Source organism: Salipiger mangrovisoli (assembly GCF_015223355.1).
GTDB classification, from domain to species: Bacteria; Pseudomonadota; Alphaproteobacteria; order Rhodobacterales; family Rhodobacteraceae; genus Salipiger; species Salipiger mangrovisoli.
Window position 1 is genome coordinate 1 of the sequence record NZ_JADFFK010000025.1, and the last position, 81,823, is coordinate 81,823.

Below are 81,823 nucleotides of genomic sequence, written 5' to 3' on the forward strand. Positions count from 1 at the left end.
ACGCGCGCGCCTCGGCCGAGGTCGTGCTGATGGCAGAGGCGGTGATGGGCACAGCTTTCCAAGATATCCTTGGCCCGTCTCCGAACAGGTCGAAGAAAAGGGAGCCGGTCGCGCGCGCGGACTGAGCCGACGCGCCGCTGTCGGGCGGGCAAGGTCGCGGTATTCACCGGTGCGCTCGTCATGACGCGCGTCCAGGCTGTCGAGGCCGCGGCGCGCGTCGGCATCACCACGGCGCAGAGCGTATCGAAGAGTATCCATCCGCAGGTCGTTGGTGACCATGATCTCTCGGCGCTGGCGGCAGGGGAGAGCAAGAGCTCCAAGCACCTGAAGGCCGAGAAGCTCATTGCCGAGGGCCACGCCTTTGCAGATCATCGGTAAATCGGACTTCTTGGCGCTGATCGCCGCAAGCTGAAGCTATCCCCGAAACAGGTCTGCCTGCGCTACGTTTCGATTTGTCGGCAGCACAGGACGCGGCAGATGCGCCGCAGGTGTTGCCTGAGCCTTGTCGTCTGACGGCCAAGTGCAGATCGCCGACCCGCTGGTGGCCCCCCTCCATAGGGAGCCGATTGCCAGTCCCGGCCACGCAGGGACTGGCAGGGAGGGACAATTTGGCCAGCTTGCGAAGGTTCTGGGTGTTTATGGCGCAGCTAAGGTCGGCAGTTGATCGTGCCGCCGCGTGAAGGTCAGGGCCCTGATGGACCTCGATGGGTGTTCTGCCTCGAAGCGCCGGAGGCGGGCGCTCGATGTCCACCGTGTTCGAGAGCCGCCAGGACAGCATCCGGCGGGCCCGATCCATGATCGCCACGCGGCGGTGGAAGCTGCGCCGGATGGGAATGTACTGCCCGGCAGGGCATTGCGCTGCGATCCCCCGCGAGGCCGACGGCTGCCGTGGAACGGCGTCTCGAAGACCTACGCGTCCCCTCTCGGGACCATGCGTCGCATGACCCTGCCAGACCTTGGATCAGCTTGATCAGCGCGCCTTGCTGGGTGATCGACGGCACCCTGTGCGCTGGCGCGATCATCCCTCGCCTCCGGCACATGCTCACCGTCCGGGTGCCGGTGGGCTTGAACCGATGGCGCCTTCATTGGCGCGCCTTAGGTCAAAAAAACCGCCATGCCACCGGCCGATCCTGGCGCGCAGCGTCTCGATCTCGCCCTCCTTCCCGGCTGCCTGCGCCTCGACCCTGCCGGAGAAGAATCCGTTCATGCCATCGGGAGCCTGCTGCTTCCGGGGGTCGATCTGAGCCTGACGCACGCCGTGCTTTGTCACCCGCTCGGCGACCGTCTGCTCGCCAAAGATGGCCCCAAGCGTTGCCTTTGCCTTGAGCTCGGCGCTGGAATTCCTTCGTTTGCCGCCCATGCCGTTCTTCCGCGTCACCGTGGGCGGCAAGCTTGGCGGAGTGTTCGAATCTCGGGGAGCACTTCACGGCCCTATGGGGCTCGCGGAAGGGATGGATGGCACGGAGCCTGATCACGGCGGTGATTGGCAACAGCGACGCGTTGAGGTGATCGGGACTTCAGCTTTTCGGGCAATCCTCGACCACGGTGACGACCGCATCTTCATGAGCAACGCCGTTGGCCCATTCATAGAGCTCTGCGAGGATACCACGCAGGGCCTCTCCCCGCGCTGTCAGGCTGTAGGTGACTTCGCGCGGATAGGTATGCGTCTCCGTCCGCCGGACGAGATCGCGGCCTGTCATCCCGGTGATCCGTTCAGTCAGAACCTTGGGTGAGATCCGTGGCAGGCGAAGCTGAAGCTCCGAGAAACGTTTCGGCCCATCCGAGAGATGCCATATCAGCAGGGCGTTCCAGCGGTGACCCAGAAAGCCCAACCAGTCCTCCGCCACGCATTCGTCGGGGCGACAGGCGGTCGTCGGTGACGCTGTGGGTCGGGGCATCGTGCTTCCCATTTGGTTAGTCCAGAGTCGCTGTGTTCTAGGCGCTTGAGGATTCTCCAGAAGGTCCGACTGCGCAAGGAACATGACATGAAACGGATACTCATTGTTGGCGGCTATGGCCATGTGGGACAAAAGATCGCGCGCCGTCTCGTGGCGCTCGGCCAGACAGTGACACTCGCAGGGCGTGACGGTGCAAAGGCGGCGGCGGCTGCGGCACGGCTGGGCTGCGAGGGGGCGACGCTCGACCTCAATCGCCCCGAAAGCTGGTCAACGCCGCTCTCGGCAACCGAGGTGGTGATCTGCTGCATGGACACGCCGACGGCCGAGTTCGCGCGGGCCGTGTTGGCACGTGGTGCGCGCTATATCGACATTTCCGCGACCGACGCGGTGCTGCGTCGGATCGAAGCCCTGGATGGGCTGGCGCAGGAGAGGGACACGCTTGCGGTAGTGTCGGTCGGACTAGCGCCGGGTTTGAGCAATCTTCTGGTGCGGGAGGCGCGCGCACGGCATCCGGCGGCGACCCGGTTCCGCATCGGCGTTTTGCTGGGGCTGGGGGACAGCCATGGTCCGGCAGCCATTGACTGGACCCTGCGCAGTCTCGCTCCGCTTTCACGCACGGATTTCGAGCCGGTGAGGTTTGGTTCGGATCGCTGGGCCCTGCCGTCGATACCCTTCGACTTTGCCGATCAACACAGCTTGATACGCAGAGGCTACCCGAAGGTGGAGACCCGCCTGGCACTGGCGTCACCGTTGATCTTCCCGCGAAGCTTGCAGCTTCTGGCGTGGATGGCTGGCCGCTCGACCTGGCGTAAGGCACTGCAAAGAAGCATGCCTTTCCTGAGGCTCGGGAATGACCGGGCGGCATTGGTCGTAGAGGCCTACGAAGGGACCGGTGCGCGTCCCGCAATTCGCCTGTCAATAGAGGGCCGCAGGGAGGCGGAGATCACGGCGCAGGTCGCCGCGGAAGTCGCAATGCGGACAGCAGAAATGCCGGCGAAGGGCGTGAGGCATATCGATGAGCTGATGCGCCTGGCAGATATTCAAGACGCATTGTCCGCCCAAGGTATCGTATCCGATCCCTGAAGGGACAGGGGTATCACGATTCACGTTGATAACTTCGGCGCGCATCTGCCTAGGGTGGCGTCCCAAGGCGTGGTGTGGCTTTCGGTGGCCATCGGGTTTCTCGGTAGGATCGGGTTGCTGCGGCAACCTGAACCGAGGGATGCCCCCGATGCCCGAACCCATGATGGACCTGCGTGCGCCGGTGGAGAGTGCGGGGCAGGCGCGCCATCGGTCCGAACGCCGCCCCGAACGCCGGTGCCGACCTGCGTCGCGAGATGATCGGCTTTGCTGCCGAGCGGCTGATGGAGCTGGAGGTCGGCACCAAGACCGGTGCTGACTATGGCGCGAAGAGCAGCGAGCGCAATGCGCTCGCCCATGCCGGCAATCGCCGTCGCCGGGTGGTCTTGGCCTTCATCGCCGCGGCCTTCGCCCAGCCCGACCATGTGGCGGCGAAGGCCGTTGGCGTCTCGTGGCGGATCAGATGCGCGGCAAGCTCCCGAAGCTGGCCACGCTCACGGACACCGCAGAGAAGGACGTCCTGGCCTATATGACCTTCCTGGCCCGGCATCGCACCAAGCTGCACGGCACCAATCCGATCGCGCGGCCGAACGGCGAGATCAAGCGATGCGCGGACATCGTCGGCATCTTTCCGAACGAGGCATCGATCCAGCGCCGAGCGGACCTTGTGGATTTGCCGATATCGGTGTGCCGGGTCTATGCGCGCCCGGCACTGCTATTTCCGCAGGCGGCGCTTGCGGAAGCTCATGAGGGCCCGTCTTCCTCCCGCTCGCTTTCCGCATGTTCTACCGCCCAGGTCGTGGCCGCCTCGATGGCGACAAGGGATGTGGTGGGCAGCACGTTCAAGTAGCTGTCGGTGTCTTTCACCTGGATCGGTGGCCGCTGGGTCATCCGGTAGAGGGAGTAGAGGGCGATCCCAGCGAATGTCACCGCCAAGACGAGCCAGAAACCTTGCGGTCCGAGGAACTGCATTGCCCATCCGGCGAGCAGCGGCCCGGCGATCGCTCCGATACCGAAGACGAAGACGAGCGCCCCGGAGGCCGCGGGCATATCATCGGCCGACAGGTCGTCATTGGCATAGGCCAGGAACAGGGAATAGAGCGGTGTGGTCACCCCGCCCGCAAGGAAGGCCGCGATCAGCAAGAAATCCGAGCGCCCTTCCGTCACCAGGCCGAAGGCGCAGGCGGCTGCGCCCAGGGCGGCTGCGGCGAAGATCAACTTTCGCCGGTCCATGAAGTCGGACAGCCAACCGATCGGATATTGCAGGAACAGCGCCCCGGCAAAGAGCGTGGCGACGAAGAGCGCGACCTGCGATGTGGTGAGCCCGATCTGGGTTCCGAAGACCGCCCCCATGCCCGACTGGGTCGCGTAGATGCTGCCCAGCAGGAAGGTTCCGACGGTGCTTAGCGGCGCGTGCCCGAAAAGTTCCCTGAGAGACATGGCGCGCGTGACGTTGACCGGGGGAGTGGGCGACACCGAAAGCAGGATGGGACCGAAGGAGAGCGAGACCAGGATCGAGGCGACGATGAACAGCGACGAGGTGCCTGCATCGCCCAGGGTCAGAAGCCATTGCGCGCCGATCACGCCCAGAGTCTGGGCGATCATGTAGGCCGAGAGCACCTTGCCACGGGTGTCGTTGGTGGCGGCGTGATTCAGCCAGCTTTCTGCCGACACATAGACCCCGGACATGCAGAAGCCGATGATCAGGCGCAGCAGGGTCCAGGCCCAGGTCTCGGTCGCAAGCGGCAGAGCGATAAGGCCGGCCGACATGAAACTGCCCAATGCGGCGAAGACGCGTACGTGCCCGACGCGGCGGATCAGCACCGGGGTGACCCGGGCCCCGGAGAGAAAGCCGATGTAGTATCCCGAGGTGATCACCGCGAGCGCGCCTGTCGAAAAGCCTTCGAGATCACCACGCAGGCCGATCAGGGTGAACTGCATGCCGTTTCCGAGCATGATCAGCAGGGTGCCGAGAAGCAGCGCCCAGACGCTGCCGAGAACGGAAATCATGAAACGTCTCACTTGATGCGCGGTGGTTGCGTTCCGACCCTTGCACCAGAATGCGCTCTTGGGGAGGCGCTGACGCGTCATCGGTGGAACGCTTTGCGACATCCATGGAAATTGCCCACAATTTGCGTTTGCGTCGGACAAAGTTTCCGGGACGAGACCCCGCCGCTCCTGCATTGGTATTCGACCCGGACCCTGCTCCGGGGCAGGCCGCCGACGTGTGATCAGCGTGCCGCAAACGATGAACGATCGTCGAAACCCCGAGATGACGCTTAATTTTCGCTACCCTGAAAAATCTGGGCCAAGGCCCAATATTTCGATAGCGTCTCCTTCGCGGCCAAGGGGTTTCGGCCACATCATTCGACCCCGCCGACGGGAACTCTTGCTCGGTCGGTCCGACTGCCTTCGATCTTGGACTCAGTGCCCTCATGCATAATTGCGGCGCTAGCGCTGGCTGCCCGAAAAGCCACAAATCCGCGGACGGTCGATCCCAGCCAGGAACGGCTCGAAATGGCGGCTCTCTGCACGCAGATCGACTGCCGAGGGGCGATGAGGGGCTGGCTCAGCCGGGTGACGCCGATGGGGCGCGATCACATCTTCGGGGAAAAGAAGCTGCTGTAGTAGCAGTTCTTCTTTGCGAGGTCTGCGATGTGTTTGCGGAACTCCGAGGTTCGATCACTCTTGTAGAGGACAGAATATTTCACATGCGGAAGCCTGCCCTCGGTGGGAAGGCGCCTGAGGTGGCCAGCATCTATCAGCGGCTGTGTCACCGGAACCGGCAGATAGCTAATTCCGAGCCCTGACACGGTGAAGCCGATCTGCGCGACGAGGCTTTCGCATTGCATAGTTCTGTTTGAATGAAAATTTTGCTCTTCGAGCCAACGGTTGTAGATAATCCCGGTGCCGGACCGGTTCCCTTGAACGAGCAGGGTAAAATCCGCCATTTGCTCCTGCCTCAGAGGGATGTCCCCCGGATAGAGGCTGGGGGCAACCATCCAGGCATTCTCGACCGGGGCGATCGGCAAGCGTACGCAGCGACTGTCATCGAAGACGTCCGGCACGATGATCAGGTCGATGGAATCCTCGATCAACCGCTCGAACAGCGTGGCGCTCAGCTCGACCTCCGGCTCGATACTGACCCGCGGGAATTCCGAGCGGATGACACTGACCAGCTTGGGCAGCCAGGTCATCGCGGTGAGCTCGGTGACGCCAAGGCGAAGGCGTCGGAACATCACCTCGTTCGAACTGGCGCGTTCGATCATCTGGTCGCGATCACTCAGCAGCTTCTTGGCGAAGGAGAGGATCTCATTGCCCTTGTCGGTCAGGCGGGCAGTGCGCCTCGAGCGGTCGAAGATCTCGATCTGGAACTGGGCCTCCAGCTCCTGCACCCGTTTCGACACCGCCGACTGGGTGGTGCAGAGCTTGTCGGCGGCGGCGGCGAAGCTGCCGAGATTGGCGATCCAGTAGATGGCCTCGAGTTGCTTGAAGGTGATCATGCCGCGCCTCTCCGGGTGGGGCTGCCGAGGAATACATTCTCATAGCGCATGAGATACCGTATGCCCACATGAGTTTAAGAGACCAGTCGGAGAGGCGCGGCGCGCCTAGGCTGCGTAGGGGGCCATACCGCAGCCGCTGTCGGCAATGCCCGCGCGGATCGCATGGGCCAGATCCAGCGCGCGCGGCGTGTCGCTGTGCACGAGCACCGAGTCGACCTCCATGGGAACCGTTTTCCCGGTGGTGAGGCGCAGCTTGCCGGTCGCCAGTGTCTCGGCGACGCGTTCGCGGACCGCCTCGGGATCGTGGATCAACGCGCCGTCGATACCGCGCGGTGCCAGCCGGCCCGGCGCGCTGTAGCCCCGGTCCGCGAGGAAGGAGCGGACGACCGGCAGCCCGAGCGCCTCGGCGGCGCGGGTTGCCTCGGTGTCGGGCAGGCCGATGAAGGTCAGCGCCGGGTCCACGGCCTTGACCGCCCGCAGGAGGGTTTTCGCGACTTCCGCGTCGGCGAAGGAGAGGTTTCCCAGTGCGCCATGGAAGTTGAAGTGGGTCAGCGTCCTGCCGCGCAGGCGCGCCACGCCCTGCAGGGCACCGAGCTGTGTGACGGTCATCAGTTCGAGCTCGCGGTGCGTCATCGGCATCGGACGCCGCCCGAACCCCGCGCGGTCGGGGAACCCGATATGGGCGCCGATGCGCACGGAATTTTCCGCCGCGAGGTCGATGGTCTCGCACATGACCTCCGGGTCTCCGGCATGTCCGCCGCAGGCGATGTTTGCCGAGGTGATGAGGGGCATCAGCTCGGCGTCGGGGGCAATGCGGTAGGGGCCGAAACCTTCGCCAAGGTCCGAGTTCACGTCGATCTGTCGCATGTGTCTCAGGCTCCGGTCGTGATCTTGAACGCGGGGCTGCCCCACCCAAGGAGGCTGTCGGTCTCGGCAAGCTGCTCGGTGACCGTGCCGTCGCAGGGCGCGGTCAGGGTGTTGCGAACCGGGCCGGCGTTCAGGAAGGCAAGAATGTCGCCCTTGGACACAGGCTGCGGCAGCCCGGTGATCTGCGGCTGGAACAGCCCCGGCGTGTCCGCCGTGACGAAAACCGCCGCTTCGGCGGGGGGCTCTGCGGGCAGGGTCTCGGCAGTGGCGCAGGCAGCGTCGGCGAAGCGAAGCTCGATCCGGTCATCCGGCGGGCCGAAGGTCAGCGCGGTGACGCCGAAGCGCCGGGACACGGCCAGAATGTCCTCGAGGGTGCGGAGGTCGGATGTCATTTCCATGCGGCCTATCCCTTTCGTTGATGTGAGGTTGCGCGGCGGATTGCCGAGACGAGGTCATCTTCTCTACGGCGGGCGGCGCGTGCCTCCGCGGCGGAGATCTCGCGGAAGCGCAGCGTGCTGCCCAGCGTCGCCTGCGCCAGCAGCGGCAGGTCCGCGTCGATGACGACCCCCAGCTTCGGATAGCCCCCGACGGTGTTGGCGTCCAGCATCTGGATGACCGGCCGTCCCGAGGGCGGGAGCTGGATCGTTCCGGGCAGGATGCCGTGCGACAGCAGCTCGCGGCGGATCGTCGGCACCAGCTCCGGCCCGTCGAGGCGATAGCCGATCCGGTTGCTCGCCGGCTCGATCGTCCAGCCGGTCGCACAGAACAGGGCGCGGGCCTCTTCGTCGTAGTCGGCCCACTCCATGGCGGGCACGAAGCGGACCTCGGTCTCGCCCGAGCCGTCGGCCCAGAGATCGGGCCAGGCGCGGGGACTGAGCCCGTAGTCCAGCGCCCGCGTGCCCCTGGCCTCCGCCCCGGTGGTCAGGGTGTCCCCGGCCTTCAGCGCGCGGCCGTCGTGGCCGCCGAAACCGCCCTTGGCATCGGTGGCGCGCGACCCGAGTACCTCGGGCACGTCGAGGCCCCCCGAGACGGCGATGTAACCGCGCATTCCGGTGCGGCTGTGACCCATCCGCAGGACCTGTCCGGGCAAGAGGGTCCTCGCCCACCAGCGGGGCAGGGGGCGGCCGTCGAGCGTCGCACCGGTATCTGCCCCAGCAAGCGCGATGGTGACGGGCTCCAGCGTCTCGAAGGAGAAACCACCGAGCGTGATCTCGAGGCCGGCCGCTTCCTCGGCATTGCCGAGCAATGCGTTGGCCACCCTCAGGGCACGGCGATCCATGGCACCGGAGCGCCCGACACCGATGTTCGCAAGGCCGCTCCGCCCAAGGTCCTGAACCGTCGCTCCGAGGCCGGGAGTGAGAATGCGGATCATGCGGAGACCTCCTCGACGCTGAAACGCAACCGGTCGCCGGGCTGCAGCAGCGCGGGCTCGTCGCGGGCATGGTCGAAGAGGCTGACCCGCGTCGCGCCGATGATGTGCCAGCCCGAGGGCGAGGTGCGGGCGATCACGCCCGCCTGTTCACCGCCGATCACCACGCTGCCTTCCTCGACGCGTTGCCGCGGCGAGGATCTGCGCGGCGTCGCGAGCCGTGGGTCGAGCCCGCCCAGATAGGGAAATCCGGGCTGCGAGCCGAGGGCGAAGACGGTGTAGGTGGGGGCGCTGTGCAGGGCAACGACTTCGTCGATGCGAAGATCATGGGAGGCGGCGAGGTCCGCGAGGTCCTCGCCGCCGTAGTGCACGGGGATCTCGAGGAGCCGGCCCTGTCCCCCGGCGGGCCGCGTCTCGTTCCAGAGATCCTGAAGGCGCGCCGCGGTTTCCGCCACCTCGGCCTGCGGATCGAAACGCAGAAGCAGCGAATGCACGCCAAGCACGGTTTCGGCCACGCCGGGAAGATCGCGGCAGCTGCGGTCCAGCGCCCAGTACAGGCGCTGGACGTCGAGCGACATCGGCCCGGCGCTCTGGATCAGCAGGGCGCTCTCGCCCATCTCGGAGACATGCGCTGCGGGGGTCGTCATGTCAGGCATCCGGGGCATCGAGGTGTTCGATGAAGTGGATCGTCTGCGGGCCTTCCCGGAATGCGGGATGGCGCAACAGGCGGCGGTGCAGGGGCGCATTGCTCTGGATACCGTCGATGCGCAGCGCCGCGAGGGCATCCATCATCCGGTCGATCGCCTCTGTCCGGTCGCGGCCCGAGGTGACGAGCTTGGCCACCATGCCGTCGTAATAGGGCGGCACCTCGGCTCCGGGCTCGAGATGGGTTTCGACGCGGATGCCGTTTCCGGCCGGAGGAATGAAGTCGCGGACCCGGCCCGGCGTCGGTGCGAAGGTCTCGGGATCCTCGGCGTTGATCCGGCACTCCACGGCGTGCCCGTGCAAGGCGATGTCTTCCTGGCGGAGGGTCAGCGTTTCCCCCGCCGCGATGCGCAGCTGCCATTGCACGATGTCGATCCCGGTGATCGCCTCGGTCACGCAATGCTCGACCTGCAGGCGGGTGTTCATCTCGATGAAGAACATCTCGCCATCCTGGTAAAGGAATTCGAAAGTTCCGGCTCCGGCATAGCCGAGATCGCGGCAGGCGCGCAGGCAGGCTTCGGCGGTGGCGTCGATCAGGGCGCGGGAGACGCCCATGGCCGGAGCTTCCTCGATGACCTTCTGGTGGCGGCGCTGCATCGAGCAGTCGCGTTCCCCCAGGTGCACGGCGTTGCCATGGGTGTCCGCGAGGATCTGGATCTCGACGTGGCGCGGCCGGTCGAGGAAGCGCTCCATGAACAGCGTGCCGTCGCCGAAGGCGCTGCGGGCTTCGGCGCGCGTCGTCTTCAGCGCTGCCGCAAGATCGTCCGGCTGGCGCACCACGCGCATGCCGCGCCCACCGCCGCCGTGAGCGGCCTTGACCATGACCGGATAGCCGATCCCCGCCGCCACCCTGCGGCAGGCGTCGAGATCGTCCGGCAGCGGATCGTTGGTGCCGGGCACGCAGGGCACACCCGCCGCGGTCATCACGTTGCGGGCGGCGATCTTGTCGCCCATCTTCGCGATGCACTCCGCGTGCGGACCGACGAAGAGCAGCCCGGAATCCACGCTGAGCGCCGCGAACTCGGGGTTCTCCGACAGCAGGCCGTAGCCGGGATGGACCGCGTCGCAGTCGCTTGCCAGGGCGGCGGCGATGATCCGCGGCATGTTCAGGTAGCTGTCCGCGGTGGCGGCCGGACCGACGCAGACCGCGAGGTCGGCGGCGCGCACGAAGGAGGCCCCGGCATCGGCGGTGCTGTGGATCTGCACGGTCTCGATCCCGAGCGCGCGCGCGGCGCGCTGGATGCGCAGGGCGATCTCGCCACGGTTGGCGATGAGAAGGCGCTTGATCATGCTTCGGCCTCCCGGATCAGGAACAGCGGTTGCCCGGCGGCCACCATGTCTCCGGCGGCGACGAGCACCTCCGCGATCATGCCGCCGCGCTCGCTGTCAATGTTGGTCATCATCTTCATCGCCTCGATCACCGCGACCGTGGTCCCTGCGCTGATCTTTTCGCCGGCGGCGACGAGGGCGGGCTCGCCCGGCGCCGCGGTCAGATGCACGATCCCGGCCACCGGGGCGACGATGGCGTGGGTCGCGGTGTCTGGTGTCGCCTGCACGGCGGCGGGCGGCTCGGCATCTTCGGTCCGAAGAGGCGCGCCCGCCGGGGTCGAGACGACCGGACCCGGCGCGAAGCTTACGTCGAGGCTCCAGTCGCCGCGATGGATCCGGAGGGCATCGAGCCGGTAGGCCCTGCCGAGGCGAAGCAGGTCCTCGTATTCGGACAGGGTCAGGGGAACATTCCGGTACGCCATCTTACTTCGCGTAGGCTCCGGTATAGGTTCCCGCCTCGATCGAGGCGAGGATGTCGGCCTCCTTGCGGGCCTGGGCCTGCGTCGCGGCCAGTGTCGCGGGGGCTTCGTCGGGCCGGATCGCGACGATCCCGTCGGCGTCGCCGAGGACGATGTCGCCGGGGTGGACCAGCATCCCGCCGACCGTCACCGGCACGTTGATCGCGCCCGGCCCGTTCTTGTAGGGGCCGAGGTGAATGACGCTGCGCGCGAAGACCGGGAAGTCGCCGCCGGCGATCTCGTCGATGTCGCGGATCGCACCGTCGAGCACGAAACCGGCCGCACCGCGCTTGCGCGCGATGGCCACCATGATGCCGCCGATCAGCGCGCGATCCTCGTAGCCCGCACCGTCGACGACGATGACGTCACCCGGCTGCACCAGATCGAGGGCGCGGTGGATGTAGGCGTTGTCGCCCGGCGCTGTCTTGACCGTCAGCGCGCGGCCGACCATCGGCGCGGCCCCGTGGAACGGCCGCAGGCCGATCGCGCCGCGCAGGCGGTCAAGATTGTCGCTGACGTTGGCGACGGCGCATTTGCCGAATTCCGCGATCAGCTCTAGGTCGGCCGGCTCCGCGGCGGCGAAGGATGTCGGGGTCATGCCTGATCTGCCTTTTCGAGTGTCTGGGGCCCGGGTGTCAGCTGCGCCACCGCCGCGGCGATGGCCGCGACGCCAGCGCGGATGTTTTCGTTGGACGCGGCGAAGGACAGCCGCAGGAAGCCCGGCGTGCCGTAGGAGGTGCCGTCCATGACCGCGACCGAGGCCTCGTCGAGCAGGTAGTCGACGAGGTCGATGTCCGTGGCGATGCGGCGTCCGGCCGGGGTCACCGTGCCGAGCAGGGCGCGAACGTCGGGGAAGACGTAGAAGGCGGCATCAGGCAGCGCGCAGGTGATCCCCGGCGCGGCGTTCAGCCCGTCGACGATCAGCTTGCGCCGCTCGCTGTAGGCGGCCAGCATCTCGTCCACCGCGGGATGCTCGGTCTCCAGCGCGACGGTTGCCGCGGTCTGGGCAAAGGCGCAGGGGCAGCTGGTCGACTGGCTCAGCAGCTTCGTCACCGCCTTGATCACCTCGACCGGACCGGCGGCATAGCCGACGCGCCAGCCGGTCATGGCATAGGCCTTCGACATGCCGTTGACGACGACACAGCGGTCCTTCAGCGCGGGGGCGATGGAGGTCGGCGTGATGGTGCGGTTGCCCTCGTAGAAGATCTTCTCGTAGATCTCGTCGGTCAGCACGGCGACCTGCGGATGCCGCTCCAGCACTTCCGCCAGCGCCAGCCATTCGTCCTTCGTGTAGACGGCGCCGGTCGGGTTCGACGGCGAGTTGACGATCAGCCAGCGGGTGCGCACGGTGATCGCCGCTTCCAGGATCTCGGGGGTCAGCTTGAAGTTCACCTCCGGCCCGCAGGTGGCGATCACCGGCACGCCGCCGTTCAGCGAAACGATGTCCGGGTAGCTCACCCAGTAGGGCGTGGGAACGATCACCTCGTCACCCTCGGACAGGGTCGCGGCGAGCACCTCGAAGATGAGCTGCTTCGCACCGTTGCCGATCACGATCTCCGAAGGACTGTAGGTCACGCCGTTCTCGACCTCGAGCTTGCGCGACACGGCCTGGCGCAGCGCGAGCTTGCCCTGTGCCGCGGTGTAATGCGTATCACCGGAGCGCATCGCCTTTTCCGCCGCGGCGATGATGTGCTCGGGCGTGTCGAAATCGGGTTCTCCGAGGCAGAAGTCGAGAATGGTCCGCCCGGCCGCCTCGAGCTCAAGCACGCGCTGCTTGGCCGCCATGCTGGGCGAGGGGCGCAACTGCTGCACCTTGGCGGAAATGGGGATCGGCATTGAGGAACCTCTTTGGTTTCAGTCGGTCGGGGGCTCTCCGAGGCAGTCGGAGGAGCGACGTTCAGGGGTCGCCGGGTGCAAGGGTCCGGCGGGCTTCGACCCGTGCCTTGGGCAAGGCTGGCCACTCCCGTGCCCGAGGGCACGGGGGAGCCGGGACGGCGTGGAGGGTGGATCAGCCGCCGGTCACAAGATCGGGAACGACCGAGACGATGCCGGGGAAGATCGCGAGCACCAGCACGAAGACGAGCATGATGGTGAAGAAGGGCAGGGCGGCGCGGACGATCTCTCCGAGCGGCTTGCGGGTCAGCCCCTGCAGCACGAAGAGGTTCATTCCCACGGGCGGCGAGATCTGCGCGAGTTCCACCATCAGGATCAGGAAGATCCCGAACCACAGGCTGTCGTAGCCGGCGGCGGTGACCAGCGGCAGGACGATCGGGATGGTCATCACGATGATCGACATGCCCTCGAGGAAGCTGCCGAGGACGATGTAGATGACGATCAGCAGGACGATCAGCATCAGCGGCGACAGGTCGAGCCCGTTGACGAAGTCGGACACCGCGCGCGGCATGCCGAGGAAGCCCATGGCCATCGACAGGAAGGAGGCCGAGGCGATGATGAGACCGAGCATCGAGACGGTGCGGGAAGTGCCGATCGCCGCGTCGCGCAGTGCCCGCAGCGACAGCGATCCCTCGAAGGCCATGATCACGACGGTGGCGAAGACCGCGAAGGCGGCGGCTTCGGTCGGGCTTGCCAGACCGCCGTACATCGACCCCAGCACGGCGAGGATCAGCACGAGGAAAGGCAGGAGACGGGGCAGGCCGCCGAAGCGCTGCTTCCACAGCGCCTTGCGGTCGATACTGTCGGAGCAGCCGACGATACCGGGGGTCAGTTTCGCCCGCAGAATGACGTAGCCGACGAAGCTGAGCGCGAGCAGGAGGCCGGGCAGTATGCCCGCGGCAAAGAGCTTCAGCACAGAGGTCTGGGACAGCACGCCGTAGACGATCATGATGATCGACGGCGGGATCAGGAAGCCCAGCGTCCCGGCCCCGGCGAGCGTGCCGATGACGAGGCGCTCATCGTAGCCGCGCTTCTGCAGCTCGGGAATGGTGATGCGCCCGATGGAGGTGGTGGTCGCGGCAGAAGAGCCCGAGATCAGCGCGAAGAGGGCGCAGCCGAAGATATTGGTATGCAGCAGCCCTCCCGGCAGGTCACGCAGCCAGGGCTCCAGCGCGCTGAACACGCCGTTGATGAACTTCGTGCGGAACAGCAGCTCCGCCATCAGGATGAACAGCGGCAGGGCCAGCAGCTCGGGCGAGGAGAGGCCGTTCCACACGGATTGAGCCAGCAGCTTCTCGACCGGCATGTTGCGGAAGATTTCGAGGCTGAGGATGCCGATGCCGGACAGGCCCAGCCCGACCCAGACGCCCGAGCCCAGGACGGCGAGAAGAATGACGAAGGGGACAAGAACAGATGCGGTCATTTCGGGTCAATCCATGATCGGGGCGGGGTCGTCCTCGCCGGTCGTGTCGAGCTCGAGCTCCTTGCCGAGAAGCAGGGCGAGCAGCCGCAGCGCGATCTGCAGCGTCAGCACCCCGCAGCCGAAGACCACGAAGGCGGCCGGGATCATGAGCGGCGTGTCGGTGGTGGTGCCGGTGGTCCGGCCCGACCAGAGGTAGCCGAGCGCAAGCTGCGTCATGGCGCTGGTGAGGAAGAGGGCGATCGCGAGGCCGATGAGGCCGCTGATCCATTCGAAGGCCCGCGGGATGAAGCCGCGCAGCAGCGTCACCCGGATGTGGCCGCCGGTACGCAACGTCCACCCGGCGCCGAGAAAGACCGCCGAGATATGGATGAAGACGGAGTATTCCCACACGAAATGCAGGCTGATCCCGGCGAACTTGCGCAGGAAGATCTCTGCGACGATCAAGACGACGATGCAGCATATCGCCAGGCCCGACAGCAGTGAAAGAGCGTAGGACAGGCGGTCAACGGTCTTGATCATGATGGGTTTCTCTCGGTTGTCGGAACGTCGCGGGCCGGGATGGCCCGCGACAGGGTCGTCTCAGCAGGGGTCAGCGGGCCTTGAAGCCGTCGACGACGGCCGTGGCCTCGCCGCCCAGTTCCTCGAGCACCGCTGCGCGCAGCGGTGCTGCCAGGTCTGCCAGCTCGGCGCGCAGCTCGTCCGAGATCGGCGCGAGCGTCATGCCGTTCTCGGCAAGGACGTCCATGTTGCGGGCATCCTCGTCTTGGGCAGCCTGCCAGAATTCGGGCTGGAGCTTGTCGGCAATCTCGGTGATGGCGGTCTGGTCGGCTTCGTCCAGCGCGTTCCAGTTGTCGAGGTTGACCGTCACCGCGTTCAGGTTCCATGTCTGCCGGGTCGGGTAGCCGTACTCGAGGAATTCCCAGAACGAGCCGTCGACCGCGGAGGGCGAGGAGGTCGCAACCGAGTCGATGGCGCCCGCCGCCAGCGAGGGGATCACCTCGCCCCAGGGCAGCTGTACCGGGGTCATGCCGGCAGAGGCGAAGACGTCGGTCGAGGAGCGGTCATAGGAGCGGATCTTGATCCCCGCGAGCGAGGCCAGATCGGTGACCTCGGTCTTGGTCCAGATCTGCTGCTGCGGCCAAGGCATCGTGTAGAGCAATTTCTGGTTGTTGGCTTCCATGATCGCTTCGAGCTTTTCGCGGAAGAAGTCCTCGAATTCCGCGAGTTCCTCGAAGGAGGAGATGAAGTAGGGAAGCGAGGTCAGGCCAAGCAGCGGCTCGTCTCCGACCTGCTGGTTCAGCAGCATGTCACCGATCGGCACGAGACCGTCGCGGACCGCACCCAACATCTCCGGGCCCTTGAACCCCAGGGCACCGCCGGGATGCAATGTGATCTCGACCCGTCCCTCGGTCGCATCCTTCACGTCGCCGGCGAAGGTTCCGGCGGCCACCGAGATGTAGTTCTCGGCCGGCCATGCAAGCGGCAGATCCCAGTTTTCGGCTGCCGCGGGGCCGGCTGCCAGCGTCGCGAGCATGATAGTACGGTACAGCATGTTTTTTTCCCTGAAGTTTGTGTTTGTCTTTGCGATCGGGTGTGAAGGAAAAACTAAGGCGGGTCGTTCTTCAAAAAAAGAGAATATATTTTTCTTAACCACATTCCTAAAATCGATGTTTTGGCCGTTCGACGATCGCGACAGGCGCGCGGATCGACGAAGGAGTTCAGTGTTTGCCTGGGCTTGAACGACCACTCGCGTGTCTCTGAGCCGCCGCGCAGCCCTTCCACGTCCGGCTCCGCAACGAGGGGTGGTCCTGCTTTCGATGACAGCTTCTTGGGTTGTCCGTGATGGCTGAATATGTCGACGTGGATGGCCCTGAACCCGTCTTGGTACATCTTCTGCATCACAATTAGTCATTATTAGCCAGTATCTTAGAGACGGTTCTTCGCCAAATCCCGTTGCCTCCCGCCATCGCAGGACGGACTGGTTCGCATTCAATGCGATGCGGGTCCGTGGCTGGGCTCCGCGTGCTTGGGCCCCGAGGCGCCGTCGTCGTCGATTGAACCGACAATCGAAAAGTGACCTCGAACGTGCTGGGGCCGAACTCATGGGCGTCTCACGCTGAACAGTGGCTTTTGGTCTTCGCCATCGGCAGGCCGTTGCTTTGGCATCTTTGCCTCTGACGACGGCATCGAACTGACCAGCAACGCGATGTTCACCTTCGTTGCCACCCAGCGGATCGAGTGGCACCACATCGCGCCAGGCGAGTCGATGCAGGACGGCATCGTAGAAAGCTTCAACGGTCGGATGCGGGACGAGCGGCTCAACGGGACCATGTTCCGCAACCTGACAACGCGCGGACCCTGACCACCACAATCGCCCGCCCCGCTGCGCCAAATGAAGGCCCCGCACGTCGCGCGATCGCCCGCCCTGCGCCGATCTTCGCAAATGCAAACCGGGCTCTGGTCGCGGCCGGATCAAAGATCAGTGGCAGGTCAGCCTGTGCACGCGACAGACAGGCCCTGGCCATGCAGCACCTCGACCTGCCGAAGCTTGGTGACACCGTCTTCTGCATTCTGTCGCTTTCCGGCCAATCCGCAGCCCTCCTGTTCGCCGAGATCCGACCGGACTTGCGCATCATGGCTGGACCACCTCGAGGGCGCTGGCTCGCCAAGAGTGCTGCGCGTCGGTGGCTCAGCTCTCGGCGAGTTCCAGCGCGCAGCAGCGTTGGGCCGCCGCGCCAAGCGCTGCAAGCGCCTCTGCGTCCGAGCCCATCGACAGCGCCGTTTCGAGCTCCGCGACAAGGGCGCGCAGGGCATTTTCCGCGTTGGCGCCCTCGCTGTATGTCAACGGCATGCACTCAAAACACTCGACAAATGACTCGGCGCGACTTGCAATGAGATGCAGCGCAACCGCTCTTTTCGGTTGTTCGGCCGCCGCCCGGCGGGCGGCCTTGGCCAGCGCCGCATGCGCGTGGATGCTCTTGCCGTGGGCTTCGAACGTCCTGATCAGTTCATCGAACATGTTAGCCTCATTGTCTGAATTTGTGGTCATTGCGACCTGGGCGGGCCGCGCGAAGTGGGCTTTGAGAATATCTACACCGACCATCAGGTCCGCGATTGTCATCGCTTCGGCAGGGTTGTGGCTGCCATTGCGGTTGCGCACGAAGATCATTCCGGTCGGCACCCCGGCGGCGGCGAAGACCGCCGCATCGTGGCCAGCGCCCGAGGCGACGACGATGCTCTGGCCCACGACGTCGCCCATCGCCTGTTCGAGCCCGCAGACGACGCCGGGATCAAGCTCGGCGGGCTCGTTCCTGACCACCGAGCCGGTTTCGAACCGGACATCCCGCGCTTTGGATATCCGGTCCATGCGCGATGTCACCTCGGTCTGGAGCTCCGCGAGCAATGCGCGGGAGCCGGAGCGGATGTCGAGCGAGAACGAGACCCGCTCCGGGATACGCGCGATCGCATGCTGGTCCGGGTCGGTGCCCACCACGCCAGAGGTCATCACCAGGTCATCGCCGCGCGCGAGCCGCGCCAGACAGTAGCCCTCGAGTCCGCTGATGAACTCGGCGTAGGCGAGCACAGGATCATGCCGGTCCTTTTGCGGCACCGTACCGGAATGCCCGGCCTGGCCGATGCACTGCACCTGGCGGAACCGGAAATTGCCGCGGATGGCGGAAACCACGGCCGCGGGCAGATCGTTGTTCACCAGCTGCGGACCCTGTTCGATGTGCAACTCGACAAAGGAAAGCACCTTGGCCATGTCGCCAAGCGGTGTCCCGGCCGCAACAGCGGCGGCATCGACGTCCAGAGCGTCGAGATGGCTGCGCAGCGGGCGGCCGTCGCCTTTGTGCGGAGCGTCGAGGTCGGCATCGGTCAACTGCCCGGTGAGCATCTTGGAGCCGAGGTAGCAGGTGCCGAACCAGGCACTTTCCTCGGCCCGCAGGGCGATGCATTTGAGCGGGCGGTCGAGCGTGCTTTCGCCGCGCTGCGCTGAGAGCAGCACCAGAAGCCCGGCGATGACACCGGCCAGCCCGTCGTAGTTGCCCCCCCGCGGAACCGAGTCCACATGGCTGCCGGTCAGATCCCATGCCTCGGCGTCGGCATGTTCGGGCAGGCAAAACAGCAGGTTGCGCCCTGCATCTTCCTCGACGACCAGGCCCTGGGCACGCGCTTCCCGCGCGAGGTGATCCAGCACCTGGCTCTCGATCTCGGAAAACGCCGGGCGCGAGACGCCCGCACCATCGGGCGCAAGGGCACGGATCTCGTCGAAGAGGCGGGCGGCGAACATGCCGAGCGGTTCGGTGGTCGGAGCGACTGGACCGGTCATGGTGTACCTCGCAGGAAGCAAGCAAAGGGGTAGGGCGACCGGCCGCCGGGCCGGTTGCTGCGCGGTTTTCGAGCGCTTGGGATCAACCGTAGAGAAGATCCGGCAGCCAGGTCGCGAGGACCGGCGCGGCGATGAGCAGGCCGACGAGGGCGAGCATGCACAGCACGAAAGGCAGGGCGCCGAGCACCACGTCGCGCACGTCCGATCCGGGTCTGCGGATACCCTGCACGACAAAGAGGTTCATGCCGACCGGGGGTGTCACCAGCGAGAGCTCGCACATGATGACCACGAAGATCCCGAACCACACCGGATCGATGCCCTGCTGCAGCACGATCGGCGTCACGATCGGCAAGGTCGTGATAAGCATCGAGAGCGTCTCCATGAAGCAGCCCAGCACCAGATAGAGGCCGATGAGCAGAACCAAGGTCATCAGCGGGCCTGTGCTGACCGTGTCGACCCAGTGCGCGACCGCCTGCGGGATGCCGATGAGACCGAGCACGAAGTTCACGAAGAAGGCGGCTACGATGAGCAGGGTCACCATGCCGGTGACCTTGATCGTCGAGCGGAAGGCCTCGGCGAGCATTGCCGGGGTGAGGCGACCTCGCAGAGCCGCGAGCGCGGTGGCGGCGACCGTGCCGAGTGCGGCGGCCTCGGTGGCGGTGGCAAAACCCGAGTAGAGACTGCCCATGACGACCAGGAATATGAACAGGATCGGCAGGAGATCGACCAGCAGAGCGAGCCTTACGCGCATCGGGGCAGGCGCCAGCGGGCGACCGGCCGACCGGCGGTCAAAGCGGGTCCAGATCACGATGACGGTGGCGAAGAGCAGCGTCATCAGCACGCCGGGAATGATGCCCGCTGCGAACAGCCGTCCCACCGAGGTGCTGGTGACCGCACCGTAGATCATCAGGTTGATGCTGGGCGGGATCAGGATGCCGAGGGTACCGCCGGCGGCGATGGACCCGAGAGCGAGCCGCTCGTTGTAGCCACGTTCGATCATGTTCGGCATGGCGACGCTGCCGATGGTGGCGGCGGTCGCGACGCTCGAACCGGAGGTGGCGGCGAAGATTGCGCTGGCGAAGATGTTGCTGTGCAGCAGGCCGCCGGGAATGCCCTGGACCCAGGCCGAGAGCGCCGTATAGAGCCGGTCGGTGACGCCCGAGCGCAGCAGTAGCTCGCCCATCAGGACGAACATCGGCAAGGCGACGAGCAGGTAGTCGTTGGAGGTGGCCCAGGCAAGGCCGCCGATGTTCATCACCACGGCGGGACCGAAGGTCAGCAGCGCACCGGCCACGCCGATCATCGCCATCACCGCCGCGACGTGCAGGCCGAGCAATGAAAGGCCGACCAGCAGGGCGATGTAGAGTGCTGCGAGCGTCGTCGTGTCCATCATGTCAGTGTCCTTCCGGCGCCTGGCGCCGCTTGAGCGATGCGAGCTCGGCGTCGGTCTCGGCTGCTATGTCGTCGATGTCGAGGTCACGGGCGGCGGCTTCGACGCCGCCCTCTCCGAAGAGTTTCGCAAGCGCCCGGATCAGCGTGACCGCGATCACCAGCGTGAAGGTGGCCAATGCGATCAGCCAGATGCCCTGCGGGTAGATCAGCGGCGTGCCGAGCGGTGTCGGCGAGACCGCTCCAAGCTCGTAGGACCGCAGCCATTCCGCGCCGCCGCGCCAGGTCAGCAGTGCGGCGAAGGCGAGCAGCGTCAGGTGGGACGCGACGTTGAGCACCAGCCGCAGCCCGTGGGGGAAACGTGCGACGATCAGGTTGATCCGGATATGCGCGTTGGCCACATAGGCCGCGACAAAGCCGACGGCGCCGCCAATGGCGTAGACGTAGCCCCCGATTTCATCGACCCCGGCAAGCGAGTGATTGAAGAGCTTTCGGCTCAGAACCTCGTAGGCCGTGAGAAAGGCGAGGCCAAGAAAACCGGCCCCCGCAAGGATCGTCACGATATCCAAAACTTTGCGCATCTGCCGCTCCGTCGCGCCTTCGTTGATCTGCCGACCAGCGTGACGCCTCGGCGCAACCTGAATGTCGGTAGGAAAAGGAGCCACCGGGCCGAAAGGGAAAAGACCGGCGGCAGTGAAGGTCAGCCCTTGGTACAGGCTGACCCAAGGGAGGTCATTCGATCGTGTAGCCGGTCGCGGCACCGACGGTTTCGTTCCAAATCGATGTGCATTCGCCGAATGCGGCATCGCAATCCTCGGCCCAGCCCGGCAGAACCGCCGCGTTCACCGCTTCGTTCAGCTTTTCTTCGTCTTCCGGGCCGTATTCGACAAGTTTCATGTCCGCCGCCTCGCCGAAGGTGCATTCGCCCTCGCCAGTGTTGCAGGCGATCCCCTGAGCGGTGGCGTCCTCGGCAACCGACCACATCTTGTCTTCCATCTTGGCAAACTCGGCGGCAAGCGCTGCGCGATCATCCTCGGGCAGCTCGTCCCAGAAGTCGCCGTTCGCAACGTGAAGCTGGTTGGCCCAGGTCAGAGGAAGCGTGAAGAGCGTGTCGGTCACCTCGTGCCATTTCGCTTCGTAGCCCGACAGCGACGCGGCGATGGCACAATCGACGACGCCGCGCTGAAGGCTCGGGTAGACCTCCGAGAACGGCAGGGTGACACCGCTGGCACCGAAGTAGGTCACGAGGTCATTGAGCGCCGGCGAGAAGACCCGGACCTTCTTGCCTTCGAGGTCGGACAGGCTGTTCAGCTCTCCTCGGCAGAAGAGCATCGAGGCCGGATAGGGCCAGATGGTCAGCAGTTCACCGCCGAATTTCTCGCGCACCCGTTCTGCGAGCGGCGCGCGGTAGGCGTCGATCGCCGCGCGATTTGTGGCGAGCTCGGGCATGATGCCGGGCAGGTCGAGGCCCATCACGAAAGGATCGTCGCCCGAGACGTAACCCGGCGAGATTTCCATGATCTGGAAGACACCCGATTGCAGCTGGCGGAAGCCGTCGTACCCCTTGAGGCCGAGCTCGTCGATCGAGCGGAACCGCACCGAAACCGTGCCATCGGTCGCCTCTTCGAGCCCCTCGAAGAACGGCTTTTCGATTTCGGCGTTCTGGTACTGGTTGGAAAACCCGCCGAGCACGTTGGCGGTGGTCTGCGCCGAGGCGGCAGCCGGCACCAGCAGGGTGCTGAGAACGGTGGCGCCGAGCGCGAGCTTGAAACGCGAGAGCGTCATGGTGGTGATCCTTTCTGTTGGAGACCTTACTGGGCCGCTTTTGTTGTTCCGCCTCTCACATCGTCGAGGAACGCATGGAAGACGGTGTCGAACTCGAGTTTGGATTCGAGCATGGGGGAGTGGCCGCAGTCCTTGAAGACATGCAGCCGGGCGTCGGGAATACCGGCCATCAGAAGCTCGGCGTGTTCCATCGGGCGCCCAGAGTCCTCGGTCGGATGCAGCACCAGCGTCGGAGCCGCGACCTTCGGAAGATCGTCCACTAGATCGGTGTCGAGCAGGCTCGCCTGGATGTCGATCACTGCCTGCATGGGCGCCTGCATGGCACGCGACACATAGGCGTCGAAGAACCCCTCGGGCGGCTCCTTGTAGAACCATTTCGCGCTGATCTCGCGCATCAGCTCTTCGGTGATGCCGTTGGCCTTGCGCATGGTGGCAAGCAGGTCACGACCGGTGTTGTGATTCTTCATCGTCGGGCCGCTGCCGACCGTGACGAGACCACCGATCACCTCGGGGAAGTTGATCGCCGCCTGCTGACAGACGACGCCGCCCATGGAATGGCCGACGATGACCGGGCGCTCGAGCCCGAGGGCCTGGGCGAAATGTGCGACCCGTGCCGCAAGGCTTTCAATCGTGTAGCCATCCGGCGGCGCATCGGAGCGCAGGAAGTTATTGATCGCGTAACCGCAAAAGCCGTTCGGAAGGCTCTCCATTGTCAGGTGCCACAGCTCCGAGGAGCTGCCGAACCCGCCATGCACGAAGATGACCGGGTAGCCGTCCTGTTCGGTCCGATCGTAAACGACCTTGGCCCCGTCGACGGTGGTGGAAAGATGCGTCAGCATGGTTGTCCCTCATTTTCTTGCCACCATCGCCCAAGAAAGGGGTGTCAGAAAAGTTTCAAGATGTGATAAATATGAAAAATTAGGTTATGCATTCTCATGGGATGAGACAAATGGCGAAGACGGGACCAGCCTTCCCCGACATCGGCGACCGCCTGCGGACGTATCGCATCGCTTCCGGTCGCAGCGTGGACGATCTCGCCGCCCGTCTCGGGGTAAGCCGTGCGGCCGTCTATCGCTACGAGAAGGGCGATGTGGTCAAAATCGAGACGGTGCAGAAGCTCGCCAACCTGCTGCATGTGCCGATGACAGCGCTGCTGGGGATCGACATCGAATTCGTATCGGATGGAATCGTGTTCTTCGAGCGCGTCCGGCAGATCGAGGCCCGGGCGCTGTCTGCGGTGATCGTCTTCGGACCCATCGCCTATATGCTCACATCTGACGAGTACGATGTTGTCCTGCGAGAAGCGCTCTCCGAAACCTTTCCGGACATCTCGACGGGAGTTGAGTTGCGACTGGACCAGCTTCTCACCTCGTTGCGTGGTCGCAAGGAGACGTTTCGCGCGCGGCGCATGGGGCTCGTATCAATTTCCTCGGTGCCCGAGATCGAGCGGTTCCTTGCCACCGGCCTCGTCGCGCGGTCCAATGTTTCGGCGCACGTCACCAAGGCGCGCCGCGGCCATGCGGTGCGGGAAGTCAGGCATATCGCGCGGATGCTGCGCACTCCGGAGATGGGGGTGCAGATCGGCGTGCTGACCGAGGGCCTGCCGGTGTCCGGCTTTCAGATCATCCGCGAGATGGACCGCAGCCGCGTCGTCAACAGCCCGTTCCGTGTCGTCGACATTCCCAACGTCCGCTACGGTGTCGCGTCGATCATCGACATGGAACACGTTGTGCAAATGCATGAGGATATCGCGAACCGGCTCTGGACCTCGGCCCTCACCGGGGAACCGGCGGCGCGGCTGCTCGAAGATCTCGCCAACCGCGCCGAGGCCGAAATTGACTCCAGCTACGCCTCCGGTTGAGTGGGAAACCGCGCTGCGCGGTGCCATTTTCCCCATCCGTTGAGCAGTGGCTAAAGCAGTGCGCTGACCGTGACCTCGACGCGCGGGTGAACCAATAAATCGCTTCGCGTATAAACGGCAGAATTTCCGGCTGCCCATGAGCGGCATGTCAGGAAATGGGGGTTCTTCGTGGAGCAAGGGCCCCCAAACCACGGCACAGAGCTGTCGGCATCGGCGCAATGGCCAGCATATGCGGGTGCCGAAGATAAGATGCGCCGACGCGCAGACGACCTGCGCGCTCGGACAGGGGTAGATCGACAGTGCAACGGATATTCCAGAGAACATGGCCAAGGGTGACCGACCTGCGTGTCACCGTAGCGGACCTGGGCGACATTGCGGCGCTGAAGCAGCGGATGGAAATGCAGTACAGTCATAGGGTGGCCGACCATCGGTCTCACTCCTCGCACTGATCTGCCTCGGGAGACGGCTACGGGTCTGTTCGTCGCCTGCACCTTCGACCAGCAGAAACCGGTCTTCGGCTCCTTCTGGCTCCACAGTTTCCTCCCCGTCGGCCCCAGCCCATTCGGGCATGCATGGCGCGGGCTCCGGCCAAAGAGCGGTCGGGGCCCCGCGGGCCCCGACCAAGGTCTTTCATGGAGCCACCGGAAGGCTCAGTCCGGCAGGGTGAAGGCCATCAGGTAGTCGCCGGTCACCGGAGACTGCGCGGAGCCGCCGACCGACAGAAGGACGTACTCCTTGCCGTTCTCGGGCGAGACATAGACCATCGGCGTCGCGCTGGCGCCGACCGGCAAGGGCATCTTGAGCAGTTCCTCGCCCGTCGCCGCATCATAGGCCCGCAGGAAGTAATCCTGTGTCCCCGCGAAGAACACCAGGCCGCCGGCGGTCACGGTGGTGCCCGCGTAGCTGGGCATGCCCATGGTCATCGGCAGGCCGAGCTTCATGCCGAGAGGGCCAAGTTCGCTGGCGGTGCCCGACGCGACCTGCCAGGCAATCTCGCGCGTGTCCATGTCGATCGCGGTGACCGTGCCCAGCGGCGGCTGGGTGCAGGGTACACCAAGCGCCGAGGCCCACATGCGAAGCTCGTGACCGTAGGGCGTCCCCTGCATCGGGGCCAGGCTGTGGCCATCCGGGGTCGCGTCCCGTGTCTTGGTGATCTCGGTGTATTCCTCGCGCGGGATCAGGCGGTGGGCATAGACCATCTGCATGTCGTTGACGAAGAGCAGGCGATTGACCGGGTCATAAGACGCGCTGCCCCAGTTGAACCCGCCCGAGGGCGCCGGATACTCAAGAGCCCAGTCGGTGCCCGGAGGGGTGAACTCGCCATCCCAGCGCTGCTGGCGGAAGGCGATCCGGCAAGTCAGCTGGTCGAACATGGTCATGCCCCAGGACTTGGCCTCGGTCAGCTCGCCAATGCTGAAGTTCGGCATCCCGACTGAGTAGGGCTGGGTCGGGGCAGGGGTGATGTCCGGGGCGCCGCCGGTCGTCGCCACGGGGCGCTCCTCGATCTCGGTCAGCGTCGTGCCGTCGCGACGGTCGAAGGTGAAGATCTCGCCGCGCTTGGTCAGCAGCACGAGCGCCGGGACCATCTCGCCCGCGTCGTTCTTCATGTCGATCAGCGCGGGCTGCGAAGGCAAGTCGAGGTCCCACAGATCGTCATGAACCGTCTGGTAGTGCCAGACCGGACGCCCGGTTGCACCGTTCAGCGCGACGATGGCCGTGTTGTAGGGGCGCGATTGCTCCGGCCGGTCCGCCAGCCAGTAGTCGGTGCCCGCGCTGCCCATCGGGGCATAGATCATGTCGAGCTCGGGGTCGTATGCGGCATGGGTCCACATGTTGGGAGTACCGAGCGTGTAGGTCGTCTCGTCACCGGTCGGTTCGGCAGTGGTCTCCGGGGCGCCCGGATCCCAGGCCCAGAGCAGTGCGCCCGAGCGGACGTCGAAGGCCCGCACCGCGCCGGAAGGCTCGCCGATCGCCTGGTTGTCCGCGATCCAGCCGCCGACGATGATCTTGTCGTTCGCAACGAGCGGAGCGGAGGTCTGGAAGTAGTATTGCGGCCCCGTTTCGACCATGCGGTCCCGCAAGTCGACTTCGCCGTTGGTGCCGAAGTCCTCGCAGAGCGCGCCCGTCGCTGCATCCAGTTCGAACAGGCGGGCGTCGATCGTATTGCCGATGATCCGCTCGTGGCAGGGGGCATCCTCGGGCGTGTCGGCGTCGAGATGGTAGCCCAGGCCACGGCAGCGCAGGAACCCGACGGCGTCCGCCTTCGGATCATAGGTCCACTTGCCCTCGCCGGTCGTGGCATCGATCGCGTGGATGACGTTCTCGGGGGTGCAGGAGTACAGCGTATTGTCGATCTGCAGCGGTGTGTTCTGATCGACCTTCCAGGGGTTGGTCTCGTCTCGCCCCGTTTCGTAGGTCCAGGCGAGCTCGAGCGAGCCCACGTTCTCGCGGTTGATCTGGGTGAAGGGCGAATAGCGGGTGCCCATCGTGTCACGGCTGTAGGCCGTCCAGTTGAGCGGCGCGTTGTCAGACTCTGCGACGACGAACTCTCCAGGGTCGTTCGGGCTCACGTAGGGGACGTTGATGAAGCCCCTGGCCAGGAAGCCGCCGAAGGCAAGGATGCCGACAACGCCGGCGGCCAGCAGCCCCTTGCCGACCTTGTCAAACCGCGAGGAGAAAAGAAGCGCGGCGGCGATCGCGAAGCCGAGCGGAGCAAGAAGGCGCGGGAACCAGCCCCAGTAGTCCGTGCCGACTTCCCAGAAGGACCAGATCAGGGTGACGAGCAGAAGGGCCAGCACGACGCCGGCACCGCGACGGTCCTGTCGCGCGATCAGATAGGCCGCGACCAGGTATCCCAATCCGGTGAGCGCATAGTACCAGGACCCGCCGGCACCGGCCAGCTTTGCGCCCAGGACCACCAGGTAAAGCGCTGCAACAGCAAGAATTGCTGCGAAGCACCATCGTAAGAACTTCATTGGGTCGGCTACCTTTCCTGTACCAGGCAGATGACGCCGGACCTCCAAGCGGGCGCCGAATTTCGGGGGCTTGGAGCGCGGACCGTGGCCGGGACGGTCAATGCATGACACGGCGACCCGAAGGATCGGGGGCGCCCATCCGAGCCACTGGGCGGGCACGCCTGCGAAGGGGCGCCCGTTCGCGGAGCGACATCTGCGTTCGTTGTGTCGGCGAGGATGTGGCGCCGAGAAACCTGGTCGCCTGCCCGCCATTGATGTGATTTTATCGAACAGTGCGGAATGCAATCTAACACTGTTAGTCATGCGTTATATTGACGCTACCGCCGCGTCAAGGGCCACCAGCGAGGATTGAATGGACCGTGATACCGTAATCGAGCAAGGCTTGGCCCTGGCGCATGAGCAGGGCCTCGACGCGTTGAGCCTCAGGACCCTCGCGACCCGCCTTGGCGTAAAGGCCCCCTCTCTCTATTGGCATGTGGCGAACAAGGGCGATCTTCTGGCTGCCATGGGCGAACGGTTGCTCTGGGACTGCCTCGGTGAAATTCCGGAGGTCTCGACATGGCAGGATTGGTTGCGCGCATACGGGCGCCAACTCTGGCTGACCCAGTCGACCTTCAGGGATTCCGGCCAGCTGCTGATGGCTCTGCGCAGCAACGCTGTCGGGTGCGAGCGTGTGAACGCCGAGATCACCTCGCGTCTGGGGGCTTTTGGCGTGCCCCCTGACAACGCCAGGGTCATGCAATGGTCAGTACAGACACTGATGTGTGGCAGTCTCGCCATCGCGCAGGTGACCTACGCGTCTCCCGCTTCAGTCGAAGCCGCTTCGCTCGACAATCTGGAAGCGCTTGTCGCGGGCTGGTCGGCACGCTCGGCAGACGGCTTTCCAAGCACGGACTATCTTTCCGAGTGACGCCCTCAGGCTCCAGGCTCATTGATTTTCAGAGCCAGAAGATACCGGTAGCGGCGCGGGTCATGGCTGAGGAAGACCTTCGGGCATCGGCCCGAGCGGTTTGCGACGCGCCGCCAGTCCCTGAGCCTGCCAAGCATGATCTTGCTGCGGTTGCTTCGCTTGCAGCGGCGGCGAACATGTCGAGCCGTGCTCCTTCTACGCTTCCGGCCCGGAATGCAAATCCTAGAGCCCTTGTCTTTGAGGCCGTCTCTGAACCAGTCACCGCCTCGAGCAGCAGGTCGGCCAGCGTGTCGGCACCCAGCTCGAGGAGGTTCTTCTTGTTCAGAGCCTTGCCTGCCATCGGGGTCCTCCTCGTATGCACTAGTCTTGCGCCGGATCATGCGCGCCGCCGCGCGCTTTGCAAGCATGCGCTAGATATGGAAAGGGCACCCAATGGGCGCCCTACATGTAGATCCCTGGAAAAAACTCAGGTGTCTCTTACACCCTCAGTGCGTCCAGGCGCCCCGGCGGTCGACCGCGAAATTTTCAGCATAGCCGCGGGCGCGGAGGTTGGGTTTGCGCTTGTTGGGCTCGTTCACCTGCGCCTCGATGCCGTTCTCCGCGGCATAGGCCAGTGCGGCCTCTTTGGTGTCGAACTTCAGCCGCACCTGGCTCTGCGTGTCCGACGAAGAGGTCCAGCCCATCAGCGGGTCGACCTCGCGAGCCGAGGCCGGGAAGAATTCCAGAACCCAGTCCCTCGTCTTTGCTTGTCCCGAAGACATGGCCGTCTTGGCCGGCTGGTAAATCCGTGCGCGCATGGAATCCCTCCTGACATTCATTGGCGTTATCGGGAATTTATACTGCCGGGGCAAGAGATCGCGGTGAGGCAGTGCGGCAAATCTTCCGCAACCCTTGCGTCTCGCCCATATTAGAGGAACATTCCGTGAAAATGCCCGGCCACCGGGCCTGAGTCCCCGCTGACCCCGATCGAAGCCTCTTGAAACTGCCGCTCGGCGCGACACCTCTTGCACGCGCCCGGAGATGACCCCATGCCCTATTCCCATTCCGATAAGTCGATGCCGATGATGCACGCCCCCGCGCCGGACGTCCGGACGCGCGAGAAGCTCGAGGGCGGCATCAGCTTCCGCATGCAAACCGAATTCTTGCCCGCGGGCGACCAGCCGACAGCCATCGCGGAACTGGCGCAGGGGGTGCGGGACGGCGAGCGCAGCCAGGTGCTGCTCGGGGCCACCGGCACCGGCAAGACCTTCACCATGGCCAAGATCATCGAGGAAACGCAGCGCCCGGCGATCATCCTCGCCCCCAACAAGACGCTGGCGGCGCAGCTCTACGGCGAGTTCAAGGGCTTCTTCCCGGACAACGCGGTGGAATACTTCGTGTCCTACTACGACTACTACCAGCCCGAGGCCTACGTGCCGCGCTCGGACACCTACATCGAGAAGGAAAGCCAGATCAACGAGCAGATCGACCGGATGCGCCACTCGGCGACCCGGGCGCTGCTCGAGCGCGACGACGTGATCATCGTCGCCTCGGTCTCCTGCATCTACGGCATCGGCTCGGTCGAGACCTACGGCGCGATGACCCAGGACCTGCACGCCGGCAGCGAATACGACCAGCGCAAGATCATCGCCGATCTGGTGGCGCAGCAGTACCGCCGCAACGACGCGGGCTTTTCGCGCGGGGCGTTCCGGGTGCGCGGCGACTCCCTGGAGATTTGGCCCGCCCACCTCGAGGACCGGGCCTGGAAGCTGTCCTTCTTCGGCGAGGAGCTGGAGAGCATCACCGAGTTCGACCCGCTGACCGGCGAGAAGACCGGCAGCTTCGAGCGCATCCGCGTCTACGCCAACTCGCACTACGTGACGCCGAAGCCGACAATGCAGCAGGCGGTCATCCAGATCAAAAAGGAGCTGCGCCAGCGGCTCGACCAGCTCGTCGCCGAGGGCAAGCTGCTGGAGGCGCAGCGGCTCGAGCAGCGCACCAACTTCGACATCGAGATGCTCGAGGCGACGGGCGTGTGCAACGGCATCGAGAATTACTCGCGCTACCTGACGGGCCGGGCGCCGGGCGAGCCGCCGCCCACGCTTTTCGAGTTCATCCCGGATCACGCCATCGTCTTCGCCGATGAGAGCCACGTTTCGGTTCCGCAGATCGGCGCCATGTACAAGGGCGACTACCGGCGCAAGTTCACCCTGGCCGAGCACGGCTTCCGGCTGCCGTCCTGCATGGACAACCGCCCGCTCAAGTTCGAGGAATGGGACGCCATGCGCCCGCAGTCGGTCTTCGTCTCGGCGACCCCGTCGAACTGGGAGCTGGAGCAGGCGGGCGGGGTCTTTGCGGAACAGGTGATCCGCCCGACGGGCCTTCTGGACCCGATGGTCGAAATCCGCCCGGTGAAGACACAAGTGGACGACCTGTTGGACGAAATCCGGCGGGTGACGGCAAAGGGCTACCGCACGCTCTGCACCGTGCTCACCAAGCGGATGGCCGAGGACCTGACCGAATACCTGCACGAGCAGGGGATCAAAGTGCGCTACATGCACTCGGATATCGATACCATTGAGCGCATCGAGATCCTGCGCGATCTGCGGCTCGGGGCGTTTGACGTGCTGGTCGGGATCAACCTTCTGCGCGAGGGGCTCGACATTCCCGAATGCGGGCTCGTGGCCATTCTCGATGCCGACAAGGAAGGTTTCCTGCGCTCCGAGACCTCGCTGATCCAGACCATCGGCCGCGCCGCGCGAAATGCCGACGGGCGGGTGATCATGTACGCCGACCGCGTCACCGGCTCGATGGAGCGGGCGCTGGCCGAGACCGAGCGGCGGCGTGAAAAGCAGGTCGCCTACAACGAGGAACACGGCATCACCCCGGCGACGGTGAAGAAGAACGTCGACGACATCCTCGCCGGTCTCTACCAGGGCGACGTCGACATGAACCGGGTCACCGCCACGATCGAGTCCAAGCACCAGGGCTCGAACCTGACGGCGGTGCTCGACGGGCTGCGCACCGACATGCGCAAGGCGGCCGAGAACCTCGAGTTCGAGGAGGCCGCGCGGCTGCGCGACGAGATCAAGCGGCTCGAAGCGGTCGACCTGGCGATCCACGACGACCCTCTGGCGCGGCAGTCGGCGGTCGAGGCGGCCTCGGAGGCAGCGGTGAAGACTCGCGGCCGCTCGACTGCCGGGCGCCCTGGCCAGCATGGCGGCAATGTAAAGCGACGCAAGCGGTGAGCCTTGCCTGGCATTGAACCGACGGACGGCAAAAAGCCCCTCTCCACATTCGGTGAAGAGGGGCTTTTCCGTCTTGTAAGGCAGCGATCAGCTGTCGTTCTTTTCGTCCGGCGGGGTGACCTCGATGTTCGGCAGGGTGACCTCGGCCTCCTTGGTGTCGACCTCGACGTCGACATCCGGCACGGTCACGCTCTCGGTCTTGGTTCCGACCTCTACAGAACCGACCTCGGCATCAACCTCGGGCAGTTCACCGCCATCGACCGAGACGTCCACGTCGGGCAGGCGGCCCTCCTTGGTGACGTCGAAGTCGATCATGTAGGCTCCGACGCCGATGACGACGGCGGCAGCGGCGACGAGGGCAACGATGGATCCGGTACGCATGTTCAGTTCCCTTCCGTTTTTGTCCGGCGCTGTGTTGCGCCGTGATGTTCGGTAAAGGAACCGTGAGATGGGCTTGATGGTTCCGAAAATATTGTCCGGAACCAACGCCTTATATTGTGCGTTCTTAGCCGCGGCAGCGGTCAGCCGCAGAACACCCGCAGGATCTGACCGGCGCTGTCGGTCTCGATGTTCATCCGGTCCATGCGGAAATCCATCGTCATGGGCTGGTTCGGCCCGAGAATTCGCAGCTTGTCCCCGGCGGTGAGGCCCAGTTCCTCCACCGGCTGACCGATGTGAGTCTGGTAGGCCGCCGCGCCGCAGGTGTCGGCCCCGGTCTCGGTTTCGGTCTCGGCTTCGCTGCACCCGGCAATGCCGGCACAGAGCCCCAGCATGATCGTGATCCGTCCCATCATGGTCTTTCTCCTTTGCTCGACTTGTCAGTCAGATAGGTCACGCGAACGTGCGTCTCAACCGTCTGGCCGCGCGAATGAGCGACTCGACCCAATTGCGGATCGGGGGTAGCATTTTCGTCATGCGCCAGATCGTTCTCGCCTCGCTTCTCGGACTCGCCGCTTGCAGCACGCCCTACGAGCGCTGCAACCGCGATGCCGCGAACCTTTACAGCCAGGCGATGCGGGAGCGGGCAGAGATCGCCAAGGACCTGGCCCGCGGATTCACCTACAGCACCGAGTGGGAAACCCGTCTGCGCTGGGACGTCTGCGGCAGCCATCACGGGTATCTGCACTATTGCTGGCGCCACGACACCGAGCCGGTGACCCGCCGGGTTCCGATCAATGCCGAGGAACTGCGCCGTCGCGATGCAGCGCTCGAAGAGCAGATCCCGCAGCTGCGGCGCGACGCGGCGGCGGGCCAGTCGGAGTGCCGCAAACGCTACCCGGCCGAGGTCGAGGCAGCGCTTCCGGCATCCTCCAGCAAGGGCTGAACCGGCAGGCCGAAAGGCAGGGCGCCAGTTCAGGCGGCGGGCTTCCGCAGCTCGGGATGTTGTTTCAGCACCAGTCCGAAGGCGACCATCGCAACGCCGGTCGAGAGCAGTTCCACCGAGAGCAGCACGCCCAGCACCACTGCGGCCGAGGAAGGGAAGTTGGTGAAGATCATGATCGCCAGCACCACCGAGATCGCACCGCTGATGATCATCAGCATCTTGTAGCGGCTCTCGGTGACGGAGAAGGCGTAGATCACCTTTGCCACGCCGCTGACCAGGAACAGGATGGCCGCAACCAGGGTCAGCGAGATCAGGCCCTCGAGCGGATTGGCCAGGAAGCTGATGCCGAGCCAGAGGTAGATGATCGTCATCAGGATGGCGAGCAGACGTTCCTTCATGCGCGTGACGCGGAAGATGCTGATCGCCTGGATCACGCCGATGATCAGGAAGAACCAGGCGACGATGGTTTGCGCCGCCACCGAGGCGGCGAAGGGGTTGAGAAGCGCGACCACCCCGCCGACGATGCTCGCGATACCGAGGATAACCCAGGTGAGCCAATGCTGCATTTCCAAATTCCTTCGATGCCAGCCGGTCAAATTCCGGTGACACGACGGTGCGCCTGTACCCCCCTTCGTGTCAACTATCTGTTAACACTTGCGAAGAGTCCTCGGTGACGCCGGGCCGGGTTGGCCCGTCCACGCGCTCGGCGAGCAGCAGCGCAAGCCAGCGGGTTTTCTCGAAACTGGCGAGGACGATGGCGAGGATCGAGGTCAGCGGCACGGCGAGGATCGCGCCGGGGATGCCCCAGAGCGTCGTCCAGAGCGCCAGCGCCAGCAGCACCACGAAGGGGCTCAGGTTGAGTTGCCGCCCGATCAGCCGCGGCTCGACGATGTTTCCGAGCGTGACCTGGATCGCGGTCAGCGCCGCGCCGAGTCCCACGGTCAGCCCGATGGAGCCGAACTGCGCCAGTGACAGCGCGACGGGAAAGGCCACCGCCAGCAGCGAGCCGACGTAGGGGATGTAATTCAGAACCCCGATCACCACTGCCCAGAACAGCGCGAAATCCACGTTGAAAGCCCAGAGGATGGCGTAAGAGACCGCGCCCAGCACGACGTTGATCAGCGTCTTGAAGGCGAGGTACCGGCTGATCTTGTCGTTGATCGCACCGACCACGGCGAGCACCCGCGCGCTTTGTTCCGGGGACTTCAGCCCGGCGCTCAGGCGGCGCTGGAACGAACGCCGCTCGGCCGTGATAAAGGCGGCGTAGATGATCACCATCAGCACGACCGAACCAAGGTTGGTAAAGCCGCCCAGAACCGCCAGAGAGAACCTTCGCAGATCGATCCGACCGATGGTCTCGGCGGTGACGCGATCCCAAAGAACGTCGTCCTCGAAATGGAAATAGGCACCGATCCCGTCGACCATGGTGCGCAGGTTCTCCTCGTAGGTCGGGGCGACGGACATGATGTCACGCACGGTGGCCGAGAAGACGGCCGCCAGGACGAAGACCACGGCGGCGGCGCAAATCAGGAGCAGCAGGCGCAACACGCCAAAGGGCAGACGTCCAAGGATCGGCAGGCGGCGCAGGGCTCCCGCCACGGATTCCAGCAGGTAGACCAGGATCGTAGCGGTGACGATCGGCAGCAGGATATTGCGGCCGAGCACAAGCAATGTTCCGGCCGCGAGCACGAAGACGGTGGACAGCACGAGCGTCTGGAACGGGGTGTCCTTCATCGTCAACGGATCATCCTCTTGGCACGGTTCGCCGGAGTGGGGACGAAGTCGGCCGGGATGTCAACGCGGCGGGGTTCAGAGCTGGCTGGCGATCGGCAGGAGGCCGGTCAGCCAGGCGGTGGTGGCGCGCATCGTCGAGAGGATGGGCTCGGAGCGGAAAAGCCGCCAGCGGTCGCCCTCGGCATGTTCAAGCCATTGCATCCGGCCCTGCTCATCGAGCCGCAGGTGGAAGGCGGCATCGGGCAGCAGCATCTTGAAGTTCGCCGCCGCCTGCGCGGCAAGCTCGGGCGACTCGACGAGGATTCCCATCTCGGAGTTGATCCGAACCGAGCGCGGGTCCCAGTTGAACGAGCCGATGAAGAGCAGCTTGCGGTCCAGCACGAACGCTTTGGCATGCAGCGCAGAGCGCGACAGGCCGAGCCCCGACAGCGTGCGGTCGGGGCGGTCCTTTTCGGCGCGCAACTCCCACAGGTCCACCCCCGCCTCCAGCAACTCACGTCGCGAATGGGCGTAATGGGCATAGACCGCGGGCACATCGGTGGCATCGAGGGAGTTGGTCAGCACCGTCACCTCGACGCCGCGGGCCTCAAGCGATTTGAGCAGGGCGGTGCCGCTGTCGCGGGGCACGAAATAGGCCGAGACCACCAGGAACTCGCTTTCCAGCGCGGTGACGTAGGGCAGCATCGAGGCGGCGAAGGTCTCCGAGGCGGGCAGATCGCCAGCGGCCTTCTGCGGCGGGTCGGCGAGCAGCGTGGCCTTCGCGGCGGTGAGCCGGGGCGGCTGCCGCTTCAGGGTCGCGACGTGCGCGGTGAGGGCGCTGCCATAGGGCGTCTGCGCAATTTCCTGGCGCATCCCGGTCAAACGATCGCGCACCGCGGCGAGGTCTGGGCCGTCTTTCTTGGGGGCGATCACCAAGGCCGCGGGGATGGCGTAGCGGCTGTTCCAATAGGCGTCGAATGAGCGGCCGACCTCGGCGACAACCGGCCCGGCGGCCAGAAGATCGAGGTCGTCGTAGTTGGAATCCTCGCGCGCCGAAAAGTACTCGTCGCCGATGTTGCGGCCGCCGACGATGGTGGCGCGCCCATCGAAGGTCATCGACTTATTGTGCATCCGGCGGTTGATCCTGCGAAATTCAAACAGCGCCGAAAGCGCCTTCCCGTGCGAGCGGGCAAAGGGATTGAACAGGCGGATCTCGATGTTCGGATGGGTTTCGAGCGCGTGGGTGGTCTCGTCGTAGCCGCGCGTGTCCATGTCGTCGAGCAGCAGCCGTACCCGCACGCCTCGATCCGCCGCGCGCAGCAGGGCGTCGGCGAAGAGCCGTCCGGCCTCGTCGTTGTGCAGAAGGTAGTACTGCGCGTCGATGCTGGTGGTGGCGATCTCGGCGAGCGCCAGCCGAAGCGCCAGCGCATCGATGCCGTTCCCCACGATATGCACCCCGGATTTTCCGTCGGCGCGGCCCTGCCACTTGCGGGCGATCTGCGAGAGCGGTGCCGTGCTTGGGGCGACCAGCGCGGCGCTTGCGGTGCGCGGGCCCTGCGGCGGCTGGCTGGCGCAGGCTGTCAGCAGGAGGCAGGTGAGAAGGGCACAGATCAACCGGAACATGGTGGCCTCGGTTCTTGAGCACGGGTGTTCAGACTGGTCGAGCCTTGCTGCCTAGGCAAGCCATCCGCGCAACGTCGCAGGTCGAGCGCGGCATTTGCGCCGCAGGCGGGGCGGGGCCTGCGCCGCCGCCTGCAGCCAAGACATCCTGAGCCCGGCACGCTTCGAGCCGGTGCGGTGGAGGCAGGGCGCTGTTGCGGATGGTTTCGAGCTGGGCTACTCACTCTCCGACGGGTCATTAGCTCAGTTGGATAGAGCAACCGCCTTCTAAGCGGTCGGTCGAGGGTTCGAATCCTTCATGGCCCGCCACCCTGCATTCAGTCCTGCCAATGAAGCATAAGCTTGCACGTTTTGGCGGTTTCCATGCACACCCCCTGTCAAGAGGCTTGGGGTGCGGTATCGAGGTTTACTTCTAGCACACTGGGACAGAACGGTATTTCAGCATGACCCGTGGCTATCGGTCACTTACCTCCCTGAGATTTCAGGAGTGCCACAACCGGCTCAACAGCGTTGCGAAGATAGACCGGTCCGACACCCAAGCCGTTCGGGCGGAACGGCTGGACCCCCTCGCTCTGCAGAACGGCACGAATCGTGTTCAAATGCGCACCGGTTTCGGCCGACAGCATTGATGGTGTCGTGTAGTTGGCCGCAAACGCAGCGATGTCGTCGCGGCTCATGCGCCATTCCCGACGCCTGGTCGCAGGATTCAAAACCAACGTCGCAGGCGTGTAACCACCTTCGATCAGAGCTAGGAATTGACCTTTCCCCCGAATGCCCGCCGACCGAGCGAAGGCCGCTGCTGTCACCTCTCCCTGGCTGATCGATGGCTTGCGCTTCGGCGCGACCTTCGCGTTGAACGCAGCAACCTCGGCGATTTCCACCACAAGCCCGTGGTAACCGAAAACATCAGGACGCTGACCAAGGCGCAGAGACCCCGTCCGGATGGCCGCAATGATCTCGGCAACAGGAAGGTCCAGCCGCTTGTGAACGAGTTGGATCGTCTCCCACCCTGGCTCCTCTGGAGCCACCGGCTGCGCGTAGGCCTCCAACTCCTCAAGAAGGGCTTGGCCATCCGCAATCCGCCAAGGCGATTTGATCGTTGCAACTTTGGTCCTCGGGACGAGGACACCGTCTGCCTTCAACCCGTTCAATTCGGCCAAGGTCGCGCCGATTGCCTTTCGCAGCGCAATGGGACCAACCAGCGTCGGGATTTCATCAAGGACGTGCTGCCAGGCCTTCGCATCAAAGGTCTTGCGGGCATCGGCACGCGCGTCACTGGGCGCGAACGCGCCTGCTTCCGTCAAGAAATCATCCAGAACAGCCGTGCCGATGCCGGTTTCCTTTGATGCTGACGTGAGGGAGTGAAGGCGCCGCTCTGTCACGGTCTGCCCGAGAAGGTCATCACCTGGCGCCAACGGCCATATTTCCAGGAAATAGTTTCGAAGGATCCCGCGAAACCCCGAAAAGGCATCGTCATCAAGATAGATGCCCTTGAGATGTTTGAAGAGCGGACCCAACTCGCCCTGCGTCACGATGTGGCCGCCGTCCTGTGACCGCATGAGGATGTCCAGGGCCGCTCGGATCCCATCGGGACCTTGCGAGACAAAGGCAAAGCCCGTGGCCTTGGCGCGCCGATCGTCCGGGGCCTCGCCCTGTTTGCGCAGCAAGGCTGAACCGATGAACTCACAGAGCGTGATCGCCGGAAACACTGGCTGTGAGGCAAGCCATGTGTCGTCCGCAGCGATACCCTGCGAGAGACGCTTATCAAGCCAAAGGTCATAGTCGGTAGGATCGATGCGCGCGCAGTCGAATGATCCTGCTCGCAGGCCTGGCAGGATTTCCTCCAATCGCGCTCCAATATTATCCCGTTCGATGGGGCGCGCGCTGGACCACAAGGGAACGAGCGGATGGTGATGCTGGTGGCAAATATCAACACCTCTGCAGAGCCAGTCCCCCCGCAAAGCAATGTGCCGCAACGGATGCGGCTGATCATCTGCCTGCTCACGCATGCAGTGCGGACAGCCCCGAATGATCGGGTTTCGCAGGGCCCGCGAGACGAAGACTTCCTTCCGAAACCGCATCCGGACGTCTCCGATGCGTTCACCTGTCCAGGAGAGTAGCTCGGCGAGCTGCGTGGCCGACACCCCTGCGCGTTCTGCAAAAATCGCGACAGCCTCTTCGTCCTGCTCCAGGATACGCCGAAAGGTGGTGCCGAGATCGAGGGCGAAGTTGGCAGCGTCGGTTCCATTCAGGATTGCCATGCGCGAAAACAGCGACGGGAGCGTCTCGCGGTCAACGGGCTCCACTGTAAGGGCGAGTTTCCGCAGCAAGTACACCTCCTGTGTGATCAAACGCCTCACGTGTTGCGATACGCGGCTCCATAGCCGTTTCGGGATCGGATGCGAAGTCGCCATTCGCTGCAAGCGCAAATTAGAGACATGTGCCATGCGGGGTCCGATAGGCTTGCTACCGACGTGAACGGCCCTAACCCGACCTTGGGGCTGGACGACCTCGCTGCGGCGCAGCTCCACCGAAACAGTCGTTCATGCGTCGCGCAGCATTTTTCTACGGACAAGGTACGCTGTGCGGGACTAACCGGACATTGTCCCGCTCGCTTCACGACCCGAAAGCAACCATTCAGGCAGAGCGCAATGATAGGCCCCTCCGAACCCACATCTGTCCTCGCGAGTTACTTGGATGGATCGCTGGGAGTCACGACCGAGACTTTCCCGAGAACAGCCCGGTTGGGACTTGAACCACACGCAAAAGCAACTGCGCTGCAACTGCCAGCGTTAGAAGCGCCGCTCCCCAGTGGAGGAAGAAGGGGAGCACCGACGCATTGAAATCCCACATCGACAGCGAGTAGCGGAAGCCGAGACGGGGCCAGAAGCCCAGCAAGGTCCCGCTGGCGATCCCTTGCAGGGCCCCGGCGATGCCGATTGCCCAGGCGAGCAGCCCGGCCCAGCGGGGCCAGGGGCGCCGGGTCGCCGTCCGCAGCAGCGCCGCGATGCGGTTCCAGTTCACTCCGAGATGCAGCGCCGCCAGTGCGATGGCCCAGTAGGCGGCGAACCAGTGCACCTCTTGCATCAGGAAGATGCGCGGAATGGGCAGCCAACCGGCCAGCGTGCGTGAGACGGCGAGGCTGCTGACCAGCAGGATTACCAGCGTCACCGAGAGCAGCACGCCGAGGACGAGGTTGAGCGCCCGCTGCGTCGTCATTCGGCCACCGCGATGCCCCTTCCACCAGAAGAGGTTGTTGGCGACGTGGCGCAGCACGATCAGCAGGAAGACGGTGCCGAGAGCCTCGTGCATGCCATTGCCGAGCCACCAGTAGGCGAAGGCCAACACGAGGCAGAGCAGCATGGCGCCGTCGAGCAGGAGGCGCGGAACAGGGCGGGTCCAGCGAAAATTCATTGCTCGAACGCGCGGGCGTCGCTGTAGGTGTACATGAAATTCCGCCCCTCGCGCGACATGTGGCAGGAGCGGCAGCGCTGGGTGTTCTCGTCCGCGTTGATCGAGCCGTCGGGCCAGTACCACTGGAACTGCCAGTCGTCGGTTCGGCTCGCCTCGTCATAGGCCTCGCCGAAGCCTTCGCCCTTTTCCATGACAAAAAGCCGGTAGACCTCGCCCTCGCGCCAGTCCTGCAGAATGACCTGGGTGCCGTCTGGGATTTCGCCCCCGGACTTGAGCGCCGCAAGCGCCTCGGGCGAAGTGTACATGAACTCGGTCACATCGCCGCGTGTTACGGTGGTGTAATGCACCAGCTCGGCCAGCATGGCCTCGTCCGGGAAGCGCACCTCGTTGGGCTCGGCCAGCGCGGCGATGGCGGCAAGCGCCGCAAGCCCGAAGCCGGCAGAAAGGGTGGCGAATGGTTGTCCCATATGGGTCTCCCTTGGTGTCGTTGCTCTCAGGCCGCAAATGGCGCGAGACGGTTGGGTCCGCCCAAGACCTGTGGTCTCAGGCGGCATTCGATCAGCCGGGTGAAGGGGATAGCCGTCATAAGCCCGGCTGATCAATGGCCGGGCCCGGGTGGCTCAGAGGCCGGTCATCTTCAGCACGGCTTCCGGCAGCCGGTCGCCTTCGACCGAAATCGCATCCGCAGCAATGGTGATGCGGGCGAGGTCCTCCGCCGTCAGGTCCAGATCCAGGGCGCCGAGGTTTTCGTCCAGCCGGTGCGCCTTGGTGGTGCCGGGGATCGGCACGATGGAGGGCGACTGCGCCAGCAGCCAGGCCAGCGCGATCTGGGCCGGGGTGGCCTGCTTCTCGGCGGCGACGGTCTTCACCAGGTCGACCAGCGCCATGTTGGCGGCGCGGGCCTCGGGGGCGAAGCGCGGCACGGCCGAGCGGAAGTCGTCAGCGGCAAAGACGGTGTCCATAGTGATCTGGCCGGTCAGGAACCCCGCGCCCAGCGGGCTGAAGGGCACGAAGCCAATGCCCAGATCCGCAAGCAACGCCAGCAGCGCTGCCTCCGGCCCGCGCCAGAACAGCGAGTATTCGCTCTGCACAGCGCTGAGCGGTTTGACCGCATGGGCGCGGCGGATGGTGTCGAGCCCGGCTTCCGAGAGGCCCCAGTGCAGCACCTTGCCCTCGTCGATCAGCTCGGCGACGGCGCCCGCCACGTCCTCGATCGGCACCTCGGGATCGACGCGGTGCTGGTACAGCAGGTCAATCCGGTCGGTGCGCAGGCGTTGCAGCATCGCCTCGACCGCGGCCTTGATATGCGCCGGGCGGCTGTTGGTGCCGGGGCCGCGCGCGCCGGTCTCCGGGTCGATGTCGAAGCCGAACTTGGTGGCGATCTTCACCTGGTCACGGACCGGCTGAAGTGCCTCGCCGACAAGGCGTTCGTTGTCGAAGGGGCCGTAGGCCTCGGCCGTGTCGAAGAGCGTCACGCCCTTGTCGACGGCGCCGCGGATAAGGGCGATCATCTGTCCGTGATCGGCTGCTGGCCCATAGGCCGAGGTCATCGACATGCTGCCAAGACCCATGGCGGATACGTCAAGCGTTCCAAGAGTACGGTGTTTCATGAGGAGTTCTCCGTTCTGAAGGGCGCTCAGGCGAGGCGCCGCAGGATGAAAAGCCTGGAGATGACGAGCGCGGCGAGCACGAGGACCGCGCCGCCCATCAGGGCATGAGAGGTGCGTTCGGCGATGGCGGCGGCCGAGGAGCCGGCAGCCGAGGTCAGGGTGGCCAGCGCCACCAGCAGCGCGAGGCCGAGTGACGAGCCCATCTGGTGGGCGACGTTCACCGTGCCCGAGGCGGCGCCGATGTCGCGCGCCTCAACGGCAGCAATGCCGGCGGAGGTCAGCGGCGCCATGGCGGCGCCCTGCCCGAAGCCCACGAGGATCATCGGCAGCATGATCTGGGTAAAGAGGTTGCTGTCGGTCCCGAGGAGCGAGAGCCAGGCAAGGCCGAGGCCGCAGCTGACAAAGCTCGCGACCAGCACGGGGCCGCGGCCGACCCGGTCGATCATCCGGGGCACGTTCATGGCTGCCACGAAGTTGACGAGCGTCGCAGGCAGGAATGCAAGCCCGGTCATCGCGGCGCTCAGACCCAGGACCTCCTGCATGTATTGCGCCACGAAGAAGTAGAAGGCGACGTTGGCCCCGAGGAACAGCACGCGTGCAGCATAGGCGCCACTGCGCTCGGCGTGGCTCAGCAGGCGCAGTGGCAAGAGCGGCTCGCGCACCCGCGCCTCGAGCAGCAGGAAGGCGAGGATCAGCAGCGCCCCCGCGGCCAGCACCCCGAAGGAGCCCCAGTTGCCCCAGCCGGTCTCGGCGGCATGGACCGACGCGAAGACCAGCCCTCCCAGTCCCAGAGTCGAGAGCAGGGCGCCGCCAAGGTCGATGCGGCCGCGATAGGTCTCGGTCTCCCCGACAAAGCGCAGGGCGACCACCAGCAGGCCAAGGCTCACCGGCAGGTTCAGGAAGAAGCCCGCGCGCCACGAGATGAGATCCGCCAGCAGCCCGCCCAGCACCATGCCGAAACTCGCGTAGACGCCCGCGGCGGCCGAGTACCAGGCGACGGCGCGGTTGCGTTCTTCGCCCGCAGGGAAGGTGACCTGCAGGAGCGCCAGCGTCGATGGCGCGAGGATCGCCGCCCCGAGGCCCTGCACCGCGCGCGCGGCGACGATGAAACCCGCCCCCTGCGCCGCGCCGATGGCCAGCGAGGCCAGCGCGAAGATCGCAAGGCCGATGATGTACATCCGCCGCCGCCCGAAGAGGTCGCCAAGCTTGCCGCCGAGCAGCAGGAAGCCACCGAAGAACAGCGTGTAGATGCTCGAGACCCAGGATAGGCCGGCGTCGCTGAAGCCGAGGTCGGCCTGAAGCCGGGGCAGCGCGGTCAGCACGATGGAGATGTCGAGCACGATCATGGCGTAGCTCAGGACAATGAGCGCCAGGATTGCCCTTCTCTGCGTTGTGGATGTCTGAGGCATGGTCCGATCCGATGGGAGGTTTGGCCCCGCCCGGGGCTTGCCGGTTATCTAATCCATTCCCATTTCATCGATTAGACAGATAAAGTCGAAAGCCGTCATAAGCAGGGATACATAATCGATGCGCCGCACCTTCAATGAGCTCTACGCCTTCACCGTCGTCGCGCGGCACCGGAGCTTCACCCGCGCGGCGGCGCATCTCGGCATGTCGCAATCGGCGCTGTCGCAGACGGTGAAGAACCTTGAGGAGTCGCTGGGTGTCCGGCTGCTGACGCGCTCGACCCGCAGCGTCTCGCCGACCGAGGCGGGCGAGCGGTTGCTGTCGCGCCTCGGCCCACAGTTCGACGAGATGGAGGATGCGCTCGACGAGCTGAACACCAACCGCCAGAGCCCGCGCGGCACGATCCGCATCAGCGCCGGCGAGCATCCCGCAATCGCGGTGCTTCAGCCGAAGCTGACGGAGTTCCTCGAGGCCTATCCCGACATCACAGTCGAAATTGGCGTCGATGGCGGGATGATCGACATCGTGGCCGAAGGCTTCGACGCGGGGGTGCGCCTTGGCCAGCAGGTGGCCAAGGACATGATCGCCGTGCGGATCAGCCATGACATTCGCGTGTGCATGGTGGCCGCCCCGAGCTATCTGGGTGCCCACCCGGCCCCGCAGACGCCGGACGAACTAACCGAACACCGATGCATCAACGTGCGCCTTCCGACGCATAACGGCGTCTTTGCCTGGGAGTTGGAGAAGCACGGGCAGGAAACCCGGGTGCGGGTCGACGGGCCCGTGACCTTCAACAACCTGCCCCTGCGGCTGGCCTCAACGCTCGACGGGATCGGCATCGGTTACCTGCCCGTTGACATGGTCGAGCCCTTTCTCGCGGATGGCCGGCTCAAGCCGGTGCTTGAGGACTGGTGGCCCACCTGGGAAGGCTACCACCTCTACTACCCCAACCGCCGCCAGATGAGCCCGGCTTTCCGCCTGCTCATCGACCACCTGCGCCACCGGGCCGGCTGAGACCCGCACCGCCTACGGCGGTGCGGGTACAATGTCACTGGGCGAGACCGCCAAGCCCCTTCGCCTCGATCCACTCGGCCGCCAGATCGGCGATCTGCGCGTTGTTCAGATCCGAGAAGATGAAGTGGGTGTTGCCGATGATCCCCTCCTCGGGCAGGTGAACCAGAGTTGCGTCGCCACCGCGGGCGTTGATCGCGTTGACCCAGAGCCGCGCCATGGCCAGCCGCGTGCGCCAGTTGTCGAGGCCGAAGAGATCGGTCGGCTCCTCGGGGATGTTGTCGCCGTAGTAAACGATGATCGGGATCTGCGTCAGCTTCTGGAAATCCGCGTCCGGAATGGCGACCGGCTCCAGCGTTCCGGCAGCGCCGCTCATCGGCTCGGGCATTTCGCTCTCGGGGAAGACGTAGCCGCTGCCGGGCTCGTAGGAGATCACCGCGCGCACGTCCGGGTTCTTGATCGCGGTCAGCCAGCCAGGCCCGCCGGCCTGAGAGTGTGTGACGAGGATCGACGGGCCGATCCGATCCACCAGCGCCGAGACGCCGTCGCTGACCACCTCGGGATCGAAAGCGCCGGTGTTCGGCGTCACCGAGCGGAAGAATTCTCCCAGCGTTTCCTCGGAGCCGTCGAACTGCACGCCGTCGAAATACTCCGGCCACTGGCCGATGCGGAACATGTCGAAATAGAGCTGGTCGAAGGCCATCGGGCTGACCTCGGCCGCGGCGGTGCTGTTGCCCGCACGGCCGCGGCGCGGCTGGTCGATGGTGTAGACCGGGAAGTGGCGGCGGAGCATCAGCGTTTGGAACCCCTCGCGGCCATCGGCGGTGGTCTCCCAGCTCTTGCCCGACTGGAAGGCCCCGTGCCAGAGCACCAGCGGCAGCGAGCGCGGCGCCTCAGGCACCTGGTAGAAGGCATAGGCGTGATCGCCATGAAAACTCTGCCCGGCGGTGTCCATGGGACTGCGGTGATCGAAGCTGCCGGGCTCGGTCGTCACCGTGCCGCCGGCGCTGAAGCTGCCCTGGTCGATGATCGTCAGCGGCTCGAAGGCGAAGGCCTGCGCGGCGAGCCCCAGGCTCGCGGTGGCGGAGAGAAGCAGGGTTCGAAGAGTCATGGCGCATCCTTGGTTGCAAGAGGTGCCTCCAAGGTGGGTCGCATTCCGCACAACGATTAGCCGGGTCTTCTCGATCAGCCTTATCGGCATTCACGATGAATGGCTCTGGGACCGCTCGGATTAATTCGCCGGGCTTATCCCGGCTTGCGTGGAAACACGGCTAATCCCGCCAAAGCATCCTACCTATCTTGCCATGATGACCACCAGCCCCACAGAATCCCCCGAGATCCCGCGCACCGATGCCATGCCCGCGTGGCGCCGCCTGGCGGCCGTCGCGCTCTGCCTCTCGACCGGCCTCGGCGACGCGCCCGCGCGAGCCGACACGCTGACGGAAGGGCTCGCAGCGCCCATCGAGGCGCGCGAGAGTGCTTCCCTCCGTTATGACACGACGGTCGGAGATCTTCTGCGGCACTCGGAACTGCAGGGCTTCGCGCGCCGGCTTCTGCCTTGGGCGGAGCGCGACTACCGCGAGGAGATGCCCCTGCGCGACATAGCGCAGCTGCTGCCCTACCACAGCGCGGTGCGACCCGATGTGGTGCTGGCAGGGCTCAACCGGTTGCTCGACCTGCAGCGGGCGGGCGTTCCTGTCTTCCACGAGATCTACACCGGGGCAGAGCGCCGGGGGACGCCATCGCTGAGCGAGGCAGGGCTCTTCTTTTTCCCCGGCCGACCCGGCGCGCCTTTCGCGCTGATCGCCCCGGGTGGCGGGTTTTCCTACGTCGGCTCGGTCCACGAGGGGTTTCCCTATGCGATGGAGCTCTCCCGGCTCGGCTTCAACGCCTTCGTCGTGACCTACCGGACCGGTCAGGGCGGGCGGACTGCGACCGCGGACATGGCCCGCGCGGTTGACTACGTCATGGAGCACGCCGAGACGCTCGGCGTGGCCCGCGAGGGCTATTCCGTCTGGGGCAGCTCCGCCGGCGCGCGCATGGCGGCCTTCATTGGCAGCCACGGTCCGGACGCTTTCGGCGCGCAGAGCCCGCAGCACCCGGCCGCGGTGATCATGGCCTATACCTCGCATGCCGACCTCGGACCGCAGGAACCGCCGACCTACGCCATCGTCGGCGCGCAGGACGGCATCGCCCCCGCCGCCAACATGCGCGCCCGCGTCGAGGCCCTCCGGACCCTCGGGGGCGCAGTGACCTTCCGTGTCGTACCCGGAGTCGGGCATGGCTTCGGCGATGGCACCGGCACTGCGGCGCAAGGCTGGGTCGCGGAGGCTGCCGCCTTCTGGGCCGCACATCTGCCTGCCGAACTGGGGTCCAATGAGAGGACACTGAAATGACCGACCGAACGGACCTGAACCGCCGCTTGGCGCTGGCGGAGCTGATCCTGCCCGTGCTGGGTGCAGGGTTCCTCCCCGCGCCGGCTCGGGCTGCCACCCCGCCGAGTTCGACACTGGTTGCCTACCTGACCCGCAGCGGCAATACTCGGGTCGTCGCAGAGACACTCGCCCGCAGGCAGGGTGCGGATCTTTTCGAGATCCGGACCGCCACGCCGTACCCCGAGGATTATGACGCCCATGTCGAACTGGCCCGCCAACAACGCGACGCCGGGATAGCGCCTCCACTGGCTTCGACGGTTCCAGGTTTCGAGAGCTACCGGGAGATCTGCCTGTGCTTCCCGATCTGGGGTGAGGCGATGCCCGCGCCGCTGCGCAGCTTCCTGACGGCCCATGACGCCGGAACGCGGCGGGTTCTGCCGTTCATCACGCACGGCGGCTACGGTAGAGGCTCTTCGCTCGAGACGCTGGCGGTGCTGGCCCCGCAAGCCAGAATCGCGCCCGCCTTCGAACAAACCTGCGATGCCGAGCGCGACACCATCGACCTGCTGACCGACTGGTTCGCCCGCACGCCCGGCCGACGGCCCTCCCCCCGCAAGAAGGAAAGCTACTCATGACAGACTTCGGACACCCCAATCGCCGGCAGGTCGTTGCCGGAGGCGCCGCTCTTGCAGCGAGCGGCGCCATCACGCTCGGCAGCGGAACCCGGGCTCATGCCGCGACCCGTGCGCTTGGCAGCGTCGAGGTCTTTCCTGTGGGCCTCGGCTGCCAATGGGTGCGCCGCGATACCCCGGATGAGGTCACCGACTTCTACAGCTCGATCCTTTCGAAGGCCGAGGCCGAAGCGCTGGTCCGCCGCGCCGTCGACCGGGGCGTCACGCTGATCGACACAGCCGAGGCTTACGGGCCGCTGGTCTCCGAGGAAATTGTCGGCAAGGCCCTGTCCGGCGTCCGGGACCGCGTGACGATCGAGACGAAATTCGGCTTCGACATCGATCCGGAGACAGGCGCACAGTTGGGCGGTACCAACAGCCGCCCCGCCCATGTCCGCCGCGCGGTCGAGGCTATGCTGAAGCGCCTGCGCACCGACCGCATCGACGTTCTGATCCAGCACCGCGTGGACCCAGAGGTGCCCATCGAGGATGTGGCCGGAGTGATCGGCGAGTTGATGGCCGAGGGCAAGGTGCTGAACTGGGGCCTTTCGGAGCCGGGCATCAACACCGTCCGCCGCGCCCATGCCGAGCAGCCTCTGAGCGTGATCCAGAACCAATACTCGATGAACGTGCGTACCCCCGAGGCCGAAGTGCTGCCGCTCTGCAATGAGCTTGGGATCGGCCTTGTTTGCTGGAGCCCGCTCGGGATGGGGTTCCTGTCCGGCAAGATGGGCGCCGGCAGCCGTTTCCCGGAAGGTGATTTTCGCGCTGTCGTGCCGATGTATGCACCCGAAAACCTGCCCGCGAATATGGCGATCTTCGAGCTGGTCAAAAGCTGGGCCACTCGCAAGTCGGCGACGCCCGCACAGGTGGCCCTCGCCTGGCTGATGGCACAGGGACCGATGGTCGTGCCAATCCCGGGCACCACGAACCCGGCCCATCTCGACGAGAACATCGGTGGCGCCGATCTAACGTTTTCGACCGAAGAGCTGGAAGAGTTGAACACCGCACTCGCTTCAATCCCGGTCCGGGGTGACCGCCTGCCAGCCGGCGTCCTCGCCGGGACCGGAGTTGAAGCATCGACGCCAGATTGACGCCGAGCCCCTGAACGTCGCGCCTTCGCCCTGGCCCTTACAAAGCGCGGGTACAGCGGGATGCAGCGTCCGTTCGCGGACGCCGTGGGCGAGTATGCCACTGCCGCCTTCGGCATCTTGCTGACAGGCGATGCGGTCCAATCTGCATCAATGGCGAACGGCAACTTCGTCCGCGATCCGATCCTTCCTCCTCGGGCTTTCGCTGTGCCGAGCATGAGTGTCCGGGGTCTTAGCTGCGGCGCCGCGTAACTTTCCGGAACATCGCGGCAGGCGTTTCGCTGCGTGCGCGTGCAGCGAGAAATTGGTGCTTCCGCTTAGGGCTCGAACCGGTCATGCGGCGGCGCAGAACAAACCTCGACCTTGGCCCGCTCCGAATTTCGGCTTCCACCTTTGTCGGGCGGTCGGATTGTCGCCGCAGCGAAAGTCCGGAATCCGCCCTTCGAGGACAGATCATCATGCAGCGCCGGACATGAGCGATGACTATAGCCCCAACCAGAAATATCTTAGCTCACGAGTTGGGCCGATGGCAGAACCCTTGCCAGGATTACAAAGGTCTCGGACATCGAGTTGTTGGCGAGGTGTACCAGAGTATCCTCGAGGGTCCTCAATCGATCCGTCATTCCTGATATACGCGCCTGCATGCGTCTCTGTTCGGCCGCGATCTGCCCTTCAGTCATCTGGATCTGTTGCTGGTCTTGGATGTTGCGGGATCGCAATTGCTCAATGCTGAGTTGCTTCCATCGGACATACGTTTCGGTTTCAGAGGTCAGGAGCTGCCTCCTGTCCGACAATGCTGAGGTTGCTTGCTCGCGCGCATCGCCAAGGCGCATTCGCTCTTCTTGGGTAATCTCCCGTTCCAGCGCGGTCACAAGCCTCTGTACTTCGCGGAAAGGTGCAATCGTCTTTTGGATTTGACGGTTCGTCGTCGGTTTGCAGCCTTCGCCAAGAAGGGCGCGTGTGATCTTCTCGGTGCCGACCGACACGACCCCGTCCGCAGAGACCACGAGGCAGCGCGTCCTGACCGCATCGAGGAACAATGTGGAAATCCATCGGCGGTCTGAAAGGCGTCCGACGCGCACGGCGGGAACATCGTTGTCGCGCGTCCTGATTTGCTTGTCCTTGAGTACTGACGGCCGCCAGGAGCTGCGAACCAAAATCAGCGTTTTCCCGACCAGTTCTGAAGCCAAGTCCTCATCCGACAAATGGACGCCGACCGGGATCGGCGAAACCGTCATTGCTTTCAACGCAGCATAAGCCTGACGGACCAAGTCATCATGCATTTCGTCTCCGGTCGAAAAGAAACGGGCTCGTTTCCCGAGTTGATCCTTCGGCAAGACGACATCTTTTTTGGGTGGCTTACCAAGTCGATCCCGGCGCCAGCGAAAAACCTCGGATTCGCGCGTTGTCATCGCGCCGAGTTTGTAGGGGCAATCTTCCAGCAGTGGCGGCAAAGAGAGGGTTGCGACGCGTTCGCCGTCGTTGGCTTTTGGAAATCCGCCTTTCAAGGCTCCACTGAAGTGCAATAGGCGCAACCAATCATTTCCAGCATGCTCCGCGGCACGAATATTGCCAACGATCTCGCTGATGTCGTCCGCGGTATCCGGTTGGGCCGGGGCAAAATCCTCTCCAGACTGGTTCAGGCCGAAGGACAGCTCGCTTTTCAGTTCGGAGGCGGCCTGCCTGAAGCTGTCGCGGCCAGCCGCTGCATCGGTGATGATCCTATCGAGACGCTGGGACAGGGCTTCGTCGAGGTATGGCAAAGGCTGTTCGAAGACCTCCATCAGGTCAAGTGCTTCAAGCACCCTCTCATCTGCAGAACCGGCAACGACCATTCGCCATATACCAATCGTGCCCACGGTCCGATCTTTCATGTAGGCACTCAGCCCGCCGGAGCGGAGGCGGTCAAGGCGACCAATGAGCTGATCGATACGCGAGGCTTGCCATGGCAGGTTGTAGAAGATCATGTCCTCGGCGAAGTTATGCAGGTTGAGACCTGCTTCGACGAATTCCTCCATGATCAGGACAGTCGCCTCACTTTGAACGGCACCGACTACATCGACCAGATCAGTGTTGTAGCGACCACGCATGGTTGCGATGCCGCCTTCAGAGAGGTGCGGGAACATTTCGGACAGACGCCGTTCCAGCATGTCGACGGTGGGCGTGTCGCCCGCGACGATGATGATACGCCGCCCTGGATCTTTGTGCCAATGGTCGAGCAGCACGTCGCACAGGTCGTCGAACAACGCGTTGCCGGGATTGCGCGACAAAGTGGTCTCCACCTCGTCCCGCAAGTCTTGGTGGGCCGAGAAGGTTCGGTGGCGCAGCATTTCACGTAGGCTGGATCCAGCACGGAACATCTGACGGCATTGTAGCCAAGGGGCCGACTCTATCGGATTGTCCCGACCGTCCCGGCAGGCTGCATTTTGCAGTTTTATCTTCGGCATCTCTGCGTCGGACGGAGCGGTACGGACAGTGTGAACCTTTCGCGTAGGTGCCATCCCTGGCCATTGGCTTCGCGTCTGACGAAGGATTCGGCGATCCGCTGCGAAGGCGGTCCTGTAGGCCGCGACGGAGAGTGTGCCGTCGGAAACGCGCGCCTGCGCCGCAGCGGCGTCTTCCGACAGGAATTCCAAGGGCTCGCGGCCGAGGAGATTGGCGATTTCCGAGCGCTCCGGTTCGATCGCGCCGATGACAGCGCGAGCCCAATCGCGATTGCCCAGACGCGGCGTTGCCGTCAGCAGCAGGACATGCCTGAACCGTGGCGCGTCTCGACGCTCCCGGCAAAGGCTGGAAAGGAATGCCGCGTCGTCGAGGTTCATGGCGTGGATCTCGTCCACGATCAGCATGTCATAGTCCTCCGGAGAAGGACGTGCCGGTTGCCTGCGGACCATGTCTGCTTTGATCAGGTGGACATAGCCTTCGCCATCGGGTTGCTCCTGCTCTTCATCTGCGTCTGTCAGGATGGGGGCTGATATGTGGCCGCGCGCCGAAAGCTCGACCTGCCACTGGTAGCAGATGCGTTCCGGTGCGACGATTGCCACCCTTAAAGACGGATCGCGCCTGCGCAAGATATTGAGGATCATCAAAGCCTGCACCGTCTTACCCATTCCGACCTCATCGGCGAGCAGGTGACGGATTTCCGTGTCCGCAAGGATGCGGCGCAGGTTGGCGATCTGATGTGGGTAAGGGTCGGCCGCGACGCCGAGGGCGCCACCCATCTCCCAAGACTCAGCTGCGACGAGGCGTTCAAGGGCGTGAAAGCCCGACTGGGCAAGATGAAAGCTATTCATGTAAGGTCAACATTCGTCATCGCGCGATAGCGCAAGGCAGCGTAGCGAACGGCACGCGCGGTGGAGCGGTCAGCGCCGAAGCGCAGCAGTCTGCCCCGCCATTCTGGGTCATCCATGACCCGCTCCGGCGCCAAAAAAAGGTGCAACAAGGCTCGCAGGTCGGCCGGTGTTATCCAGCGCCCGCTCCGGGACTGAACATCGAGGTGGCTGGACACCAAGGCGGCAATCAGGTCGTCCAGATGGCTGGATTCATATGGCAACCGTTCGAGGCTTTCGGCTCGCTGCGCGGGCAGCACGAGTGCGGACAACTCGGGAAGGCGCGCCGCTTCACGAGCGCGTGCCACGAGCTTTTGCCAGCTGCCATCAGCATTGCCAGCGTCGAATTCGAGCTCAGCAGCGCCATCGGACATCGCTTTCTCCGAAAGCTTCTCCCACGCATCGAGAACCGCATCGTCCATGTCGGGCCACATGTCTCCGTCGGGAATGACGACAAGGTCTGGCGCAGGCAACATTCGGCGGAAACGCTCTTCGAGATAGCCGGCGAGTTCGTGCTTCTGATCGTCATCCAGCGGTGAGAAAGCTGTTGTGCCACAGACCAGATCGGCCTGCATGGCTTCGGCAACCAGCCGCCGGTGAAAGCCCGTTCCAAGTCCGCGACAGGACTTTTCCCTCTTGATCCAGAGATCACCGCAGAGCGCGGCTACAAGCCTATCTTCGAGTTTTCGGCGGGCATTGGAGCGAAGACCTTCCCCTACTGTTGATCCTGCCGAGGCGAGGCTCCAGCTGAGATAGGCCTCAAAGCCTTCGGTAAGGCCGTGTGCATCACCTTGGGTTTCCGTGACGCGCTCAACCGGATCCGCTATGGCTCTGGGGATGCTGCTGAGCAGCGTGCCGGCTTCGGGTTCCACCAGAATGCAACTGCGTAGCGCACCGTCGCTTCCGCCGGCCGGACGGAGAAGGCCGTATCCAGATGTCAATGCTGCGGACGAGGTTGCGCGAGGCACAAACGCCGTGCTCGAGATCACGGGATCGCAGATGAGCGCCTCCAGCGTCTCTTGTCCTTCCGCTGTCCACTGTGCGCTTCGGCGATCAAATTTCCATTCTGGCTCCGGAGCTGTAAGTGACCACGCGTTTCTGTCCAGCCCATTTGCTCGGGCCTCAAGACGGGCGTGCATGCCACCTTTGGTCCAAAGACGGGCCACGGTCCGGATGTCGGCAAATTCGGGGCGGTCAAAAGCGATCCTGACAGGCGCACTCGGCGCGAGGATGCGCACGGTACGGGATAGGCCACTACTGGAACTCAACGTGATTTCGAGGTCCATGTCGTGCAGGGTGATCGGTGTTGACAGATGCAGCGCGCCAGCGCCGCGCGCGATCTCTGAAAGGCCGATTCCATCAGGCTGGAGGGATAGGTTCACAGGCGCAGGCGGTTCGATATCGCGGAAAACCAAGTCGATCGGGGCAACCTTGGACGTGTCGAGCGGCGACAGTGACCAGATCCCCTCGGTCATCGGCAAAGTGTGCCATCGGTCGTCTGGAACACGGAATTCGATATTTTCAGTCTGGTCGAGACGCTCGGCAAAAATTGTAATAGGTGTTCTCGATCGGGCCTGGACCGGTCGTCCCGAGGCCTGGCTTACGGTAGAACCATCGTGGCGCAGGGTCAGGCCGCCGAGGAAGTCAACAAATGGTTCAGCTTCCACGTGGATGCCGTGCCGGGCCAAAACTGCATCGCCCTCCGGTGTCCCGCTGATGAAGTGGTACAGCCCGTCTCCCCAACCATCGAGGCCCTGTCCTTCAAGAACCATCTCGTAAAAAGAGATGCCCGGCGTCACCCAGTCCGTGGGTCTGAGCTGTGTTTGATATCCGTCGTCACCCTCGTCTCGGAAGAGCAATCCCGGCGCGGGAAAGATGACGCGTTCCAGCCAGGCCGGTGCCTCAATTCCACTGATCTGCGGGCGGGGAACCTCTTCGATTGGACGTCCGATGAAGACGGTATCACCACAGAGGAAGCGCTCAAGGGTTGTAGAGCGCGCGCCAACAGTGACCGTTGATTTTGACAATTGAGCACCGACTCCTGACCTGACGGCTTCGAGTTCGGCGGGGGTGAGGCTTGGCCCTCTTACGGCCAAGCCACGGGCCTCCGCATCATCAAGCAGGAGTTCGTATGTTGCCTTGGGAAGACGTTCCACGCCCTGATGCTCAGCAAGACGCCTCGCCCGGATGACGCGTTCGAGACGCTTGACCTCACTTTCGGCTCTCAAGTCATTGGTCAGGCGCTGCAGGAAGCCTGCTTCCATACCCAAGTCGCCTGTTCCGCCGGTGACGAGATGGCGGATTACCGGCAGTACAAGGTCGTCATCCTGCAGCCAAGATTCCAGCCGTCGTGAACCGAAGCCACGGGCAAGCTCTTTCAGTCCCGGCAACGCCGCGTTCGTCCCACTCGGACCACCGGTTTGAATCAAGAACTCTCTAACGAGACGTGCCAAGGAGCCATGGACCTCTCGAGGAACCATGGCATTTCGGACGGGCCATGCAATGTAAGGAAACGCTGCCGACCAGGCATCATCCAGAGGTCGCGCGGTTCCGAACTTTTTTGCACAATCCCGGAACAGATCGGCAATTTCGCTACGTTGTGGAATTGGAATGTCGACCTTGATTGCTGACTCAACTAATGGCCAGAAATCGGTCCCGGTACCCCTGTATTCATAGCCGATCTCGGTCACGACTACGCAAAGCGACAGCGCGACTTCCTGCCATGCCCGCTTGGTGAGCTGATGTAACGCAGCACGCTGGCTGACAAGGTACATCAATTGCTCGATTGCGTCGCGATCGAGGCCGTGTTCGATCAGGTATACAGTTCCACCATCCCGCTCCCGGGACAGGTCTGAAAAAATCTGCGCCAGCAGATTCTCACTGGCAAACAAGTCATTCATCTTTTCATTTCGTCACGCAGGCGCCAATAATGGTACTACATGCTTGAAGCGGTTCGCGGTGATTTTCAATAGGCATGTCATTACTTTAGGTCGAGTACAACGCGGAATGCTGAACAATAATTTCGACGCGGTGAACGCCGTCGTCCCCGGTCAAAAACTGGCTGCACAGCTGCGCAGGGATATCCATGATCTCGGGGCAGTGCCGATTTCCCGGGTAGTCGCCGGTCTACGGACATTTGCCATAGCCGACGGCGTGTCCGAGGCGGCAGCAAAACAATGGGCACAGGCTCTCGTGTCGGTTTTGGTGGCCTGCGGTGATCTTGGTTCCGGCAAGTCGTACGGCGAGCCAGTCTTGGTGAAACGAAGGTCGGTGCCGGTGCTGATCCAAGGGGATCGGTGCATCCTGCTTGGGGGAGATGCGTCCGAAGGCGAACCTCATGGCCTGCTGCGAACAACGGATGTGGTCCCCTCAGATGCGGTCAGTTTTCATGACTGGGTCGGCGAGCTTTCAGATGATGATATCGCTGGTCTTTGGCAGATCTTGGATGCAGGAGTCTGGTCGTTGGGTGAGACTTCTTCAAGCGGCTTGACACGCGTGCTCGGCCTTGCTGGCGTCGTGCCAGACCTAGCGATCCCCCAGGATACATCAGCTTGGCTCAGGGAGTATTTCCCTTTGCCCCGGACGGGGGAGAATGCTGCTGATCCATCACAAGCTGCAGTCATCGACAGTTCGGCAAGTGCGCGACAGATCGTTACCGCCGGCCCGGGGAGTGGCAAGACGCATACCGCTACGGAACGGGTCATACATCTTGTGCAGCAAGGCCTGCCACCTGCCGGAATTCGCCTCATAACCTTTACTCGCGTCGCAGCTGAAGAGGTGGGAGGGCGCATCTCGCAGGCTCTGGCGGACCACTCTTATTCCGGCGGCGTCACGTGCGGTACGATTGACTCTCTCGCGTGGAACTTGGTGACTACGCTTGGGGATGCCCCGTCCGGGGGACACGAGCGGATCGTTCGTATTGCTCGAAAAGCGATTTCAGACGGCGAGCAGGCGATGCTGGATCTGCTGACGGGAATTACCCATCTGGTGATCGACGAAGCCCAGGACATCGTTGGGGAGCGACGCATGTTTTGTAGCGCTTTGATCGATGCGCTGCCGATGAACGTTGGAGTAACAATACTGGGCGACGGGGCACAGGCGATCTACGGATCGTGGGCGGGCGACAAAGGGAGTGATGGGTCCCTGCATGCCGAGTTCAGAGGCCGCACCGGCTGGGAAGACCGAACCCTTACGGCAAACCATCGGACAAAGTCAGACAGTCTGCGGCGTTTCTTCGCACAGGCGCGGGCGCTGCTCGAAGCCGACGGTGATCCGCGTTCGACTTATCTCGAAATTCGGGAAATGCTCGAAGACGTTGCGACGGATCCAAATGTGAGCTTGACCGGACCGGTCTTTCCGTGGCGGGATGACAGCTTGATCCTTTTCCGGGGCCGCGCTGCCACCGAGGCCGCGTCAGCCCGATTGACTCGGGCAGCCCGGACACACCGTTTGAAACTGTCGGGACAAACAACTGTTTGCAATCCGCTGGTGGGCGTGATGTGCGCGGGGCTTGCACCCGGTGCTGCTGTCCGTCTTGAGCATGTGCGACGGCGACTTGCGGACCTTCATCCCGCGCCGTTTGGTCTGACGGAAGCGGACTTGCTTTCTGACCTTCAGTCCCTCGGGAATGGACCGACGGCGCGCCTTCAGGACATCGCGGAGGCTGTTGAACGGGAGCCGGCGGCGCACACGCGCGATCATGTCGGCACTGCAGGTCCGCTGCTTGGCTCCATACATGGAGCAAAGGGGCGTGAAGCATCGAACGTACTTCTCATGCTGCCTCCGGTTCCGACTGGTGATGATGTCGACTGGCAGGAGGAAGCTCGCGTTCTGTTCGTAGGGGCGACGAGGGCGTCGACACACCTGTATCTGGGCAGGGCGCGGCCGGGTTTGGTTCGTCCTGGAAAGAATGGAGGCAGATGGATGCGCGGAAGCGGCGGCGGCCTCCTGCTGTCCGGGTCGGAAGGGCTGAGACCCCTTGGCGGGGTCGCTCCGGCCCTGGAGGTTTGGGAGGCCGCATTCCGGCAACCCAGTTGCTCGTTCCGGCGCAGTGACACAGGTGACGAGGTGCTATGGCACCTCTTCACTGACAGTGGGGATGCTTTGGCTCAAGTTGATGGTCCGCTGAGTGCCGACCTCGATTACCTCGCGTCCGGTCGGGGCGGCCTCGCTGCAGGTACAATACGCGTGGTCGGTGCAACAACCGTGGTTGACCGTCGAAACGATGGCAGGATTCAAGCGGTGACTCTGCTGCCGGTGCTTCAGGGCGTCGTGCGGGGTGCCGGGAGTAAGGACAATCAAGATGACCAGTAACGCGGTGGATGTCGCGCGCCAGCGTATGATCGAACGCCTCAGGCAGGATCTCATGGGGCCCTTGGCGGATGATGAGGTTCTGCATGACAGCCCGTCGGAAATTTACATGACGGGCATCCTGTTTGCCCAGAAGAGCCCGCAGGGCGTGGGCGAGACGGAGGGCGCGGTTCTTGGTTCCGATGAGGGGGACGATGCCGCGTCCCGGGTGCCGCCGGATACTTTTCGCCCAAGTTCGGCAGGTTTGTCTTTCGCGGTTCGCCCGACGGATGGTGAGAACGTCCTTCTCAATGTGGATGTTTCGGCGGCCCGCTACGAGGCCCGACCACGTGCCACCTCCGACGATGGGCGCCCGCGGTTTGATTGGGCGCGCAAACCGCTGAAAGCCCGTCATTCCATCGAGCTTCCCAGTGATCGCGATGGCGAATATGATTTGCCCGGTGTGCCGGAGATGGCGCTCTGGTTGCGCTCGCGCAGGCATGGCGACCTTTACCTTGTGACTATCATTCTTCTGAACAGAAACGTAATGCCGGAGAAGCCCGAGCCCGGATTGCGCGACGTCGGCAACCTGCATCAGGTTGGGTTCAGCGTCGAAGCCGATCCTGATTTCGGTCTGATCGTTCCTCGTCCGGATCCAATGCGACGGATGCCGGATGAAGACCGGGCCACGGCCGCGCTGCTCTATCGCGACGCTCCCGACTATGGCGCTGGGCATACTTGCTCCATCCGGAGTGAGCATCTGCCAGATGGAAAGGTTCGAATTTCGACCGAGTGGTTGCCGTCGACCCTGGTCAGATCGCCAGGGCCTCTGGGTGATCCTGAGCATTTTGGGAAACTCGTCGCGAAGAAGCTGGAGGGTGCTCTCGGCTCTGAGTGGCTTTCTGTCGCGCCTTCTGGCGATGTTTGCTCGGCGCTTGACGAGCTCTGCGCATGTTACGATCAATGGATTGCTGCTCGAGAAGCTGAGGTCAATGCGTTACCAGCCGGGCAACAGGATACGGCGCGGTGTCATATGGACGAGTGTCGCATCGCGTCAGGCAGGATGAGAGAGGGGGTGGATCTGCTTCGGAAGGACGGTCCGGAACTCCTCGCATTCCGGCTCGCCAACCGCGCGCTCTGGCAACAGAACGAATGGAAGCGCAAACGGGATTCCAAGATCGGCCCACTGGTCTGGCGCCCCTTTCAGATGGCCTTCGTGCTGCTGTGCATGGCTTCGGCTGGGAACCGGGACCACGATGATCGTGGCGTGATGGACCTACTTTGGTTTCCCACCGGGGGCGGCAAGACCGAAGCTTACCTGCTGTTGACGGCATACACAGTTTTCCTGCGCCGTCAGCTAGGAGGGCCTGAGACTGCCGGCGTCACCGTCCTAATGCGCTACACACTGCGCCTGTTGACGGCGCAGCAGTTCCAGCGGGCAGCGGCGATGATCCTTGCCTGTGATCTATTACGGACAGGGGACTGTGAGTGCCCCGGCATCAAGATCCCTTCTTCCCTCTCGCAAGGCGCGCCGATTTCCATTGGCCTTTGGGTCGGCAGGGACACAACTCCGAACAAGATCGTTGAAACAGAGAAGACCGGTTCGCCCGCACAGATCGAGCATTGCCCGGACTGCGGTTCACAACTCGAATGGGATATCGCGTCCAGTGGTGACCGGATCCATGCAACCTGCCACGGCAACGAGTGCAGTTCAGGACAAGCACGCGACCATTTTCCCTTCTGGACGGTCGACGAAGATATCTACCGCGAACTTCCGACACTGCTGCTGAGCACTGCAGACAAGTTCGTTCAGATCGTCACGAAGAAGCAAACCGGGCGCCTTTTTGGCCTTGGCGATGCCGGTCGATTGCCGCCCGATTTGATCATCCAGGATGAACTTCATCTCATCTCCGGGCCGTTGGGTAGTATGGCGGGCCTCTTCGAGACCGCCATCGACGCCCTATGCACCCGGGAGGGACAACGCCCTAAAGTGATCGGCTCTACAGCCACGATCAGGCGTGCAGCGGATCAGGTGCTGAATCTCTTTGATCGATCCGTCATGCAGTTTCCGCCGCCGGGATTGCACCATGCCAATTCAGGCTTTGCCTGCGTCGAGCAGGAAAGCCCTGGACGGCTGTATCTGGGTGTGACAACGGCCGGTCGTACCGGCAGCTACATTTATCAGGCGATCGCATCTTCGCTTCTCCAGGCTGCGGCTGATCCGTCGCTTTCTGGTGCCGAGGAGGACTATTACTGGACGCTTGTAGGCTACTTCAACTCGCTGCGCGAACTCGGCAGCGCCTCGATCATCATGCAGGACGACGTCACGCATGGGCTCGAACTTGTATCGGCACGACGGCAAGAGCAGCCACGTCACCTTCAGCCGCCAACTGAGCTTACAAGCAGGGTGAAGTCTGAAGAGATCCGTACCAAGCTCTTGGAACTGGATATGGCCAGAAACAGTGGCGAGGCCGCCGACGTCGTTCTGGCATCCAACATGATCTCGGTCGGTCTCGACGTCGGGCGTCTGGGCCTGATGCTGGTCAATGGCCAGCCAAAGACAATCGCCGAATATATCCAGGCAACAAGCCGCGTTGGCCGCGGTCGCGTGCCGGGGCTTGTGGTTACACTCTACAATGCGAGCAAGTCCCGTGACCGAAGTCGTTATGAGACCTTCCCGACGTGGCACAGTGCCCTGTACCGGGATGTCGAGGCGACAGGCGTGACACCCTTTGCACCGAGGGCGCGGGACAAGGCGCTCCACGCTCCGTTTGTTGCCATGGCGCGGCATCTGGTACCCGGCATGTTGGACACACCGGCCGCGGCGGCGGACCACGAGGCAGACCTGAAAGCACTGATCGATTTGATATGTCAGCGCATCTCCAACGTGGACTCTGGGGAGGCTGATGCCGCTCGTCGCGAGCTTGACGAGTTCTTGGAGCTTTGGCTGCGCCGTGGAGCACTGCCGCAATACTGGGCCAACTGGTCGGACGATGCCTTACTGATTTCAGCGGATGCACAGGCGACATCCAATGCCGTCGGCTTCACCAAGGGCCTCGCGCGAGCCACCCCGGGAACACTGCGCGCCGTCGAGCCATCGACTGAATTCGTCATCAAGGAAATTGCGTCTTCAGACGCTGAGGAAATCCAATGAGCAAGAACGTTGGCAGCATTCGCCGCAGTCAGATCATTTCGACCTTCGGTCCGGGGGCAATCGTCGATTTCCGTCTGCCGGGAAGCGGGGCGCTGCTTTCGGGAGTCATGCAGGGTTTGGAGGCCTGGGAGGCCTACACGAAAGGTGGCTACAAGCAGGATATGGTGCGCGAACCGAGACTCGAAGCGCTCTTGGGCGTCGACCATTTCCGGGCTCCGCCGGTAGGGACTTACCTGAAGGACGGGCAAAAAAGGGATCGCGTGCTCCCGATAGAACGGTTTCCAGATTGGCTGTCCTGTCCCGAGTGCCACGTCATCAACCGGTCGGGACAATGGGCGCCATCGCGGAACCGCGATAGCCTGCATTGTGGGCAATGCCGGGGGAAGCCTGCAGTGGTGCCTGTGCGTTTCGTCGCAATTTGCGAAAACGGGCACCTTGATGATTTTCCCTGGACTTCCTGGCTGACGCACGAGCTTGGGTGTTCTCGGCCAGTTCTGGCATTGAAGAGCGTCGGAGCTGGCATCGGAGGGCTGTTGCTGACCTGCAAATCCTGTGGTGCGGGGCGTTCCATGGCCGAGGCATTCTCACCCAAGGGTATTCCGAAGCACAAATGCGGCGGTGGCCGACCGTGGCTTGGCGGACGCCAATCGGGATGTGAGGCGGCGCCGCGGATCACGCAGCGGGGCGCGAGCAACGTCTATTTTTCGATCGAGGAGAGCGCGATAACCCTTCCCGATTGGAAGGTGTCCTTCAGGGAGAAGATCGCCGACTTCATCGACATGCTCGATTTTCTCGACGATGAAGAAATGCGGATCGCATTCATCGTAAAGAAGATCCTGCCGACTTGGGACGGCCCCGACAGCGCCGAAGAAATCGCACGTCGCTTTAGGGAGATGAAGGAAGACAATTCTGGAAGTGAAGGAGATCTGCGGCTGGACGAGTTCCGGATGCTGCTGACGGATACTTCTGAGTTTGACGAAAGCGCGATGATCCTGCTGAACCGCCAACAACCCGTTCCTCCCACATTGACGGGGATGATCTCCTGGATTTCGTCGGTGGAAAGGCTTCGGGAAGTGCGTGCCCTGACCGGGTTCACGAGGCTGAAGGCGCAGGTTGGTGGCAAGCCGGACGCCGTGCCGCTGTCTCGATCAGGTCTGTCGTGGCTGCCAGCGGTAGCCATGCATGGGGAAGGCGTATTCCTGTCGTTGGACCTGGATGCCGTGTCTGCATGGGAAAGGCGGCCGGATGTTGTCAGTCATCTTGCTGATCTGATTCAGACATATATGGATAGTGCTCGGGCCGAAGGAAAACAGGTGGATGGCGCGCCACAGCAACTCAACGCACGGTACATGCTGATCCACACTTTGGCGCATGCGTTGATCGCGCGCTTGTCGCTCGACAGCGGGTATTCGTCGAGCGCACTGCGTGAACGCCTTTATGTCGGGCCGGATATGGCCGGTCTGCTGATCTACACCTCGACGCCGGACGCAGACGGAACAATGGGAGGGCTTTCGCGGCAAGCGCGACCGGCTCGCATGGAGCAACTGGTGTTTCAGGCGCTGGCCGACCATGAGCTCTGCTCCGCTGATCCGCTATGCTCCGAAGGAATGGCGCGCAGCGGCTCGAACGGTAACCACGCGGCCTGCCATAACTGCGTGTTTCTTCCTGAAACCAGTTGCGAGGCGTGGAATGGCTTTCTTGACCGGAGCTTGTTGAGCGCGGGACCGCTTTCGTTCTTCAAAAGTCTGGCCGAGTAATCAAGTAAACCCTGCATTGACATTTGGCCTCTCGGTCGCCCGAGCGGCCAAATGTCAATGTGCGCGGCGCCAGCCAGCAGTAATTTTGATGCGCACGGGACCTTCATCAATCGGTTCGTCGGGTTCTTGGTCTGCCTTGACCACATTAATCCGATAGTGGGTCCCGCCGCTTTCCTTTGAGATTTCGAAGGTGTCGCCCTCCTTGGCGCCTTCCGTCTTGAAGTATTTGGTCAGGTGCGTGATCCGATATTCGTTCCGCGTCCCTTTGGGTTTGTGCAAGCGGTTGTTGTAATAGACGTAACGCAGGCGCAGTTCGCGCCCGTCCGGTGTCACGCAAGTGATCCATTCGCTCGGGTTGTATTCGTTGGGATCCAGATGCGGCAGGAACGCCAGAAGCTCGCGATCGCCCTTCGGAATGAGAATACCGCCCATGTGGGCACCAGTCGATCCCACGTCATTGGCGCTGAGGCTCTTGAGAAACTTCTTCATCAGGACTTTCCGTTGGGAGCCATCTGGAGTGCCCGGGCTATATCCTCGGTGTCGCGGATCGCTACGGGCACGGTTTCGTTCGCCAGTTCACTTTTCCAAGTCGATCGTTCGATCATCACTTGTTCCACCGTGTCTTCGTAGAACAGACGGTAGATGGTGACTGGCTCGGTCTGGCCGCGGCGGTGTGCGCGGGCGCTGGCCTGCGCTTCGAGTGCGGGGTTCCAGAGGGGCGTGAAGTGAATGACGATGGTTGCGGCGGTGATGTTCAGCCCTGCGCCTGCGGCGCGCGGATTGAGCACGAGGCAGGCCGGACCGTCAAAGGACGAGAAGTTATCGACGATGGCCTGGCGATCTTCCTGGGCTGTGCTGCCGTTGATGGCGCCCCACCACGCAGCGGGAAGGTCACGCCCGGCTTGCTCAAGAAGGTCTCCGATCCTGTTGAAGGAGGCGAAGACGATCACTTTGCGCCGGTTAATGAATGCTTCGCGCAGAAGCGCAATGGACCGCTCCATCTTCGGAGTAATCAGCGGCGCTGCATCACTTGCCACGAGATCGGCGTTGTCGTAATCCTGCACATCGTCGCGGCTCTGCAACCATGGGTGGGCACAGAAGAGCTGCAATTGCATCGTAGCAACCAGCGCGCCAGCCACCGGATACTTCTCAAGGGTTGTCTGCCGGACCAGCTCGTATTGCCGGGCAAGGTCCTCGTCGAGCAAAACGGGCAGGTCGACGTCGATCCGTTCTGGCAGGTCGCCTGCCACATCGGCGACCCGCCGTTTCAGGATGACCGGGTCGGTCAGCCGCGCCAGGCTTTGAGCTGCTTCCACTGTGTCTGGGTATTCGACCTTGAAGACACCCTGCTGGCCGAGCATTCCGGGCACCGCCAAATCGATCAGTGACCAGAGGTCGAGAAGGGTGTTCTCGACTGGTGTACCAGTCATAGGAATCGCGCAGCGCCGTGGAATGGTGGCCAGTGCCTGACGCCGGCTTGATTCCGGGTTCTTGACCGCTTGCGCTTCGTCAGAGATCACCCAGGACCATTCCAAGGACGACAACACGGCAATGTCGTTCACCATCGTGTCGTAGGTCGTGATGACGACGGAGGCGACCTGCAGATCACGGAAGATGCCGGCCCGATACGCGCCTCGATGCACCAGAATGGTGAGCGACGGTGCAAAGCGGCGGATCTCTCGGACCCAGTTGGCAATCAGGCTTGTCGGGCAGATGATGAGCGCGGGCGCAGTGTGCGGAGGTGGATCCATCATGAGCAGTGCAATGATCTGCAGGGTTTTTCCAAGGCCCATTTCATCCGCGAGGATCAGGCCACCGGTCCGCTTGGCGGTCTGCCACATCCACTGGACGCCACGGGCCTGATACGGAAACAGCTTCGCGTTCAGCCCGGCGATGGACATTTCAGAGCCAAGGTCATCTGCCGCAATAGTACCAGATCGGAGTACTTCCTCATCGGCGTCGACCGCGATCAATTCGTTTGGCTCCTGGGTGAGCCTTATGCCCAAGGCAAACGGGACATCCTGTGGATCTGCACCTTCGAGGACTTCGGCAACCAGATCGGGCGCATCCTGCGGAAGAGGCCGGATCGTATTTCCATCCAGCACCCAGGCATGGCGGGCTGAAGGGGCCTCGATGAAGCTCTGCACGCCGCGAAGCGTCCGAATGCCACCCAGCCGTGCGGCAAGGCGCACAGGTCCGTTGCTGATCCGGAGGGCGGGATCAAGGACCCGCTGAGATACGCTAAAGCGGTCGCCGAATTCAGTTACGACCGCTTCAAACGTGATGGGCATGTCAGCCGGTGTGGTCACAGGATGCCAGCCTTGCCCATTGGATCAGCCATCAATTCGCCAAGTTCCTCCAGCGACCACGGTTCGGGTCGGCGTGTATGCACGGCGCGGTGACAATTCGGACAGAGGGGGGCGAGGTCGCGTGCCGGGTCATATGGGCGCGGCTCTTTCAGGAGCGAAAGCGGTTCGAGATGGTGAACCTCGATGATGCTGCCAGCCACGCCGTATGTCTCGCGCGGATCAAGCCCGCAGCAGGCGCAAACTTCGCCGTGCAACCTGATGCAAAGGAGCCGATTTCTGGGGTTGCGTTCCCGGCGCCTGACCGTTGTGATCAGTTCCGCCCCTTCGTATTCGGGCTCGCCGTGGTCGTCCTCTTCGATGACGTCGTACCCGATCAGTTCGGCCATGGCGGCCATCATGGGCACGATCGTGTCGCGGCTGACCTCGGTCAGTGCGACCTCGGGGTCCCGCGGAAGGTTCCGGATGATGGCAGTCATCCGGAAATCTCCGGTGGTGATCTTCCAATCGGCCATTTCCTGTCCTTGGACTTCAACCTCCACAGAACTGTCGATGGACGCGACGAGGGCCCGCGCCAGATGGACGTCCTCGGCCCCGGCACCAGCGATCCGTCGCACGACCTCACCCGCAAATGCGCCAAAGCCCAGCGTAACGGCGTAACCCTTCAGGCCGTAGGGACGCAGCTCGGCCACGGGACCGTACCGCTCTTCGAGGTCCGCAAACCAGATCCGCAGGCCGGTCCGCGACTTCGACCCGTCAACGGCCATGCCGATCGCAGCGCCGGTTCCGGCTTCCAGTTCTTCCCGGATGAGGGTTTGGCGGGCTGACAGCATCTCAGTCGTCGTCAACCTCGGTCAGTTCCGCCGAGGTTGGGTCCGGGAGATTGCGGAGCAGCTTCTTGAGGTTGGACGAGATCTCCTCGCGAATGTCCTCGAACACAGGCTCCAGTTCCGGATCGGTGTTATTCTGCTCTGCCATCGCGAAGGCGTACAGGAGTAGGTCCATACCCTCCACGGCATATCCGCTGGCAGCAGCGCGCTGGTAGATCTTCTGGTAGAAGTCATGATGCTTGTTCAGCAGAACCCCCGGTACGTGGTCCGAAACACCTGGGCTTCGGTACGCTGGCTCGAAGAGGTGCCCGCTGGTAATCGTCGTGACCGCCTCGACATAGATCGACTCCGGATTAACGTGCTCCTGAACGGGCACTTTGATGCGGATCTTCACACCACGCCGGTTGTTGACCTCGACGGTCTGGCTTGCCGGATCCGCGCTTGCCACTTGGGGCTTGGAGACATTCGCCGTCGCCGCGATGTTCTTGTTGGAGCTTCCGTGGTCGACCGTTGTCTTCTTGTTGGCATCGTCGCGGGTGATACGGCGATACCGGTTGCCGGCTTCTCGGTAGACCGGTTGGAGAAGGCTGCGAAGCCCATCTTCCAGTTCTGGATGGAACAGAATCCGAGACTTCTTCACGTCGATGCGGAAGGCCTCGTCCAATTCATGAGTGAAATCGAATTCAATGCGCAGGAGCGACGTATGGGGTTCGGGTGCGCCAAATACGTCCAGCCAGCCACCATCCTGAATGAGGCGTCCCTCGCGATAGACATAAAAGCCCTGCGCACGGTTCGAAATACGCGCGAATTCGGCTTCTTCTTCCTTTGTCATGTCGCGGCGGTGAGGCAGGATCCATGCCTTGATCCCTGCTTCCGCTTCGCTGCCATCGGGCAGCTCGACAAGTATCCGCTGTTTCGACTCTGCGAGCACCTGATCCGAGCGGGTTGGATAGAACGGGTTCCATGCAGGCACATCGACGCCATTGATCCTGATGGCAACATGTCGTTCGCGTTCGTCACATGTGTCGAGAAACCGATGAAAGACCAGCGCGACGTGCTTGCCCAAGGTCTCGGCCAGCCGTTTAATCGCGGCCTTTTCCTTTGAACCGGGGTCGTAGTCCTTGGACAGGATCCGATCGCAGTTTTCCCAGACGACAAGCGTCCCGGTATCCCCGCAGAGTTCCTCGAACATGTCAGCCTGATCGGACGTCACCGGATCGTCGAGCATTTCCCAGATGTTCTGCGCCTCGACATGTTCGAGATCCCAAGTCAGCTTGGACAACTCTTGGTCCGCTGACTTCCTCGAAATCAGGCTGTAACGCTTGCAGACCGAACTTGAAGCTGTTTTTAGCCCCAGCCCGAACTTCCCGAGGCTCTTGGCGTCCGAACGCTTGTCGGCACCGTAGCGCATCGCATTGCGCACCTCATCGCGGGTCATGCCATGACCATCATCACCGAAATAGACGATCTTCCGGCCGTCATGCATCAACTCGATGTTGATGTTCACCGCGTTGGCTCCGGCTGCGATCGAGTTGTCGATGATGTCGGCTGCTGCGGTCTTGACGTTGTAACCCGTGTCACGAAGCCCGACGATGAGGCGCGCGGCATTCGGATCGTTGATAAGGTCGTTCATCTTCCTGCTCTTTCACTTCGGACGAGAGCCGGACTTTCCATCCAGACGTGAGAAGAAGTCCTGCTCTGAAATGCTGGCCTCTTTCTCGGGGCCCTCCAACCAATCTGCAATCACCGATATCAGGAGATCTTCTGACACTTGGCGCGTTGCGCATTCCCATACAGTTAGGATGCGCCACCCGGACTGTGCAAGGCGTTGTCGGACCAAAGCATCCCTTTCTTGGTTCCGCCCTATCTTGGCTTTCCAGAAAGCAGTATTGGTCTTCGGGATGCGAAAATAATGGCACCCCTCGTGCCCGTGCCAGAAACAACCGTGAACGAAAATCACAGTCCGATATTTCGGGAGCACGATGTCCGGTTTTCCTGGAAGATCCTTGGCATGCAGGCGGTAGCGAAAGCCCAGACGGTGCAGTCCCTTGCGCACCATGATCTCGGGCTTGGTATCCTTGGGGCCGATCCGCGACATCATCGCGGATCGTGTCATGGGCGGCTTGTCAGGCACGCATCCCCCGTTTGGGGTGCAGTGCGACCGTGTTGGTGATCCAAGGGGCCATGGCTTCCGCGATGGCAATGGCAACCGGTGCGGCGACTGCGTTGCCAAACTGACGGTAGGCTTGTGTGTCAGAGACGACTATTTTCCAAGGTTGGTTCGACCCCTTTCGGTCAAACCCCATGAGCCTTGCGCATTCCCTTGGTGTCAGGCGCCGGGGCGTGCCCTGGTCCTGGGCGATCAGTATCTCGCTGCCATCCTTGTAGTAGCGGGCACTGAGCGTGCGGGCGACGTTGTGGGGCTGACACAGGCCAAATCCGAAACCATTTCCGGCTGCCTTATGCTTGGCAGCATAGTTCTGGAGATATTTCCAAAGGTTGGGCGTGAGTGTGTATTTGTCCCCGACCTTCGCCAAGGGGCCGGTAGTATAGGGTTCCTCAACCGTCTCTGAACCGTCCTGCGTGTGCAGGATGTCCGCAAGTGTCGGCGCAGGACCTTGCGGGAGGATCACCTCGTCAAGGGAGAACGCGGCGGGCACGTCACGCCGGAAGCCGACGATAAAGATGCGTTCCCGGTGTTGCGGCACCCAGTGGCACGCGTCGATCACCTTGTGGTCAACGTCGTATCCCAATTCATCCAAGGCGTGGAGGATGACGCGGAACGTGTTGCCTTTATCATGCGACAGGAGGTTCTTGACGTTTTCCAGAAGGAAAGCCTTCGGTTTGTGATGTCGCAGGATGCGAACCACATCAAAGAACAATGTGCCCTGTGTCTCATCCGCGAACCCGTGGGCCCGGCCCAGCGAGTTCTTCTTTGACACCCCGGCAATGGAAAATGGCTGGCAAGGGAAACCGGCGAGCAGGACATCATGAGCGGGAATGTCACGTTCGTCGACTTTGGTAATGTCGCCGTTGATCTCGTGGCCGTCTTCAAAGTTCGCGCGGTAAGTCTCCTGCGAAAACTTGTTCCACTCGCTTGTGAATACGCAGGTTCCGCCAACCGCCTCGAAACCTATGCGCAGTCCGCCGATGCCTGCGAAGAGATCGATAAAATTGAAACCGTGTGAGACAGCGGTCATGTGTGTTCTCCGAGTGATGTGCGCCTACATACGAAAACCAGGGCCGCAAAGCACAGGCGCTACAACTTGTAGCCCATCTATGCCACGGAAATAGTAACCGTCCAAGCTTACGATCAGGTTCACGGGCTCTTTGATGCTATGAGCACCGGAAATACTCCCGAGCGATGGTCTAGGCGACCCTATGCGAAGGACGCCGCGTAGGGGTCGGCCTGCGCACCGCTCGGCTCACGCCTATCAAAAGCCGCGCGAGAGCTTCGACTTCTCATTCCAGCCATTCTTGGATCGCCACCGCATCATGGCACTCGCCAGCAGGAGTTCATCAACCGCGTCGAAGCGCTGCACTTCCTCGGCCCGCCGGGCACGGGCAAGTGCCATCTGGCCACGGCTTGGGGCGTTGCCGCGGTCAAGGCGGGCCGCAGCGTCTACCGCGGCACCCTGGCCGAGCTGATAGACGCGCTAGCGCGGGCCGAACGCAAAGGGCGCCTCCGGGAGGAGATCCGCTTCTACGCGCGGGCTTCGCTGCGGATAGCGGACGAGATCGGCTACCCTGCAACGCAAGCCGCGCGTTTCGGACCAGCTGTCCCACGAACGGCGCGAGCTTGACCCTGACACCTGCTACCGCGAGTATTTTGCCTCAGGCATGCTCTCAGCATGACCGCATCCTCAGTCAGAAAGGGAAGCACATGATCGGTCCGTTGATCTGTATAGCTGGCATGGTGACCTGCTTCGTAGGAGCCATCCATTGCTGGCTCGTCTACCGGGATTGTGTCCGTCGGGCCCATGTCGACCCTGAACGGGTCAAGAGGTTTGTGGAAAGTGAGGTGGCCCCCATTTCCCGGACAGGTTTGCGGCGCTGCTAAGCTTGCCTGGTGATCATGCTGCCGCCTGTAGGTCAGGGCCCTGATGGGCCTCGACCGGTGTTCTGCCGCCGAGTGCCGAATGCGGGCGCTCGGTGTTGTAGAAGGTCATCCATTTGCCGATGCCTGCCCGGGCCGCGGACCCGGTTTCGAAGGCGTGGAGGTAGACGCACTCGTATTTCAGGGACCGCCATAGCCTTTCGATCATGACGTTGTCCATCCAGCGTCCTCGGCCGTCCATGGAGACCTTCACCGTCGCGTCCAGCAAGGGCTGCGTGAAGCGCGGGCTGGTGAACTGGCTGCCCTGGACGCCCTTCTAAGAGTCAAGCGGCGACCTGGCTCTGATTGATCTCCCTGTGCCGGCGCATGATGATGCCGAAAGGCATCTTCCAGCGCCTCGATGCAGAACTCGGTGTCCGTCCGGCATGGGCCTCGGACCCATGGCGGCCTCATGCCGAACTGTTTGAGAGCCGCCAGGACAGCACTCGGCGCGTCGCCCAGTCCATGATCGCCACGAGGTAGAGGAAGCCGCGCCGCATGGGAATGTAGGTGATGTCCGCGCACCAGACCTGGTTCGGGCGCTCAATCACCAAATCCCTGAGCAGATAGGGATACTTGCGGTGCTCCGGGTGGGGCACAGTCGTGCGCGGCGGCTGGTAGACAGCGCGCAGGCCCATCCTCGCCATCAGCCGCCGGATGCGCTTGCGCCCGACGCAGTAGCCCTGATTGCGCAGGTGCCTCGCCATCTGGCGGCTGCCGTAGAAAGGCGTCTCCATGAACTGCGCATCGATCAGCTTCATCAACGCCAGGTTCAGCGGTGTCTCGGTCCTGCCCGGGCCATACCACGCCGATCGGCTGATCCCGATCAGCGCGCATTGCCGGGTGATCGACAGCACCGGGTGCCTCGGCTCGATCATCTCTCGCCTCCGGGACACGCTCACCGTCCGGAGGCTTTGACTAAAAAATCCCGCTCCACCACGAGTTGGCCGATCTTGGCGTGCAGCTTCTCGATCTCGCCCTCCTTCTCGGCCGCCTTCGCCTCGGCCTTGCCGGAGAAGATCCCGGACATGCCCTCGAGCGCCTGCCGCTTCCAGGTGTTGATAAGGGTCTGATGCACGCCGTGCTTTGCCACCAGTTCGGCGACCGTCAGCTCACCTCGGATAGCCTCAAGCGCCACCTTCGCCTTGAACTCGGCGCCGTAATTCTTTCGTTTGCCAGCCACGCTGTTCTTCCTCGTCATCGTTGGCGGCAAGCTTAGCAAAGTGTCCGATTTTCGGGGACCACATCAAAGTGCGCCGCTGCATCTCCTCGAGGAGTTGAAGGCGAAGCGGCCGGTCTGTCTGTGCTGCTCGACGCCACTCAGGCTGCAAGGCGAGCAATCGTGAAGGTTCTTCCTACCTGGTCATGCGAGGGACCAATGGCATCGCTGATCAATCATTCATAGGCGGCATGCCGAACGGCCCCGATGGGACCTACAGCCTCTGTCAAGTTTGCAGCAGCGCGGCAATAAAAATTGTTGGGCCGCATGGCTCATGCTCTTGGCGAAGTACGGGCGCCGCTCAGGACACCTGCCGGTCAGTCGGCCTCGCTTTTGCGAAAAGCTAAATCCACTTTTTCGCATTAATATCAGAATCTTAGAATCACTTGCGGTGGTTCGGGCGCTATGGCATGGGCTCGCCGAATAATCGTCCACTCCCGATGGAATGGTGCGTCCCTCCCATGTCAGCCCTCAGCGAGTGCCCGATGAAACCTGTGCTACATACCCTTAGCTGACACCGATTTCTTCCTGGTCGGCCAGCCTCCGGCTCAGAGAGATGTACGACGCACAGCGAACTCAGCCTTCCTTCCCACCCGCCATGTGGTTGTTGCACCCATGGCAACGCTCGACCTCGCCCTCATGTGATGCGCCACAGTTGGAGCAGATGTAGATATCCTTGGTCGCCAATTCCGATCCGTCGCCCTGACGTACCTCGGGCGGCAGTTTGGCTTTCATGACCCGGTAGGCGCGGCCCTCGTGATAGATCAGACTGCGCGGGCCGAATTCGGAAATGGCCAGGAAGCGGGCTCTGGACAAGAATGACCCCGTCTTACCTTCGCCAGGAACAAAAGCGTAGAGTGGCAGGCGCGGGAAGTTGTACCCGGGCAGGAAGCCCTCTGTTGCAAGATACCGATACGAATAGAAATCGGACCCGTTTGAAGCTTTCCCCTGTTCAAGGATGGCGATCTGATCCTGGGCCTGCATTTGCGCAGCCTTGATCTTGCGCCGGTCGGCTCGGCAGTGTCCCGGGTGGTGGTGTAGGAGGCCGCGCGCGGAGCCTCCGGCGTAGCGCAGCGCGCGGCCGGGCGTGACGCTGGCGGTCACCGCCGGTCTTCGGAGAAGGTTCGGGTTGTGAGACCTGGAACCGACAACGGAGATGACGATGACCGCAGAGAGAATGGCTCTGATCGAGCTGGTTGAGAAGCAGGCTGATGGCGACCTCGTGCGCGAGATGCTGGCCTTCGCGGCCGAACGGCTTATGGAGGCCGAGGTTGAAGCGCGGACTGGCGTGACCAAGGGCGCTCGCTCGCCGTTGCGGGAAGTGCAGCGCAACGGATACCGCGACCGAGATTGGGATACGCGGGCCGGGCGGATCGCGCTGGAGATCCCCAAGCTGCGCAAGGGCAGTTACTTCCCCAGCTTCCTGGAGCCGCGCAGGACAGCCGAGAAGGCTCTCGTGGCCGTCATCCAGGAAGCCTACGTCCACGGCGTCTCCACACGGTCGGTCGACGATCTGGTCAAGGCCATGGGCGCGGGCGGCATGTCCAAGAGCCAAGTCAGCCGGCTCTGCACTGAAATCGACGTGCGGGTGAATGCCTTCCTGACGCGGCCGCTCGAGGGCGCATGGCCATACCTCTGGCTCGATGCGACCTACGTGAAAGTGCGAGAAGGCGGACGGATCATCAGCCGGGCCGTGATAATCGCCGTGGCAGTCAACGAAGACGGCAAGCGCGAGGTGCTGGGCGTCGCCACCGGCCCCTCCGAAGCCGAGACCTTCTGGACCGAGTTTCTGCGCAGCCTCGCTGACCGTGGCCTGCGCGGTGTGAAGCTGGTGATCGCCGACGACCACAAGGGCCTGCGGGCAGCCGCGCGCAGGGTCTTCAACGCCACTCACCAGAGATGCCGCATTCACTGGATGAGGAACGCTCTGGCCCACGCCCCGACCAAGCAGCGGGCCGCGGTGGCGGCGATGCTGAAGACGATCTTCGCGCAGGAGACCAAGGCCGAGGCCGAAGCCCAGTGGGAGATCGTGGCCAACGCCCTGCGCGAGAAGCAGCCCAAGCTTGGTGCCCTGATGGACAGTTCCCGCGACGACGTCTTGGCCTACATGTCGTTCCCCCGAGAGCACTGGACCCAGATCGCCTCGACCAACCCACTGGAGCGGGTGAACCGCGAAGTGAAGCGGCGCGCCGACGTCATCGGCATCTTCCCGAACGACGAGGCTATCATCCGCCTGGTTGGCGCGCTGATGCTCGAGACCAACGACGAGTGGGCGGTCGTCCGACGATACATGTCGCTTGAAACGCTCGCCCGCGTCACCGACAATCCAACCATCAGGCTGTCCGCCGTGACCGCCTGAACAAGCCCTGACCTCTCCGAGGGTCGGCGCTCCTACACCACTCCGGGGGACGCTATCGTCGGCTCCCGAGAGCCCCGTAATCTCCGAACGCTTGTTCGCCTCGGCCAATTGCGTCCTGGCAGAGCTATAAAGCTCCCGCCAACGGTCGAAGGCGCGGTCAAACTCCTTTGGGGCATTCATGGCCGTGTGAAGAACGAACTCGTCTGGATCGTCCATCCAGATCGGAGTTTGCCCTCCGTCGGACGCCAGAATCTGCTTCAAGACACGCGCCATCGGCCCCCGTGCCTGCGAAACCAGAGCGGGTTTCGATATGACCGCCAGAACGTCCTCCTTCAGCGGGAATTTATCCCCGTGAAGGTCCAGAATCTCCGGGATGTCGGGAGAAAGCGCCAGTTTCGCTTCAGCCAACCACACCGCATGCAGGTGCGATCGGACCAGCTCTTCATTGGTGATGTCGAGCGCTGGCGGCCTCACGACACCGGCGACCATATCGTTGCGCCGTTCAAAGAAATATTGGTCATGCGGAGACTTCGACCGCAGCACGGTGTTTCAGGTACGCCTCCAGCGGCAGGTCTAGGAGCGACTGACGCGTGGCCCGGACTGCGGACAGCTCCGACTCTTTGCGCCCGGCGGCGATTTCGGCCGCGCGGGTCTCGACCCCATGCAGGAGGGCGATGGCCTGCAGCACGTCGGTGGCAGCGACCTTCTCCAGCACGCCGAACTTCTGTTCGGCCGCCCGCCCAAAAAGCTGAAGCCTCGTCTGGAGCCCCGGCTGGCCGTCGGCGCCGAGCCAGTCGTCCCGCAGGCGATGGCCGCGGGCTGCATACATCGCGGTCACAAGCTCGAATGCGTCGAGCGGCTTGCCGCCGGTGTTCACCTTCTCAAAGACCAGACAGACAGCCTCGTGGGAGGTGTCGGGGCTCTGATGTCTTTTTTCAAGGGGCGAGCCACGCGATTTGAAACGCCTGGGCGTTCGTCGTGGTCTGGACGCCCAAGGGTGGGCACGAGGTCTGAAGACGTCGGTGAACAAGCTCTGATGCGCGGGCTGGATACCGCAGGACCGATTGTGCGTCTCGGGGCTATTCCTGTCTTACGACGGGCGTCAGCGCGAAGCTGGCCACAAAGCGAGTGTCGGATATTCCCCTGCCGTCGACCTCGCGCCCGCCATTGGGCGCGTCGGGGAGCGAGCTCAGCGCGCGGGCATGGTGCGGCGGGCGATGTCCCACATGAACGCCGCCATCTCTCGTGCGATTGCCGCGGTGACGACGGTCGGTTTCTTGCCGCGCTGGATAAGCTTGCGATATCGGGCAGTCAGGCGGGATTGCGCCTTCCACGCAATGTCCTGAACCTCCGGCGACTGCTCTCTGAGGATGTAGAGCTTCCGCTCGCCCGGTCGTGCCTGCAGGCGGTAAGTCCAAGCCCCCTCGATCAGCTTGTGCCGCACGCGGGCGTTGCCCGCCCGGGTGATGCCGCCGCGCCTAGTCGTCTTGCCGGTCGAGTATTCGCTCGGCACGAGCCCGAGATAGGCCATCAGCTTGACAGGTGTCTCGAACCGCCGCACATCACCAATCTCGGCCATGAAGGTGACGGCGCTGATCAGCGCGACGCCCCGCAGCGCCTGAAGCGCGTTCACTGCCGGCGCGAGAGTCCAGTCCGGCACCAGGGCCTCGATGTGCCCGGTCAACCGCTCCAGCCGCTCCGAGGCATTGCGTTCCGCCTGCAACATCTCCTGCAGCGCGATCTGGTGTGCCAGGTGATCGAACGCCAGGGTCTGCAGCCAGCGCCGATAACGCATCGTCCACGGCTTGGAGCGTTGATAGACCCGCCCATGACGGAGAACGAAGGCCGAGACGAGCTGACGCTTGTGGCGCTGATCCTCCGCGGCGCTCTCCCGGGCCCGGACCAGATCGCGCATCGCCTCATGCGTCTCGTCGGGGACCCAGACTGGGGTCAATTCTCCGGCACGCAGAAGGCGCGCAAGTCGCAGGGCATCCAGTCGATCGGTCTTGACCCGCTCTCCGGCCCTGACCGGGATCAGGGACGGCGCGACCACGCAGCACTCGCAGCCGGCCGCGCGTATCTGCCGGTAGAGGCCGTAGCCCGTCGGCCCGGCCTCGTAGCAGGCCGAGATGTCACCTCGCCCGGCAAGCTTCTTCAGCAGCTTGTCGACGCTGGTGGGTGTGTTCTCGAACGTGCCAAGGCTGAGAACCTCGTCACCTCGCTCTCCACCCGCGATCGCGACCGCAAGTTTGTCCTTGGATACATCAATTCCGACGTAGATCGTTCCATGGGCGTTCCGCATGTCTTCCTCCATCGCAAACGGGCGGCACCCGCCGCCCCGCGATCAGGATACAGACTGAACCGGCAGGGCCGGGTCGGTGAAAAAGACATGCGGTCTTACCGATGAGTGCCAATGCGAAAATCCTTGTCTTGCTTCGGCCAGTTCCTGCTGTCGCTCTTGGCCAACCTGGAGAGGCAGAGCCTCGAAAATGCGAAAAAAGGCCGGTAATGTACGTTTTCCCCACAAGGACGTGCGTAGGCTTCGAACTTAAGCCACCCGCCGTCCCGGTGGAAAATCGGATGATTGCGAGGCAAACACCTCGTTTTCTGCATGTTTTTAGGGGCAAGACGAACCGGCGCAGCCGGCTAGAATTGGTTTGTCGCATTTCTCATGATCTCGGCAAGGCGTGGGGGCCGCCCACGGTATCTGATCTGGCAGTTGGTCTCGCTTTTGCGAAAAACCAAATCCGCCTTTTACAAATAATATCAGTGCCTTAGAATCACTTGCGGTGGTTCGGGCGCTATGGCATGGGCTCGCCGAATAATCGTCCACTCCCGCTGGAATGGTGCGTCCCCCCATGTCTGTCCTCTGCGAGTGCCCGATGATACCTGCGCCACATACCCTTAGCTGACACTGAATTCTTCCTGGCCGGCCAGCCTCCGGCTCATAGAGATGTTCGACGCACAGCGAACTCAGTCTTCCTTGCAATCCGAGGCTCTGCCCGCATGTCCGCCATCATGGCGGCTGGCGGAGCCATGACGAAAGACCCCATTCATGCACAAAATCCGCTTCATCCTGAGCAAGCAGCCCGATCCGGCACTCGACGAGGCCGCCATCATTAAGCGTCTCAAGGAATTCTACACCGCCTTGCTGGACAAACGGCAAATTTCCGAAGGCATCCCCCAGGAAGAGCGCGCTGCCCACAATGAAATATGGCGTTACCCGCAGAATGAGCTCCCGAAAGCGCTCGAGATCCGGATCCGGCGATGGGCGCAGAAGATCCACCGCCACCATCTGAAGGAGGTCGAGCCAACGCGCCTGTCGCGAGAAGACCGTGCCATGCTGCAGGGCTGTCGCGATGGCGCCGAAATCTTCGACCTGCGCTCTGCGCATCATATCGACGAGATCGCCGCGGCGCTTCATACGGAGTTCCCATGGGTCGCAGAGGCGACGACACATGTATGGCGCAGCCTCCACCATCATCGCGCAAGTGGCAGGCCCGGTGCTCAATTTGCGCCGATTCTTCTCGATGGCCCGCCTGGCATTGGCAAAAGCGCATGGGCACGTCGTCTTGCGCAGCTGCTGGAAACGCCGGACATGACCCTCGACGCCACAGGCGAGAATGCCAGTTTCGGACTGATAGGAAGCCAACGCGGCTGGGCAAATGCCGGCCCCGGTCGGCTCGTGGGTCTGATGCTGATGCGGCAGGTTGCAAATCCGCTCGTCATTATCGACGAAATTGAAAAATCCGGTACACCCGTGTCCGACAAGGGGCGCGCCTTCAGCCTTCCGAATGCCCTCCTGCCGCTGCTTGAAGACCTGACGGCAAGCCGGTGGACCTGCCCCTATTTCCAGAACCAGTTCGACATGTCGTTCATTAACTGGGTCTTTACCTCGAATAGCTTGCGTAGCCTGCCGGAACCGCTTCTGTCACGGATCCGCGTCGTCTGCGTGCCCTCTCCCACGCAGGGGCAGATCAATGACCTCGTCCTGCGCGAGGCCGCGAAGCGGCAGCTTTCCCCGCTCACCACCGCGGCCATCACGACCGCCCTGGCTGAGGCGTTCGAGGCAGGCCATCAGATCAACATCCGGACCGTCAAGCGGATGCTGGAGCTGGGCTCGGACCAACAGGGCCGGCCGATGCTCCATTGACTGGAGTGTCCCAGATTACACCCTATAAATCAGATGGTTAACTGAGCTTTCCACATTCATGAAGGCTTGGCGACCCGTTTTCAATTGGGATTCTCGCCGACTTCGCGGAAAATGAACGCATGGCCCACCCAAGCACTACCGGGTGGGGCAGGACGGAATTTCGCCCAGGACGGGCGCCAGAAGCAGAGGTACTGCCGCATCATCACACCTGTCACGCTACCGATGGCGGTTGAGCGTGGCAAGAGTGGCATGTCCTCTTGAAAAGAAACAAAAATGCACCCGGCGCAACGTTGTTCCGGGAACGGAGAAGTCATGTCTGCCGATCAGACTATTGATCATGACAGCTGGAACTATTCGCCGGCGAAGCTGCCCAGGCAGTCCAAGATCAAACTCGGGCGGATCCACGGTGTCCTGCCTTTCACCGGCGTTCGCAATCCCGGCTTCCGGAGCTCGAGCTCGCATCGGGTGTGGATGACCTACCGGACCGCGGCCAATGATCACCGGCCTGAGGTCGGCATCGCTGAAAGCGCGGCCGAGGCCGCCGTCGCCCACGAGCTGCTGCTCTCGCCTCTCCTCTATGATCTGCAATTCCAGCCGCTGAAGGTATATCTGCGTCCTGGAGACCGCAAAGGTCCCAGCTATACGCATGACCTGCTTGCCACTTTCGTGGATGGACGGCGCACGCTCATCTTCGTTCGCAACTCCGACAGTCTGCAAAAGCCTCGGACGCGGCGCGAGATCGAAGCGATCCAAGCGGCGACACCCTCGAGCGCTGCAGACAGCATGATCATCGTCGATGCCGGCCGCTACTCACGGCAGCGACGGGAGAACCTGTTCCGGCTGCATGAGGCCATCCAGACACCCGATCCTGAAATCGACGATATCGTGCTCTGGACGGCCTGCAACCATCGTTCACTCTGGCTGATGCGTGATCTTTTTCCGCTGCTCGATTTGCCGCAGAAGACGGTCTTTAAATCCTGCTACCGCCTGATCGCGCGTGGCGCCTTGACCGCAAACCTTGACCATGTGGTCGCGGAATGGTCGCGCATCGAGGTTGCGTCATGACGATCGCGCCTCGCTACAACTTCGAAGCCGGAACCGAAATCGTGGTCCAGGGGCGCGACCTCCTGCTCCGCAAGGTCGGTTCGCAAGGCTATGAGCTGGCGGACCCGATGGGCGACCAGATGAGTATCCTTGGGTTCTCGTCTTTCGTCGAATTGATGAAATCCGGCGCCGTGACTATCGCCCCTTCCCAGTTGTTGCCGGAGGGAAGTGCCAAGCTCAGGCTGGGTGGGCTGAGCGTCGCGGCCCAACTCTCTGATGAGCAACAGACCTATGGCCGCTTCCACTACGCGGTATGCAGGGCGATCGACGAGCTCCATCGGCACCGGACCATTGTCGAGGGCGATGAGGACTTCCGGATTTCCATCGGCGCCTTGAACGACCCCGCGAACAGGAAGTTCTTGCGCACGCTCGTCCAGGCCTTTTTCGGCGAGCGTGTGCATTTGGGTGCAGCCACCTTGAAGGGCGGCCGGCAGAAGAGCTGGTTTCTCTACAAAGGGCGGACGCTGAAGAAATACTACGGGATCTATCAGGGTCTCCAGGACGGTGATGATGTCATCGCTGGGCTGGCAACACTTGACCACCTCAAAGGCAACGAGACACCGCGTCTGCCCTTGCGTCTGAAAGAACTCATGACAGAGGCCTGGGAGGAGATCGGCCTGGATCTCAAGGGACCGTCGGTGGCGAACGTGCATGGCTACCTTGCAGCGCTGATCAACAGGGAAAACCGGCAGCGGGCGTTCAACGACCTCCCCGCGCTCCCGGTCCCATCCCATCAATCCGTTCTTCGTCACCGCAAGGAGCTGCTCACGCCGACCGAATACATGGTCGCGACGAAGGGCGAGCGCCACGCGCGCAACAAGCGAGGCCGCGGCAGTTCTGACGTGCGGGCGCTCATGATCGGCGAATTCTGCGAGATGGACGAATGTCGGGCGTCTCTGATTACCTCGGCCAAGGCCAAAGGCTATTGGCATACGCTGTCTGAAGATATGAAGAAGGCTATGGAATGGGCGGATGACGAGATCCGCAGCCGTCTCAGCATCCTTGTCATGATCGATGTCGCAACACGCATGCCGCTGGCCTGGGTTGTCAGCGCCCAGCCAAAAGCGGAAGCCACGATGCAGCTTCTGCGGATGGCCACGCGCGACAAGACCCGCGAGAGGCGCATCTACGGTTGCGAGGGCGAGGCTATGCCCGCCATGGGCCTCGGCATGGTGCGCAACGATAATGGTACCGGCCTGCGGAACGCCGAGGTCAAGTCCGCACTTATGGGGATTGCATCGGCGAATACAGATGTGCGGGCCTACGCATCAGCTGACAAGCCCTATGTCGAGCGCATGTTCGGCACAACCGAATCCGTCTTGCTGAAACTGCTCCACGGCTACACGGGTCGCAAAGCAGGAGAGCTACCCGGATATGACGCCAAAAAATCAGGCGTCCTTGACATCGATCTCCTCTATGAAATCCTGACCAGGTTTTTCATCGACGAGTACCCGTCCTTGAAACACACGGGCGTCGGGATGGGAGGGCGGCGACCGGCCGAGGTCTATAAAGAACTGAATGAGACCAGGGAGACATTTCGTCTTTTGGATGAAGATCTCCGTCGCGTCCACTTGGGCTGGCCATTCAAGTTGCAGCCCAACGATGAGGGTGTGCGGGTGCTTGAAGGCCTCTTCTATGGGTCAGACGAATTCCAGGCCGCCCGCGAACACCACCAGGGCAAGGTCACCGTTTATATCGATCCGGACGATCTGAGCTTTGCGACCGCAGTGATCCCGCGTGATCCAAAGACATACAAGCTTGCACTACAGACGACCGTCTTCGCCGATCTGACCGCATCCGAGTTCCTGGAGCTGATGACGCACTACCGGCGTGAAAACCCCGAGGTGACAACACTCTACGAAGACCGGATCGCAAAGGTTCGCCTCGAGAGACATGATCAGCTCAAGAAAATCGGCGTCGAACGGCGTTTGCCGAGGAGCTATGTCACTCAGGCCGAAACCTGCAAGAAGGCCAAGAGCCTGTTTGCCTCATCTCGGCTGGTCACCACGCACGTGCCGATCGACACGGTCGCCCCAGGTACTCTGGCCACCGCGATCTCGGGCCCGGGGATCCTGCCACTCGGCGGTGCAAGCCTCATCGATCACGAGCCTGCGGAGCCGACCTCTACGCCCGTAATACCAGCCAGGACATCGAAGCCCAAGGCGGAGAAACCGTCTTCAGAAACTCCTGTCAGGCTCGGCCGCCCCGACCAGAAGGGCGAGCTCTCGTAACTACCGCCATCTCAACGACGTCCAGCAATTCAAGGATACCCATGGGTTTCATCGACCAGAACCGCGTCAACGCATCGGTTGCCCTGCAGCGCGGCCATTATACCTTCCCGCGTGCGGCAAAGCTCCGCGAAGCTTTCGAAAACTGCCTGCACGACTACTATGTCAAGGCCTCCATCGGCGGGCATTTCGAAGCACGCGGCTTGCTGGTGACTGGGGAATCGCGGGTCGGCAAGACCTCGGAGACCGTCCGGCTTGTGGAGAAATTCAACGCAAGCATGACGGAAATGCCCAACGGGAAGGTTGGCAAGATTATCTACTGCAAGCTGGATGGGTCGATCACTTGGAAGGATCTGGGTCACAAGACGCTCGAAGCTCTCGGTTACCCCGCGAACCCCCGGCGCACCCAGGGTGAACTCTGGAACATGGTTCGCCATCAATGCCGCGAACAGGGCGTCATCGGCCTCTACTACGACGAATGCCAACACGCCTTTACGTCGGGCGCAAAGTCCAACGAAAAGCTCCTCGACCGTTTCAAGGCGCTGATGAAGGAACCGGAATGGCCGTTGATGCTCATCCTGTCAGGCGTGCCGATTCTGGCCAAGCATGTGAACTCTGAAGAGCAGATCGCCCATCTCCTCTCCCACATCCATTTCGATGAGATTTACCTGGGCAGGTTCGCTGATCCGACAAGGGATCCGGACATGATCGAACTGAACAAGCTCGTATACACCTATGCCGAACGCGCCGATATCGATGTCGAAGAGCTTGTTGACGTCGATTTTCTGCAGCGCCTCGATTTTGCCTGCGCCTCCAGGTGGGGCCTCGTCATCGAGTTGCTGATCCGCGCCCTCGGCTTGTGCAGACTTCATGGCCAGAAGAGCGCCACGGTCAAAATGTTCTCCGAGGCCTACGCCCAGAACTCCCGACTGCCTCAGGGCCTGTGCCCCTTCACCGCACCAAGCTATCGCGACATGATCGACAGCGACAAACTCATGGAGATGGTGCTGGACGACTAGCGGCAGGCCAATACGGGTATGGACGTTTCAGGGCTCGCAGTGCGGGCCCTTTTTTGGCCGCCGCCCTGCATGCTTATGTGTCAACTGTGCATGCTTATGCCTTGCGGTGAAGAACGCCCCACGGCAAGCATCTGAAATACATATGATATTTTTGCGCAGCACAGCCGCCGAATCAACTGGGTGTGCAAACTTATGGTGCATTGGCATTCAGTCCCGACGCTCCCTGAGCTTGCACGACTTGGCGGCGCCCCCGCCCGCCCAGAAATGCGCGGCTTCTGCGGGCTGCACTCTGAAGATAAAGTACTTTAATTCACTTAGTTATATGAATCCCTCGGCGAGAATCCGGTGCGGCATAGGGCAGGTTTGCTCCGGCGCTCCAAAAGACGCGGCTTGCCGTCGGACCAAGGCAGCAGCGCCGGAACCTCGGTCGGAATAACCCTCATTGACACGGCACGGCACCAAATCCGCCAGATTCGCCATGCGGCGCAGCTCGTTCTGCACCACCACCGATGCCGACCGCGTTGGCGTGCGCCGCGATGCGCTTAGGTGGTCCGCGTGCCCCTCCTGTCGGAGCGCCGCCAGGAGAGGGATGCCTCTCGAGGCACCCTCCGGCTGGACCGTTCAATCGCCCGCCACGCGGAGATATTGCCGCGCCTGAGCAGGTCGCTCGTGGTTCGAAATGCCCGGAGGCCTGGTCCCGATGGGCGCGGCAGCGCCCGAACGCCCGGAAAGGGGCCTTGTCCAACGACACGGCGCATCCGAGTACCCGCCTTGCCCAACCGGGCCTTGTCCCCAGATGTCCGCAACGATGACGCCTTTGGGTGACCGGATTATCGTGATCGCGCACGATCGTGTTCCGCCCGAAGACCCGGCTTGTGCCCGAGGCCATCGCGACAACGGCGGCGCGAACGCCGATCCAAGCGTCGGTGACAAGGCATCCGGCATAGACGCTGCCGATGGTGCTCGGGGGGCGGAAATTCTTGTGGAGCACCGCCATCTTGGCGCAGGTTCCATGCCGCCAGCACGAACCCGGTGAGCGGCTCCTGCATCGGCAGCATCCCTATCTCCAGATGCACCGCCGCCGCCGAGATGGCGTTGCTGTCCGGCATGATCGGGCATTTCACCTGTTAAAGAACGATGTCGCGGCAACGGGCGGCTGAGCCGCGCGGACTCGATTCTTGCGCAGCCCGGCGGCCCCGCGCGACGCGAGGACATGTGCGACGCCGCCGAGACGCCTCAGCTTGATGTTGACCTCCGAGCCACCGAGCGTGCCCTTCGCACGCTCGAGATCGACGCAGGCCGCGACGCCGGCGTCCGTGATCTTCGGCAGAGAGGCGCAGCGCCCAACGGGTGCTGGCGGATCGCTCCGGGAGGTGGTCGCTGTCCATAACCACATGGGCCCCCGCGCATGGAGGCTTACATCCGCAGATCAACGTGGTGATCCGTGCCTTGCGGGATCGGGCCAAAGCGGCCCGAGGCTGGCCCGCGTCGCCTCGCGGGCCATGAACGGCAAGACCATGGCGTCGGAAGGGTCTTTCACCGGCACGAGGCGCGATGAGAGACCGCCGATGCGTAGTCTTTTCTCCTAATGAGATTACGCCTGTTGCGTTCGGCGCAATTTATCGCGTAAACACTCATGACGTGTAATAAACGAAAAAATATGACCGAAGCGGAAAAAGATGGCGCCGTCTCCGACGGTGGCGGCTGGGAAGCGGAGCGCCAGCAGCTGCGCGACGAGCTGG

Annotated in this window: 64 protein-coding genes, 1 tRNA gene and 5 pseudogenes; 22 read left to right on the forward strand and 48 right to left on the reverse strand. The window is 63.2% G+C overall.

The genetic code is table 11. The features are described from left to right. The first annotated feature begins 180 nt into the window (after positions 1-180). Positions 181-378 (forward strand): hypothetical protein, encoded by a 198-nt coding sequence (locus IQ782_RS24460; protein ID WP_194137297.1) that lies wholly within the window; start codon positions 181-183, stop codon positions 376-378. 664 nt (positions 379-1,042) lie between these two features. Here IQ782_RS24460 and IQ782_RS24465 read toward each other — a convergent pair. Together IQ782_RS24465 and IQ782_RS24470 are read right to left on the reverse strand one after the other, a co-directional pair. Next, a complete protein-coding gene (locus IQ782_RS24465; RefSeq protein ID WP_194137298.1) occupies positions 1,043-1,360 on the reverse strand; it encodes a hypothetical protein in 318 nt (105 codons plus the stop codon). A gap of 157 nt (positions 1,361-1,517) precedes the next feature. Further along, positions 1,518-1,832: a winged helix-turn-helix transcriptional regulator gene (locus IQ782_RS24470; RefSeq protein ID WP_240989551.1), complete on the reverse strand. Its 315-nt coding sequence runs from the start codon at positions 1,830-1,832 to the stop codon at positions 1,518-1,520. A gap of 153 nt (positions 1,833-1,985) precedes the next feature. Between IQ782_RS24470 and IQ782_RS24475 the strand changes: the two genes are divergently transcribed. Together IQ782_RS24475 and IQ782_RS24480 are read left to right on the forward strand one after the other, a co-directional pair. Continuing rightward, positions 1,986-2,981 (forward strand): saccharopine dehydrogenase NADP-binding domain-containing protein, encoded by a 996-nt coding sequence (locus IQ782_RS24475; protein WP_194137300.1) that lies wholly within the window; start codon positions 1,986-1,988, stop codon positions 2,979-2,981. A gap of 335 nt (positions 2,982-3,316) precedes the next feature. After that, positions 3,317-3,633, forward strand: a pseudogene (locus IQ782_RS24480) (transposase); the annotation flags it as partial. 89 nt (positions 3,634-3,722) lie between these two features. On the opposite strand, the gene IQ782_RS24485 reads toward IQ782_RS24480, so the two are convergent. The 13 genes from IQ782_RS24485 to IQ782_RS24545 all read right to left on the reverse strand — a co-directional run bounded on the left by IQ782_RS24485 (position 3,723) and on the right by IQ782_RS24545 (position 16,077). Further along, positions 3,723-4,988, reverse strand: coding sequence for an MFS transporter (locus IQ782_RS24485; RefSeq protein ID WP_194137301.1), 1,266 nt, complete (start codon positions 4,986-4,988; stop codon positions 3,723-3,725). Between the two features lie 587 nt (positions 4,989-5,575). Next, on the reverse strand, positions 5,576-6,481 hold the full coding sequence (locus IQ782_RS24490; protein WP_194137302.1) for a LysR family transcriptional regulator: 906 nt from the start codon (positions 6,479-6,481) through the stop codon (positions 5,576-5,578). A gap of 105 nt (positions 6,482-6,586) precedes the next feature. Further along, complete coding sequence (locus IQ782_RS24495; protein ID WP_194137303.1) at positions 6,587-7,348, reverse strand: LamB/YcsF family protein; 762 nt, start codon at positions 7,346-7,348, stop codon at positions 6,587-6,589. 5 nt (positions 7,349-7,353) lie between these two features. Further along, complete coding sequence (locus IQ782_RS24500) at positions 7,354-7,746, reverse strand: hypothetical protein (RefSeq protein WP_194137304.1); 393 nt, start codon at positions 7,744-7,746, stop codon at positions 7,354-7,356. A 5-nt stretch (positions 7,747-7,751) separates the two neighbouring features. Beyond that, positions 7,752-8,720 (reverse strand): 5-oxoprolinase subunit C family protein, encoded by a 969-nt coding sequence (locus IQ782_RS24505; RefSeq protein WP_194137305.1) that lies wholly within the window; start codon positions 8,718-8,720, stop codon positions 7,752-7,754. Then, positions 8,717-9,364: a 5-oxoprolinase subunit PxpB gene (pxpB, locus tag IQ782_RS24510; RefSeq protein ID WP_194137306.1), complete on the reverse strand. Its 648-nt coding sequence runs from the start codon at positions 9,362-9,364 to the stop codon at positions 8,717-8,719. The genes IQ782_RS24505 and pxpB overlap by 4 nt, the downstream gene beginning before the upstream one ends. Position 9,365: 1 nt before the next feature. Then, positions 9,366-10,712 (reverse strand): acetyl-CoA carboxylase biotin carboxylase subunit, encoded by a 1,347-nt coding sequence (locus IQ782_RS24515; RefSeq protein ID WP_194137307.1) that lies wholly within the window; start codon positions 10,710-10,712, stop codon positions 9,366-9,368. After that, positions 10,709-11,173 (reverse strand): acetyl-CoA carboxylase biotin carboxyl carrier protein, encoded by a 465-nt coding sequence (locus IQ782_RS24520; protein WP_194137308.1) that lies wholly within the window; start codon positions 11,171-11,173, stop codon positions 10,709-10,711. The genes IQ782_RS24515 and IQ782_RS24520 overlap by 4 nt, the downstream gene beginning before the upstream one ends. Before the next feature lies 1 nt (position 11,174). Further along, positions 11,175-11,807 carry an RraA family protein gene (locus IQ782_RS24525; RefSeq protein ID WP_194137309.1) on the reverse strand — a complete coding sequence of 211 codons (633 nt, stop codon included), beginning with the start codon at positions 11,805-11,807 and terminating at the stop codon, positions 11,175-11,177. Beyond that, on the reverse strand, positions 11,804-13,045 hold the full coding sequence (locus IQ782_RS24530; RefSeq protein ID WP_194137310.1) for a pyridoxal phosphate-dependent aminotransferase: 1,242 nt from the start codon (positions 13,043-13,045) through the stop codon (positions 11,804-11,806). The genes IQ782_RS24525 and IQ782_RS24530 overlap by 4 nt, the downstream gene beginning before the upstream one ends. Before the next feature lie 172 nt (positions 13,046-13,217). Then, positions 13,218-14,525, reverse strand: a complete 1,308-nt coding sequence (locus IQ782_RS24535; protein WP_194137311.1) for a TRAP transporter large permease — start codon at positions 14,523-14,525, stop codon at positions 13,218-13,220. 6 nt (positions 14,526-14,531) lie between these two features. Further along, a complete protein-coding gene (locus tag IQ782_RS24540) occupies positions 14,532-15,044 on the reverse strand; it encodes a TRAP transporter small permease (protein ID WP_194137312.1) in 513 nt (170 codons plus the stop codon). A gap of 70 nt (positions 15,045-15,114) precedes the next feature. After that, on the reverse strand, positions 15,115-16,077 hold the full coding sequence (locus IQ782_RS24545) for a TRAP transporter substrate-binding protein (RefSeq protein WP_194137313.1): 963 nt from the start codon (positions 16,075-16,077) through the stop codon (positions 15,115-15,117). A gap of 609 nt (positions 16,078-16,686) precedes the next feature. On the opposite strand from IQ782_RS24545, the pseudogene IQ782_RS29985 reads away from it, so the two are divergent. Continuing rightward, positions 16,687-16,997 (forward strand): annotated as a pseudogene (locus IQ782_RS29985) (integrase core domain-containing protein); the annotation flags it as partial. Between the two features lie 217 nt (positions 16,998-17,214). Here IQ782_RS29985 and IQ782_RS24555 read toward each other — a convergent pair. The 5 genes from IQ782_RS24555 to IQ782_RS24575 form a co-directional block, all read right to left on the reverse strand. Beyond that, on the reverse strand, positions 17,215-18,855 hold the full coding sequence (locus tag IQ782_RS24555) for a Zn-dependent hydrolase (RefSeq protein ID WP_194137315.1): 1,641 nt from the start codon (positions 18,853-18,855) through the stop codon (positions 17,215-17,217). 82 nt (positions 18,856-18,937) lie between these two features. Then, positions 18,938-20,245 (reverse strand): TRAP transporter large permease, encoded by a 1,308-nt coding sequence (locus tag IQ782_RS24560; protein WP_420832690.1) that lies wholly within the window; start codon positions 20,243-20,245, stop codon positions 18,938-18,940. 4 nt (positions 20,246-20,249) lie between these two features. After that, a complete protein-coding gene (locus IQ782_RS24565) occupies positions 20,250-20,825 on the reverse strand; it encodes a TRAP transporter small permease subunit (protein WP_194137317.1) in 576 nt (191 codons plus the stop codon). Positions 20,826-20,976: 151 nt separating this feature from the next. Continuing rightward, positions 20,977-22,029, reverse strand: coding sequence for a TRAP transporter substrate-binding protein (locus tag IQ782_RS24570; protein ID WP_194137318.1), 1,053 nt, complete (start codon positions 22,027-22,029; stop codon positions 20,977-20,979). 26 nt (positions 22,030-22,055) lie between these two features. Beyond that, the gene (locus tag IQ782_RS24575) at positions 22,056-22,868 is read right to left on the reverse strand and encodes an alpha/beta fold hydrolase (protein WP_194137319.1); all 813 of its coding nucleotides are present in this window, start codon (positions 22,866-22,868) and stop codon (positions 22,056-22,058) included. A 110-nt stretch (positions 22,869-22,978) separates the two neighbouring features. Between IQ782_RS24575 and IQ782_RS24580 the strand changes: the two genes are divergently transcribed. Next, positions 22,979-23,890 carry a helix-turn-helix domain-containing protein gene (locus IQ782_RS24580; protein WP_194137320.1) on the forward strand — a complete coding sequence of 304 codons (912 nt, stop codon included), beginning with the start codon at positions 22,979-22,981 and terminating at the stop codon, positions 23,888-23,890. Positions 23,891-24,540: 650 nt separating this feature from the next. Here IQ782_RS24580 and IQ782_RS24585 read toward each other — a convergent pair. Continuing rightward, the gene (locus IQ782_RS24585; RefSeq protein ID WP_194137321.1) at positions 24,541-26,865 is read right to left on the reverse strand and encodes a membrane-bound PQQ-dependent dehydrogenase, glucose/quinate/shikimate family; all 2,325 of its coding nucleotides are present in this window, start codon (positions 26,863-26,865) and stop codon (positions 24,541-24,543) included. Positions 26,866-27,217: 352 nt separating this feature from the next. Here IQ782_RS24585 and IQ782_RS24590 point away from each other — a divergent pair, with 352 nt between their 5' ends. Then, positions 27,218-27,775: a TetR family transcriptional regulator gene (locus tag IQ782_RS24590; protein ID WP_194137322.1), complete on the forward strand. Its 558-nt coding sequence runs from the start codon at positions 27,218-27,220 to the stop codon at positions 27,773-27,775. A 28-nt stretch (positions 27,776-27,803) separates the two neighbouring features. Here IQ782_RS24590 and IQ782_RS24595 read toward each other — a convergent pair. The 3 genes and pseudogenes from IQ782_RS24595 to IQ782_RS24600 all read right to left on the reverse strand — a co-directional run. After that, positions 27,804-28,035, reverse strand: a pseudogene (locus IQ782_RS24595) (IS5/IS1182 family transposase); the annotation flags it as partial. Next, positions 28,029-28,115: pseudogene (locus IQ782_RS30350) on the reverse strand (DUF6880 family protein); the annotation flags it as partial. The pseudogenes IQ782_RS24595 and IQ782_RS30350, both read right to left, overlap by 7 nt. 145 nt (positions 28,116-28,260) lie before the next feature. Beyond that, entirely contained in the window at positions 28,261-28,572 is a 312-nt protein-coding gene (locus IQ782_RS24600; RefSeq protein ID WP_194137323.1) for an ETC complex I subunit, read from the reverse strand. Between the two features lie 231 nt (positions 28,573-28,803). On the opposite strand from IQ782_RS24600, the gene uvrB reads away from it, so the two are divergent. Beyond that, positions 28,804-31,002 carry an excinuclease ABC subunit UvrB gene (gene uvrB, locus IQ782_RS24605; protein WP_277347902.1) on the forward strand — a complete coding sequence of 733 codons (2,199 nt, stop codon included), beginning with the start codon at positions 28,804-28,806 and terminating at the stop codon, positions 31,000-31,002. An 87-nt stretch (positions 31,003-31,089) separates the two neighbouring features. Here the strand turns inward: uvrB and IQ782_RS24610 are convergent, their stop codons facing one another. Then, complete coding sequence (locus IQ782_RS24610; RefSeq protein ID WP_194137324.1) at positions 31,090-31,383, reverse strand: hypothetical protein; 294 nt, start codon at positions 31,381-31,383, stop codon at positions 31,090-31,092. Between the two features lie 140 nt (positions 31,384-31,523). Continuing rightward, on the reverse strand, positions 31,524-31,796 hold the full coding sequence (locus tag IQ782_RS24615; protein ID WP_194137325.1) for an I78 family peptidase inhibitor: 273 nt from the start codon (positions 31,794-31,796) through the stop codon (positions 31,524-31,526). Positions 31,797-31,915: 119 nt separating this feature from the next. On the opposite strand from IQ782_RS24615, the gene IQ782_RS24620 reads away from it, so the two are divergent. Beyond that, positions 31,916-32,326 (forward strand): excinuclease ABC subunit B, encoded by a 411-nt coding sequence (locus IQ782_RS24620; protein ID WP_194137326.1) that lies wholly within the window; start codon positions 31,916-31,918, stop codon positions 32,324-32,326. Between the two features lie 29 nt (positions 32,327-32,355). On the opposite strand, the gene IQ782_RS24625 is transcribed toward IQ782_RS24620, so the two are convergent. From IQ782_RS24625 to IQ782_RS24635, 3 genes are all read right to left on the reverse strand, one after another. Then, positions 32,356-32,892 carry an HdeD family acid-resistance protein gene (locus tag IQ782_RS24625; RefSeq protein WP_194137327.1) on the reverse strand — a complete coding sequence of 179 codons (537 nt, stop codon included), beginning with the start codon at positions 32,890-32,892 and terminating at the stop codon, positions 32,356-32,358. A gap of 70 nt (positions 32,893-32,962) precedes the next feature. After that, entirely contained in the window at positions 32,963-34,060 is a 1,098-nt protein-coding gene (locus IQ782_RS24630; protein WP_240989558.1) for an AI-2E family transporter, read from the reverse strand. A gap of 75 nt (positions 34,061-34,135) precedes the next feature. After that, a complete protein-coding gene (locus tag IQ782_RS24635) occupies positions 34,136-35,662 on the reverse strand; it encodes a phospholipase D family protein (RefSeq protein ID WP_194137329.1) in 1,527 nt (508 codons plus the stop codon). A 229-nt stretch (positions 35,663-35,891) separates the two neighbouring features. Between IQ782_RS24635 and IQ782_RS24640 the strand changes: the two genes are divergently transcribed. After that, a tRNA-Arg gene (locus IQ782_RS24640) sits at positions 35,892-35,968 on the forward strand. A 152-nt stretch (positions 35,969-36,120) separates the two neighbouring features. Here the strand turns inward: IQ782_RS24640 and IQ782_RS24645 are convergent. The 5 genes from IQ782_RS24645 to IQ782_RS24665 all read right to left on the reverse strand — a co-directional run bounded on the left by IQ782_RS24645 (position 36,121) and on the right by IQ782_RS24665 (position 42,092). After that, complete coding sequence (locus IQ782_RS24645; protein WP_194137330.1) at positions 36,121-37,989, reverse strand: TniQ family protein; 1,869 nt, start codon at positions 37,987-37,989, stop codon at positions 36,121-36,123. A gap of 382 nt (positions 37,990-38,371) precedes the next feature. After that, positions 38,372-39,073, reverse strand: a complete 702-nt coding sequence (locus IQ782_RS24650) for a DUF4405 domain-containing protein (protein ID WP_194137331.1) — start codon at positions 39,071-39,073, stop codon at positions 38,372-38,374. After that, positions 39,070-39,540, reverse strand: coding sequence for a cytochrome P460 family protein (locus IQ782_RS24655; protein ID WP_194137332.1), 471 nt, complete (start codon positions 39,538-39,540; stop codon positions 39,070-39,072). Before IQ782_RS24655 ends, IQ782_RS24650 begins: the two co-directional genes overlap by 4 nt. A gap of 153 nt (positions 39,541-39,693) precedes the next feature. Continuing rightward, complete coding sequence (locus IQ782_RS24660) at positions 39,694-40,683, reverse strand: aldo/keto reductase (protein ID WP_194137333.1); 990 nt, start codon at positions 40,681-40,683, stop codon at positions 39,694-39,696. Between the two features lie 26 nt (positions 40,684-40,709). Beyond that, complete coding sequence (locus IQ782_RS24665) at positions 40,710-42,092, reverse strand: MFS transporter (protein ID WP_194137334.1); 1,383 nt, start codon at positions 42,090-42,092, stop codon at positions 40,710-40,712. 118 nt (positions 42,093-42,210) lie between these two features. Between IQ782_RS24665 and IQ782_RS24670 the strand changes: the two genes are divergently transcribed. Next, positions 42,211-43,104, forward strand: a complete 894-nt coding sequence (locus tag IQ782_RS24670; RefSeq protein WP_194137335.1) for a LysR family transcriptional regulator — start codon at positions 42,211-42,213, stop codon at positions 43,102-43,104. 34 nt (positions 43,105-43,138) lie between these two features. Here IQ782_RS24670 and IQ782_RS24675 read toward each other — a convergent pair whose 3' ends face one another. Further along, a complete protein-coding gene (locus tag IQ782_RS24675; protein ID WP_194137336.1) occupies positions 43,139-44,212 on the reverse strand; it encodes an alpha/beta hydrolase in 1,074 nt (357 codons plus the stop codon). 193 nt (positions 44,213-44,405) lie between these two features. Here IQ782_RS24675 and IQ782_RS24680 point away from each other — a divergent pair, with 193 nt between their 5' ends. From IQ782_RS24680 to IQ782_RS24690, 3 genes are read left to right on the forward strand one after another with little or no spacing between them, the layout of a single operon-like run. Further along, positions 44,406-45,497: an alpha/beta hydrolase gene (locus IQ782_RS24680; protein ID WP_240989552.1), complete on the forward strand. Its 1,092-nt coding sequence runs from the start codon at positions 44,406-44,408 to the stop codon at positions 45,495-45,497. Then, the gene (locus tag IQ782_RS24685; RefSeq protein ID WP_194137337.1) at positions 45,494-46,111 is read left to right on the forward strand and encodes a flavodoxin; all 618 of its coding nucleotides are present in this window, start codon (positions 45,494-45,496) and stop codon (positions 46,109-46,111) included. The genes IQ782_RS24680 and IQ782_RS24685 overlap by 4 nt, the downstream gene beginning before the upstream one ends. Continuing rightward, positions 46,108-47,241, forward strand: a complete 1,134-nt coding sequence (locus tag IQ782_RS24690) for an aldo/keto reductase (RefSeq protein ID WP_194137338.1) — start codon at positions 46,108-46,110, stop codon at positions 47,239-47,241. The genes IQ782_RS24685 and IQ782_RS24690 overlap by 4 nt, the downstream gene beginning before the upstream one ends. Before the next feature lie 503 nt (positions 47,242-47,744). Here the strand turns inward: IQ782_RS24690 and IQ782_RS24695 are convergent. Together IQ782_RS24695 and IQ782_RS24700 are read right to left on the reverse strand one after the other, a co-directional pair. Further along, entirely contained in the window at positions 47,745-50,531 is a 2,787-nt protein-coding gene (locus tag IQ782_RS24695; RefSeq protein ID WP_194137339.1) for an SNF2-related protein, read from the reverse strand. Further along, positions 50,528-53,467: a hypothetical protein gene (locus IQ782_RS24700; protein WP_194137340.1), complete on the reverse strand. Its 2,940-nt coding sequence runs from the start codon at positions 53,465-53,467 to the stop codon at positions 50,528-50,530. The genes IQ782_RS24695 and IQ782_RS24700 overlap by 4 nt, the downstream gene beginning before the upstream one ends. Before the next feature lie 106 nt (positions 53,468-53,573). On the opposite strand from IQ782_RS24700, the gene IQ782_RS24705 reads away from it, so the two are divergent. Genes IQ782_RS24705 through drmB form a run of 3 tightly spaced genes read left to right on the forward strand, consistent with a single transcriptional unit; the run spans position 53,574 to position 60,767 of the window. Further along, a complete protein-coding gene (locus tag IQ782_RS24705) occupies positions 53,574-55,880 on the forward strand; it encodes a UvrD-helicase domain-containing protein (protein ID WP_194137341.1) in 2,307 nt (768 codons plus the stop codon). Next, the gene (locus tag IQ782_RS24710) at positions 55,870-59,010 is read left to right on the forward strand and encodes a helicase C-terminal domain-containing protein (RefSeq protein WP_240989553.1); all 3,141 of its coding nucleotides are present in this window, start codon (positions 55,870-55,872) and stop codon (positions 59,008-59,010) included. Before IQ782_RS24705 ends, IQ782_RS24710 begins: the two co-directional genes overlap by 11 nt. Next, positions 59,007-60,767, forward strand: a complete 1,761-nt coding sequence (gene drmB / locus IQ782_RS24715; protein ID WP_194137342.1) for a DUF1998 domain-containing protein — start codon at positions 59,007-59,009, stop codon at positions 60,765-60,767. The genes IQ782_RS24710 and drmB overlap by 4 nt, the downstream gene beginning before the upstream one ends. 54 nt (positions 60,768-60,821) lie before the next feature. On the opposite strand, the gene IQ782_RS24720 is transcribed toward drmB, so the two are convergent. The 7 genes from IQ782_RS24720 to IQ782_RS30240 all read right to left on the reverse strand — a co-directional run bounded on the left by IQ782_RS24720 (position 60,822) and on the right by IQ782_RS30240 (position 67,478). Further along, complete coding sequence (locus tag IQ782_RS24720) at positions 60,822-61,256, reverse strand: EcoRII N-terminal effector-binding domain-containing protein (protein WP_240989554.1); 435 nt, start codon at positions 61,254-61,256, stop codon at positions 60,822-60,824. Next, complete coding sequence (locus IQ782_RS24725) at positions 61,256-63,058, reverse strand: DEAD/DEAH box helicase (RefSeq protein ID WP_194137343.1); 1,803 nt, start codon at positions 63,056-63,058, stop codon at positions 61,256-61,258. Before IQ782_RS24725 ends, IQ782_RS24720 begins: the two co-directional genes overlap by 1 nt. Before the next feature lie 14 nt (positions 63,059-63,072). Then, entirely contained in the window at positions 63,073-63,921 is an 849-nt protein-coding gene (locus IQ782_RS24730) for an HNH endonuclease (RefSeq protein ID WP_240989555.1), read from the reverse strand. Continuing rightward, positions 63,908-65,536 carry an ATP-binding protein gene (locus IQ782_RS24735; RefSeq protein ID WP_194137344.1) on the reverse strand — a complete coding sequence of 543 codons (1,629 nt, stop codon included), beginning with the start codon at positions 65,534-65,536 and terminating at the stop codon, positions 63,908-63,910. Before IQ782_RS24735 ends, IQ782_RS24730 begins: the two co-directional genes overlap by 14 nt. Positions 65,537-65,548: 12 nt before the next feature. Beyond that, positions 65,549-66,019: a very short patch repair endonuclease gene (locus IQ782_RS24740; protein ID WP_194137345.1), complete on the reverse strand. Its 471-nt coding sequence runs from the start codon at positions 66,017-66,019 to the stop codon at positions 65,549-65,551. Positions 66,020-66,029: 10 nt separating this feature from the next. Then, positions 66,030-67,103: a DNA (cytosine-5-)-methyltransferase gene (gene dcm, locus IQ782_RS24745; RefSeq protein WP_194137346.1), complete on the reverse strand. Its 1,074-nt coding sequence runs from the start codon at positions 67,101-67,103 to the stop codon at positions 66,030-66,032. A gap of 234 nt (positions 67,104-67,337) precedes the next feature. Next, positions 67,338-67,478 (reverse strand): hypothetical protein, encoded by a 141-nt coding sequence (locus tag IQ782_RS30240; protein ID WP_277347903.1) that lies wholly within the window; start codon positions 67,476-67,478, stop codon positions 67,338-67,340. On the opposite strand from IQ782_RS30240, the gene IQ782_RS24750 reads away from it, so the two are divergent. After that, entirely contained in the window at positions 67,440-67,706 is a 267-nt protein-coding gene (locus tag IQ782_RS24750) for an ATP-binding protein (protein WP_277347904.1), read from the forward strand. The two genes, IQ782_RS30240 and IQ782_RS24750, sit on opposite strands and share 39 nt — an antisense overlap. 270 nt (positions 67,707-67,976) lie before the next feature. Here IQ782_RS24750 and IQ782_RS24755 read toward each other — a convergent pair. Continuing rightward, positions 67,977-69,182, reverse strand: a pseudogene (locus IQ782_RS24755) (IS3 family transposase). A gap of 612 nt (positions 69,183-69,794) precedes the next feature. Then, positions 69,795-70,322: a hypothetical protein gene (locus IQ782_RS24760; RefSeq protein WP_240989556.1), complete on the reverse strand. Its 528-nt coding sequence runs from the start codon at positions 70,320-70,322 to the stop codon at positions 69,795-69,797. Between the two features lie 58 nt (positions 70,323-70,380). On the opposite strand from IQ782_RS24760, the gene IQ782_RS24765 reads away from it, so the two are divergent. Beyond that, positions 70,381-71,577, forward strand: a complete 1,197-nt coding sequence (locus IQ782_RS24765) for an IS256 family transposase (RefSeq protein WP_194137347.1) — start codon at positions 70,381-70,383, stop codon at positions 71,575-71,577. A gap of 517 nt (positions 71,578-72,094) precedes the next feature. Here IQ782_RS24765 and IQ782_RS24770 read toward each other — a convergent pair. Next, positions 72,095-72,454: a hypothetical protein gene (locus IQ782_RS24770; RefSeq protein ID WP_240989557.1), complete on the reverse strand. Its 360-nt coding sequence runs from the start codon at positions 72,452-72,454 to the stop codon at positions 72,095-72,097. Between the two features lie 312 nt (positions 72,455-72,766). Further along, positions 72,767-73,879: an IS110 family RNA-guided transposase gene (locus tag IQ782_RS24775; protein WP_194137348.1), complete on the reverse strand. Its 1,113-nt coding sequence runs from the start codon at positions 73,877-73,879 to the stop codon at positions 72,767-72,769. A gap of 753 nt (positions 73,880-74,632) precedes the next feature. Here IQ782_RS24775 and IQ782_RS24780 point away from each other — a divergent pair. From IQ782_RS24780 to IQ782_RS24795, 4 genes are all read left to right on the forward strand, one after another. After that, positions 74,633-75,730, forward strand: a complete 1,098-nt coding sequence (locus IQ782_RS24780; protein ID WP_194137349.1) for an AAA family ATPase — start codon at positions 74,633-74,635, stop codon at positions 75,728-75,730. Between the two features lie 312 nt (positions 75,731-76,042). Next, positions 76,043-76,795, forward strand: a complete 753-nt coding sequence (locus IQ782_RS24785) for a hypothetical protein (protein WP_194137350.1) — start codon at positions 76,043-76,045, stop codon at positions 76,793-76,795. After that, positions 76,792-79,065 (forward strand): hypothetical protein, encoded by a 2,274-nt coding sequence (locus tag IQ782_RS24790; RefSeq protein WP_194137351.1) that lies wholly within the window; start codon positions 76,792-76,794, stop codon positions 79,063-79,065. The genes IQ782_RS24785 and IQ782_RS24790 overlap by 4 nt, the downstream gene beginning before the upstream one ends. 41 nt (positions 79,066-79,106) lie before the next feature. Then, a complete protein-coding gene (locus tag IQ782_RS24795; protein ID WP_194137352.1) occupies positions 79,107-80,081 on the forward strand; it encodes an AAA family ATPase in 975 nt (324 codons plus the stop codon). The last annotated feature ends 1,742 nt before the right edge of the window (positions 80,082-81,823 follow it).

Coding starts and splice junctions, on each gene's coding strand:
- IQ782_RS24475 (WP_194137300.1), top strand. CDS start 1,986: ATGAAACGGATACTCATTGTTGGCGGCTATGGCCATGTGGGACAAAAG.
- IQ782_RS24695 (WP_194137339.1), bottom strand. CDS start 50,531: ATGAATAGCTTTCATCTTGCCCAGTCGGGCTTTCACGCCCTTGAACGC.
- IQ782_RS30240 (WP_277347903.1), bottom strand. CDS start 67,478: ATGGCACTTGCCCGTGCCCGGCGGGCCGAGGAAGTGCAGCGCTTCGAC.
- IQ782_RS24580 (WP_194137320.1), top strand. CDS start 22,979: ATGGCGAAGACGGGACCAGCCTTCCCCGACATCGGCGACCGCCTGCGG.
- IQ782_RS24685 (WP_194137337.1), top strand. CDS start 45,494: ATGACCGACCGAACGGACCTGAACCGCCGCTTGGCGCTGGCGGAGCTG.
- IQ782_RS24795 (WP_194137352.1), top strand. CDS start 79,107: ATGGGTTTCATCGACCAGAACCGCGTCAACGCATCGGTTGCCCTGCAG.
- pxpB (WP_194137306.1), bottom strand. CDS start 9,364: ATGACGACCCCCGCAGCGCATGTCTCCGAGATGGGCGAGAGCGCCCTG.
- IQ782_RS24600 (WP_194137323.1), bottom strand. CDS start 28,572: ATGCGCGCACGGATTTACCAGCCGGCCAAGACGGCCATGTCTTCGGGA.
- IQ782_RS24585 (WP_194137321.1), bottom strand. CDS start 26,865: ATGAAGTTCTTACGATGGTGCTTCGCAGCAATTCTTGCTGTTGCAGCG.
- IQ782_RS24785 (WP_194137350.1), top strand. CDS start 76,043: ATGTCTGCCGATCAGACTATTGATCATGACAGCTGGAACTATTCGCCG.
- IQ782_RS24765 (WP_194137347.1), top strand. CDS start 70,381: ATGACCGCAGAGAGAATGGCTCTGATCGAGCTGGTTGAGAAGCAGGCT.
- IQ782_RS24500 (WP_194137304.1), bottom strand. CDS start 7,746: ATGGAAATGACATCCGACCTCCGCACCCTCGAGGACATTCTGGCCGTG.
- IQ782_RS24525 (WP_194137309.1), bottom strand. CDS start 11,807: ATGACCCCGACATCCTTCGCCGCCGCGGAGCCGGCCGACCTAGAGCTG.
- IQ782_RS24490 (WP_194137302.1), bottom strand. CDS start 6,481: ATGATCACCTTCAAGCAACTCGAGGCCATCTACTGGATCGCCAATCTC.
- IQ782_RS24570 (WP_194137318.1), bottom strand. CDS start 22,029: ATGACGCTCTCGCGTTTCAAGCTCGCGCTCGGCGCCACCGTTCTCAGC.
- IQ782_RS24710 (WP_240989553.1), top strand. CDS start 55,870: ATGACCAGTAACGCGGTGGATGTCGCGCGCCAGCGTATGATCGAACGC.
- IQ782_RS24630 (WP_240989558.1), bottom strand. CDS start 34,060: ATGAAGGACACCCCGTTCCAGACGCTCGTGCTGTCCACCGTCTTCGTG.
- IQ782_RS24565 (WP_194137317.1), bottom strand. CDS start 20,825: ATGCGCAAAGTTTTGGATATCGTGACGATCCTTGCGGGGGCCGGTTTT.
- IQ782_RS24540 (WP_194137312.1), bottom strand. CDS start 15,044: ATGATCAAGACCGTTGACCGCCTGTCCTACGCTCTTTCACTGCTGTCG.
- IQ782_RS24660 (WP_194137333.1), bottom strand. CDS start 40,683: ATGAAACACCGTACTCTTGGAACGCTTGACGTATCCGCCATGGGTCTT.
- IQ782_RS24485 (WP_194137301.1), bottom strand. CDS start 4,988: ATGATTTCCGTTCTCGGCAGCGTCTGGGCGCTGCTTCTCGGCACCCTG.
- IQ782_RS24495 (WP_194137303.1), bottom strand. CDS start 7,348: ATGCGACAGATCGACGTGAACTCGGACCTTGGCGAAGGTTTCGGCCCC.
- IQ782_RS24460 (WP_194137297.1), top strand. CDS start 181: ATGACGCGCGTCCAGGCTGTCGAGGCCGCGGCGCGCGTCGGCATCACC.
- IQ782_RS24515 (WP_194137307.1), bottom strand. CDS start 10,712: ATGATCAAGCGCCTTCTCATCGCCAACCGTGGCGAGATCGCCCTGCGC.
- IQ782_RS24650 (WP_194137331.1), bottom strand. CDS start 39,073: ATGAATTTTCGCTGGACCCGCCCTGTTCCGCGCCTCCTGCTCGACGGC.
- IQ782_RS24520 (WP_194137308.1), bottom strand. CDS start 11,173: ATGGCGTACCGGAATGTTCCCCTGACCCTGTCCGAATACGAGGACCTG.
- IQ782_RS24545 (WP_194137313.1), bottom strand. CDS start 16,077: ATGCTGTACCGTACTATCATGCTCGCGACGCTGGCAGCCGGCCCCGCG.
- uvrB (WP_277347902.1), top strand. CDS start 28,804: ATGCCCTATTCCCATTCCGATAAGTCGATGCCGATGATGCACGCCCCC.
- IQ782_RS24720 (WP_240989554.1), bottom strand. CDS start 61,256: ATGAAGAAGTTTCTCAAGAGCCTCAGCGCCAATGACGTGGGATCGACT.
- IQ782_RS24625 (WP_194137327.1), bottom strand. CDS start 32,892: ATGCAGCATTGGCTCACCTGGGTTATCCTCGGTATCGCGAGCATCGTC.
- IQ782_RS24615 (WP_194137325.1), bottom strand. CDS start 31,796: ATGATGGGACGGATCACGATCATGCTGGGGCTCTGTGCCGGCATTGCC.
- IQ782_RS24700 (WP_194137340.1), bottom strand. CDS start 53,467: ATGAATGACTTGTTTGCCAGTGAGAATCTGCTGGCGCAGATTTTTTCA.
- IQ782_RS24780 (WP_194137349.1), top strand. CDS start 74,633: ATGCACAAAATCCGCTTCATCCTGAGCAAGCAGCCCGATCCGGCACTC.
- IQ782_RS24675 (WP_194137336.1), bottom strand. CDS start 44,212: ATGACTCTTCGAACCCTGCTTCTCTCCGCCACCGCGAGCCTGGGGCTC.
- IQ782_RS24655 (WP_194137332.1), bottom strand. CDS start 39,540: ATGGGACAACCATTCGCCACCCTTTCTGCCGGCTTCGGGCTTGCGGCG.
- IQ782_RS24670 (WP_194137335.1), top strand. CDS start 42,211: ATGCGCCGCACCTTCAATGAGCTCTACGCCTTCACCGTCGTCGCGCGG.
- IQ782_RS24505 (WP_194137305.1), bottom strand. CDS start 8,720: ATGATCCGCATTCTCACTCCCGGCCTCGGAGCGACGGTTCAGGACCTT.
- IQ782_RS24590 (WP_194137322.1), top strand. CDS start 27,218: ATGGACCGTGATACCGTAATCGAGCAAGGCTTGGCCCTGGCGCATGAG.
- IQ782_RS24690 (WP_194137338.1), top strand. CDS start 46,108: ATGACAGACTTCGGACACCCCAATCGCCGGCAGGTCGTTGCCGGAGGC.
- IQ782_RS24775 (WP_194137348.1), bottom strand. CDS start 73,879: ATGCGGAACGCCCATGGAACGATCTACGTCGGAATTGATGTATCCAAG.
- IQ782_RS24635 (WP_194137329.1), bottom strand. CDS start 35,662: ATGTTCCGGTTGATCTGTGCCCTTCTCACCTGCCTCCTGCTGACAGCC.
- IQ782_RS24705 (WP_194137341.1), top strand. CDS start 53,574: ATGCTGAACAATAATTTCGACGCGGTGAACGCCGTCGTCCCCGGTCAA.
- IQ782_RS24790 (WP_194137351.1), top strand. CDS start 76,792: ATGACGATCGCGCCTCGCTACAACTTCGAAGCCGGAACCGAAATCGTG.
- IQ782_RS24740 (WP_194137345.1), bottom strand. CDS start 66,019: ATGACACGATCCGCGATGATGTCGCGGATCGGCCCCAAGGATACCAAG.
- IQ782_RS24610 (WP_194137324.1), bottom strand. CDS start 31,383: ATGCGTACCGGATCCATCGTTGCCCTCGTCGCCGCTGCCGCCGTCGTC.
- IQ782_RS24560 (WP_420832690.1), bottom strand. CDS start 20,245: ATGGACACGACGACGCTCGCAGCACTCTACATCGCCCTGCTGGTCGGC.
- IQ782_RS24665 (WP_194137334.1), bottom strand. CDS start 42,092: ATGCCTCAGACATCCACAACGCAGAGAAGGGCAATCCTGGCGCTCATT.
- IQ782_RS24575 (WP_194137319.1), bottom strand. CDS start 22,868: ATGCTGACGCATCTTTCCACCACCGTCGACGGGGCCAAGGTCGTTTAC.
- IQ782_RS24535 (WP_194137311.1), bottom strand. CDS start 14,525: ATGACCGCATCTGTTCTTGTCCCCTTCGTCATTCTTCTCGCCGTCCTG.
- IQ782_RS24555 (WP_194137315.1), bottom strand. CDS start 18,855: ATGACCGGTCCAGTCGCTCCGACCACCGAACCGCTCGGCATGTTCGCC.
- dcm (WP_194137346.1), bottom strand. CDS start 67,103: ATGACCGCTGTCTCACACGGTTTCAATTTTATCGATCTCTTCGCAGGC.
- IQ782_RS24530 (WP_194137310.1), bottom strand. CDS start 13,045: ATGCCGATCCCCATTTCCGCCAAGGTGCAGCAGTTGCGCCCCTCGCCC.
- IQ782_RS24735 (WP_194137344.1), bottom strand. CDS start 65,536: ATGAACGACCTTATCAACGATCCGAATGCCGCGCGCCTCATCGTCGGG.
- IQ782_RS24465 (WP_194137298.1), bottom strand. CDS start 1,360: ATGGGCGGCAAACGAAGGAATTCCAGCGCCGAGCTCAAGGCAAAGGCA.
- IQ782_RS24725 (WP_194137343.1), bottom strand. CDS start 63,058: ATGCCCATCACGTTTGAAGCGGTCGTAACTGAATTCGGCGACCGCTTT.
- IQ782_RS24680 (WP_240989552.1), top strand. CDS start 44,406: ATGATGACCACCAGCCCCACAGAATCCCCCGAGATCCCGCGCACCGAT.
- drmB (WP_194137342.1), top strand. CDS start 59,007: ATGAGCAAGAACGTTGGCAGCATTCGCCGCAGTCAGATCATTTCGACC.
- IQ782_RS24620 (WP_194137326.1), top strand. CDS start 31,916: ATGCGCCAGATCGTTCTCGCCTCGCTTCTCGGACTCGCCGCTTGCAGC.